105 protein-coding genes and 2 tRNA genes are annotated in these 115,343 nt (G+C 45.4%); 75 read left to right on the forward strand and 32 right to left on the reverse strand.

The window, feature by feature from the left end:
- The first annotated feature begins 466 nt into the window (after window positions 1-466).
- From AC1RR2_RS05240 to AC1RR2_RS05250, 3 genes are all read left to right on the forward strand, one after another.
- On the forward strand, window positions 467-868 hold the full coding sequence (locus tag AC1RR2_RS05240) for a hypothetical protein (protein ID WP_493221247.1): 402 nt from the start codon (window positions 467-469) through the stop codon (window positions 866-868).
- A 192-nt stretch (window positions 869-1,060) separates the two neighbouring features.
- Complete coding sequence (locus AC1RR2_RS05245; RefSeq protein WP_493221248.1) at window positions 1,061-3,277, forward strand: TonB-dependent receptor; 2,217 nt, start codon at window positions 1,061-1,063, stop codon at window positions 3,275-3,277.
- 306 nt (window positions 3,278-3,583) lie between these two features.
- Complete coding sequence (locus tag AC1RR2_RS05250; RefSeq protein WP_493221249.1) at window positions 3,584-5,569, forward strand: sensor histidine kinase; 1,986 nt, start codon at window positions 3,584-3,586, stop codon at window positions 5,567-5,569.
- Window positions 5,570-5,577: 8 nt separating this feature from the next.
- Here the strand turns inward: AC1RR2_RS05250 and AC1RR2_RS05255 are convergent, their stop codons facing one another.
- The 4 genes from AC1RR2_RS05255 to AC1RR2_RS05270 are packed head-to-tail and all read right to left on the reverse strand — an operon-like array spanning window position 5,578 to window position 9,353.
- A complete protein-coding gene (locus tag AC1RR2_RS05255) occupies window positions 5,578-6,318 on the reverse strand; it encodes an ABC transporter ATP-binding protein (protein ID WP_493221250.1) in 741 nt (246 codons plus the stop codon).
- Window positions 6,311-7,549 (reverse strand): ABC transporter permease, encoded by a 1,239-nt coding sequence (locus AC1RR2_RS05260; RefSeq protein ID WP_493221251.1) that lies wholly within the window; start codon window positions 7,547-7,549, stop codon window positions 6,311-6,313. The genes AC1RR2_RS05255 and AC1RR2_RS05260 overlap by 8 nt, the downstream gene beginning before the upstream one ends.
- Window positions 7,546-8,748 (reverse strand): efflux RND transporter periplasmic adaptor subunit, encoded by a 1,203-nt coding sequence (locus tag AC1RR2_RS05265; RefSeq protein ID WP_493221252.1) that lies wholly within the window; start codon window positions 8,746-8,748, stop codon window positions 7,546-7,548. Before AC1RR2_RS05265 ends, AC1RR2_RS05260 begins: the two co-directional genes overlap by 4 nt.
- Window positions 8,745-9,353, reverse strand: a complete 609-nt coding sequence (locus AC1RR2_RS05270; RefSeq protein WP_493221253.1) for a TetR/AcrR family transcriptional regulator — start codon at window positions 9,351-9,353, stop codon at window positions 8,745-8,747. The genes AC1RR2_RS05265 and AC1RR2_RS05270 overlap by 4 nt, the downstream gene beginning before the upstream one ends.
- A gap of 192 nt (window positions 9,354-9,545) precedes the next feature.
- On the opposite strand from AC1RR2_RS05270, the gene AC1RR2_RS05275 reads away from it, so the two are divergent.
- The 3 genes from AC1RR2_RS05275 (at window position 9,546) to AC1RR2_RS05285 (ending at window position 11,687) form a co-directional block, all read left to right on the forward strand.
- Window positions 9,546-9,908 carry a carboxymuconolactone decarboxylase family protein gene (locus tag AC1RR2_RS05275; protein WP_493221254.1) on the forward strand — a complete coding sequence of 121 codons (363 nt, stop codon included), beginning with the start codon at window positions 9,546-9,548 and terminating at the stop codon, window positions 9,906-9,908.
- Window positions 9,909-10,004: 96 nt separating this feature from the next.
- Window positions 10,005-10,805: a class II glutamine amidotransferase gene (locus AC1RR2_RS05280; protein ID WP_493221255.1), complete on the forward strand. Its 801-nt coding sequence runs from the start codon at window positions 10,005-10,007 to the stop codon at window positions 10,803-10,805.
- An 81-nt stretch (window positions 10,806-10,886) separates the two neighbouring features.
- Entirely contained in the window at window positions 10,887-11,687 is an 801-nt protein-coding gene (locus AC1RR2_RS05285; protein ID WP_493221256.1) for a prolipoprotein diacylglyceryl transferase family protein, read from the forward strand.
- Between the two features lie 110 nt (window positions 11,688-11,797).
- On the opposite strand, the gene AC1RR2_RS05290 is transcribed toward AC1RR2_RS05285, so the two are convergent.
- The 4 genes from AC1RR2_RS05290 to moaA all read right to left on the reverse strand — a co-directional run bounded on the left by AC1RR2_RS05290 (window position 11,798) and on the right by moaA (window position 15,748).
- Window positions 11,798-12,523, reverse strand: coding sequence for a substrate-binding periplasmic protein (locus AC1RR2_RS05290; protein WP_493221257.1), 726 nt, complete (start codon window positions 12,521-12,523; stop codon window positions 11,798-11,800).
- Between the two features lie 155 nt (window positions 12,524-12,678).
- Window positions 12,679-13,152, reverse strand: a complete 474-nt coding sequence (locus AC1RR2_RS05295; protein WP_493221258.1) for a rhodanese-like domain-containing protein — start codon at window positions 13,150-13,152, stop codon at window positions 12,679-12,681.
- A gap of 19 nt (window positions 13,153-13,171) precedes the next feature.
- Window positions 13,172-14,476: an MFS transporter gene (locus tag AC1RR2_RS05300; RefSeq protein ID WP_493221259.1), complete on the reverse strand. Its 1,305-nt coding sequence runs from the start codon at window positions 14,474-14,476 to the stop codon at window positions 13,172-13,174.
- A 135-nt stretch (window positions 14,477-14,611) separates the two neighbouring features.
- On the reverse strand, window positions 14,612-15,748 hold the full coding sequence (gene moaA / locus AC1RR2_RS05305) for a GTP 3',8-cyclase MoaA (protein ID WP_493221260.1): 1,137 nt from the start codon (window positions 15,746-15,748) through the stop codon (window positions 14,612-14,614).
- Window positions 15,749-15,968: 220 nt separating this feature from the next.
- Between moaA and AC1RR2_RS05310 the strand changes: the two genes are divergently transcribed.
- Window positions 15,969-16,325: an ArsR/SmtB family transcription factor gene (locus AC1RR2_RS05310; protein ID WP_493221261.1), complete on the forward strand. Its 357-nt coding sequence runs from the start codon at window positions 15,969-15,971 to the stop codon at window positions 16,323-16,325.
- A gap of 62 nt (window positions 16,326-16,387) precedes the next feature.
- Here AC1RR2_RS05310 and AC1RR2_RS05315 read toward each other — a convergent pair whose 3' ends face one another.
- Window positions 16,388-16,963, reverse strand: a complete 576-nt coding sequence (locus AC1RR2_RS05315) for a DUF302 domain-containing protein (protein WP_493221262.1) — start codon at window positions 16,961-16,963, stop codon at window positions 16,388-16,390.
- A gap of 265 nt (window positions 16,964-17,228) precedes the next feature.
- Between AC1RR2_RS05315 and soxC the strand changes: the two genes are divergently transcribed.
- From soxC to AC1RR2_RS05410, 19 genes are all read left to right on the forward strand, one after another.
- Window positions 17,229-18,593: a sulfite dehydrogenase gene (soxC, locus tag AC1RR2_RS05320; RefSeq protein WP_493221263.1), complete on the forward strand. Its 1,365-nt coding sequence runs from the start codon at window positions 17,229-17,231 to the stop codon at window positions 18,591-18,593.
- Window positions 18,593-19,720 carry a c-type cytochrome gene (locus tag AC1RR2_RS05325; protein WP_493221264.1) on the forward strand — a complete coding sequence of 376 codons (1,128 nt, stop codon included), beginning with the start codon at window positions 18,593-18,595 and terminating at the stop codon, window positions 19,718-19,720. Before soxC ends, AC1RR2_RS05325 begins: the two co-directional genes overlap by 1 nt.
- A 60-nt stretch (window positions 19,721-19,780) precedes the next feature.
- Window positions 19,781-20,236, forward strand: a complete 456-nt coding sequence (gene soxY, locus AC1RR2_RS05330) for a thiosulfate oxidation carrier protein SoxY (RefSeq protein WP_493221265.1) — start codon at window positions 19,781-19,783, stop codon at window positions 20,234-20,236.
- Between the two features lie 90 nt (window positions 20,237-20,326).
- Entirely contained in the window at window positions 20,327-20,638 is a 312-nt protein-coding gene (soxZ, locus tag AC1RR2_RS05335; RefSeq protein WP_493221266.1) for a thiosulfate oxidation carrier complex protein SoxZ, read from the forward strand.
- A 117-nt stretch (window positions 20,639-20,755) separates the two neighbouring features.
- Window positions 20,756-21,556: a sulfur oxidation c-type cytochrome SoxA gene (gene soxA / locus AC1RR2_RS05340; protein WP_493221497.1), complete on the forward strand. Its 801-nt coding sequence runs from the start codon at window positions 20,756-20,758 to the stop codon at window positions 21,554-21,556.
- 40 nt (window positions 21,557-21,596) lie between these two features.
- Window positions 21,597-22,217, forward strand: coding sequence for a sulfur oxidation c-type cytochrome SoxX (soxX, locus tag AC1RR2_RS05345; protein ID WP_493221267.1), 621 nt, complete (start codon window positions 21,597-21,599; stop codon window positions 22,215-22,217).
- Between the two features lie 82 nt (window positions 22,218-22,299).
- Window positions 22,300-24,024 (forward strand): thiosulfohydrolase SoxB, encoded by a 1,725-nt coding sequence (gene soxB, locus AC1RR2_RS05350; protein ID WP_493221268.1) that lies wholly within the window; start codon window positions 22,300-22,302, stop codon window positions 24,022-24,024.
- Between the two features lie 77 nt (window positions 24,025-24,101).
- Window positions 24,102-24,548, forward strand: a complete 447-nt coding sequence (locus AC1RR2_RS05355) for a thioredoxin domain-containing protein (protein ID WP_493221269.1) — start codon at window positions 24,102-24,104, stop codon at window positions 24,546-24,548.
- A gap of 161 nt (window positions 24,549-24,709) precedes the next feature.
- Window positions 24,710-26,023: an OmpP1/FadL family transporter gene (locus AC1RR2_RS05360; protein ID WP_493221270.1), complete on the forward strand. Its 1,314-nt coding sequence runs from the start codon at window positions 24,710-24,712 to the stop codon at window positions 26,021-26,023.
- Between the two features lie 159 nt (window positions 26,024-26,182).
- Window positions 26,183-27,121 carry an MBL fold metallo-hydrolase gene (locus tag AC1RR2_RS05365; protein ID WP_493221271.1) on the forward strand — a complete coding sequence of 313 codons (939 nt, stop codon included), beginning with the start codon at window positions 26,183-26,185 and terminating at the stop codon, window positions 27,119-27,121.
- Between the two features lie 39 nt (window positions 27,122-27,160).
- Window positions 27,161-27,586: a DsrE family protein gene (locus AC1RR2_RS05370; RefSeq protein WP_493221272.1), complete on the forward strand. Its 426-nt coding sequence runs from the start codon at window positions 27,161-27,163 to the stop codon at window positions 27,584-27,586.
- A gap of 81 nt (window positions 27,587-27,667) precedes the next feature.
- Window positions 27,668-28,012, forward strand: a complete 345-nt coding sequence (locus AC1RR2_RS05375; protein ID WP_493221273.1) for a hypothetical protein — start codon at window positions 27,668-27,670, stop codon at window positions 28,010-28,012.
- A gap of 21 nt (window positions 28,013-28,033) precedes the next feature.
- The gene (locus AC1RR2_RS05380; RefSeq protein ID WP_493221274.1) at window positions 28,034-29,140 is read left to right on the forward strand and encodes a YeeE/YedE family protein; all 1,107 of its coding nucleotides are present in this window, start codon (window positions 28,034-28,036) and stop codon (window positions 29,138-29,140) included.
- Window positions 29,141-29,182: 42 nt separating this feature from the next.
- Window positions 29,183-29,713, forward strand: coding sequence for a YeeE/YedE thiosulfate transporter family protein (locus AC1RR2_RS05385; protein WP_493221275.1), 531 nt, complete (start codon window positions 29,183-29,185; stop codon window positions 29,711-29,713).
- A 1-nt stretch (window position 29,714) separates the two neighbouring features.
- Window positions 29,715-30,347 (forward strand): DUF6691 family protein, encoded by a 633-nt coding sequence (locus tag AC1RR2_RS05390; protein ID WP_493221276.1) that lies wholly within the window; start codon window positions 29,715-29,717, stop codon window positions 30,345-30,347.
- Window positions 30,344-30,640 carry a hypothetical protein gene (locus AC1RR2_RS05395; protein WP_493221277.1) on the forward strand — a complete coding sequence of 99 codons (297 nt, stop codon included), beginning with the start codon at window positions 30,344-30,346 and terminating at the stop codon, window positions 30,638-30,640. Before AC1RR2_RS05390 ends, AC1RR2_RS05395 begins: the two co-directional genes overlap by 4 nt.
- Window positions 30,641-30,645: 5 nt before the next feature.
- Window positions 30,646-31,320 (forward strand): DUF6969 family protein, encoded by a 675-nt coding sequence (locus AC1RR2_RS05400; RefSeq protein WP_493221278.1) that lies wholly within the window; start codon window positions 30,646-30,648, stop codon window positions 31,318-31,320.
- Between the two features lie 30 nt (window positions 31,321-31,350).
- Complete coding sequence (locus AC1RR2_RS05405; protein WP_493221279.1) at window positions 31,351-32,337, forward strand: sulfurtransferase; 987 nt, start codon at window positions 31,351-31,353, stop codon at window positions 32,335-32,337.
- A 525-nt stretch (window positions 32,338-32,862) separates the two neighbouring features.
- On the forward strand, window positions 32,863-33,567 hold the full coding sequence (locus tag AC1RR2_RS05410) for a DUF4395 family protein (protein ID WP_493221280.1): 705 nt from the start codon (window positions 32,863-32,865) through the stop codon (window positions 33,565-33,567).
- 75 nt (window positions 33,568-33,642) lie between these two features.
- On the opposite strand, the gene AC1RR2_RS05415 is transcribed toward AC1RR2_RS05410, so the two are convergent.
- Window positions 33,643-33,981 (reverse strand): ArsR/SmtB family transcription factor, encoded by a 339-nt coding sequence (locus AC1RR2_RS05415; RefSeq protein ID WP_493221498.1) that lies wholly within the window; start codon window positions 33,979-33,981, stop codon window positions 33,643-33,645.
- Window positions 33,982-34,152: 171 nt separating this feature from the next.
- On the opposite strand from AC1RR2_RS05415, the gene AC1RR2_RS05420 reads away from it, so the two are divergent.
- The 4 genes from AC1RR2_RS05420 to AC1RR2_RS05435 all read left to right on the forward strand — a co-directional run bounded on the left by AC1RR2_RS05420 (window position 34,153) and on the right by AC1RR2_RS05435 (window position 40,284).
- Window positions 34,153-35,238, forward strand: coding sequence for an efflux RND transporter periplasmic adaptor subunit (locus AC1RR2_RS05420; protein ID WP_493221281.1), 1,086 nt, complete (start codon window positions 34,153-34,155; stop codon window positions 35,236-35,238).
- 9 nt (window positions 35,239-35,247) lie between these two features.
- Window positions 35,248-38,463: an efflux RND transporter permease subunit gene (locus tag AC1RR2_RS05425; RefSeq protein ID WP_493221282.1), complete on the forward strand. Its 3,216-nt coding sequence runs from the start codon at window positions 35,248-35,250 to the stop codon at window positions 38,461-38,463.
- Window positions 38,464-38,502: 39 nt separating this feature from the next.
- Window positions 38,503-38,712, forward strand: coding sequence for a YgaP family membrane protein (locus AC1RR2_RS05430; RefSeq protein WP_493221283.1), 210 nt, complete (start codon window positions 38,503-38,505; stop codon window positions 38,710-38,712).
- 297 nt (window positions 38,713-39,009) lie between these two features.
- Complete coding sequence (locus AC1RR2_RS05435; protein WP_493221284.1) at window positions 39,010-40,284, forward strand: NAD(P)/FAD-dependent oxidoreductase; 1,275 nt, start codon at window positions 39,010-39,012, stop codon at window positions 40,282-40,284.
- 444 nt (window positions 40,285-40,728) lie between these two features.
- On the opposite strand, the gene AC1RR2_RS05440 is transcribed toward AC1RR2_RS05435, so the two are convergent.
- A complete protein-coding gene (locus tag AC1RR2_RS05440) occupies window positions 40,729-40,992 on the reverse strand; it encodes a helix-turn-helix transcriptional regulator (RefSeq protein WP_493221285.1) in 264 nt (87 codons plus the stop codon).
- A gap of 558 nt (window positions 40,993-41,550) precedes the next feature.
- Here AC1RR2_RS05440 and scpB point away from each other — a divergent pair.
- The 11 genes from scpB (at window position 41,551) to AC1RR2_RS05495 (ending at window position 54,495) form a co-directional block, all read left to right on the forward strand.
- Window positions 41,551-42,555: an SMC-Scp complex subunit ScpB gene (gene scpB / locus AC1RR2_RS05445; RefSeq protein ID WP_493221286.1), complete on the forward strand. Its 1,005-nt coding sequence runs from the start codon at window positions 41,551-41,553 to the stop codon at window positions 42,553-42,555.
- Complete coding sequence (locus AC1RR2_RS05450; RefSeq protein WP_493221287.1) at window positions 42,542-44,350, forward strand: pseudouridine synthase; 1,809 nt, start codon at window positions 42,542-42,544, stop codon at window positions 44,348-44,350. Before scpB ends, AC1RR2_RS05450 begins: the two co-directional genes overlap by 14 nt.
- Before the next feature lie 275 nt (window positions 44,351-44,625).
- Window positions 44,626-45,114, forward strand: coding sequence for a ribosome maturation factor RimP (gene rimP, locus AC1RR2_RS05455; RefSeq protein ID WP_493221288.1), 489 nt, complete (start codon window positions 44,626-44,628; stop codon window positions 45,112-45,114).
- Complete coding sequence (nusA, locus tag AC1RR2_RS05460) at window positions 45,111-46,670, forward strand: transcription termination factor NusA (RefSeq protein ID WP_493221289.1); 1,560 nt, start codon at window positions 45,111-45,113, stop codon at window positions 46,668-46,670. Before rimP ends, nusA begins: the two co-directional genes overlap by 4 nt.
- A gap of 84 nt (window positions 46,671-46,754) precedes the next feature.
- Window positions 46,755-49,643 (forward strand): translation initiation factor IF-2, encoded by a 2,889-nt coding sequence (gene infB, locus AC1RR2_RS05465; RefSeq protein ID WP_493221290.1) that lies wholly within the window; start codon window positions 46,755-46,757, stop codon window positions 49,641-49,643.
- A gap of 136 nt (window positions 49,644-49,779) precedes the next feature.
- The gene (gene rbfA, locus AC1RR2_RS05470) at window positions 49,780-50,178 is read left to right on the forward strand and encodes a 30S ribosome-binding factor RbfA (protein ID WP_493221291.1); all 399 of its coding nucleotides are present in this window, start codon (window positions 49,780-49,782) and stop codon (window positions 50,176-50,178) included.
- Window positions 50,179-50,306: 128 nt separating this feature from the next.
- On the forward strand, window positions 50,307-51,254 hold the full coding sequence (gene truB / locus AC1RR2_RS05475; protein ID WP_493221292.1) for a tRNA pseudouridine(55) synthase TruB: 948 nt from the start codon (window positions 50,307-50,309) through the stop codon (window positions 51,252-51,254).
- 117 nt (window positions 51,255-51,371) lie between these two features.
- Window positions 51,372-51,908, forward strand: a complete 537-nt coding sequence (locus AC1RR2_RS05480; protein WP_493221293.1) for a DUF924 family protein — start codon at window positions 51,372-51,374, stop codon at window positions 51,906-51,908.
- A gap of 33 nt (window positions 51,909-51,941) precedes the next feature.
- A complete protein-coding gene (locus AC1RR2_RS05485; RefSeq protein WP_493221294.1) occupies window positions 51,942-52,394 on the forward strand; it encodes a cupin domain-containing protein in 453 nt (150 codons plus the stop codon).
- A gap of 87 nt (window positions 52,395-52,481) precedes the next feature.
- Window positions 52,482-53,618, forward strand: coding sequence for an acyltransferase family protein (locus AC1RR2_RS05490; RefSeq protein ID WP_493221295.1), 1,137 nt, complete (start codon window positions 52,482-52,484; stop codon window positions 53,616-53,618).
- Window positions 53,619-53,634: 16 nt separating this feature from the next.
- Window positions 53,635-54,495, forward strand: a complete 861-nt coding sequence (locus AC1RR2_RS05495; RefSeq protein WP_493221296.1) for a hypothetical protein — start codon at window positions 53,635-53,637, stop codon at window positions 54,493-54,495.
- Between the two features lie 491 nt (window positions 54,496-54,986).
- Here AC1RR2_RS05495 and cysS read toward each other — a convergent pair whose 3' ends face one another.
- Entirely contained in the window at window positions 54,987-56,363 is a 1,377-nt protein-coding gene (cysS, locus tag AC1RR2_RS05500; protein WP_493221499.1) for a cysteine--tRNA ligase, read from the reverse strand.
- A 385-nt stretch (window positions 56,364-56,748) separates the two neighbouring features.
- On the opposite strand from cysS, the gene AC1RR2_RS05505 reads away from it, so the two are divergent.
- The 3 genes from AC1RR2_RS05505 to AC1RR2_RS05515 all read left to right on the forward strand — a co-directional run bounded on the left by AC1RR2_RS05505 (window position 56,749) and on the right by AC1RR2_RS05515 (window position 59,880).
- Window positions 56,749-57,876, forward strand: coding sequence for a GGDEF domain-containing protein (locus AC1RR2_RS05505; RefSeq protein ID WP_493221297.1), 1,128 nt, complete (start codon window positions 56,749-56,751; stop codon window positions 57,874-57,876).
- A gap of 364 nt (window positions 57,877-58,240) precedes the next feature.
- The gene (locus tag AC1RR2_RS05510) at window positions 58,241-58,738 is read left to right on the forward strand and encodes a hypothetical protein (protein ID WP_493221298.1); all 498 of its coding nucleotides are present in this window, start codon (window positions 58,241-58,243) and stop codon (window positions 58,736-58,738) included.
- Window positions 58,735-59,880, forward strand: a complete 1,146-nt coding sequence (locus AC1RR2_RS05515) for a hypothetical protein (RefSeq protein ID WP_493221299.1) — start codon at window positions 58,735-58,737, stop codon at window positions 59,878-59,880. Before AC1RR2_RS05510 ends, AC1RR2_RS05515 begins: the two co-directional genes overlap by 4 nt.
- Window positions 59,881-59,899: 19 nt before the next feature.
- Here the strand turns inward: AC1RR2_RS05515 and AC1RR2_RS05520 are convergent, their stop codons facing one another.
- Window positions 59,900-61,354: an aminotransferase-like domain-containing protein gene (locus tag AC1RR2_RS05520; protein WP_493221300.1), complete on the reverse strand. Its 1,455-nt coding sequence runs from the start codon at window positions 61,352-61,354 to the stop codon at window positions 59,900-59,902.
- A gap of 422 nt (window positions 61,355-61,776) precedes the next feature.
- Here AC1RR2_RS05520 and AC1RR2_RS05525 point away from each other — a divergent pair, with 422 nt between their 5' ends.
- From AC1RR2_RS05525 to AC1RR2_RS05555, 7 genes are all read left to right on the forward strand, one after another.
- The gene (locus AC1RR2_RS05525) at window positions 61,777-62,235 is read left to right on the forward strand and encodes a RidA family protein (RefSeq protein WP_493221301.1); all 459 of its coding nucleotides are present in this window, start codon (window positions 61,777-61,779) and stop codon (window positions 62,233-62,235) included.
- 96 nt (window positions 62,236-62,331) lie between these two features.
- Window positions 62,332-63,525 (forward strand): aminotransferase-like domain-containing protein, encoded by a 1,194-nt coding sequence (locus tag AC1RR2_RS05530; RefSeq protein ID WP_493221302.1) that lies wholly within the window; start codon window positions 62,332-62,334, stop codon window positions 63,523-63,525.
- Window positions 63,526-63,756: 231 nt separating this feature from the next.
- Window positions 63,757-64,959 (forward strand): M24 family metallopeptidase, encoded by a 1,203-nt coding sequence (locus AC1RR2_RS05535; protein ID WP_493221303.1) that lies wholly within the window; start codon window positions 63,757-63,759, stop codon window positions 64,957-64,959.
- Between the two features lie 121 nt (window positions 64,960-65,080).
- Entirely contained in the window at window positions 65,081-65,806 is a 726-nt protein-coding gene (locus AC1RR2_RS05540) for a pseudouridine synthase (protein ID WP_493221304.1), read from the forward strand.
- A gap of 115 nt (window positions 65,807-65,921) precedes the next feature.
- Window positions 65,922-66,536 carry a nucleotide-binding protein gene (locus AC1RR2_RS05545; RefSeq protein ID WP_493221305.1) on the forward strand — a complete coding sequence of 205 codons (615 nt, stop codon included), beginning with the start codon at window positions 65,922-65,924 and terminating at the stop codon, window positions 66,534-66,536.
- Between the two features lie 148 nt (window positions 66,537-66,684).
- A complete protein-coding gene (locus AC1RR2_RS05550; RefSeq protein ID WP_493221306.1) occupies window positions 66,685-67,284 on the forward strand; it encodes a lysophospholipid acyltransferase family protein in 600 nt (199 codons plus the stop codon).
- A gap of 37 nt (window positions 67,285-67,321) precedes the next feature.
- A complete protein-coding gene (locus tag AC1RR2_RS05555; protein WP_493221307.1) occupies window positions 67,322-67,774 on the forward strand; it encodes a flagellar basal body-associated FliL family protein in 453 nt (150 codons plus the stop codon).
- A gap of 38 nt (window positions 67,775-67,812) precedes the next feature.
- On the opposite strand, the gene AC1RR2_RS05560 is transcribed toward AC1RR2_RS05555, so the two are convergent.
- The 4 genes from AC1RR2_RS05560 to zwf form a co-directional block, all read right to left on the reverse strand.
- Window positions 67,813-68,652 carry an HDOD domain-containing protein gene (locus tag AC1RR2_RS05560; protein ID WP_493221308.1) on the reverse strand — a complete coding sequence of 280 codons (840 nt, stop codon included), beginning with the start codon at window positions 68,650-68,652 and terminating at the stop codon, window positions 67,813-67,815.
- A 133-nt stretch (window positions 68,653-68,785) separates the two neighbouring features.
- The gene (locus AC1RR2_RS05565; protein WP_493221309.1) at window positions 68,786-69,697 is read right to left on the reverse strand and encodes an SIS domain-containing protein; all 912 of its coding nucleotides are present in this window, start codon (window positions 69,695-69,697) and stop codon (window positions 68,786-68,788) included.
- Between the two features lie 119 nt (window positions 69,698-69,816).
- Window positions 69,817-70,590, reverse strand: coding sequence for a 6-phosphogluconolactonase (gene pgl / locus AC1RR2_RS05570; protein ID WP_493221310.1), 774 nt, complete (start codon window positions 70,588-70,590; stop codon window positions 69,817-69,819).
- Entirely contained in the window at window positions 70,577-72,034 is a 1,458-nt protein-coding gene (gene zwf, locus AC1RR2_RS05575; protein WP_493221311.1) for a glucose-6-phosphate dehydrogenase, read from the reverse strand. The genes pgl and zwf overlap by 14 nt, the downstream gene beginning before the upstream one ends.
- A gap of 320 nt (window positions 72,035-72,354) precedes the next feature.
- Here zwf and edd point away from each other — a divergent pair, with 320 nt between their 5' ends.
- From edd to AC1RR2_RS05610, 7 genes are all read left to right on the forward strand, one after another.
- Window positions 72,355-74,202: a phosphogluconate dehydratase gene (edd, locus tag AC1RR2_RS05580; protein WP_493221312.1), complete on the forward strand. Its 1,848-nt coding sequence runs from the start codon at window positions 72,355-72,357 to the stop codon at window positions 74,200-74,202.
- Between the two features lie 171 nt (window positions 74,203-74,373).
- Window positions 74,374-75,012 carry a bifunctional 4-hydroxy-2-oxoglutarate aldolase/2-dehydro-3-deoxy-phosphogluconate aldolase gene (eda, locus tag AC1RR2_RS05585; protein ID WP_493221313.1) on the forward strand — a complete coding sequence of 213 codons (639 nt, stop codon included), beginning with the start codon at window positions 74,374-74,376 and terminating at the stop codon, window positions 75,010-75,012.
- A gap of 251 nt (window positions 75,013-75,263) precedes the next feature.
- Window positions 75,264-76,883: a glucose-6-phosphate isomerase gene (gene pgi / locus AC1RR2_RS05590; RefSeq protein WP_390211380.1), complete on the forward strand. Its 1,620-nt coding sequence runs from the start codon at window positions 75,264-75,266 to the stop codon at window positions 76,881-76,883.
- Window positions 76,884-77,136: 253 nt separating this feature from the next.
- Window positions 77,137-79,893 (forward strand): phosphoenolpyruvate carboxylase, encoded by a 2,757-nt coding sequence (gene ppc / locus AC1RR2_RS05595; RefSeq protein WP_493221314.1) that lies wholly within the window; start codon window positions 77,137-77,139, stop codon window positions 79,891-79,893.
- A gap of 147 nt (window positions 79,894-80,040) precedes the next feature.
- A complete protein-coding gene (mobB, locus tag AC1RR2_RS05600; protein ID WP_493221315.1) occupies window positions 80,041-80,571 on the forward strand; it encodes a molybdopterin-guanine dinucleotide biosynthesis protein B in 531 nt (176 codons plus the stop codon).
- A gap of 121 nt (window positions 80,572-80,692) precedes the next feature.
- Complete coding sequence (locus AC1RR2_RS05605) at window positions 80,693-80,899, forward strand: YjfB family protein (protein ID WP_493221316.1); 207 nt, start codon at window positions 80,693-80,695, stop codon at window positions 80,897-80,899.
- Window positions 80,900-81,182: 283 nt separating this feature from the next.
- Complete coding sequence (locus AC1RR2_RS05610; protein WP_493221317.1) at window positions 81,183-81,629, forward strand: hemerythrin domain-containing protein; 447 nt, start codon at window positions 81,183-81,185, stop codon at window positions 81,627-81,629.
- Window positions 81,630-81,682: 53 nt separating this feature from the next.
- Here AC1RR2_RS05610 and AC1RR2_RS05615 read toward each other — a convergent pair whose 3' ends face one another.
- Window positions 81,683-81,898 (reverse strand): RNA-binding S4 domain-containing protein, encoded by a 216-nt coding sequence (locus AC1RR2_RS05615; RefSeq protein ID WP_493221318.1) that lies wholly within the window; start codon window positions 81,896-81,898, stop codon window positions 81,683-81,685.
- 207 nt (window positions 81,899-82,105) lie between these two features.
- Between AC1RR2_RS05615 and AC1RR2_RS05620 the strand changes: the two genes are divergently transcribed.
- From AC1RR2_RS05620 to AC1RR2_RS05635, 4 genes are all read left to right on the forward strand, one after another.
- Window positions 82,106-82,369 (forward strand): BufA1 family periplasmic bufferin-type metallophore, encoded by a 264-nt coding sequence (locus AC1RR2_RS05620; RefSeq protein ID WP_493221319.1) that lies wholly within the window; start codon window positions 82,106-82,108, stop codon window positions 82,367-82,369.
- Window positions 82,370-82,472: 103 nt separating this feature from the next.
- Window positions 82,473-83,291, forward strand: a complete 819-nt coding sequence (bufB, locus tag AC1RR2_RS05625) for an MNIO family bufferin maturase (protein ID WP_493221320.1) — start codon at window positions 82,473-82,475, stop codon at window positions 83,289-83,291.
- Window positions 83,281-84,060 carry an HvfC/BufC family peptide modification chaperone gene (locus tag AC1RR2_RS05630; protein ID WP_493221321.1) on the forward strand — a complete coding sequence of 260 codons (780 nt, stop codon included), beginning with the start codon at window positions 83,281-83,283 and terminating at the stop codon, window positions 84,058-84,060. The genes bufB and AC1RR2_RS05630 overlap by 11 nt, the downstream gene beginning before the upstream one ends.
- Before the next feature lie 45 nt (window positions 84,061-84,105).
- Window positions 84,106-84,576 carry a DoxX family protein gene (locus AC1RR2_RS05635; RefSeq protein ID WP_493221322.1) on the forward strand — a complete coding sequence of 157 codons (471 nt, stop codon included), beginning with the start codon at window positions 84,106-84,108 and terminating at the stop codon, window positions 84,574-84,576.
- A 136-nt stretch (window positions 84,577-84,712) separates the two neighbouring features.
- Here AC1RR2_RS05635 and AC1RR2_RS05640 read toward each other — a convergent pair whose 3' ends face one another.
- Entirely contained in the window at window positions 84,713-85,948 is a 1,236-nt protein-coding gene (locus tag AC1RR2_RS05640) for an SGNH/GDSL hydrolase family protein (protein WP_493221323.1), read from the reverse strand.
- Window positions 85,949-86,360: 412 nt separating this feature from the next.
- On the opposite strand from AC1RR2_RS05640, the gene AC1RR2_RS05645 reads away from it, so the two are divergent.
- A complete protein-coding gene (locus tag AC1RR2_RS05645) occupies window positions 86,361-87,707 on the forward strand; it encodes a porin (protein WP_493221324.1) in 1,347 nt (448 codons plus the stop codon).
- A gap of 71 nt (window positions 87,708-87,778) precedes the next feature.
- Here the strand turns inward: AC1RR2_RS05645 and AC1RR2_RS05650 are convergent, their stop codons facing one another.
- The 3 genes from AC1RR2_RS05650 to AC1RR2_RS05660 all read right to left on the reverse strand — a co-directional run bounded on the left by AC1RR2_RS05650 (window position 87,779) and on the right by AC1RR2_RS05660 (window position 90,058).
- On the reverse strand, window positions 87,779-88,759 hold the full coding sequence (locus AC1RR2_RS05650) for a GGDEF domain-containing protein (protein ID WP_493221325.1): 981 nt from the start codon (window positions 88,757-88,759) through the stop codon (window positions 87,779-87,781).
- A 115-nt stretch (window positions 88,760-88,874) separates the two neighbouring features.
- Window positions 88,875-89,741, reverse strand: a complete 867-nt coding sequence (locus AC1RR2_RS05655; RefSeq protein ID WP_493221326.1) for an HDOD domain-containing protein — start codon at window positions 89,739-89,741, stop codon at window positions 88,875-88,877.
- Window positions 89,738-90,058 carry a hypothetical protein gene (locus AC1RR2_RS05660; RefSeq protein WP_493221327.1) on the reverse strand — a complete coding sequence of 107 codons (321 nt, stop codon included), beginning with the start codon at window positions 90,056-90,058 and terminating at the stop codon, window positions 89,738-89,740. Before AC1RR2_RS05660 ends, AC1RR2_RS05655 begins: the two co-directional genes overlap by 4 nt.
- A 197-nt stretch (window positions 90,059-90,255) precedes the next feature.
- Between AC1RR2_RS05660 and AC1RR2_RS05665 the strand changes: the two genes are divergently transcribed.
- Window positions 90,256-90,924 carry a DUF1345 domain-containing protein gene (locus tag AC1RR2_RS05665; protein ID WP_493221328.1) on the forward strand — a complete coding sequence of 223 codons (669 nt, stop codon included), beginning with the start codon at window positions 90,256-90,258 and terminating at the stop codon, window positions 90,922-90,924.
- Window positions 90,925-90,943: 19 nt separating this feature from the next.
- Here AC1RR2_RS05665 and AC1RR2_RS05670 read toward each other — a convergent pair whose 3' ends face one another.
- Window positions 90,944-91,429 carry a hypothetical protein gene (locus AC1RR2_RS05670; protein WP_493221329.1) on the reverse strand — a complete coding sequence of 162 codons (486 nt, stop codon included), beginning with the start codon at window positions 91,427-91,429 and terminating at the stop codon, window positions 90,944-90,946.
- Between the two features lie 277 nt (window positions 91,430-91,706).
- On the opposite strand from AC1RR2_RS05670, the gene AC1RR2_RS05675 reads away from it, so the two are divergent.
- Together AC1RR2_RS05675 and maiA are read left to right on the forward strand one after the other, a co-directional pair.
- Entirely contained in the window at window positions 91,707-94,241 is a 2,535-nt protein-coding gene (locus AC1RR2_RS05675; RefSeq protein ID WP_493221330.1) for a DUF349 domain-containing protein, read from the forward strand.
- Window positions 94,242-94,320: 79 nt separating this feature from the next.
- Entirely contained in the window at window positions 94,321-94,977 is a 657-nt protein-coding gene (gene maiA / locus AC1RR2_RS05680) for a maleylacetoacetate isomerase (protein WP_493221331.1), read from the forward strand.
- Between the two features lie 203 nt (window positions 94,978-95,180).
- On the opposite strand, the gene AC1RR2_RS05685 is transcribed toward maiA, so the two are convergent.
- On the reverse strand, window positions 95,181-95,750 hold the full coding sequence (locus AC1RR2_RS05685; RefSeq protein WP_493221332.1) for a hypothetical protein: 570 nt from the start codon (window positions 95,748-95,750) through the stop codon (window positions 95,181-95,183).
- A gap of 325 nt (window positions 95,751-96,075) precedes the next feature.
- Here AC1RR2_RS05685 and AC1RR2_RS05690 point away from each other — a divergent pair, with 325 nt between their 5' ends.
- The gene (locus AC1RR2_RS05690) at window positions 96,076-97,698 is read left to right on the forward strand and encodes a M1 family metallopeptidase (protein ID WP_493221333.1); all 1,623 of its coding nucleotides are present in this window, start codon (window positions 96,076-96,078) and stop codon (window positions 97,696-97,698) included.
- 158 nt (window positions 97,699-97,856) lie between these two features.
- Here AC1RR2_RS05690 and AC1RR2_RS05695 read toward each other — a convergent pair whose 3' ends face one another.
- The gene (locus tag AC1RR2_RS05695) at window positions 97,857-99,656 is read right to left on the reverse strand and encodes a M61 family metallopeptidase (RefSeq protein WP_493221334.1); all 1,800 of its coding nucleotides are present in this window, start codon (window positions 99,654-99,656) and stop codon (window positions 97,857-97,859) included.
- A 695-nt stretch (window positions 99,657-100,351) separates the two neighbouring features.
- On the opposite strand from AC1RR2_RS05695, the gene AC1RR2_RS05700 reads away from it, so the two are divergent.
- From AC1RR2_RS05700 to AC1RR2_RS05710, 3 genes are all read left to right on the forward strand, one after another.
- On the forward strand, window positions 100,352-100,600 hold the full coding sequence (locus AC1RR2_RS05700; RefSeq protein ID WP_493221335.1) for a type II toxin-antitoxin system Phd/YefM family antitoxin: 249 nt from the start codon (window positions 100,352-100,354) through the stop codon (window positions 100,598-100,600).
- Window positions 100,590-100,871 (forward strand): type II toxin-antitoxin system RelE family toxin, encoded by a 282-nt coding sequence (locus tag AC1RR2_RS05705; RefSeq protein ID WP_493221336.1) that lies wholly within the window; start codon window positions 100,590-100,592, stop codon window positions 100,869-100,871. The genes AC1RR2_RS05700 and AC1RR2_RS05705 overlap by 11 nt, the downstream gene beginning before the upstream one ends.
- Window positions 100,872-101,385: 514 nt before the next feature.
- The gene (locus AC1RR2_RS05710; protein ID WP_493221337.1) at window positions 101,386-101,757 is read left to right on the forward strand and encodes a site-specific integrase; all 372 of its coding nucleotides are present in this window, start codon (window positions 101,386-101,388) and stop codon (window positions 101,755-101,757) included.
- A 121-nt stretch (window positions 101,758-101,878) separates the two neighbouring features.
- On the opposite strand, the gene AC1RR2_RS05715 is transcribed toward AC1RR2_RS05710, so the two are convergent.
- Window positions 101,879-101,969 (reverse strand) — tRNA-Ser (locus tag AC1RR2_RS05715).
- A gap of 191 nt (window positions 101,970-102,160) precedes the next feature.
- On the opposite strand from AC1RR2_RS05715, the gene murJ reads away from it, so the two are divergent.
- The gene (gene murJ, locus AC1RR2_RS05720; protein WP_493221338.1) at window positions 102,161-103,714 is read left to right on the forward strand and encodes a murein biosynthesis integral membrane protein MurJ; all 1,554 of its coding nucleotides are present in this window, start codon (window positions 102,161-102,163) and stop codon (window positions 103,712-103,714) included.
- Between the two features lie 86 nt (window positions 103,715-103,800).
- On the opposite strand, the gene AC1RR2_RS05725 is transcribed toward murJ, so the two are convergent.
- A complete protein-coding gene (locus AC1RR2_RS05725) occupies window positions 103,801-105,717 on the reverse strand; it encodes an ATP-binding cassette domain-containing protein (protein WP_493221339.1) in 1,917 nt (638 codons plus the stop codon).
- A 231-nt stretch (window positions 105,718-105,948) separates the two neighbouring features.
- On the opposite strand from AC1RR2_RS05725, the gene AC1RR2_RS05730 reads away from it, so the two are divergent.
- The 3 genes from AC1RR2_RS05730 to pyrF all read left to right on the forward strand — a co-directional run bounded on the left by AC1RR2_RS05730 (window position 105,949) and on the right by pyrF (window position 108,337).
- Window positions 105,949-106,023 (forward strand) — tRNA-Arg (locus AC1RR2_RS05730).
- A 175-nt stretch (window positions 106,024-106,198) separates the two neighbouring features.
- A complete protein-coding gene (locus tag AC1RR2_RS05735) occupies window positions 106,199-107,374 on the forward strand; it encodes an acyl-CoA dehydrogenase (protein ID WP_493221340.1) in 1,176 nt (391 codons plus the stop codon).
- A 144-nt stretch (window positions 107,375-107,518) separates the two neighbouring features.
- Window positions 107,519-108,337 carry an orotidine-5'-phosphate decarboxylase gene (gene pyrF / locus AC1RR2_RS05740; protein WP_493221341.1) on the forward strand — a complete coding sequence of 273 codons (819 nt, stop codon included), beginning with the start codon at window positions 107,519-107,521 and terminating at the stop codon, window positions 108,335-108,337.
- A gap of 103 nt (window positions 108,338-108,440) precedes the next feature.
- Here the strand turns inward: pyrF and AC1RR2_RS05745 are convergent, their stop codons facing one another.
- From AC1RR2_RS05745 to AC1RR2_RS05765, 5 genes are all read right to left on the reverse strand, one after another.
- Window positions 108,441-108,926: a CinA family protein gene (locus tag AC1RR2_RS05745; RefSeq protein ID WP_493221342.1), complete on the reverse strand. Its 486-nt coding sequence runs from the start codon at window positions 108,924-108,926 to the stop codon at window positions 108,441-108,443.
- A gap of 162 nt (window positions 108,927-109,088) precedes the next feature.
- Window positions 109,089-109,817 carry a substrate-binding periplasmic protein gene (locus AC1RR2_RS05750; protein WP_493221343.1) on the reverse strand — a complete coding sequence of 243 codons (729 nt, stop codon included), beginning with the start codon at window positions 109,815-109,817 and terminating at the stop codon, window positions 109,089-109,091.
- A 136-nt stretch (window positions 109,818-109,953) separates the two neighbouring features.
- A complete protein-coding gene (locus tag AC1RR2_RS05755; RefSeq protein ID WP_493221344.1) occupies window positions 109,954-110,466 on the reverse strand; it encodes a phosphatidylglycerophosphatase A family protein in 513 nt (170 codons plus the stop codon).
- Window positions 110,467-110,480: 14 nt separating this feature from the next.
- A complete protein-coding gene (thiL, locus tag AC1RR2_RS05760; RefSeq protein ID WP_493221345.1) occupies window positions 110,481-111,449 on the reverse strand; it encodes a thiamine-phosphate kinase in 969 nt (322 codons plus the stop codon).
- 44 nt (window positions 111,450-111,493) lie between these two features.
- Window positions 111,494-111,985 (reverse strand): DUF6882 domain-containing protein, encoded by a 492-nt coding sequence (locus tag AC1RR2_RS05765; RefSeq protein WP_493221346.1) that lies wholly within the window; start codon window positions 111,983-111,985, stop codon window positions 111,494-111,496.
- A gap of 502 nt (window positions 111,986-112,487) precedes the next feature.
- Between AC1RR2_RS05765 and AC1RR2_RS05770 the strand changes: the two genes are divergently transcribed.
- Window positions 112,488-114,797, forward strand: a complete 2,310-nt coding sequence (locus AC1RR2_RS05770; protein WP_493221347.1) for an NADP-dependent malic enzyme — start codon at window positions 112,488-112,490, stop codon at window positions 114,795-114,797.
- Window positions 114,798-115,343 lie beyond the last annotated feature (546 nt).

Consider the following 115,343-nt stretch of genomic DNA (forward strand, 5'->3'; position numbering starts at 1 on the left):
CAATAATCGACCAAGAAAAAGACTAGGATACCTGACACCCAATCAGGTATTCTTCAAAAATACGCTTGCACTTCAAAATTGAACTCGCGTTTTAGATCTGAATAAAGCTGCAAAGAAAATAAAGCCGCTCCCATTTTTTACGCATGCAATTTGATAATTGGAAAAACGTTTCAGGTAGGCTTAGTCCAACTCTGGAATTAATTTGGGATTTATTATATAGCTATTTGCGCATTTGCGCAAATAGTGTTGTTGATGTATGATCCTAATCTATATTGCAAAAAAATCTGCAAAGCGCCTATTTATTCTCAGATAAGTTCAGATGAACTCAGATGGGTCAAGACGAGATTTGAGCAGATGTGATCGTGTTTTGATTGCGTTGCAAATCGAATCACAGAATAGACTTGCAGTATCCTGCAGCAGGACTTTAGTTCCGCAATAACCGCTTTATAGCCACCCCAAAACCTCAATGCACGCTTTGCTACAACGTCGCTTGATTTTCTTCCGCTTAGCACAGCTATTGGTGTTGCTATACGGCTTGACCTTGGGTGTCGCTATCATCTCGCCGGTCATCAATCCAAAGATACTCAACCTGGTGTGTACCAGCACTGGATATAAATTCATTGCGCAAGATGCGAGTGCAGAAAGAGTGGGGAGCGACAGCTCACCTGATACAGCGATGCAAGGGCATTTGCTTGATTGCTCTTTATGTTTGCCATCTGGAGTCTTACTCACGACCTACGATGGCATCGCTTATCGTTCCTCGCATTTGTATGCCTATCTGTTGCCGCATATTTCTGAACCTGAATTTCGTTCAGTTATTACGGCGGCGCTTCCCGCACGCGGACCTCCCACCGATATTCTGGTTTGATCATTTGATTGTTCATTGAAATTGAGTCGATTCCCGCATTCGCAGGGCAGTCGCTATTCAATCATTTGACATCGCTTTAGCACGTCGAAGACGAAGCTGAATACGCGCATCTGCGTATTCGTCTTTACCTTGGCATTCTCATGAAGTTATTTCATGCATGCCGTCAATACACAGAATATTTAAGAGTTCATTATGCGTACGCATTATCAAAAACATTTAATGGCTGCGGCCATCCTCGCTACTTTTCCTATCCACTATGTCAATGCGCAAGCACTGCCAACTGCTACGAAGAAAGATCAAGTTTTGATTCGCGCCGACAAAATTGCCGCACCCAATGTCGAAGGCGAAACCAAATCCGGTGCTGCCAGTATCCTGAGTGATACCGCATCGCTATTGCAAGATATTCCAGGCATCAGTTTATACAAGGCGGGCGGCCTTTCCAGTCTGCCAGCGTTGCATGGTTTGGCCGATGATCGCCTGCGGGTTCAGGTCGATGGCATGGATTTAATTTCGGGCTGTGCGAATCATATGAATCCTCCGCTGTCGTATATCGACCCAAGCAATGTGGGCAGCATTCAGGTGCTCAATGGCATCGCTCCGGTCAGCAGTGGAGGCGATAGTATCGGGGGCACCATTAAAGTGAATTCACCAGCACCGCAATTTGCGGATGAAGAGCAGAAAACGGTTTTGAAAGGCCAAGCCGGAGCCTTCTATCGTAGCAATGGCAAAGTCCGTGGCGCGAATCTGAATGCCAATTACGCGACCAGTGTATTTAGCCTGAACTATTCGGGAGCATTTTCTAAAGCCGATAATTATCTGGCGGCGCAAGCTTTTAAGCCACAAGGCTTGTCGAATAATGGAGAAATCATTTCCGGCCGCGAGATAGGCTCATCCGCTTACCAAAGTGAGAACCATGCACTTGGTTTTGCTGTGCGCAATACAGATCAATTGCTTGAGTTGAAGTTGGGATGGCAAGACATTCCCTTACAAGCTTTTCCAAATCAACGCATGGATATGACGCGCAATCTTAGTCAGCAAATTAATCTGCATTATCGCCAGCAAAGCGACTGGGGCAATCTTGATGCTCGGGTCTATCACGAGCACACCCAGCACAGCATGAATTTTGCCGCCGACAAGCAATACTGGTATGGAAATGCACCTGGTATGCCTATGGATACCGCCGGACATAATAGCGGTGCAGTCGTGAAAGCAGCGTGGTTAATGTCTGCGCGCGATACGATTACTGGCGGGGCAGAAGTGCAGCGCTATCGTCTAAACGATTGGTGGAACGCATCGGGCACTGGCATGATGATGGCACCGAATACCTTTATTAATATCAAAGACGGTGAGCGTAATCGGCTTGCGCTGTTTGCTGAATGGGAAGCGCAGTGGAGTCAAAGCTGGTTTAGTCAATTAGGTGTCCGTAACGAACAGGTAAACATGAACAGCGGGGAGGTCGCCGGCTACAACAATATGGCGTATGGCGATCCACATTCGGCTACATCTATTCCTGGTATATACAATCGTAGTGATCGTCAGCGTGAGGATAATAATATTGATCTGAGTGCGGTATTTCGCTTCACACCGGATAATAATTTTAGTGTTGATGGTGGCTATGCGTATAAAACCCGCTCACCCAATTTGTATGAGCGTTATACCTGGGCGAATAACAATACCATGGTGATGAATATGAATAACTGGTTTGGTGATGGCAACGGTTATGTCGGCAATCTGCAATTAAAACCTGAAATTGCGCAGACCTTAAGTGCGACGCTGCAGTGGCAAAATTTTGCCGACAGCGGCCTCGCATTAAAAGTCGCGCCATTCTATACACGGGTGCGTGATTACATCGATGCGATCGCTTGTTCGGTGCTGGCTAAAGTGTGTGCGATTCGTAAAGATGGATTTGTTAATCTGAGTTTGAGCAATCAGCAAGCTGAGTTATTCGGAGTCGATCTCACACTCGAAAAGACGCTGGCGCATTCAACTGCATTCGGAAAAATTCACACCAAGGCGATCGTCAATTATGTGCATGGAAAAAATACCCAGACCTATTCTGGCCTCTACAACATCATGCCACTGAATGCCAAATGGAGCTTGCAACAGCAACTTGAGCGTTGGACAAATATTCTGGAATGGCAAATCGTTGATGCGAAATCACATCTTTCCGGTATCCGTCGTGAATTACCTACCGCGGGCTATGCCTTAGTGAATCTGCGTACTAGCTATGAACTTAAGCATGGGCGAATTGATTTCGGAATAGAAAATTTGATGAATCGTTTTTATTATTTACCTTTAGGTGGCGCGTATTTGGGGCAGGGTGCCACGATGGGAATGGGCGTGCCATTTGGTACCACGGTTGCAGGTGCGGGGCGCTCGTTGTATGTCAGCGGAACTTTGAAGTTCTGATGAATTAGAACTTCTGAAGTTGCTAATTTAAGGCAGTCAATTTAAAACCGCCAATTCAAAACCAGATAGTTTTGAATTGGCGGAAATGGTAAGCATTATTTATATTTTGTTCTCATTTATATTTGCTTCTTATTTATTTTGTTGCTTATTTTTTATTGAGTTTGTTTGTATGTCATGTGCATAATCTGTCAAGGAAATCTCAACTGACCTTAGTTATTTAAGCATAATTAAATTAAAGAGAAGTAAGTCCTTATTTGTCATAGCCATCATCACAGTCATCATCAAAATCAGGCGGAAAAACGCGGTATGGAAATTCGAAAGATTTTGGCAGGCACTTCACTTGCAACCAGAGCCGCGTTCTTAGTCAGCACGATATTTATTCTCGCCTTTGGCGTGCTCGCATATTATTCATCTAAAATTTTTGAAGAAAATTACATCGCATTAACCAGCCAGAATCAATTGACGATGCTGCGCCATCAAGCGGATAACTTGAATCAAAAACTGATCGCAGCGCATTCCACCTTAATTAATGCGGCAAAAAATATCGATCAGGATATGCTAAACAATGAAGAGCTTTCACGTCAGTTTCTTGAGTCGCGTACCTTCTTGCAACAAAATTTCGATCAGGGATTACGTTTATTTAATGCTAAAGAACATACTTTTGTCAGTAGTCAGCGTGCTAAGGGACGGGTGGCGCTGGAAGCTTTAGAAAAGTCGAATATCATCAGAACGATTAACAACGAAATACCTCAGATTAGCCGTCCATTTGCTAATCCGTCTGACGCAACACAAACGCTGATTGCAATGAGCGTACCTATCTTCTCTCAAGATCAAAAATTGATAGGCGTGATGCAGGGTGTGTTTAATTTATTGAGTAAAAATTTCGCACAAGAACTCACGCAAACAAAAGTCGGAAAAACTGGCTATTTGTATATGGTTACGCGCGCACGGATTATGTTGATGCATCCAGATAAGAGCCGGCATCTGCAATTGTCAACTTTGCCAGGGCAAAATCTTGGTTTAGATAAAGCGATTGAAGAAAAATATGTTGGTGTGATTGAAGGTGTTAATTCGAAGGGATTACATGTACTGGGAGCCTATGCACATATTCCCTATACGGATTGGGTGCTGGCATCGAATTTGCCGATGAATGAAGTCAAACAGGCATTTAAGCAATCTTTACAATTAAACCTGACTAGTGCAGTGATCGTGTCGGTTTTATTTTTTGCGCTTATCTTCTTTGTGATGCGCAGAATTATGCGACCAGTTTCTGAGTTGACGCAACATTTGACTGATCTTGGTAATGGCAAGGCACGGCAATTTTTGCGGCATGGTCATGGTGAGATAGGCAAGATGGCGAAGGCTTACAATCAGATGTTAAAGCGCTTGTTAGAAAGTGATGAACAACGCAATGCAACTGAGTACAAGTTAATCGAACTCAATGAGTATCTGGAATTGAAAGTAGCAGAACGAACGAAGACGCTGGAAAAAACGAATCACGAGTTATTGGCGACCTTAGCGAATAATGAACTCATCACTAAAGAATTGATCCGTTCAGAAAAGCTTGCTGCACTCGGTAAATTGGTTGCTGGTATGGCGCACGAATTGAATACACCGGTCGGAAATAGTTTGACAGTCGCCAGTGCTATGGGCGATTTTGTTAAAGAATTTCAGGATGAGACTTCGGCTGGGGTTAGTCGCAGTAAGCTAGATCGTCTTATGACGCAAATCGAACAGGGGAGTCGCATGTTGCAAGCCAATCTGCATCGTGTAGCCGATTTGGTTTCCAGTTTTAAGAAAATTGCGGTTGATCAAACTGCAGAACATCACCGGAGTTTTTATTTACAAAGCATAGTGAATGACACTTTATCGACCACGAATCATTTAATCCATGACAGAGATATACAACTACAGGTCGAGATACCGGCTTCACTAGAAATGGAAAGCTACCCGGGTGCGATTGCGCAACTTGTGATTATTTTGATGATGAATGCGGTCACACATGCATTTGAAATCGGGCAGAAGGGACATATCTGGATTTCTGCCAGTGTGGATCAAGACGATATGGTGAGTTTCATCTTTAAAGATGATGGTCTTGGTATCAGTGAGGCCGATCAGGGGAAAATTTTTGATCCTTTCTTTACCTCACAGCTAGGCCGCAGTGGGAATGGCTTGGGCTTAAGTATCGCGCATAATATTGTGACGGTCTTGATGGGGGGCAGTATCGAAGTACACAGCAAACTTGGTGGCGGCAGCACTTTTTTAATGCGTTTCGCACGTCTTATTCGCTAATCTCATCACTATTTCAGATCGTCAGAAAAGCCTCTGCCTTCTCCTTCTTCTTCATACGTCACGCCATCGCGTATGTGATAAATCCGCTTAAAGGTGGGAATGATTTTTTCGTCGTGGGTTACGACGATGATGGCGGTATCAAATTGTCTGGCCATTTGATTGAGGATGCGAATCACAGCTAATGCGCGTTCGCTATCGAGTGGCGCGGTGGGTTCATCGGCTAAGATCGCTGGCGGCCGGTTGATCAATCCGCGTGCGATAGAGACCCGCTGCTGTTCGCCACCGGATAATTGTGATGGCATCGCTTTGGCGCGATGTGATACGTCGAGCGCTTCTAATAAGGCGACTGCACGTTGACGCGCTTCGGCATTCGCAACGCCTGCCAGCATGGGGAGCAGGGCGACATTATCGGTGACATCCAGAAAAGGAATTAAATAAGGTGCCTGAAATACAAAGCCGATTTTGTCGCGCCTTAATGCACGCAAATCAGCAATATTCCAGCCATCATCATAGATGACATCCTGATCTAAGATCATGCGTCCGGATGTGGGTTGGATGACCGCGCCCAGACACTTTAGTAAGGTACTCTTACCAGAACCCGATGGTCCGACTAAACCAACGACTTCACCGGGAGCGACCACCATGTTGACGTTTTTCAGCGCATGAACTGCCGTATCGCCTTCACCATAGGTCTTGGTCAGATTCTCTATCCGTATACCTTTGCCCTGTGTGTTCCAAGATTTATCCACCAATGGCCTCCGCTGGGTCTACCTGCAATGCGACACGGATTGCTAACAGGCTGGCGAGCATACAAATTATCATGACCGATAAAAAGCCCAGAATCGCATCGCCAGTTTCTAACAAGACGTATTTGGGGAAAATCGGTGCCCAAAATGTCGCCGATATTTTCCCTACCGCAAAACCGATCACGCCTAAGGCTAAGGCCTGCTGCAAAATCATCGAAGCGATAGTGCGGTTTTTCGTACCGATTAATTTTAGTACGGCAATCTCGCGAATTTTTCCTATCGTCAGGGTGTAAATAATGAAGGCAACAATCGCGGCACTGACGATGGCCAGTATCACTAAAAACATGCCAATTTGTTTGGCAGAAGTCGCGATTAATTTGGCGATCAAAATGTCCTGCATTTGTACACGAGTATACACCGTTAAATGCTTCCAGCGACGGATGGGTTCTGCAACGCTTTCTGGATCAGTGTCTGGTGTGACTTGAACCAATACTGCATTGACAGAGTTGTTGATGCTCTGTGAATTAATCACCGCAGCCAATAGATTCGGCACTCCGGGACGGTTGAGTGCAGGGTTTTGTGTGGTGCGTTCCCGTTGCCGGATGATGGCATCGTTATCTTTTAAAAATTGTGCTTCTTGCGCATCACGTAATGGGATAAAAATCATAGGGTCACCGCCAGAGGAAACCATGCGACGGGTCAGGCCAACGATTTTGTATTCATTGCGGCGGATCTTGATGGTCTCGGCTAGTTGTAAGCCCGAAGAGATGTCAGCAATCGCTTCATAGTGATTGCGTGTGATATGCCTGCCCGCTACCAAATATGCTGGCTGTCCCGGCTGCGCCGGGGCGTTCGTGATGATGCCGACTATCATCGCACGCACCTCATTGTTCAGACTGGCGGCATTGCTTGATTTGATGGTTGGCGTGGTTTTGCGAACTTGCATGGTCAGGTAAGTGACATTACTCGCCGCTGCGACCCCTGGCATGCCGAGTATGCTGCGATAAGTATCGTCATAAATACTGGAAGCCTCTGCATATGGGCCAAGCGTATCTTGTTGTACGACCCACAGATCGGCACCGCTATTATCGAGCAGCACTTTTGCATCATCCACCATGCCGCGATAGACGCCCGCCATGGTCAGGGTGACACCGATTAATAAGCCAAGACCGATGCCAGTAAAGACGAATTTACCCCAGCTATGTAATATGTCGCGACCGGCCAGGCTGATCATTTTGCGCTGCCGCTAAGTTGATCAACAATTTTAATGCGACTTGTTGCTTCTAATTTTTTGAAGCTATGGACGACGATGCGCTCACCGCCTTGCAATCCTTCTAGCACTTGCACATAACCATTTAAATCATTGGTGCCCGTTTTGACCGGCTTAAATTGCAATTTATCTTGATGGATTATCCACACACCCAGCGTGCCTTGTAAGCGCTGTAGGCTGGCATTCGGTATGACAGGCAAGATTTTTTGCGTTGGCATATCCACTGTTACTTCGACCAACTCGCCGATAGAGGGTAAGGGTTGCGGTAATTCTTCAAATGAAATTTTCGCCAGCAATTCTTCTGTCACAGGATCTGCATGTGGCTCTATCCGGCTGACATGTCCGGACACTGCGCCAGTGCGTGTATGCAGCGTGATTTGTGCCGGTAATTGCGCGCTCAATCCAAATGCGCGTTGCTGATCAAAGCGGGCATTGATCCACAGCGAGTCAGGTTCCACGACTTCCAACACCGCTTGCCCTGCTACCACGGTGCTGGCTGGATCGACCTCACGTTTCATCACGATGCCATCCACGGGTGACACTAAGCGCAGATGCGACCTTTGTCTTGCCATGCCATCGCGTTCAGCGCGGGTGCGTTGTTGTTCTTCACGTACAGCTTCGAGGTTAGCTTGCGCTGCTGCTGCATTGCTTTGTGCAATACGCAAGTCTTGCCGCTTCACTTCCATCGCTTCTTCGCTAATGACATGCGTGGGCAATAGTTGTGCATAGCGTTTTACCTGCATTTCTGCAAATTTTTTGCGAGCCTGAGTTTCTTGTACATTCGCATCGGCACTCAAAATATTCGCGCTTGCCCGTTTTACCGAGGCATCTAATGCGCGTATTTTTTCTTCCACATCCACCGGATCTATTTCAGCTAAGACTTGGCCTTGTTTAACCCGGTCTCCGGTTTGTACATCCACCCGTTTCACTCGCCCCGCAACCGTTGGTCCTATCTTGTGGGTGTAGCGCGCTTCTACCATTCCTATACCAAATAGGGCAGGACGAATCGCTCGCTTTTCAACAGTGGACACGGTGACGGCCACCGGTGCCAGCGGTCCGGCACGCATAAACACAAAGCCAAGTAACACCAGCATGACGATGATGACGGAAACGAGTCCGGCTTTTCTTCCGTATCGCTGAATTCCTTGTTTCATGTTGATCATGTTGAATTCCTGAGTCCGCGTTCGTAAATGGAAAATACTTCTGGCGCATCCAGTAAAATTTTTTGAATATTCCCCGATAGCAGAGACTGCATCACCAGACCTTGAATCGTGCCAATGAAGAGGATGGCGGCCGCTTGTGTATTAACGCTGGCGGCAATTTCCCCTTCTGACTTACCCCGTTCTATCAGCGCACGCAGGCGTTCTGAATAAGCTTGAATTAAGGTTTGTGCTAAACGCTTGGCGGGCGTCATTTCTGCTTTTTGCAATTCACCAAATAGCATGCGCGGCACGCCAGGATGCTCCACCACAAATTCAAGATGACTCATAAACATGGCATGCATTGCTTGCAGAGGCGATGCAATTCCCACCGATGCTTTATCAATTCGCCCCAACAGATGCTGACTCACCCATTCCATCACCGCTTGCCAAATCGCATCTTTAGTCGGGAAATGCCGAAACAAAGCACCTTGGGTTAATTGCATGTGTTGCGCAATTGCCGCCGTGGTGATGTCTCCCGGATTTTTGGTCGCGGCGAGTGCGATGACGGCTTCGACCGTAATCGCTTTGCGTTCATCGGCGGGTAGATGCTTGGCATGAATTTCCATGTTTTGCTTGTCCTGGTATTTGAATAAAGTAAGTAATCAGTTACTATCTTACTTGGAAAAGGAATTATTGCAAGAAGATTTTTAAGCTGTGTTCAGCTTCTTTGTGCTATCTCAAACCTGCTTAATAAGGGCATTTCACTGCTGTGTGGCTGAGACATAATGCCGTTATCAACCTCAATCAAGGAGTCATTTATGGATAAGAATTATCACGATATTACAAAATCAATTTCTGCTTCTTTGGCGACATTGCGTACCGATACGCCGGATGTGATGAAGGCTTTTTCCATGCTGGCACAAGCCGCGAGTAAAGAGGGTGCCTTAGACAAAAAGACCAAAGAATTAATTGCATTGGCACTGGGTATTGCGGCGCATTGTGATGGTTGCATAGGCTTTCACGTACAGGCTTTGATTAAATTGGGAGTAAGCCGTGCAGAATTTGAAGAGATGTTAGGCATGACGGTGTACATGGGCGGTGGACCGTCTTTGATGTATGCAGCAGATGCGCTGACTGCATTTGAGCAAATGACAGCGCCATCAGAAAATGTAAAAAGCTAGAGAAAAGCCAAAAGAAATTTGTATAGAGAATATATGCAAGATGCGCATCAAGTATGCTTGCGAAATGCGGCTTACTTACTCTGATCAGGTGACATGATGTGTGAATTATTGGCGATGTCGGGCGCTATGCTAGAACAGTTGGATTTGTCACTGCAAATTTTGGCATCGCATGGTGATGCCCAGCATGGGACGAATGATGGCTGGGGTGCTGCGTATTATCAGGACAATGATGTGGCTTTGTTTCGTGAGGCGCAAGGTGCTGGTAGTAGTCAGCTATTGGCATTTTTGCAGACACATGGCCCTGCAACTAACATCGCCATTTCCCATATACGGCGCGCCACCATGGGAGCGCGCAGCTTAGCGAATACACAGCCATTTGTGCGAACTTTGGCAGGACGTGCCCATACCTTTGCCCACAATGGAAACTTAGCGGAGATCGCGAGCAGACATTGCAATTCTGCCGGGGACTGTGCGTTTCAAGCGCTGGGCGAAACCGATTCTGAGCGGGCATTCTCTTACTTACTATTCTTGATGCAGCAACTTTGGCGGCAAGTTGCGCCAACTCTTTTGCAGCGGGTACAGGTTTTCCGCCAATTTTGTACAGAGATGCGTGAGTTGGGACCGGCTAATTTCTTGTATTCGGATGGTGAGTTTTTATTTGTCCATGCGCATAAAAGAATCCAACGTGAAGCAGGTATCATTGCGCCTCCTGGTCTGTGGATATTAGAGCGCCATTGCCCCTTGATTTCGGCAATGCCTGAAATCGATCATTCCAGCATGAGACGCGATGTTAGTTTGGTGGCGAGTGTGCCTTTGACGCAAGAAGCCTGGCGGCCACTTGAAGAAGCAGAGATACTGGTTCTGCAAAATGGCAAACCTTTGTTGTTACCGTCTTAGCTAATATCCTGAGTGCATCGTCGTTAGCCATCAATTTTTGCTTATTTTATTGCTTCATCATTTCATTACTGAGAGTTCATTTTGAATGCATTTCAATTAGGCCCTTTCCTTTTTTCTGCGCATGTCATTCTGCTCATTATTTCCGTGCTCATCGTATTTAGTCTGGCGGAGTATTTAGGGAAGAAAGAGGGGGTTCAAGTTGAGAAGGCGCTTTGGATAGTCACGCTAACGGTAGTGCTGGGCGGCCGGATTCCTTTTGTTATCTCTTACTTCCCTATGTATGCAGATAAGCCTTTAAGCATTTTGGATATTCGTGACGGTGGTTTCATCTCTACGACCGCGATATTGGGTGGATTGATCACCGCGTTTATTTTGACGCGCTATGTAGCGAAGTTAAAAAAGCCCTTATTTTCTGCTCTATTTTTGGGCGCTGTGGTGTGGAGTGGCGGCACACTTTTTTTATCCTCGCAAAGTCCCGCAGCAGGCTTGCCTGTTTTGAGCTTGGCAACGATAGAAGGAAAGCAGCTAAGCACAGATCAATTTCGCGGGAAGCCCGTGGTCGTCAACTTATGGGCGACCTGGTGTCCACCATGCAGACGTGAAATGCCAGTGTTGCAAGCCGCGCAAATGAATAATCCTGACATCGTGTTTGTTTTTGCAAATCAGGCAGAAAGTTTGGAAACGACCACAAATTATCTCAATAATGAAAATTTGCATTTAAAAAATGTGCTACTCGATAGCAAAGCGGAGTTTGCACGAATAACCGGGGCGATTGGTACTCCCACCACCTTGTTTTATGATCGCCACGGCAAATTGATTGATAGCCGGATAGGAGAATTATCTGCTGCCACGCTTGAGGATTTTCTAGGCAGATTACGATAAATCAGATTTGAATGTCAAAACGCACTAGATAGAAGTAACTTCTATTCTTGGAAGGAGAATTGGCACCGACATTCTTGCATGCTGAACGAAGTGAGGCAGAGAGCTTTTCATTACATTGTTGAGTGAATTAATTCTTTCCGTTTTGTTTCTATGATTTTCTCAATGTCGCCAGATCTTTTCATGCGTTTTATTTCGGTACTGATATCTTTTGCTAAGTGGGCTGAGCTTTGATTTAAGTATATAAATAAATCTTTTGTGCCTAAAACGGATGACCTAACATCATTGACTAAATTTAATCGCGCCAACATTATCTCGCCATCAATATCGGTCGTAATCACGACATCAAAACGATCCGCGAACAACATGGTAAAAAGATTTTTTGAGTCAGAAACAGTTTGCACATTTGTGAAGCCTCGAACGATATCCAAACTGTGTTGGACGCCATGTATATGACCAATACGCAATTTTTCCAGATCTTTTATTGATTGTATTTTGAAAAGGCTATTTTTCTTGACATAAGCTACACTGGTTAGGTGGTAATAAAAAGGTTTAACTTGCGTCAGTTCTGGATGTCGCTCGCCATAGCTATTAATGCGTGCAATTTCGCCAGATAAATGTAAATTTCTGTTATACATGGTGGCGCGTGCAGGAGGTAATGCCTGTATTTGGACAGATAAGTTAATGTTTTTCATTACCGCTAAAAAAATTGCCTCGGCCACTTCTTGCTCGGGCAATTTTTCATTTCGTCCAAACTGCAAAAGTTGCGCTTGAGCGGCCACACTCCAATGTAGTGAAATAACTATCACAGCAAATAGTATGACTCGAGTGAGCATCATGAATGTGATTCAACATCTTCGTTGTTTAGTCAGTCGATTGTACATTTACAATTGCATGCTGCCGGAAATGGAATTGGCAGGTGCTGTGATAAAACAACATAGTGCAATCGGTTGATAAGTTATTTTGACTGCTTAAATTATGTGATCACGGAATATTAATGTGATGATGCTTTGCTGACTTTTGTAGCCGCATCAAAGCCACCTTTTGCGCGCCATTCATCCATGCCCCCTTGCAAGATCAAGACGTTTTCCCATCCCGCGAGGCGCAATGCAAATCCTGCTTGTGCAGACAACGAACCACTATTGCAATAAATCAGTACAGGCTGGTCTTTAGGAATACTGCCGCGTTTTGCCAACACCTGACGCCACTCAATATTGATCGCGCCGGGGATATGATCTTTCGAGAATTGTTTGGCATCGCGCGCATCAATCAGTACAAATTTTTTCCAGTCATCTTTCGGTATTTGTTCGGCGAAAATAACACCACCGCCATACTCAACAAACTCGAGATAGGCTTCCATTTCATCTGTCAGAATTTTTTTATTATCCGCGTAGACCGCGTTGCTCAAACCTATACTGGCGCAGCTCAACAGGAGGATAATTTTTTTACGAATTTCTATGGATTTCATGGAGTACTTTCTGATCGAGTTAGGTAGATGACGGAGGTGTTGTTCGTGCAGGATTGAGTCGCGGATGAGTTTCTTCACCGTAGTACCAAAGCAGCCCGCCAGAAGCAAACATTGCAAGTGCGACAAATACGAATGCAGCTTGAATCTGCCCGGTAAAATGCGCGGTCAGGCCTAATCCTAAGGCACCGATGCCGTAACCGAGATCGCGCCAAAATCGATAAATGCCGATCGCCGATCCGCGCCAGGCCGGATGGGAAATGTCAGCGACGGCCGCAGATAGATTGGGGTAAAGCAGAGCCATACCAAAGCCTGAAAGCGCCGCTGACATCGACCACCACCATACGCCTTCACCTGTGATCATGCTGAGCACACCGAGGCCACAAATCCACATGCCCCAGACATTCGGGCGATGCCGGCCTATGTGGTCAGATAGTTTGCCGGTGAATAATTGGGCGCTGCCCCAGACTAAACCATATATGCCGATGATCCAGCTGACATGCGGCAAGCTCAATCCTTTTTGATAGAGAAATACCGGATAAAAAATCCACACCAGTGCATCGACGAATTTTTCTACTAAGCCCGCCTGACTTAAGGCCATCAAGCGCTTATCGCGCCAGCTCATTAACAGAAATATTTCTTTGGTACCGGGATTGGAAGAAACCTTGTCAGGGTAGCGAGGCCGCAGAGTGTGCGTATTGCCTGCGGCATGTTTCAATGCCTCGAGTTTTGCCCATGGCAAGGTATCTTGCGCCCACAATAGTGTGAAAATGATCGCTGTAGAAATAATACTTAAGCCGAATATGAGCAAACCAAATCGTGCACCAAAATGACTTGCAAGGTAGGCAGTGATGACACCCGCTAACGCGACGCCAACATATCCTGCAAATTCATTTAGACCCAGAGTCAGGCCACGTTCTTCTATTTTGGTGATGTCTAGCTGCGAGGTCTGTGTCATCGACCAGCTTAAACCTTGGTTGATACCTAATAAGACCGTCGCTGCGACTATCCAATTCCAATGTGGGGCATACCAAATCATCACAGGAATTGGCAAGGCAATTAACCAACCTGCAAGCAAGACTTTCTTTCGACCTATTTTTTCAGATAGACGTCCTGCCACAAAATTCATGCTGCCTTTAACTAGGCCAAATGCCACGACGAATGAGCTGAGTAAAAGGAAGGAGTTTTTCGGCACAGAAAAATCGGATTCTGCTAATGCCGGTATCACTGTACGCGTCATGCCTATAGTCAAACCCACCATCAATACTTGTAGTAATTGATGTGAAAATTGTGCGAGGTTAGCGCGTATGCCGTGATCTCTGTGCATGGAATTAGGAGGTAATATTGATACTGTAGTGGAGTGATAATGGCGCATTGCTATTGGCGACCTATTAGTCATCATTCTCATCGCTCAAAATCAACCGCGATTCAATTCAGACAGCAATCATTATTTGAAGTTTTTTTAACCGCCGATGTAGGACATTTCTAGCTTTTTTCTATCAGTATTTTCTTTGGTTGCGACCTGATTATGACGAATCGCAGAATATTGATCTGCTCTATCTTCCCAGACTTGTCGAATGAATTGCTTGAGCTCTTGATCCACATCTGCAGTCTCATGGTTACGGATAATTCGCCGCAAATCGTGACCTTCAGTTGAGAATAGGCAGGTATAAAGTTTTCCTTGGGTTGATAAGCGTATCCGAGAGCATGAGTGACAAAATGCCTCACTAACGCTTGAGATAAAGCCAATTTCACCTTTGCTATCTCGATGTTTCCAGCGTTTGGCAGTTTCATTTGGACTGCGCGCATCTAATGCCATTAGCGGCATCCCTGCATCAGTCAATATTTGAATGATTTCTGAACTGGGTAGGACTTGATCTAGTTTCCAGGCATTCGATGTTCCAACATCCATAAATTCGATGAATCGCAATTCGTGTGACTGATTTTTAAAGTACTGCGCCATGGGAATGATTTGCTCGTGATTAACACCACGCTTGACCACCATATTAATCTTGAGTGGTCCAAATCCTGCCTCGCTAGCGCTATGGATGCCTTCGAGAACGGTGTTGACAGGAAAATCAACATCATTCATCTGCTTAAAAATTGTGTCATCAAGTGCATCGAGTGAGACCGTAATTCGGCTTAGCCCAGCTTCTCTCAAGGCACTTGCCTTTCTTTTCAACAGGGCACCATTGGTTGTCAAGGCTAAGTCAATTTCTTTGCCATCTGCTGTGCGCAATCGACTTAGCATAGCAATTAAGTCCTCGATGTTTTTGCGTAAGAGGGGTTCGCCACCGGTAAGTCGAATTTTCTTGACACCATGACTAATAAAAATTTTTGCTATACGAACGATTTCCTCGAAGTTCAGTATTTCGGTACGTGCCAGGTAGCGATAGTCTTTCGTAAAAACTTCTTTGGGCATGCAGTAAGTGCATCGAAAGTTGCACCGATCGGTGACCGATATGCGTAAATCATGTAGTGGTCTCGTCAATTGATCTGAAAGCGATCCTGTTGAAGGCAATGCCCAAGAGGCTAGATCTTGTTCCCATTGCTTTCGTCGGAATGGGCTAATTAAAATAGGAATGATTTTGGAGGACATGATATTTAATGAAATTCCTTCTGTTTTCTAGATGCGAGCCAACCCTGTTAAGTATTTATTGAGCTGAACATTGCGTCTTCCTATTTTCTTAAGTCTGTTATTGCTTTTTTATTAAATCTAATCTGTGAAGGTTCTAAATTTTTAAATGAATCATTGCCTTGCACTAATTCGAGTCTATAATCAAGTATATACCTAATTAATCATATAAAGATGTATCGCTATGAGTGAAAATCTATTGAAGACAAAAGAAGATGAACTGTTTGAGGAGGTTGCCAATCATTTCTTTCTCTTATGTGAGCCGACCCGACTGAAGATATTAAATTCTCTCTGTAAAGGTGAAAAATCTGTAGGGGAAGTTGTTACCGATGTTGCGTCAACACAAGCGAATGTGTCTCGACAAATTGGTTTACTTTATAGGGGAAAAATTCTTGCAAAAAGAAAAGATGGTACCCAAGTTTTTTATAGAATTGATGACCAGCGCACACTTGTGCTTTGTCAGTCTGTTTGCAGTGAAATTTCTGAACGTATAGGCATAGTTTCGGTGGCTCTTTTGATGGATGAAGAAAAATCATCGTAGTTTTGTGCTTTTAGCGTAATTTGAAAGCGGGCAATTAAATCGATTGCCCGCTTTTTTTCACGCTAGAAATCGCCTTGCGAACCTTTTTCCATCATTTTCCAAATCGTTTCACGCACCTTCATTGCGTCTGCAGCCAAATCAGGCGGTAATTTGCGACCCATTTTGATCATCATGTCCATATTCAGGGTGTACATCCACAATCCATCTTCTTTCTCCACGACAGAAATCCGGCAAGGTAAATAAGCAGCCATATGGGGGCTGAAGTCGACCATTTTTCTCGCAGTAGCCGGTGAGCAATACGAATATACTTTTAAAAATTTCTCTTTTTTACCAGAACGTGCTTCAAGTTCTTTAGATAGGGGGAGTTCACCCACCGATCGCATATTGTCTTCGACGGCAATACTTTGTAGAGATTGTTCGATTTGCTCTATGGTTACGCCGTCTTTGACCTTACGTTCCCACGTCGTGGCAACTGCAATATCGCCTTTTGAATCGACCCAGCGATCCCACATTTTCATTGATTCAGATCCTGCACCATCTGCCAAATTATTGACCGCACTGATTGTGCCGCAGCCCGTCAAAAGAGCACTTGTTAGGATAAGTAGCCCAGTGCATTTAGTTATTGTATTAAATTTCATTTATAGGTCTCCAGTGTGGTGATGGGGGCGATTCTAATATTTCTATTGAACAGAAATCTCGTCCAAATATCACTCTATCGCTATTTAGTTATTTAGTAAACTTAACTTGATGCAGTTAAGCAACACTAGAAAACGAAATAAACCACGACAATTAGGCTCAATTTCCAAATAATCCACAATTTATTGCACTGCATCACCAAAAATGCTTGAGATTTTTTAATCTCTGCATGATTATATGCTTATGTAGTTATTTGGTTGAATGTGGATGTATTATGAAAAAAGGAGTATTCAGGTGTCCGATGAACTGAAAAAAATCATAGGCCGCATCATTAAGGCACCAGAAGGGTTCCTAGATGAGGCGAAGCTGGAAGAGGCACGTAAAGCACGTCGAGGCTTTATGGGTAAGGCTCTGGCTATGGGGGCAGGTGTTGCTTCAACAGCGATTGCAGCGGCAAGCGTTCAAGATGGGGATAAGGCAATTCTAAATCTCCCAGATCACAGTAAATCCTTGGGACAACCAGTAGCTGCAACTGGTTATGGTATGCCTTCGCAATGGGAGAAAAATCTTCAGAGGCGCGAAAGTCCTGGGCTGACTCGGGTCACGCAAGCATCTGTGAGCTTTACGCCATTGCAAGGTCTGTTTGGCATTATTACGCCAAGCGGGCTCCATTTTGAGCGGCATCATCAGGGCTGGCACGACATTGATCCTAGTGGACATCGTTTGATGATCAATGGATTGGTTAAAGAAGAGCGCGTATTCACGATGGATGATCTGATGCGTTTGCCTAGTGTTTCGCGGATTCATTTTATTGAGTGCGGTGCAAATACCGGAGCTGAGTGGGGCAATGTGGCACTGCCAACGGTGCAATACACTCATGGCATGTTGAGTTGCTCAGAATTTACCGGCGTATTGTTATCTACCTTGTTAGACATGTGTGGATATGACAAGAAGAATGGTAAGTATGTGTTAGCCGAAGGCGCCGATGGTTCCAGCATGACACGCACGATCAGTATTGATCGTGCGATGGATGATGTGATCGTCGCCTGGGCGATGAATGGAGAGATGCTGCGACCAGAGAATGGATATCCATTGCGCTTGGTCGTACCTGGCGTGCAAGGCGTAAGCTGGGTTAAATATTTGCGTCGTATCGAAGTCGGTGATCAACGTTACGACACCAAGGATGAAACAATACATTACATCGATATGATGCCAGACGGTAAGCATCGTCAATACACCTCGGTGCAAGAATGTAAGAGTGTGATCACGACACCATCTGGTGGCCAGACTTTGCTGGACAAGGGTTTCTATAACATCACCGGTTTGGCCTGGTCGGGTCGCGGCAAGATTAAGCGTGTTGATGTCAGCGTTGATGGTGGTCGCAACTGGCGTACGGCACGTTTGGAAACACCAATCCTAAGTAAAGCACTGACACGATTCAACATCGATTGGGTATGGGATGGATCTCCTGCCATTATTCAAAGTCGTGCCATTGACGAGACTGGTTATGTTCAGCCAAAACTGAATCAATTGCGCGCAGTCCGTGGAACAAAATCGATTTATCACAATAACGCCATTCAATCCTGGAAGATTTCCAGTAACGGTGAAGTTTCTAATGTGCAGGTGTCCTGATGCAAAAAGCAAACTATAAAAAAATCTTACTGGCCAGTGTGATGGCATTGAGTGCGAGCTCCGTTTTTGCGCAAGAAAAACCTTGGCAAAACTTGGGGCGCAAAGCGACGCCGGCAGAAGTGAAAGCTTGGGATATTGACGTGCGCGGTGACTTTAAAGGTCTGCCAAAAGGCAAGGGTTCGGTCGCACAGGGAGAGCAAATTTGGGAAGCGAAATGCGCCAGTTGTCATGGCAGCTTTGGTGAGCTCAATGAAGTTTTTCCACCTTTAGTTGGTGGTACTACCGCAGAAGATATTAAAACCGGTTTCGTCGCGGCGAATGCGCAAGGTGGTGTCGCACAGAAAACGACGATGATGAAGTTGGCGAAATTGTCGACGGTCTGGGATTACATCAATCGTGCAATGCCATGGACTGCTCCGAAGTCACTGCAGCCAGATGAGGTGTATGCGGTGGTTGCCTACATTTTGAATTTGAGTGCAGTGGTTCCATCTGATTTTACTTTGTCGAATGAGAACATCGCTCAGGTGCAAGAGAAGCTGCCAAATCGTAACGGCTTGGTGCGCTTTGATGGTCTATGGGAAACCAAGGGCAAGCCGGATGTGAAAAATGTCGCTTGCATGAAAGATTGTCCGGTAGATCAAATCAGTTCTACTTTGCCTGATTTTGCGCGTAATGCACATGGCAACCTGTTTGAGCAAAATAGGGTGGTAGGTGCCGTGCGCGGTGCCGATACCACTAAACCTGCACCAACTGCAGCAATCAGCGGCGCAGCGGTAAAACCTGTCTCAGCTGTTGTACCTGAAGCTGCACCAGTTAAAGCTGCACCTGTGAAGGAAGCAGCTAAAGCAACGAGCAATGAATCTGCGGTAGCGGTCGATGTCAAACCATTGCTGTCTAAAAATTCTTGTACGGCTTGCCATGGGATGAAGAATAAAGTTGTTGGCCCTGGTTTTAATGAAATTGCAGCGAAATACAAAACCAAAGCTGATGCTGAATCCTATCTGGCTACAAAGATTAAGGCCGGTGGATCAGGTGTCTGGGGTGCGATTCCTATGCCACCACAAGCGCAGTTAAAAGATGCAGATGTAAAAGCAATTGCCGCTTGGATAGTTGCTGGTGCCAAGTAATTTAAGTTATCAAATTTTGTCAGAATCCATCTGATTTTTCGTCTACAAAAAGGAGACATTATGAATACGACACGTCGTTCCCTATTAAAAACAGCCAGTGTATTTGGCATCTTGGCCGCTGCGGGTGTCATCACCTCAAAAGAAGCGATGGCATTTGATGTACGTGCAGGCTTTGATGCCAAGACTTTATCTGAAGCATTAACTGTATTGGGTGGTACCGCAGTTGATAGTAAAGACATCGCAATTACTACGCCAGATATTGCAGAAAACGGCGCAGTGGTGCCAGTTTCCGTTACTTCAAACATTCCGAATACGACAGAGATTTATATCTTCGTCGAAAAGAATCCAACACCGTTGGCTGCGGTATTTATGATTCCTGCGGACACCGAAAGCATGATACAGACCCGTTTGAAAATGGGGCAAAGTACGAATGTGTTGGTGGTTGTTAAGGCCGGTGGAAAACTGTTTAGCGCCAGCAAAGAAACTAAAGTGACTTTGGGTGGGTGCGGCGGCTAAGCATTGTTTAAGAGCGTCGCCTCGCTATCAGCAAACGAATTTAATGGCACACAAAGTGCTCGACATGAATGAAGAAATAAGGAGAACACCATGGCAGATCCAATGAAGATTCGCGCTAATCACAATAATGGCGTGACAGAAGTAAAAGTATTAATGGCGCACCCTATGGAAGGCGGCCTGCGTAAAGATTCGCAAGGCAAGATCGTCCCTGCGCATTTCATCAAAGAAGTGAAAGCAACATTAGGTAGTCGTGTTGTATTGCAATGTTTGTGGGGACAGACAGTCTCACAAAATCCCTATCTCGCTTTCAAATTTAAAGGCGGCGCTAAGGGTGAAAAAGTCCAGGTTAATTGGGTTGATAACAAAGGCGATTCACGCACTGATGAAGCGACGATTGCTTAATTCTATTTAGGCTCCTTACTTAGGGTTTGCCGGCAAGCGAGTTGATCTACACCACACGATGCTGGCTTGCCGGAGTTTTTCTTTGTCGATAAATTGAATGGGTCCGTCGTGAAAAAAATCACACTTTATCTTAGCTTTCTGGCTTTATGCCAAATCACTTCTAGTCTGGTTTTCGCACAATCCGCTTCGGATGAAATTGCGAAATACCGCGCGATGTTGGCAGACGGTAATCCTGCCGAGTTAGTGGAAGCTCAGGGTGAAGTTTTGTGGATGAGCAAGCGCGGACCCAAAAATGTCTCACTTGAAAAATGTGATTTCGGTAAAGGCCCGGGCGTTATCAAGGGCGTCTATGCAGAAATGCCACGTTACTTTAAAGACGCTGATCGCGTGATGGATTTTGAATCGCGTTTGGTGCATTGCATGGTCACACTACAAGGATTTAAGCGTGAAGATGTCGTGAAAAAACCATTCTCTTCCCAAGGTGATCGTGCCACCGATCTGGAAGCATTGACGGCTTATGCAGTAGCAGAATCGCGCGGCTCCATCATCAATGTTCCGCAAAATCATCCTCTGGAAAAAGCCGCCTTTGCACGCGGCGAAAAAGCATTTTTCTACCGTGGTGGTCCGTTTGATTTTAACTGCGCATCTTGTCATGCTGCCGATGAAAAACGCATACGTTTGCAAGACTTGCCGAATTTATTAAACCCAGCTCAGGCGCAAAAAGCCTTTGCCACCTGGCCTGCATATCGTGTCAGCCAAGGTGCGGTCAGAACGATGCAATGGCGTCTGAACGATTGCTTCCGCCAGCAGCGTTTTCCTGATTTGAAATATGGATCTTTAACGTCGATTGATTTGATCACCTATTTAGGGGTGATGGCCAAAGGTGGTGCGATGGATGCACCAGCTTTAAAACGCTGATCGCTGTTCTGACCCCTACTGAATTGAGAAGAGAAAAATCATGAAAAGACAATACAAGATTTCTGCTTTGCTAGTAGTGCTGTTACTGTCGGCCTGTGCTACGGTCATCAGCATGCCCGATGCTGCCAAAGATCTGGCAAATTTTAAGGCGTCCTTCGCTGAAAAAGGTATCGCGAAATTGGATCGCTTAGAGCAGTCTGATTTGCAAAAAAATTGTTCCGATTACGCACAGACAGAAATGCCAGCTGATGTACGTGCGCGTCTGGAAAAAGCAGAATTAGAAGCGGTGAAATTCCCGTCTGATGGCAAGTATTTAGGCGACTGGAAAGAGGGTGAGAAAATTGCTCAGAACGGACGTGGCTTACAATTTTCGGATGACGCAAAGACCGTCAACGGTGGTAATTGCTATGCCTGCCATCAAATTTCCAAGGCCGAAATTGCATTCGGCAATATTGGCCCCAGCCTCGCTGAATACGGCAAGTTGCGCGGTGGTCCTACCGAAGAAATGGTCAAATACACTTGGTCAAAATTATTCAGTTCGCACGCCTACAACGCCTGTTCCGTCATGCCGCGCTATGGCGCGGCTGGCATCCTGACAGAGACGCAAATGAAGGATGTGATGGCATTGTTGCTTGACCCAAAGTCTCCTATAAATCAGTAAGCATTAGTCATTAAAAAATTCAAGCTTTCATCAGCACAGGCTATGGTAGCGAGTAAATCAATAAGCGGAAGAAGAGGTAATTATGAGTATCAGTCGTCGTGAATTTTTGCAAGTATTGGCAGTTGCCAGCGCAGGTGGTATGGCGATCGGCAGTGAAGATGTGTTGGCAGCGCAGCCTGGTGCCAATGAGCGCATCTATGATTTGCCGAAATTTGGTAATGTCAGCGTGATGCATTTCACTGACTGTCATGCACAACTGATGCCGATTTATTTCCGCGAACCGAATGTGAATTTGGGAGTGGCTGGCGCACTTGGCAAAGCACCGCATCTGGTAGGTGAAAACTTACTCAAACATTTTGGGATTAAGCCACATACCGCGCAAGCGCATGCTTTCACTTATCTGGATTTTGAACGTGCGGCAAAAACTTACGGCAAGGTCGGTGGTTTCGCCCATCTGGCAACACTGATTAAGCAAGTGCGTGCGAGTCGCCCGAATGCTTTGCTATTAGACGGCGGTGACACTTGGCAAGGTTCGGCAACTGCCTTGTGGACGAATGGTCAGGACATGGTTGATGCCTGCAAACTACTCGGTGTGAATTTGATGAGCCCACATTGGGAATTCACGCTCGGTGCTGAACGTGTCAAAGAAATTATCGACAAAGATTTCAAAGGTCAGATTAATTTCCTCGCACAAAACGTCAAGACAACAGACTTCGGTGATCAGGTATTCGAACCGTATGTCATCCGTGAAATGAATGGCGTTCCAGTCGCCATTATTGGTCAGGCTTTCCCATATACACCGATTGCGAATCCACGCTACATGGTGCCAGACTGGTCGTTTGGTATCCAAGATGAAAACATGCAAAAGATGGTCGATGAAGCGCGTCAAAAAGGCGCACAAGCCGTGATCGTGTTATCGCATAACGGCATGGACGTCGATCTGAAAATGGCATCCAAAGTCACAGGCATTGATGCGATTATGGGCGGTCATACGCATGACGGTATTCCTATCCCTAGTGTTGTGCAGAATGCCAAAGGTCAGACCTTGGTCACCAACGCAGGTTCGAATGGTAAGTTCCTCGGTGTGCTTGATTTGGATGTGCGTGCTGGCAAAGTACAGGGCTTTAAATATCGCCTGCTGCCAGTATTTTCAAATCTGCTGCCAGCCGATAAAGAAATGCAGGCATTGATTACGAAAGTGCGTGCGCCGTATAAAGATAAGTTAGAAGAAAAACTTGCCGTCAGCGAAGGTTTACTGTATCGCCGTGGTAATTTTAATGGCTCATGGGATCAGTTAATCGTCGACGCACTGATGGAAGTGAAAGGCGCAGAAATCGCCTTCTCACCTGGCTTCCGTTGGGGTACTTCAATCTTGCCGGGCCAAACCATTACGCGTGAGCATTTGATGGATCAGGTGGCAATCACTTATCCATCGACCACCTTAACTGAGATGACAGGCGAGACGATCAAGACCGTACTCGAAGATGTGTGCGATAACTTGTTTAATCCTGATCCTTACTTCCAGCAAGGTGGCGATATGGTGCGCGTTGGCGGCCTCGCATACTCATGCACGCCAAATGCCAAAGCTGGCGCCCGTATCAATAACATGATGTTGAACGGCAAAGCGATAGAAGCGAATAAAACTTACAAGGTTGCAAGCTGGGCACCGGTGGCAGAAGGCGTCAAAGGCGAGCCAATTTGGGATGTGATGGAAACTTACTTCAAGTCACATAAAGTGATTAAAACGAGAAAACTGAATCAGCCTAAAGTCATTGGTATGGAAGGCAATCCTGGACTGGTCGTTTAAAGGCCTTCCATTATTTGCAAACTCAATTTCAACGCTATTTCAGGCCCTAGCTTTATAAACTTTTGGTGTACTTCCGCATGTTGAGTTTGAAACCGGGTTTGAAAACAGTAGCAGGCTTAAAGAATCTTCAAAAAGAAGTCGCGCATATTGCGCAATACAAGATTCCTCTGGTGCTGCTGCTGTCTCGATCAGACTGCCATTTTTGCCATGAAGTCCGTTTGAATTATCTGTCGCCCTTAGTCAGAAGTATCAGTGAAAAGAAATTGGTGATCAGAGAGTTGCAAACGGACGTTGTGAAAACAATTCTGGGGATTGATGGAAATGCGATGGCAGTGAGCGACTTATTGCGTCAATTAAAGGTAAATTTTTTTCCAACAGTTGTTTTTCTCGACGCTGATTTGCACATGCTGGCGGAACCATTACTCGGCTTAAATCGCTCAGGGTTTTACAGCGCTTATCTAGATCAACGAATAGAGTTGGCCGTGCAGGCGGCAAAGATGACTGCAGCGTCAGCGCAAAAATAGTCAGAAGAAAGCGCGTCGGGCAACACACCAAGTCGTCGTAAGAATTTTTTTGTAGTACGTCCTTTGAAAAAAGGAATGAGGGAAGTGCTTGTTTTTAAATAGTGCGTTTATACGTGAATACTGTGTCCTTAAAACGCCAATAATTCCAATCAGGAGACACAATGCAACAAAAGAATAAATTGCTCACACTGAGCACGATTGCCGCCAGCATATTTTTGATGGCACAAAATCCAGCTTCCGCAACCAATGGTTACTTCTCACATGGCTATGGCATCAAAGCAAAAGGCATGGGCGGTGCCGCAACTGCAATGAGCAAAGACAGCTATGGCGGCGCGAATAATCCTGCCAGTATGGTATTTGTTGGTAGTCGTTTAGATCTTGGTGCCGATTGGTTTAAGCCTAGCCGCGATGCAGAACGTAGCGGCGCTGCGATTCCTAGTCTGAATGGAAAAATTACCAGCGGCCAAAATGATTTTCTGATCCCTGAATTTGGTTATAACCGCATGCTCAATAATGATATGTCCGTGGGCATTTCTGTCTATGGCAATGGCGGTTTGAATACAGCGTTTGAACAAGGTAGTTTTAATTGTGGCTCGCCTACTGGCAATAATATGTTGTGTGGTGGCGGCAAGCTCGGCGTCGATATGATGCAATTGATTCTGGCACCTACTTTTTCCGTTAAGTTGAATGCAGATCATGCTGTTGGTATTTCTTTATTGGCTGGCTATCAGCGCTTCAAGAGTGAAGGCTTGCAGGCTTTTAATAATGCCCCGGGCTTTCCACCGTTCACTGGTGCGCCTGGCTCTGTGACGAACAATGGTTATGACAGTTCAACTGGCTTTGGTTTGCGTCTTGGATATCAGGGTAAATTAAGCGATAGCCTGACGGTCGGCGTATCGTATTCCAATAAGATGGATATGCAAGCCTTTGATAAATACAAAGGTTTGTTCGCCGGAGCAGGCGACTTTGATATTCCAGAAAACTATAGCGTGGGATTGGCTTACAGCCCAGATAAGCAGTGGACTGTGGCAATGGATTATCAACGCATCAACTATAGCGGCGTGCAATCGATTGGTAATGCCAGTATGCCTAAATCGCCTTTAGGTTCTGCGAATGGACCAGGTTTTGGCTGGCAAGATATTGATGTTTTTAAATTGGGCGTTGAATATCAATATTCTGAGCAGATAGCATTGCGCGCTGGTTATAACCATGGGAAAAATCCTGTCACCAGCAATGATGTGACCTTTAATATTTTGGCACCAGGCGTTATCCAAAGTCACTTTACCTTGGGTATGACTTATGCGTTGAGCAAAGACACAGAGTTGTCAGCATCGTATATGCATGCACCACGTCAGACCGTGACTGGCCCATCTTTGTTTAATGGCTTATTCCCTGCACCACCGAATGCTGGCGGTACAGAAACAATTGGTATGAGCCAGAATACTTTGGGTGTTGCATGGAGTATGAAGTTCTGAGCGATGCCGCTTATTTGATCTTTATTTGAAATTGGATGGCAAGATGAAGGCAATCTGAAAGCAAATGTAGTTCTCAGATTGCCTGTCTGTCCGGGTAAAAGAAGTTTGCTTAGAAAAGTTTATATGATGAAATTAGTTAGACAATTTTTCGCCAAGAGCATGACCTCACTACTCTTGCTCGTTCCGGCTCTGGCGTGGGCAGATGCCGCCATCGTCTTAAAGCCGATTAAAGTTTCACCGCACGTTTATTATTTTCAAGGCGAGTCGGGTGTAGCAAGTTCTGCCAACCAAGGCTTTATGTCGAATGCGGGCTTTGTCGTGACCAAGGCCGGTGTCGTTGTCTATGATGCATTGGCAACGCCTGTGCTGGGCGAGGCCATGATCGCTGCGATTAAAACGGTGACGAAGCAACCGATTAAAAAAGTGATCGTCGGACACTATCATGCAGACCACATCTATGGTCTGCAAGCATTCAAAAAAATAGGTGCAGAGCTGATCGCCCATGAAGGCGGCAAGCTATACCTCAGTTCGGATTTGGCGCAACAGCGACTAGAACAAAGAAAAGCGGAATTGTTTCCCTGGGTTGATGATAAAACGGTGGTCTTGCCCGCAGATACCTGGCTCAATTTTGACAGCAAGAAGCCGTACACATTTGAACTTGGTGGCATGCGCTTTCAAATTATTGATAGCAGTGGCGCCCATTCTTCCGAAGATATCCTATTATTTGTAGAGAACGATAAAGTCCTTTTTGCGGGTGACATTTATTTCTCTGGACGGATACCGTTTGTCGGCAACGCAGATAGCCGGGTCTGGCTGAAAACACTGGATAAATTGTTAGACGTAAAACCCCGTGTTGTGATTCCGGGTCATGGAAAATATTCCACGAATACCATACAAGACATGCAATTGACCAAGACTTATCTGGAATTTTTAAGGGAAAAGATGGGCAATGCGGTGCAGGAATTAATCAGTTTTGAAGATGCCTATCAACAAACCGACTGGTCGCGCTTTGAGAATTTCCCCGCTTTTAAAGCAGCGAACCGCCTCAATGCATTCGGCACGTATATCTTGATGGAAAAAGAAAGTTTGGAAAAGTAGGACGTTGTTGAGGATGTCATCATTATTCAAGGAGTTCACATGAAAAGCGTTTTTAAATTCTTAGGTGCGGTATTGCTGTCATTAACAACATTGACAGGCTTCGCTGCAGAGCGCGAAGAAAAAGTGATTTACCACATCAGCGACAGCGTGAATGCAACTGCAGGATTGCGCAATGCCCGTAATCACCTAGACCAAAGCCCTAAAGCCAAGATCGTGTTTGTGACGCATGGCCCGGGAATTGATTTTTTGCTCGAAGGCGCAACTGATAAGAATGGAAACCCTTACGACATCCTGGTGCAGGAACTGGCTGCGCGCAAAGTCGAGTTTCGGGTTTGCAATAACACCCTGGTCGCCCGGAAAATAGATAAATCAAAACTCTTACCTGAAACCAGTATTGTTCCCTCCGGTGTGGCGGAAGTAGCGCGTTTGCAGATTCATGAAGGCTATGCCTATCTGAAACCTTAAGTCTGAATCTAAACCTGCATTCAATGAATCCTTAGTGTGCGTGTGTGTGCCGAGTTGAAATTTCTTCTGGGGAGTTGCACTATGAAATCAAGAATATCTTTTCGTATACCTAAGTTTGTATTGATGCTGACTTTGTCGCTCAGTCCGCTCGCTTCTTTGCAGGCGCAGGAGCGCTTATTCAAAAATGCGGATAGCGCTGCTGGCAAGACTTTACATGCAGAAAATAATTGCAGCACTTGCCATCAACAACGTACTGGTAAGGATGAAAAAGACTTTTATACGCGCCTTGATCGTAAAGTCAAAACGCAAGAAAAATTGATTTCACAAATCGCCTATTGCAGCGCGCAATTAAGTCTGAGCTTCTTCCCTGAAGACGAATTAAATATCGCTGCTTTCTTAAATAGCGCTTACTACAAGTTGAAGTAAATTCTTATAGCGGGAGTCATCGTGAATATCGCGGGATGGATAGAGCAGTTTGGAGAAGCAAGTGTGTTGGGTATAGGCGGCGCTTGTATCGGACTGATGTTCGGATTTTTCGCGCAGCGTTCTAAGTTTTGCCTGCGTGCTGCCGTGATTGAATTTTGGCATAGAAAATTTGGCGAAAAACTCTCGGTTTGGCTGCTCGCTTTTTCGAGCGCGGTGGTGGTGATACAAGTCATGATCCTGACGCATGTTGTTGATATCAGTAATGCGCGCCAATTGGCAACAACCGGCAGTATTTCTGGAGCCTTGATTGGTGGCTTATTGTTTGGTGCGGGCATGATACTGACCCGTGGTTGCGCCAGTCGATTGTTGATCTTGTCAGCAAATGGAAACTTGCGAGCATTGCTGTCAGGATTGATATTTGCGGTGGTAGCGCAAGCTTCTCTGGCAGGCGCACTTGCACCTTTGCGTAACACGATTAGTGCTTGGTGGACAGTGTCTGGAGGAAGTTCGCGTGATTTGCTCGCGATCCTAGGGGTTGGACATTGGGGGGGCATTAGTTTTGGTTTGATTTGGTTAGTGGCCGCCTTATTTTTCTCAGTCCGCAGTGGCGGCACAATTTGGAAATGGTTAGGTGGAATTGGCTCGGGTTTAGCGGTGGCATTGGCATGGTGGTTTACTTACACGGTATCAACGAATTCATTTGAGATAGTGCCCTTGCAAGGCTTAACTTTCAGCGGCCCGTCTGCGGAGTGGTTGATGCGCATTCTCTCCGCACCGGGTACGCCTATCAATTTTGATTTCGGTATGCTTCCCAGTGTTTTTGTGGGTTCATTTTTAGGCGCATGGCTAGGCCGAGATTTGAAATTAGAAGGTTTTAAAGATGGCTACAGCATGAGTCGCTACATCATCGGTGCAATCTTAATGGGTTTTGGTGCCATGTTAGCTGGTGGCTGTGCTGTGGGTGCCGGAATTACCGGTGGCGCTATCTTTGCGTTAACCGCGTGGTTAGCTTTGGTCGGTATGTGGATAGGCGCGGGGATTACTGATCGTTTGTTTGACTATGATGCCTATATCGATCCCGGAAAAATGAATGATCAAGCCGCAAACGTTAACTTTAAAGCTCCTTAATACAGAATTTTGACTTCTACTATTTTGAAAAATTAGCACATCATGATAAATCCTCTTCAACAAGAACAGGCCAAAATCAAACCATTTTGGTCGCCATTGATTGCAGGTGTGGCATTAGGTTTGGTGCTCTTGTTGACTTTTGTTTCCACAGGTCACGGATTAGGTGCAACAGGTGCATCAACCAGATTGACTGCCTATTTGGGCTTGGTGGTGGCGCCAGAAGCAACTCATAACAATGCATATCTGGGGCCTATGGTGAGCCATGGAAATCCATTGGGATCATGGATTACATGGCAAGTCATCGGTGTTTCGCTGGGGGCTTTAGTTGCAGCATTTCTAGCAGGGCGTTTTCGCTTGCAAATCGATGGTGAGTTCAGCATTGGGAAAAGACGTCGATTGCTCAGCGCTTTATTGGGTGGAGTTTTTGCAGGATTTGGTGCCCGTATTGCTGCGGGCTGCACTAGCGGGCTCGGTTTGTCCGGAGCGGCGACTTTAGGTCTCGCGGCATTTGTATTTTTAGGTGCATTTTTTGTAGCCGGTATTATCGCTAGTCGCGTAACGAGAGGAGTCTAAGATGTTTCCCTTTGATTATTCTGGTGCGATTTCAGGACTGATTTGTGGTGTTTTATTTGGATACGTTTTAGAAAATTCAGGTTTTGGAAGTCCGTGCAAGTTAACTGCGCAATTTCGCTTTTCAGATTGGTCCGTTCTCAAAGTGATGTTCACCGCGATTGTAGTTGCAGCGACAGGCTTGATCATATTGCAGCAAGCGGGATTTGTGAATATGGAAGCCATCTTTGTACCATCGTCACTATTAGTAGCTTCTGCTGTTGGGGGAGCGCTGGTTGGAGTAGGTTTCGCAGTGGGTGGGTATTGTCCAGGCACATCGGTAGTTGGCTTAGTTTCAGGGCGATTAGATGCCTTGATTTTTGTTCTAGGTATCGTGCTTGGCACCGTGTTATTTGCTGCAAGCTATGGCCCTGCATTGGAAACTTTAATGGCAGCCGGTGAAATTGAGTCAGGCGATAGCATTACAGAAATTTGGGGCATTTCACCATGGATATCTTTGACGGCAATGGTCGCTATCTTAATTGTCGTATTTGAACTAGGTAACTGGTTTGAGAAAAAAACGAGTGGTCCGGTTACTGCAGAACAAGCCGTGGCTGGTGCCAAGAATATGGCTTTACTGAAAAAGGAAAATAAATGAATTCTTCTCAATTAACAGATAAATTGGCGAAATTGCTTTTGGCCACAACGATGGCCGCATCCGCGCCTTCAATTATGGCGCAAACAGCTAAACCTGTTGCACCTTCAACGCCTGCATCATCAAGTGCCAAAGCTTCTGCGAGTACAAGCGTTGTAGCAAAGATCGAAGTGAAGAAAGATAAAATGGAAAGCCCTTGCGCACCAAGTAACCCTTGTGCACCAGGTAAGAAGAAAAAGAAAAAATCTTCTGAAAGCCCATGTGCACCCGCTAGCCCTTGTGCGCCTAAAAAGTAACTTCTATGGAAAAGCTGCTACAGGCGGCTCAGATTGCGTTGGATATACCACTTCGCTATCTGAACGTAGGTTCTAACATGGCAATTGCCGCATTAGCTGGCGCTAAGCAGTTTGAGTATTTGCAGCATTATCCAGCTAACGATGTTATTGATCCTGTACATCATACGAGATTTTTTTATCATGGTCATTCGAGTAAAAAACAAGCCCAACATGAACACGGACATTTCCATATTTTCGTTTACTTTCCGGGATCAGAAGAAATAAATTTTTCACATGTGGCTGGACTTTCTTTGGATGAAAAAGGACAAGCTTTGCGCTGGTTTACGACCAATCGTTGGGTCACCGCCGAGAACTGGCGTCCTGCAAAAGAATTGATCACCTTATTGCCGAATATTCGGCTACATGCACGTGGTCGCCTCGCTCCGGTTGCGAAATGGTTAGAGGCAATGCTGATTCTTTTTCAAATTGAAATAGAGGCTATGCTGATTGAACGTGATGCCTTGGTTGATAGGGAAATTGAATTACGTTTCCTCTCAATGAAGGGATACCATCAAGATCAGTCACAGTGTCGACATGATGTCTTTGAAGATCGTGAACTTGATGTAATTTCAGAGTGTAATGTTTCACTTCATGAACGTATGCAGAGAATCATGTGTAGTTCTTTTGTAAGTGAGTTGTAGATCGAGTTGCAGTAATTTTAGGAGATAAAAATGAGAGTACTATATAAATTAGTCTTCACGTGCGCCAGCTTAATATTTACCAATATGGTGAATGCCCAGTCTTTACCTGGCCCAATAGTTGATAGCGCTTGGTTGGCCGCAAATCTCGATAAGGTACAAATATTGGATGTCCGGTCGAATCCGAAAACATTTACCAGTCAACCAGAATTCGAAACGGATGCCAAGACAGGTAAGAAGACTTTGATTGAAGTAGGTGGACACATTGCTGGCGCGCGTTTAGTCGATACAAAAAATATGCGAGTTGATCGTCTGATCTCTGGGCAAAAAGTAAAGTATATGATTCCAGAAAAAGCAGATTTTGAAAAACTCATGCAGTCATTAGGTGTCGATAATGGCAAACCTATTGTTTTGATTACTATGGGAACCGAGGTCGCGGAAGTTAACGATGCTCTGCGAATGTATTGGCAGATGAAAGTATATGGCGAAGATAATCTCGCCGTACTTGATGGGGGAATGGCAAATTGGCTGTTAGAGGGACGTGACTTCAAGTCTGATGCTACTTCTGCAAAAACGGGAAATTGGCGATCGCCAATTGATAGGACTGAACAGTTCTTTGCGAGTTCTGAGGATGTAGTGAAAGCGATAGAAGGCAGGAAAGTGAATCTGATTGACTCAAGGGATGCGAAGAGTTTTCATGGTCTCGTGAAGCGCGACTATGTGGGGGGCTATGGACATTTGGAGGGGGCAAAATTATATCCAACCGATTTAATGTTTAAGACATCTGGTGGCGCATTAAAATTCATGAGTGCAAACACCTACCGAGCATTGATGCAGGCGCAAGGAATTGACACAAATTCGCCAGCAATCACTTATTGCAATAGCGGACATCTGTCATCCGGTACGTGGTTTGTTGCGTCAGAAATTTTAGGTAACAAGTCGGCTAAGTTATATGATGGTTCTTTACATGAATGGACCTTGGAAAAGCGTGCCTTGAGCGGTGCTGTTCCTCTAAATTAAACCCGTAAATTTATGTCTGGTGTACTAGGTCAACAAGCCCTAGTCGACTCAACGGTGGACGTAGTCCTATTGGATTGAATATTAGGCTTAGAACTAATAATTGTTAGTCTCGCGACCCTATTGATTTGTGTTCTAGTGGTGTTTCCACCAGTTTTATTATTAGATTCGATTTTGCCCACTCGCGTGAGTGGGTTTTTTTTAAGGTTTATTATTCTGATAAAGTTGGTATTGGAGCGTAGCTTGGTATATTGAATTCAGATATACAAGTATCGTGATCAGTCTCGCTCAAATCGCGCAGTTGGTGTTTCTAGAAACGGTTGTATCGATCAGCCTCTTTCAGGTGATAAAGCGGCCAATCTGAGTTCTGGGTTATGGTAGTCATTCAGAAAAATGTAAATAGACCGTATCTCGATTCCAAATGCAATGCATTAGCGACGCGAATCGTCATTGAATATGAACTAGACCTTGTTTTATTTAGGTTACGAAGCAGAATTTCATTGTGCCGCAGTGGCAACAGGGGGTGATATGGCCAAGAATAATTGGTTAGTTGGATGGCTTAGAGAAAGTGATGCAGAAGTGCCTATGATCAACGATATTGCGGTCAGAATACGGGCAGGTATTTTGCTCGCCATTCCTTTGTACATGGGCTATACCCTGTTGCAAGCAATTTATGGCTCACCCTGGGTGGTCACAGGCAATGGCGTGGTTGATACCTTTGATACTGATATGAGTGGGCGAATCCTGTATCAGGTTGAGGCAGTGCGTCGAACCTTTGATTACTCGCTGCAGACGAAAGTTCTGTGGTATGCACTTTTTGAGATGCTGATCGGTATGTCGATACGCACTGCAATATTCTCACCGACGATTTGGCTATCTAAATTCTTGGCAAGTTATCGTGCTCCAGAATGGAAACTTTTGGCGCCGAAACGATTCGCATGGTCATTTGGCGCACTGATGATTTCAATTTGCTTAGTATTTTTTAACCCGGATACCTTTGCAGAGTGGGTCAACTACATTACTCATACATCGCTACTGCCAACTACGAGCAATTATATGCCGCGTTGGATACCAAACGTACTTGTGTTTATTTGTACGAGTTTCATGTGGATGGAAGCTATTTTGGGGTTTTGTGCTGGCTGCTACCTGTACCGCTTAGCGGTTAAACTCGGTTATATCACTGAACCCTGTGATGCTTGCAATAATTTAGCATCTCGCTCTCGCAAAATTTGAATCGTTTTTTTGTAAATAGATGAAACGCTTTGTTGTTTTAAGCGAATACTTTACATCGTAAGACATATTTTTTAACTAAGATCGTGAATCGAAATTGCCGAGTGATATGACTTGAGATTGCAATTGTCTGGCTACATTACTACAAACTAAATCACATAAAGCATAGATTGACGAGTCGGCGATTTGGTAGAAAGCCGTGGTGCCACGACTTTCTCGCATAACGAGACCATGTTTAGCCAAAGTGGTAAGGTGACGAGAAATGTTGGCTTGAGAGCAAAAACATAATTCCGCTAATTCTCCAACATTTCTTTTGCCATCTCTTAAGTGATTGAGAATCTTTAAGCGTGTGGGTTCAGCCAAAGCGGAGAAGTACTGTGCTACCTGGGCTAAGGCTTGTTCTGATAAACCTTCCATATAAAGACAGTTATTTTTGTTTGAGATCATGATGCTCCCTTTGTTTGGATAGATGTTTCTTAAAATATTTAATCAGTATTTGCGCAAATGCGCAAATAAGTATATTATTCAATTGGTCCAAATGCAAATCAATTTTAGATTCTTACTTTCTTGATTAACGGAGCACTGCTTATGTTGAAATTCCCCCTAAAGTCTGTCGCGCTCATCTTATTCCCATTGATGCTAGCGACTGCCTCTTCTGCGATGGCACAAAACTCAAAGGCTCTATTAACTGCGCCAGTACGGGTTGCTAATGGGGATGCAACGATCAGTGCGGACGGCGTGATTGAGGCGGTTCGTAATACGATTATTTCGCCTCAGGTCGCAGGCGCAATTGTGCAATTGTCTGTTCAAGCTGGTGATGTGGTGAAGGCCGGTCAAGTTTTAGTTCGCCTTGATGCGCGTACTGCGCAACAAGATGTGGCGGCCAGCAAGGCACAAGTGGATGCCGCACGTGCCAATTTGACAGTCGCTGAGAAAGACTTTGAGCGTCAAAAGCTATTATTCGAAAAGAACTACATCAGCCAGGCGCAGCTCGATCGCGCTCAGGCTCAGTATAAATCAGCTGCCGCGCAGGCGAACGCTCAAATTGCGCAGGCTGGTGCGATCCAGACGCAATCCGGCTTTTATACTATTTCCGCGCCCTACAATGGCATTGTCTCGGACATGCCATCTGCAATCGGCGATATGGCAATGCCTGGTCGTCCCATTCTGACGGTTTATGATCCATCAGTTTTGCGCGCTATTTTTACTATTCCACAGGCGAAGGTGGCATCGTTAAAGTTGGGGAGTGGTTTGGCGATAGAGATTCCGTCTCTACCTATAGAGCAACGATTTGTAATACCAAAAAGCGTGACCGTTTTGCCACTCGCTGATGCGAATACACATACTGTGCAATTGCGTCTTGAATTGCCTGCAAACACGCGCGCGGTGCAACCTGGAATGTTTGCGCGAATTGCGCTGAATCTTGATACGTCTACATTGAGTAAGCAAAAAGCGATAACCGCAGATAGTCGCCTTTATGTCCCGAGATCGGCTGTTTTTAGACGTGCAGAGATGTACGCTATTTATATCGTTAACGCTCAAGGAAAGGCCGTTTTGCGTCAAGTAAAACCAGGCCCTGTAAGTGAAACAGAGCAAGAAATATTGAGCGGGGTATCCAAGGGCGAGCTGGTTGCCATAGATCCTTTGGCCGCAAGTCAATCGACTTTAAAATAAGGAATCGCTATGTCCAAAGATTCAGAAACTATGGGTGTCTCAGGCAGGATCGCCAGATTTTTTCAGTCATCACAATTGACCCCATTAATTGCATTAGTGGCGTTCTTATTGGGATTGTTTGCGGTGATGGTGACCCCAAGAGAAGAAGAGCCGCAAATTAATGTGACAATGGCCAATGTATTGATCCCATTTCCAGGGGCTTCGGTGAAAGAGGTCGAACAAGCAGTATTAATCCCCGCTGAACAAGTGCTGGGTCAAATCGCCAATGTTGAGCACGTGATGTCCGTTGCGAGACCTGGTTTGGCTATCATTACGGTGCAATTTGAAGTTGGTGTGCCACGTACTGAAGCCTTGGTCAGATTGCATGATACGGTACAAAGTCACAAGGATTGGTTGCCAGCAAATTTGGGCACTTTAGAACCGTTGATAAAGCCGAAAGGAATCGACGACGTGCCTATCGTTTCCTTAACCTTATGGAGTAAAAATGTAGATACAGGAGCCTCTGCTTTATTGTCGGTTGCTCATAGCGTCGAAGCGGATTTGAAACGTGTTAAAGGAACCCGTGAAATCACAACTATTGGCGGTTCGGGCAGGGCAATCAACATCGAACTTGACCCAGTGAAACTGGCGGCAAATAAGCTCACTGTTATGGACTTGCAAGCGAGTCTGCAGTCGGCAAATCTAAGTATGCCCGTGGGAGAGTTAAGTTCTGGTAATCGTAACCTTGCGATTGAAGCGGGGCCGTACTTGAGTGACGCACGAAGCGTCGGCGAATTGGTCGTGGCGGTTAGAAATAGACGACCAATTTTTTTGCAAGATGTTGCCAGCATTGAAGATGGTCCGTTGCAAGTGAGTCAGTATGTATGGCATGGTGTTGCTGGCAAAGCGGCCGCCGAGTATCCAGCAGTCACTATTTCAGTGACAAAAAAACCCGGACAAAATGCAGTGGATGTGGCGAATGCTGTTATTGATCGCGTTGAATTACTAAAAAATGCAGTGATTCCAAGCGAAGTGGAAGTAAGTATCTCCCGCAACTATGGACAAACAGCAGACGATAAAGCAAAAAAACTGATTCAAAAATTATTGTTCGCCACGCTGTCGGTTGTCGCCTTGGTATTTATTGCTTTGGGGCGACGTGAAGCAGCAATTGTTGGTGCTGCGGTAATCTTGACCTTGACGGTCACTCTATTCGCTTCTTGGGCCTGGGGATTTACCTTAAATCGCGTCTCATTGTTTGCACTAATTTTTTCGATCGGAATTTTGGTCGACGACGCGATTGTTGTAGTTGAAAATATTCACCGACATCAGGCTTTGTTTCCGGATAAGCGCTTAGTCGACATAATTCCAGGAGCCGTAGATGAAGTGGGTGGTCCCACTATATTGGCGACTTTTACTGTCATTGCAGCTCTTTTGCCTATGGCTTTTGTTAGTGGACTAATGGGGCCGTATATGAGTCCTATTCCAATTAATGCAAGTATGGGAATGCTGTTATCTTTGGCGATAGCGTTTGTGGTTACGCCTTGGCTTGCCCGTATTTATATGAAAGAAGGACATCATGCTGGAGATGGCATAGCAGAAAAAATAGCACCTTATTTTCATCGTATTTTCCGGCCATTTTTGGATGATCGCTCTGGCAGCAAAAATCGTAAAAAACTTGGATTGGGAGTCGCTTCGCTGATTGCTTTATCCGTGGCTTTGCCTGCACTTGGCTTAGTGCAATTGAAGATGCTGCCATTTGATAATAAGTCAGAATTCCAGGTGATCGTCGACATGCCAGCAGGGACTCCTGTAGAAAAAACAGCATCGGTGCTGCACGAGCTTGGCACCTACTTACAAACGGTTCCTGAGGTGACCGATTATCAAGCCTATGCTGGAACTGCAGCGCCAATCAATTTTAATGGTCTGGTCCGGCAATATTATTTGCGTGCTGGTGGCGAAGTGGGTGATATCCAAGTAAATCTGGTTGATAAGCATCATCGTTCAGATAAAAGTCACGCAATTGCAACTCGTGTGCGCCCGCAATTGCAAGCGCTGGCAAAAAAAATTGACCCTGAAGCGAATGTCAAAGTAGTTGAAGTGCCGCCAGGACCACCTGTACTCGCACCTATCGTAGCTGAAGTTTACGGACCCGGCGATCTTGAGCGACGTCAAGTAGCTAAACAAGTGCGCGCTGTTTTTGAGAAATCGCAAGGTATTGTTGATGTGGATGATAGCAGCATTATTTTTGCGCCACGCAAGTTGTTAGTGGTTGACCGTCGTAAAGCTGCTCAGTTGGGTATATCGCAATCAAGTATTGTGATGACACTGCGTACTGGTTTGACGGGCGATGTCGCCAGTTATATTCGCGATGAAAGTAAATATCCAGTTGCAACGAACCTACGTCTTCCAGTGAGTGAACAGGGTAACTTGGATACTTTGCTTGCGCTCGGCGTAAAAAATGCGCAAGGTCAAGTTGTGCCTATTCGAGAGTTAGTCACAGTGACTGATACGTTAAGAGAGCAGCCGCTCTATCATAAAGATGGATTGGCAGTGAATTACGTTGTTGCTGATATGGCAGGCAGAGTGGATAGCCCGCTCTACGGTATGTTTGCAATGCGCAGTGAGGTCGCAAAAATTGTGACACCAGGTGGTGGAAGCTTATACGAATTTTTTATCAGTGCGCCTCAAGATCCTTATCGTACATTTAGTTTGAAATGGGATGGCGAATGGCAGGTGACGTATGAAACCTTCCGTGATATGGGGGCCGCTTATGCCGTCGGCCTAGTGTTAATTTATTTATTGGTGGTTGCGCAGTTTGGCTCTTATCTGACTCCCTTGATTATTATGGCACCCATTCCTTTGACTATTATCGGTGTGATGCCAGGACATGCTTTACTCGGCGCGCAATACACGGCAACCAGCATGATAGGCATGATTGCTTTGGCGGGAATTATTGTCCGTAACTCGATTTTGCTAGTTGACTTTATTCATGTGCAGGTCGCCTCGGGAATGGCATTCAAGGAAGCTGTAGTCAGCTCTGCCATCACTCGTGCTCAACCTATTGCATTGACAGGATTGGCGGCAATGATGGGAGCATTTTTCATTCTCGATGATCCGATATTCAATGGACTTGCAATTTCATTGATCTTCGGTATTTTCGTTTCAACTTTGCTGACTCTTGTGGTTATTCCATTGCTGTACTACATGGCATATCGCAAAAAATATGAATTGCAGTCAGCAGACTAATTATTTGTTTTTTATTTTTTACTTAATGGGAGAAAGATTATGACTTCATGGCAAATGGTACGTGTAGTTGCGGGTGCTTTCATTTTATTGAGCTTGGCGTTGGGTATTCCTGGTAGCCCTATCTTTATGAATCAATGGTGGCTGGCTTTTACTGCTTTTGTGGGCGCAAATATTTTGCAGAGTGGGCTAACCAAATGGTGTTTGATGGAGGTCATCATGCGTAAGCTTGGCTTGAAAAGTGGCAATTAATTGCGAAGAGCGAAGTAAGCTTTTCGACGTACTGGACTCAATTTGTAATGTGAATCTTCGTATTTTTAATAAAGCGAATTGGAAATACTTGGGTAATATAAATTGAGTCGTTGAAACCGATAGCACTTTAGTTTTTGCGCAGGATGAATCATTCCCACTTTCCGCTTGGTAATTCAATCAGAAAGTGATGTGGTGTTAGCAGTAGTTGAGCGATTCTAATTCGCCGTTCCCACGCTTACAACTAATGAAATCTGAGACGTAACTGTATCCGAATTAACTTAAAAAATTGGAAAAGACATGGCACATATTATTGTATTAGGAGCAGGCACTGGCGGTATGCCTGCTGCCTACGAATTGCGCGAAAAACTCGATAATTCGCACCGCATCACGGTGATTAATGCGGTAGATTATTTTCAATTTGTTCCTTCGAATCCATGGGTTGCGGTAGGCTGGCGTCAACGCGAGGCTATTACTTTTGAGATCAGGCCTTATTTAGAAAAAAAGGGAATACAGTTTATTGCGCAGGCGGTGACCAAGCTGCAGCCAGAAGAGAACGCTTTGACGCTAGCAGATGGTAGTGTGCAATATTATGATTTTTTGGTGATTACAACGGGTCCGAAATTGGCATTTGATGAGATCCCTGGAGCAGGACCAATGAACGGATATACACAGTCAATATGCTCGATTGATCATGCCGAACATGCCTACGCTGCATATCAAAAATTCCTGGAAAATCCAGGCCCAGCGATTATTGGAGCAATGCCTTCTGCTTCTTGTTTTGGACCTGCATATGAATTCGCATTTATTGTTAATACTGATTTAAAACGTCGAAAAATACGTAACAAAGTACCTATAACGTACGTCACCAGTGAGCCGTATATTGGTCATCTCGGTCTAGGAGGTGTCGGCGATTCTAAATCAATGTTGGAAAGTGAATTTCGCAACAATGACATCAAGTGGATTTGCAATGCCAAAACGACTCGGGTAGAAGATGGCAAGATGTATGTGAGCGAAATGGATGAAATGGGTAATCTTAAAAAAGAGCATGAGTTGCCATTCAAATACAGCATGATGTTACCTTCATTCCGTGGAGTTGATCCAATTGCCGCAGTAGATGGCTTGTGTAATCCTCGTGGCTTCGTGATGGTGGATGAATATCAACGAAGTAAAAAATTCTTCAACATCTATTCTGCGGGCGTGTGTATTGCTATCCCGCCAGTGGAAGTTACTCCGGTGCCGACAGGTGCACCGAAAACTGGTTATATGATAGAGACGATGGTTACCGCAATTGTGCACAATATCGTATCGGATTTGGAGGGGAAGCCTGCTACGGCGAAAGGTAGTTGGAATGCGATTTGCTTGGCAGATATGGGAGACACTGGTGCAGCATTTGTAGCGTTACCTCAAATTCCCCCTCGCAATGTGAATTGGTTCAAGAAAGGAAAATGGGTACACTACGCTAAGATTGCATTTGAAAAATACTTTATTCGTAAAATGAAGAGCGGCAATTCCGAGCCTATCTATGAGAAGTATATATTGAAAATGTTGGGGATTGAGCGACTGGAAAAATAAAGAATGAGTGGCTTTTGACGATTAGTGGAACAACTGATGATTGTCAAGCCACTTGGATCAAGCGTCGTTGTCCTTATGTGACAAGTTCGCTCAGGATCAAATTTTATCGACATAGATTTGCTTTGTTGTTTTGAATTCTCAATGTAGCTGAAGAAGGACTGATACCAGCCTGAGTATTTTAGATCACTCAAAAAAACTGACTCGAAATGTCTGTAGCGTATTGAGGCGGCAAGCTTAGTTTTACTTTGACTTTCTTATATCTTTACATATTTTTCAGGTCGCGCAGCGAAAGTTATTAGCACCGATGAGTCTTTCACTTACGGTGATGATCTCTGCTCTGTTTTTTTTAGTCGAGCTTATGCTGAACTATCTGTAGGTAGTTACCAAGGTCAAGCGAATGCTGGTTTAGGCTGATATCGAATAAATTTGCTTGACGAAGAAATTTTACTTACGACGGTTTTCAATTTCCTCTTTTTTAGTGGGACGACCGCGACGTCGCGGTCTTGTTGTGGCAAGGTTTGATGTGGAAATTTCGGTTAGCTGTTTTTTATCAAGCCATGACCGCACATCTGCAGCGCGAAATTGAAGTAGTCGGCCAAGTTTTATCGAGGGCGGTAAATCTCCGCCTGTTGACTGCCTGTTATAAATAGTTTGTTCAGCGATACCGAGGAGCTTGGCTAATGTTTCAGGACTAAATAATGGTTCCATTTTGAATGACTCAAGTATGCAATCACATGACTGCCACTAGTGTAGTCACCAGTTAATTCGAGTTACCTAAAATCACTCTTAGTTTTAGAATTCGCTGCAAATTTAACACACTCAGGCTGGTAAATTGGGGTATAATGAAGTAACTCAAGGTATAGAAGTCCTTGATTTTGTTAGGTTTTTTGTTTTTCGGTGGGCTGCCGGACGGACTCATAACCCGAAGGTCGTAGGTTCAAATCCTGCCCCCGCAACCAGTTTTAAGAATAAAGCCACGTTTCATCGTGGCTTTTTCGTTAGGCTGACGAATTTTTTTGATTGGTTTGCGTTTAGAGTGTGTTTCTAGACTACAATCGGGCATCTACTAAATTGATCGACTGTTTTGACTGGCTTTTATTTGCGATTCGCGATATGAGTTGGCTGCAGACTGATCCACCAGGCGCACATCGATGATTCGTGCTGCGCAATGTCCTACAAGACTAGACTGGTTGGGATAATAATTATCCCGAGTGCTTCACTGAATACTTCTTAAGATCAACACAACCTGTTAGCTAAAGAGTTTGCATGAATACTGCAGATGCCAAGCGTGTACTCGAAACCGCATTGTTATGCGCACATGAGCCGCTGACCATTAATACAATGAAAAAATTGTTTGTTGATAGTAGCGATCAAGAAGATCTGGTCGGTGCTGATACGATTAAATTAATGCTGGAAGAAGTGCGTCAAGATTGGTCGGATAAAGGAATTATGCTGGTTTCCTTGTCGACGGGTTGGCGTTTTCAAAGTCGCCCTGAGATGCGCGCTTTTATTGATCGTTTGAATCCTGAAAAGCCGCCTAAGTATTCACGGGCGACGCTGGAAACTTTGGCGATTATTGCTTATCGTCAGCCAGTGACGCGTGGTGATATCGAAGAAATACGCGGTGTTGCGGTGGCTTCGCAGATGGTAAAGACGCTAGAGGATAGGGGTTGGATAGAAACCATTGGTCATCGAGAAGTGCCGGGTCGGCCAGCATTATTTGCAACGACTAAGCAATTTTTAAGTGACTTAGGTTTGGCTTCTCTCGATCAACTGCCGCCTTTGCAGCAAATTGGTCAGGAAGAAACAGAAGATGCGCTTCCTCCTAAAGATGATTCTCCAGAATTGAATATGTTTGACGGAATCGAGGCTTTGCTTGAAATCGCTGATGCGCCTGCGGTAACTGTTGATGCAGTTGCTGACGAGTCTCCTTCTGATGTCGATGTCAATGTTGAGCTGGCGATAGAAGTTTCTGATGGCAATGCTTCGGAAACTGTAGTTGAGAATAATACGATAGACAATGCGATAGAAGTGGTCGAAGAAGAAATTGAAGTAAATGAGCAAATAAGTGCACAAATAAGTGTGCAAGAAGAATTGAGTGATGTTGCAGTGGAAGACCGCGCAGCAGATGTTCTTGAAAATGAAGCAGCCAGTGATGTGATCTTGGATGATGTTGCAATGATGGCTGATACGAATATTGATGAAGTAGTGGAAGCAAATGCTGAAGCTCTAACACCTTTCAAACCAGAATCAGATAATGAACACAAATAATCCAGACGATACTTCCAGTCAGCAAAATCCTGGTGCTGATACCGACGCGCCGCGTCCTCGTGCAAAACGTGTCGCACGTCCAAAAGTTGCTAAAGTGGATGAAGCCACTAGTATTGCAAGCGATGATGCCGTTGCTGTAAAAGCGCCGCGAGCACCGCGCAAGCCGAGATTAAAGCCGGAAACTGTTAATGTGGAGGCGGCTGTTCAAGCACCAGTTTTTGTAGAGCAGTCAGAGCCTGTTGCTAGAGCTCCGCGACAAGAGCGTCCGCCACGTCAAGCCCGTGCGCCGCGTGAAGTCGGTGCTGAGCAGCAAAGTGCGCCGCAGTTAGATTCAACAAATCAAGCAAGTGCTGGCGACAATAACGAGCGCCCACGCCGTCCGCAAGGCGATAGAAATAATTCCCGTAATGCAAAACCTCGTGATGGACAAGCGCGCGATGGTCAGCCTCGTAATCGTCAGCAGGCTAAGCCTGGGCAGGGTGGGCAAAATCGTCATGGCGATCAACGCAATCAAAATAATCCACGTCGCCCGGGTCAGCAAAACAGTCGTGGTGCTGTTCCAGATGCCGATGATGTGTTTTCATTCGTGACTTCGGATGCCTATGATGCGGCTGATGATGTTCAACATTCACGTAACGATAAAAATAAGAAGCCGCGTCGTGATTTAACTGCCGATGATGATGCGCCAAAATTGCATAAGGTCTTAGCCGAAGCGGGCTTAGGTTCGCGTCGTGATATGGAGGAGTTGATCATTGCGGGTCGCGTATCCGTCAATGGTGAGCCGGCTCATATCGGTCAGCGTATTTTGCCGCAAGATCAAGTGCGGATTAACGGTAAGTTAATCCAGCGTAAGGTCAGTAAAAAACCGCCACGCGTGTTGATTTACCATAAGCCTGCTGGTGAAATCGTCAGTACCAGTGATCCAGAGGGTCGTGCGTCCGTGTTCGATAGTTTGCCGCAAATGAAGGTTGGTAAATGGTTGGCCGTCGGTCGTCTCGATTACAACACGGAAGGTTTGTTGTTGTTCACAACTTCTGGTGATTTGGCGAATCGCCTGATGCACCCTCGTTATGGCATTGAGCGTGAATACGCAGTACGTACTTTGGGTGATTTGGAAGAAGGCATGCGTCAAAAATTGTTGGCCGGTGTTGAGTTGGAAGATGGTATAGCGCAATTCTCCAAAATTTCTGATGGTGGTGGCGAAGGCGTGAATAAATGGTATCGCGTCATCATTGGTGAAGGTCGTAATCGCGAAGTGCGTCGTATGTTTGAGGCGGTCGGTTTGACTGTGTCGCGTTTGATTCGTACCCGCTACGGCGTAATGACTTTGCCTTCAGGCTTAAAGCGTGGTCGTTGGGATGAGTTGGGCGAAGATGCGGTGCGTAGCTTGCTTAAAGTCAGTGGTTTGGAAAAAACTGCTGGCGAAAAATCCGAAAAACCTATGGGTAAGCCAAATGGCAATCGCGTGCAAGGTGGCAAGGTGCCGCGTAATGTAAATCCATTTGACGCTCCAGTGCAAAGAAGTTTTGAGCCTACGATACGTGGTGGTTTTGCTAATCCTCAGAATGGTCGTCCGGCGCGTAGTGCAGGAACTGGTGGATACGCAGGTGCGCAGGGTGGTAAAACTGCTAAGTCGAATGCCAATGGTGGCAAGCCGCGTAGCCGTCAGCCAGATCCTTTGCAAACTGCCTTGGGTTATCCGACTCGCGACCAAAATCGTCGCGGCCCAACCGAGCGTGGTAGTGGCCCAGCGATTGGTCAGGCGATTGCAGCACGTCGTCGTCGCGGCTCTTAAAAATTAAATGCCTTGAAGTGGGTGAAAGATGTTGCTCAGGCCGTGTTTTTCACCGACTTCTCATTGCGATTGAGTAATTAATCGTTTATAATCTTGTAGTTAGCAGATTTTTCCTTGAGTTGATTTTTGATTAATATAAAATCCGGTCAAGGCGCTAAGAAGATGGGCTAGTGCCCATTTTTTTTTGGCGAATCGTTTTTGAGCGTGAATTTAAGTTAATTGAACTTAAATTGATTTGCTGCAAAATCGAGATCTGTGTTTATCGGAGAATTGTCTTGCAATTGTTGGAATTAATTGAAAAGACTGTCAATGGGACAGGTTATGATCTGGTCGATTTTGAGCGAGCAGAGCGTGGTTTGTTTCGTGTGTATATCGATCTTTTGCCAGAAGATGTAGAGGAAAAAGGTCATATCACAGTAGAGGATTGTGCGAAAGTCAGTCATCAATTGTCACACGTATTGACTGTAGAAGAAGTGAACTATGAACGCTTGGAGATTTCTTCTCCGGGCTTAGATCGACCATTGAAGAAGTTGGCTGATTTCGTCCGTTTTGTCGGCGAAAAAGCCAATGTGAAATTGCGATTGCCTATGCCAGGCATGGCCAATCGTAAGAGCTTCGAAGGTGTATTGCATGAGCCAGAAGGGGAAACTCTGAAGCTCGAGTTTGAAACAAAAGATGGCGCAGCGATGCTTGAGTTTACGCTCGCTGATTTAGATAAGGCACGTTTAGTGCCGCAAGTGGATTTTAGGAGTCGCAAAGCATGAGTCGCGAAGTTTTATTATTGGTTGATGTGCTGGCGCGTGAAAAAAACGTTGATGAAGATATCGTTTTTGGCGCATTGGAACATGCTTTGGCAACGGCTACCAAAAAGCGTTATGAAGGTGAAGTCGATATTCGCGTAGAAATCGACCGTGATACTGGTGAATATCGTACATTCCGCCGTTGGCACGTGGTGGCTGACGAAGCTGGTTTGCAATTGCCAGATCAAGAAATTTTGCATTTCGAAGCAGTCGAGCAATATGCTGATATCGAAGTCGATGAATACATAGAAGAGCCAGTGGAGTCGGTTGAGCTCGGTCGTCGTTTCGCACAAGATACGAAGCAAATCGTTTTGCAGCGCATTCGTGACGCAGAGCGTGAACAAATTTTGGCTGAATTCTTAGAGCGCGGTGATTCCCTAGTCATGGGTACCATCAAGCGCATGGAACGCGGCGAAGCAGTGGTGGAATCTGGTCGCATCGAGGCACGTTTGCCGCGCGATCAAATGATCCCGAAAGAAAACTTACGCGTTGGAGATCGGGTACGTGCCTACATCTTGCGTATTGATCGCAATGCACGTGGCCCACAAGTGATCTTGTCCCGTACTGCACCAGAATTCATCATGAAATTGTTTGAATTAGAAGTGCCAGAAATCGAGCAAGGTTCTTTGGTCATCAAATCTGCAGCCCGTGATCCAGGCGTGCGCGCTAAGATTGCTGTGCACACCGATGATAAGCGTATTGACCCTATCGGTACTTGCGTTGGTATGCGTGGTTCTCGCGTACAAGCGGTGACTGGTGAGTTGGGCGGTGAACGTGTTGATATCGTGTTGTGGTCTGAAGATCCAGCGCAATTCGTGATCGGTGCCTTAGCGCCGGCGAATGTTTCTTCTATCATGGTAGATGAAGAAAAACACGCAATGGACGTGGTCGTTGATGATGAAAACTTGGCGATAGCGATTGGCCGTAGTGGTCAAAACGTACGCCTGGCTGCAGAATTGACCGGCTGGCAAATTAATATCATGACTGCAGAGCAATCCGCGGATAAAGCAGAGCAAGAATCTGCTGGCATTCGCGCTCTGTTCATGGAAAAACTCGACGTGGATCAAGAAGTTGCAGACATCTTGGTCGACGAAGGCTTCTCTAGCTTAGAAGAAATCGCTTATGTACCAATTAGCGAAATGCTGGAAATTGACGCCTTAGATGAAGATACAGTGAATGAATTGCGTAATCGCGCACGTGATGCACTTGTGACAGAAGCGATTGCTTCTGAAGAAGGTGTAGAAGGTGTGGAAGACGCATTGATTAATCTGGAAGGTATGAGCCGTGCAACAGCAGGTAAATTGGGCTTGGCTGGTATTAAGTCCCTCGCTGCTTTCGGTGGCTTAGCTTACGATGAATTTGGTGCGATTTTGGCTCTGTCTACAGACCGTGCGCGTCAATTAATTGATAATGCATTTGAAGATGTGACTGATGATGAGATGAAACTCATCGACGCTAAATATGATGAACATGCTAAAGCCGTATTGGAAAAAGCATGGAAACTCGTTGAAGCAAAATAATCACGAGTAAACAACATAATTGAAGCGTGGATTTAACCAATTTAATAAAGTTAAATCACAGCGCAAACAAAGAAAGAGGACTGAATGGCGAGTAATAATGTAGCTCAATTTGCCACCGAGCTGAAAATGTCAGCGGATTTACTGCTCACGCAATTGAATGCCGCAGGCGTTACAAAAGCGTCTGCGTCCGACATCTTGTCCAAAGAAGATAAGGACAAGTTGTTGGAACATTTACGTCGTTCACACGGCGTGGCTCCTGATGCCGAAAAGAAAAAAATCACTTTGACTCGCAAGGAAACGACCGAGATCAAACAAGCTGATGCAACTGGCAAAACACGCACCGTACAAGTGGAAGTGCGCAAAAAACGCACATTCGTAAAGCGCGATGAAAGTTCGCCTGAAGAAAATGCCAAACCTGCGATAACAATTGATCCGGCAGAAATGGCGCGTCGTGAAGCTGAAGCTCAGGCGGAGGCAGAATTAGCAGCGCGTCGTGAAGCTGAACTGTTAGAGAAGCAAGAGCAACTGGCTAAACTTGAAGCAGAAAAAGAAGCAGAAGCAAAAGCAGCACGCGAAGCGGAAGCTGCTGCGAAAGCAAAAGCCGAAGCAGAAAAAGCGAAGCAAGCGGAAGAAAAACGTGCGAAAGCAAGCAAGACACCAGCGGTTTCGCAAGTCGCTTCTGAAGCGCCTGCCGTTGATGAAGAAGCAAAACGCTTAGCTACTGAAGAAGCGAAGAAAAAAGCTACAGCGGCTGCTGCAGAAGCCAAAGAGGCGGTGAAGGAAGCTGCAGCACGTGCTGCAAATGCTGAAAACGCTCGTAAGAAGGTCGCTGACGAAGTCGCTCAGATCAAAGAAATGATGTTAGCAGCGCGTAAGCCAAAAGTGGTCGAGGCACCAGCGCCAGTTGTTGCTGCCCCATCAAAGGTTGCCGAAGGTACTTTACATAAACCAGCCGATAAAAAGCCTGGTGAGAAAAAGCCTGGCGACAAAAAAGATGTGAAGCCAGCAGTCGCAGCACCAACCGATAAAAAAGCCATTAAGTCTGCCAATGTGTCATCCACATGGCAAGAAGATGCTGCGAAAAAACGCGGCGGTGGTTTGAAAACACGTGGAGCTGCACCAGTTGGTCGTGATGGTTGGAAGAGCGGACCTAAAGGCCGCCGTAATAACCATCATGATGATAGAGAAACTAATTTCCAAGTGCCCGTTGAAGCAGTCGTTAAAGACGTGTACGTGCCAGAGACTTTAACGGTTGCTGAGTTGGCGCATAAGATGTCTGTCAAAGCGTCTGAAGTGATTAAGCATTTGATGAAACTCGGTCAGATGTGCACGATTAACCAGGTTCTTGACCAAGAAACAGCAATGATTCTGGTGGAAGAAATGGGGCATAAAGCCTTTGCAGCGAAGATCGATGATCCTGAAGCGATGTTGACGGATGTCGCAGAGCACGCAGAATATGAGTCCTCACCACGTGCGCCTGTCGTTACGGTGATGGGTCACGTTGATCACGGTAAAACTTCTTTGCTCGATTATATTCGTCGTGCTAAAGTGGCTTCCGGTGAAGCCGGTGGTATTACGCAGCACATCGGTGCCTACCATGTAGAAACACCACGTGGCATGATCACCTTCTTAGATACGCCAGGTCATGAAGCGTTTACCGCGATGCGTGCCCGTGGTGCGAAAGCAACTGATATCGTTATTCTGGTCGTAGCAGCCGACGACGGCGTGATGCCGCAAACCAAAGAAGCGATTGCGCATGCGAAAGCAGCAGGCGTGCCTTTGGTTGTAGCGATCAATAAGATCGATAAACCAGGTGGTAACGCGGATCGCGTGACACAAGAATTGATTGCTGAAAGCGTCGTGCCAGAAGCTTATGGTGGTGATTCACCGTTCGTTTCAGTGTCTGCAAAAACAGGCCAGGGTATTGATGACTTGTTAGAGCAAGTTTTGTTGCAAGCTGAAGTTTTAGAATTGCGTGCTCCAGTTGATGCGCCAGCTAAAGGTTTGGTGGTTGAATCTCGTTTGGATAAAGGTCGCGGTACTGTTGCAACGATCTTGGTTCAATCCGGTACTTTGAAACGCGGTGATGTGGTCTTGGCTGGTTCGTCTTATGGTCGTGTTCGTGCGATGTTGGATGAAAACGGTAAAAACATCAGCGAAGCAGGGCCTTCAATTCCAGTGGAAATTCAAGGTTTGACCGAAGTGCCAGCAGCTGGTGAAGAAGTGATGGTGATGGTTGATGAGCGCAAAGCCCGTGAAATCGCTTTGTTCCGTCAAGGTAAATACCGTGATGTTAAATTGGCGAAGCAGCAAGCAGCGAAGCTCGAAAACATGTTCGAAAACATGGGCGAAGGCGAACTCAAAAACTTGCCTATCATCGTCAAAACCGACGTGCAAGGTTCGCAAGAAGCTTTGGTTCAATCCTTGGTCAAATTGTCCAACAACGAAGTGCGCGTACAAGTGGTACATGCAGCCGTTGGTGGTATTTCGGAATCTGACGTCAACTTGGCAGTCGCTTCCAAAGCGGTCATCATCGGCTTTAACACTCGCGCTGATGCATCCGCCCGTAAGTTGGCTGAATCGAATGGCGTGGACATCCGTTACTACAACATCATTTACGATGCAGTAGACGAAATCAAGTCTGCCTTGTCCGGCATGTTGGCACCAGAGAAGCGCGAAACGATTATTGGTATGGTCGAAATTCGCCAGGTCTTCTCCGTCAGCAAAGTGGGTTCAATTGCAGGTTGCTTGGTCACAGAAGGTGTGGTTAAGCGTACGTCTTCTGTTCGTTTGTTGCGCAACAATGTGGTCACATGGACAGGCGAATTGGATTCTTTGAAACGTTACAAAGACGACGCCAAAGAAGTTCGTGCAGGTATGGAGTGCGGTCTCTCACTCAAAGCCTACAACGATATTCAGGTTGGAGATTTCTTAGAAATCTTCGAAATCCAGGAAATTGCCCGTACTCTGTAAGCTGTTAGCATTAGAAAGACAAAGAGCTTTGAACCGCGGAGGCGCAGAGGTCGCAGAAGTCATTTGATTCTCTGCGACCTCTGCGCCTCTGCGGTTTAGTCTTTTGTTTTTTGAATAAAGTATTGTTAGAAAAATTATGGCCAAAAATAGTAAATCCATCCCAGCTCGCGGTTTGCGCGTGGCTGATCAAATTCAACGTGATTTGTCTGAAATCATTTGGGCTGAACTCAAAGATCCGCGCGTCGGTATGATCACGCTGACTGAAGTGCAATTGACGCCTGATTACGCCCATGCGAAAGTGTATTTCACGACTTTGGCAGATGATCCTGCTGCCATCAAAAACACCTTCGAAGGCCTAAATAAAGCCGCAGGCTTTTTGCGCAATCAACTCGGCTTGAAATTGCGTATTCATACTCTGCCGCAATTACATTTCGTGCACGACACATCCACTATGCGTGGTATCGCGATGTCGAAATTAATCGACGAAGCAAATGCAACGCATGTGCCAGAAGATAAAGACGATTCTGAGGACTGATTTCGTTTATTAAGAAGCTTGAACCGCAGAGGCGCAGAGGTCGCAGAGAAAATTTAAGAAAAATCTCTGCGACCTCTGCGCCTCTGCAGCAAAGCTTTTAGTTTTTGCTCCTTAATTGAGACTTAACCATGAATCAAGCCATCAAGAAAAAGACACGCCTTCCCATCAACGGCGTGCTGCTATTAGATAAGCCTGTGGGTTGGTCGAGTAATGATGCATTAATCAAAGCTAAGCGCTTACTGAATGCCATTAAAGCGGGTCATACTGGTACTTTGGATCCATTTGCCACTGGTTTGTTGCCGCTATGTTTTGGTGAAGCGACTAAATTCTCCGCAGATTTGTTGGATGCAGATAAAACATATCAGACTGTGGTACATCTGGGTGTCAGCACCAACACGGGTGATACCGAAGGTGAGGTCATACAAACACGTGAAGTCAATATCACGGAAGCACAAATTCAAACTGTGTTAGCGCAATTCAGAGGCGATATCTTGCAAGTGCCACCTATGTATTCGGCACTCAAACGCGATGGGAAGCCACTCTACGAATATGCACGCGAAGGCATTACACTAGAACGTGAAGCACGTCCGGTGACAATACATTTACTCGAATTTGTCAGTTACGAAGCGCCATTTTTGACTCTGAATGTACGCTGTAGCAAAGGCACCTACATTCGAGTTTTAGGTGAAGACATAGGCAATGCTTTGGGCTGTGGTGCGCACCTCAATGCATTGCGCCGCACGCAAGTTGGTCATCTGATTTTAGAAAATACTGTCACGCTTGATCAATTGATAGCGATGAGCGAAGAGCAACGCCATGCTTTGCTAGCGCCAGTCGATGCTCTGTTATCCAGCTTCCCTGAAGTCACGCTTAACGATGAACTCGCGCGCCGTTTTCTGCAAGGTCAACGTATCTCTTTGGCCAAAGAAGAGGTCGCACATCCGGAGGAGTTGGGGAGAGTACGTGTCTATCGCATCGCCAACGATACATCTGAAAGACAGTTGCTAGGTTCTGCGCAATTGCAGGAATTTTCTGTTCTAGCACCAGAACGCTTGATTTCTACTGCTCAGCAATAAGCCGGTCAACGCTTTCTTTAAGCGGACTAATATTCAAAACGACGATTTTAAATTGATTGCTTATTCACGCTTGTACTGGTAACTTGCTCTGATACCTTGATTAAGTAAGGGGCTGCTGTGTACCAACAAATTATTCAATTCTGGTTCGAAGAAATCGATCCTAAAAAATGGTGGATCGTCGATCCTGAATTTGATCAGCTGATACAAACTCGTTTTCAGGGCTTGATGCTACAGGCCGCCGCAGGCGAGCTCTATACGTGGCGTTCTGACGACCACGGTCGCTTAGCCGAAATCATCATCCTCGATCAGTTTTCGCGCAATGTGTATCGCAACACGCCGCAAGCCTTTGCCCAAGATGCGATGGCCGTAGTCTTGGCACAAGAGGCGATTCGAGCCCAAGCCGATTATGGCTTAACGCCTGTCGAAAGAAACTTTCTCTACATGCCGTTTATGCATAGCGAATCGCGTGTCATCCACGCTTATGCTGAGAAACTATTTCATGAACACGCGCCGCAAGGTAACTACGAATTTGAGTTAAAGCACAAACGCATCATCGATCGTTTTGGTCGCTATCCACATCGCAATTCGATATTAGGGCGTGAATCGACAGCGGAAGAAATTGAGTTTCTGAAAGAAGCAGGTTCTCGTTTTTAGACTTTGTTTGGCTTGGTTACCGAGGAGATATTCATGATTCGTTTCAAACTTCGACAATGCGTTTTCGCGATTGGATTGATTGCACTTGGTAGTGCAGGAACTTTACTTGCACAAGCCTTGAGTGATTCCCCGCAACGCCAAGAGAAACAAAAAGTTGAACTGCAAGGCCCAAATGGCGTAACTACCGGTATGGAAGTGATTGCTTCGCTAGCGGAATACAAACCAGGTGACGGTATTGATTTACACCGACATCACGGCATTGAAGCACTGTATGTGGTGCAGGGTGCGCAAATCCAAATGCTAGGTAAAGAGCCGCAAACCTTGCCTACGGGTGCCAGTCTGATGAATCTACGCATGGTGCAGCACGGTGGCTTTAAGGTGGTGGGAGACACTTCTTTGAAGTTGTACACGGTGCATATCGTTGATAAGGGTAAAGCTCTTTACGACAAAACCATGAATGGCACTGCCAACATCGCCGCTAAGTAGTAAGTGAATAGTAAGTGAAAAGTAAGTGCTTGGTTTATCACGAGGCTTTGTGTAGGATGCGGATTTGCTTATTCTTATCCACACTTCATGCACCCGACTCAAGACGCAATTTTAAATAAATTTAATTCAAATCAACGTAATTTCGGTATCGACCTGCTGCGCGGGTTTTCTATTTTATTTGTCGTCATTCATCATCTCGCCATGAGTTTTCGCTTGCCCTTGCAACCGAGTTGGGCTGGAGAATATTTAAGTAAACGTATCATTAACGGCATTAGCTTTAATGGCTATGAATCGGTGTTTCTGTTTTTTGTACTGTCCGGTTTTCTGATTACCCAGCGTTGTTTGCAAAACTACGGAGAGCTCAGTGCCATCAACTGGCGGCAGTTTTACCGCCAACGTTTTAGCCGTATCTTTCCTTTACTTGCCTTGTTATTGATGGTGCTTAGCATCATGCATTTGCTCGGCATCGACGGCTATGTCGTGCAGGAGAAAGGGCAGACTTTGGGGCGTGCGCTCTTGTCTGCGCTAGGTTTGCATTTGAATTGGTATGAGGGACAGACAACTTGGTTGCCAGCCGCTTGGGATGTCTTGTGGTCTTTGTCTATCGAAGAGGTTTTTTATCTCGCGTTTCCGGTGCTTTGTATTGTTTTGCCTCGACGTTGGTTGGTAGCAGCGTTATTGATCTTGGCATTCTCTCTACCCTGGACACGCGAAGCGATAGTCGGTAATGAAATTTGGAAGGAGAAAGCTTACTTGCCCGCCATGTCGGCTATCGCGTTTGGCGCGTTGACTGCACTACTTGCACAGGTCTGGAAAATCAGTGAGCAGTTTGCACGTTCGATTGCGGTCTTGGGCGGTATTGGACTGATCGCGATCTATTTCTTCGGCAGCGAAGTGTGGAAAGTGATTCATGGCCACAGCATGCTGCTCTTGTGCCTGTCCGCCTGCCTCTTAGTGTTTGCCGCTCAGCGTCTTACGCCCCGTCCACGATGGGGCTGGCAATGGTTGGCGAAGATGGGGTATTTGAGTTATGAAATCTATCTCAGCCATATGTTCATCGTCTTATCGGTTTGCACTATGTATCGTGCCTACTTTGGTGAGAATATGCGCTGGACGTTTGCTGTGTACGTGCCTGTGGTGCTTGCCTGTTTGTTGTTAGGTGTTGTGCTGGAACGCTGGCTTAGTGCGCCAGCTATGCGATATTTGCGTTCGTGCATGAAGTAAATTGAGGAGAGAGTTAATGCGCACAAGTTGGTTGTTGATTTTGTTTGCTTTTCCTAGCCTTATCGGTAGCGTACTTTTAATGCGCTTGGCTGGAGCTGGGCAGTCATTGCAAGTGCAGCAGATGGCTGCGGCGTTCATAGGAATGATCTATGTGCTCTGGACAGATAGAACGAATCGCCATAAAGATGCCGAACGTCATTCGTCCATGCCGCAACAGATCCAAAATGGAGTGACAGTGCTTGTACTGATGTTGCTCGGATTGGCAGCGTGTTTCGCATTTTCTGAAGCATCAAATCCAAGTCGCTGGCTCAAACTTGGCGGACTACGTTTGTATTTTTCAGCAGCCGTTTTGCCTTTAGCTTTGTACTTGCTCGCCAGACTGCATTGGCGTTTGCAATTCTCGGTGCCGTTCAATATGGTACTGATGTTAAGCTTCTCCGTACTATTGGCAATGCAACCAGACGCCTCACAAGTTAGCGCCTTCAGCTTCGCAGCGCTTTTTATTGTCTGGCATCGCATGGGGAGCTTCGTGCTGAAAGTCGCGATGAGTATTATCTTGGGCTTGCTCTGCTATTGGAGTTGGCAACAACCAGATCCGCTTCAAGCCGTAGCTTATGTTGAAGGCGTGATTCAGTTAGCAAGCAGTATCGACATCTTCACGATGCTAGTCGCTGTGTTAAGCCTAGCTATCATTCCGATTGGCTTGCTTTACATCGGCATCAAGCGCAGTATGCCGGAATTGATGCCGATCGCGCTGTACTACATCGCGATCATGATTTGCGCTTATTTAGGTTTGACACCTATGCCTCTGTTGGGATTTGGGGCGGGGCCGGTGATGGGATATTTTGCGGTTTTGGTGATGCGGAGAAATTCTTAAAGCAAGAAACGACAAAGTTTAGAAATATTTTTCTTTGAAAATAGTTCAAGTTTGTAGAAGGGCGCGTGCAACCCGCGCCGCCAGAACTTTCAAAATGACACACCGATGTTTCACTGGGAAAGAATTTATTTGAACGATCCATCGTTGAGGGAAATTACAGCGCGGGTTGCACCCCATAGGCGCTAAGCAAATGCCAAAAACCATTAAGCACAGGTAAGCAGCATGCTGCGCACCAGAGGTTTGGAGAATGCACAGAGGAAATTTTTTTCTGAGCGAATTGGGAGAATTTTAGCTATCTCTTGCCTTTCTCGATACCTCTGTGTCTCTGTGTTGAGAGGTTTTAGTTTTTCTTTTCGATTTTGCTTAGCGCTGATGGGGCTGCACCTGCCCTACATGTTGAATTTGATTTTCGATTTGGGTGATTGTGTTCATGAATCGAATAGCAATCAAAACTGCTATTCGATTGCGCAAGGTTTCACCAAATCTTAAGCTTACCCCGCCGCTTTCACCACCATCCCAGCAGGCGTATCTTCAACTTCAAATCCAGCCGCCTTAATCGCATCACGTAAGCGATCAGACTCTGCCCACACCTTGTTTTGACGTGCGATCTTACGTTGTTCGACTAAGTCCAAAATGTCCGCAGGAATTTCGGTTTTCTTAGGCTCCCAAGCCTTCAAATTGAGGCCCAGCATCTGATCGAAATAATCGAGCGTGGCTTTTTTGTCGGCGTCACTCACGTTGGATTTCAACATTTCCCACATGACGGCAATCGCCTTCGGTAAGTTCAAATCTTGATCAACTTCGGCCTTGAAACGGTCTGCGTAGTCTTGGTTGATGCTGCCGCCAGCAGGCAAATTGAAGTAAGTTTCGCGTAGACGATTTAAGCCAGTTTGTGAAGCTTTCAAAGATTCCCAGCTGAAGTTGAGTTGGCTGCGATAGTGGGCCGACAAACACAACCAACGATAGGCGAGTGGGTCGATATTGTCGTCGATCAGTGTTTGCAAACGCAAAAAGTCACCGCTGGATTTGGACATCTTGCCCGCATCGATTTGCAAGAAGTAGCCATGCATCCAGAAGTTGGCTAAACGTGTGCCGTGGCACGCTTGGTTTTGCGCGATTTCATTGCTGTGGTGAATGGCGATATGGTCTTCGCCGCCGCAGTGAATATCAAACCAAGGTTCTAGGTATTTGGCCGACATCGCCGAGCATTCAATATGCCAGCCAGGGAAGCCGCGGCCCCATGGGCTGTCCCATTCCATTTGACGGGTGCTGCCTTCAGGACTGAATTTCCATAACGCGAAGTCGGTAGCATTTTTCTTTTCGCCGATCTCGACTCGTTTGCCTGCTTCTAAGCCTTCACGATTAAGGCGAGCGAGATAGCCGTAGTCGTCTTGTTTCGAGGTGTCGAAATAGACGCCATCCGAAGTGCGATAGGTATAGCCTTTTTCTTCGATGACGCTGATGAAATCGATTTGCTCAACAATGTGATCGGTCGCTTTGCACCAGATTTTTGGTTCTAAGATGTTTAAACGCTGAACATCTTCTTTGAATGCCACCGTATATTTCTCAGCGATTTCCCACGCAGTTTGACCAGTTCGACGTGAACCTTTTTCCATCTTGTCTTCGCCATCATCACCGTCGGATACCAAATGACCAACGTCGGTGATGTTAACGACGTGACGCACGTTGTAGCCATTGAGCTCCAAAGCGCGGCGCAAGACATCTTCAAATAGATAGGTGCGCAGATTGCCAATATGGGCGTAGTCATACACGGTTGGGCCGCAGCAATACAAACCTACCCAGTCTTGGTGTATCGGAGTGAAAGGGCGGAGGACGCGTTCCCAGTTGTCGTAGAGTTGCATGTTGATTAGGTAATGGTTGAAATAAGAAGTAATCAGACTTTGTACGAGATCGAGGCAGCTTTGTTAGTCGCAAGCTTAAATCAATCGGGTCTAAATTCGGTAGCGTAATGCTAAAGCGTTATTATCGCTGAATTCCTCTTTGAATTCTGCTCTCTGAGCTAGTGAAAGCTTTTCAAATTCATGGAAATTTCTGATTTTTAAAACAGAAACCTGACGCATGATGCAAATCAGGCACGGAATTGGGCGGATTTCTTATTTTGCCACCGCAAACGATTTGCTTTGTTTGCCCAAAGCGCTACACTGAATTTATGCCTTGCGGCAATTAATCCTGATAAAAAATGAACAATGTCGGAAAGAATTAAAGCTGGCCACAAACAGCTAGGGGAGACCTATGTTAGCGCAATATCCAGAAGTGACACCTGACGAGTTTCGCGCGCACTGCCAGTCACAAGATCAAATGCAAGCACGCAATGTGTTGCGGTTTTTTATGTGGGCAAATTGGCCTTTGTTATATATCGATTTTTCGCTATTGGGCTGGACGCAAAATTTCTGGATGATGCTGGCCTTGCGTGGGCTCATGTTAGTCGTAAGCTGGTACTTGCTGCGGCCCTTGAAGGCAGGTCAGGACAGACGAGCTGGCAGTAGTTTGCATCGCCCAATATTAGAGAAACAATTATATCGTTGGACTATTGCAGTGATGTTGGTGCAATTGTCTGGCAATGTCATCGCACCTGTCTATTATCTCGGCCATTTTTTTATCGATGCCTGGATTTGTTTGATGGTGTCAATTGCTATACCTTTGCGTGCGGCGCGACTAAGGCAAGTCGTGATTGCCTATTTTTTTGCTTGCGTCACCTTATCTTTGACTAAGACTTTTTCTTCTACGGCATTTCAATTGACGGTATTAACAGCTCTGTTACTCAGTGCTTACTCAGGACAAATATTAGCTGCGCAAAGGCAGGCATATCGCAAGAAAATTTTGAGCGCGGAGCTGGAATTGCAGCGCAAAGAAAACACCGATCCTTTAACTGGCATAGCCAATCGCCGCGAGTTCTTGCGCGTCACCGATAGTGAATTGCAAAGACATCTGCGCCTGGGAAAACCGCTGTCGCTATTGATGCTAGACCTTGATCATTTAAAGCAAATTAATAGTGAACATGGCGCTAATGCCGGAGATATGGTCTTGGTCGAAGTGAGCAAACGCATGCGTCGTGCTACCCGCAGTTATGATTGCTTAGCCCGTTATAGTGCTGAAGAGTTTAGTGTACTGTTACCCGAGGCGAATGAAGAAATCGCTAGTAAAATTGCGGCGCGCGCGCAAGCAACGATAGTCGCAATGCCGGTTGCTGCTTCTGGCAAGGAATTAAAAGTCAGCGCCAGTATAGGGGTCGCTACCATGTTGGAAGGTGACACGATAGAAAGTATGTTACGTCGAGCTGAAGATGCGCTACATAAGGCACAGCACGCCGCCAGACAGACTTTGACCGCACCCGTCACCGACCAAGAAGTATTCGCCTGAATTGATGGTAGTACTTACTTTCCACTCGCTTTACCCTTTTTAATTCTTTTTATCCTTCTTATCTTTGAATCTGCTGGTGTCATTTTTGTCACCAGCATTTTTACATTTGTTTTTGCTGCAACAGCGACCGAAGTATTCCTTGTTTATAAAATATTTTTGTTTGATACTTGAATTGTTTGTAGTAATTCAAGTAAAAAATTAAGCAAGACTTTTATTCTTTCTTTTGAAGTCTACTATTTTTGTTTTTCATTACCCTTAATGAGGGAATATGTCGACATTGAAAATAAATTTAAGGCAACTAAGTCTGTTATTTGTGCTTGCATCATGTGAGTGTTTTTTTACATCTGTGGCTCAAGCAAATGATTTGGCAATTCAGCGTGCTGCCGATGCAACAGCTGACGTGCGTGTTGAGAGTTTTGTCTGGACAGATGAGGTAGATCGTCAGACGCGCCAGTTTCAGAAAAAACTAACGCAAGCTATTCGCGGTAAAAAAGCATTTTTGTGGATGCAGTTACAAGGCTCGGCTGCCTTATTGGCTCGATTGCAAAATAGCAGTAAAGGCAGTATGCCGATACGACATGAATGGTACAAATACCAAAGCGATGCGATCGCTGCCGAAAGTCCGGATACGCTGGATTTGGCAGTTGATCTATCGGTTGGTAAAAAAGAGTCGCTGCAAAAATTAGCGTTTGAAGTCGATGCGACAGGGGCGTTTCGCTGGCGGGTTTGGAGTGGAAAGCAGCAATTGACGCCAGGTTGGTGGCGCGTGGATTTGGTGTATGCCTCGGGTGTTCCCGTTATTTGTCCAACGCCAGAAAATAAATTGAAAGCCTGTAAATTTGTGATTGAGGTAAAAAGATGAATGATGAAAACCAAGCAGTCGCGCCTGCACTCGCGACACCCTCAGTTGATGATACTCAGTCAAAAAATCAGCTAGAAAAAACGAATGTCGATAAACAAAATAATGCCAGTCTAGGTAGCTCAATTCGCGAATCACAAATCTTATTGGCTTATGCTTCACAAAATGCTACGCAGCTTGATGAATCTGTGATCAAAGTGATTGTTGCTAGCGGTAGTTTATATGCGTCAAATCAAATGAGTAATGAGGCTGAAACCGCATTTTGGCTGGCGTTTAACACTTTGGCAAAAGCCGTTGCACCGGTCTCGGTGAATAGTTTGCAATCGATACTTGATCCTGATGAATTCGAAACACGTGTTGTGTTCGGGTTAAGAGTGAAGAAAATTTCATTAGCGCGTAGTGCGGTGCGTTGGTACACCAGCTTGGCCATTGTGACTTTATGTACTTTGCTGACGATACAAATTTATTGGCTGTTTGGCAGCAAAATTACCAGCGATATACAAAAAATCTCAGAAAAATATACGGACTCTTCTGCCAAGTGGACGGCAGCAAAGTTGCAGGCACTGAACGCGACAAATGCAGTGAATGCCAATACCGGGGAGGGCGTTTTAAGTAGTGGAAACGCGGCACAAGATGCGATCAACCTCAGCCTCAAAGCGCAAGTCGAAAGCTATGGGTTTCAGAAGGATTCCAGTTATGAATCGCTGTATGTGTGGAGTCGTATTTGGGCCCTGTTTTTGCCTAGTCCGCAAATTGAGGTCGACAATCCCGCTGAGAAAAAAATCTACCTCAATTCCATTTTGTTACAGTCGTCTAATCTCTTGTTAGATGCATTGCAACGTTATCTTTTGCCTCTGCTTTACGGTTTATTGGGAACCTGTGTATATGTACTGCGCACCTTGGCGGCAGAGATCACTGCCCGCACTTATTCAGAAGCATCGAATGTGGGTTTTCGCATCCGTCTTTATCTAGGAACCTTGGGCGGCATGGTGTTCGCCTGGTTTGTGATTCCTGAAAATAGTGATGGCGGCATATTCAAGTCTCTGTCTCCGTTTGCCCTAGCTTTTTTGGCTGGTTATAGCGTGGAAATTCTGTTCGCTGCGATGGATAGATTTTTGGTTGCATTTACCAGTAAACCGTCATAGCTCTATAGAATTTATGAGATTATTTCAATTCATTTTGCAAAAAATCCCAGACGCTCGTGTCTGACATCGCAGCTACATTCAAACGCATTTTGGTCGAGGGCAATTGGTGTGGCGAAAACAGACTTCCGGGCGCCAGCAGAAAACCTTTTTCGAACGCTTTTTCGGTTAAGGCGATGGTGTCATTACCTGTGTCTACCCACAAAAACATACCCGCTGGGGTACGGTATTCCACTCTCATGCCTAATTTTTCGACGCGTGCCGTGACCTCATTGCGCGCCGTGTCGAGTTTGCCACGTATCCTATCAACGTGTTTGCGATAATGGCCTTCCGACAAAATCTTATGAACTACACGTTCGCTAATTTCATTCGTGGTCAGACTAGATAACATTTTGCGGTCGGCCAACCGGATCGCAGTTTCATGCGAAGTCGCGATAAATCCCACGCGCAAATTTGCCGCTAAGGTTTTGGAAAAGCCGCCTAGGTAGATCACCCGATTGAGCTGATCCAAAGCGGCTAGTCGGGTTGCAGCTTGTACCGATGAACCCGGGTGCATATCGCAATAAATATCATCTTCCACAATCATGAAATCATGTTGCTCGGCGGTTTTGAGAACTTGAAACGCTTTCGCTGCCGACAAGGAAGTCGAGGTCGGGTTGTGTAATACCGAATGAATGATATACAGCTTGGGCTTATGCAATGCGGCTAATTCAGCGAGTTTGTTAACATCAGGACCATCATGCAAGCGCGGGATGCCTATGACTTTGGTACCTAAAGTTGCGAAGGTTCCAAACATTAAAAACCAGGCTGGATCGTCGACAAAAATGGTATCGCCGGGTTGGGTAAATTCGCGTGCAACTAAATCGAGTGCCTGCGTGACACCGTTGGTAGTAACGATTTGTTCGGGAGCCGCCGCGATTTCTAATTCGGCCAATTTCAATTGCAACTGTTGGCGAAACGGCAGAAAGCCTTGTTGCGTACCGTAATGCAGCAGCAGGCTTTGGTTCAGACGACTCACGGCGCGCAGGCCATTGGCAACTAATTCGCCGTCTAACCATTCGTGCGGCAATAAGCCTGAACCGGGCATTTTCTGCTGCGGCAATTGGCGCAGCATATTACGCACTAACCACACCACATCGGGCTGTTGTGAGCTTGGGATGTTGGAGGCATTGAGGTTATTTGGCGCGCTGTTGTTGATCAATGAAGCGCGTTCCCGTACAAAAAAACCAGAGCCACGCCGCGATTCCAGATAGCCATTTGCGACTAGGCGATCATAGGCTTCCACCACCGTAAAGCGGGATACCTTTTGTTCGTCGGCGAATTGCCGTATTGATGGCATACGTGAACCGGTACGCAATAATTTGTCATCAATGCGGCAGGCTACAGAGCGCACGATTTGCTCCACCAGTGAGCCACCTGAATCACGCGACACCATAGAGCCTATCGCTAAATTACTTACTTTAGAACTTGAACGCATTTTGAGTAATCTCCACGATTTCATGAAGCCTGTGAATTGGATCTTAGTTTTGGATCATTTATTCGTTAGGGCTTTGTGTAATGGTAAAAGTGCCATGACAGTGTGAAATCTATTACATGAATTGTATTGGTACTGTATTGGTTTTTGCGGTTAGGATAGCACAAGAAGTGGTCGCCTCTCAGTGGTTTTCTAGTGGTGTTGAGGATCAATGAAGGAGCATCCATTTTGTCGCTATTACTTGGTTTTATTTTATTCGCTGACAAAAAAAGCGCCAAAATCAAGAATATTTGACGGGTTTTTGATTGTTTTTAAATTCCACTGTGGTCTTGCCCTTGCTTGCACCTTACAATGTCGGCTGTTGCTGTTGAAGCATTTTTGAATTGCCGCTGTGTTTTGCGGAATCACTTTGTTGAGGAACGTTTATGTCAGTTTATGAAAAATTAAAAGCTTTGAATATTGAATTGCCAGCCGTTGCGGCACCTGCTGCTGCGTACGTGATGCATGCACAAACCGGCAATACTGTATTTCTGTCAGGTCACATTGCGAAGAAAGAGGGCAAGGTCTGGGTAGGGCAATTAGGTAAGAATATGGAAACAGCCGAAGGCAAAGAGGCAGCACGTTTGATTGCCATTGACTTACTGGCGACCTTGCAAGATGCTTGTGGCGGTGATTTGAATCGTGTTAAACGTATTGTGAAATTAATGAGTCTGGTCAATTCAACGTCCGACTTTACCGAGCAACATTTGGTGACCAATGGCGCTTCTGAATTGATCGGTGAGATTTTTGGTGAACAAGGTAAACACGCACGCTCTGCTTTTGGTGTGGCGCAAATTCCTTTGGGCGCCTGTGTAGAAATTGAAATGATTGCTGAGATCGCCTGAGGGTCAATTTTTAGAGTCTGAATTTTGTCTGAATGTGATGTTCCAGATGTTCAGCAAAACAATTTGTTTTGAAACTTTCTTTGAAGTGAATCAAGTATGAGCCTGCAAAATTTAAAACCAATAGAGTGGAAATTTTCTGAACGTGCGGAGCAGTTACAAAGCTCGGCAATTCGTGAAATTCTGAAAGTAACGATGCGTCCGGAAGTGATTTCGTTTGCAGGTGGTTTACCTTCGCCAGAAACTTTCCCCGTTGATCGTATGCGTGCGGCTTTTGATAAGGTCTTAGCCGAAAATGGTAAAACCGCACTGCAATACGGAACCACTGATGGTTATGCGCCTTTACGTGAATTTATCGCTAAATCCTTATCGACTGCTGATTGCACGATCACCGCGGATCAAATCATGATGGTGTCGGGTTCTCAGCAAGGCTTGGACTTGTTAGCCAAAGTCTTGGTGGATGAAGGTAGTAAAATTTTGGTAGAGACGCCGAGTTATCTCGGTGCTTTGCAGGCTTTTTCCGTGTATCGCCCTGAATTTGTTTCCGTCGATATGGATGAAAATGGCGTGGTGCCGGCGTCGGTGGCGGCTAAAGGTGAGGGTGCAAAGTTGTTTTACGCTTTGCCTAATTTCCAAAACCCTACCGGTCGTACTTTGTCGGTCGAGCGTCGTCAAGAATTGGTGGAAACTTGTGCGCGTATGGGTATTCCATTGATTGAAGACAATCCTTATGGCGATCTGTGCTACAGCGGCGAGCCTTTGCCTAAGCTCTTGAACATGAATCCAAATGGCGTGATTTATCTGGGATCGTTCTCCAAAATTCTGACGCCTGGCATACGTCTTGGATATATGGTGGCACCTGTGCCTTTGATTCGTAAATTAGAACAGGCAAAACAAGCGACTGATTTACATACTTCAACTTTGACCCAGATGGCGGTTTACGAAGTCATTAAAGATGGTTTTTTAGACGAACATATTCCTAGCATCCGTCGCTTTTACTCAGCACAATGTGATGTGATGTTGGCAGCGATGGGCAAGCACTTCCCTGAAGGCGTGAGTTGGACTCGTCCTATTGGCGGTATGTTTATCTGGGTGACCTTGCCTAAACATATTCATAGCAAAGAATTGTTGGACGCGGCGATTGCAAATAATGTTGCCTTCGTGCCTGGTGGACCATTTTATGCCAATGAGGCTGAAACCAATACTTTCCGCCTGAGTTTCGTGACCGTGTCGCCTGAGAAAATTAACGAAGGCGTAGAGAAGATCGGTAATTTGATTAAAGCGCGTATGTAAGTATGCTAGTAGCGAAGTCGCTATGCCGTCCCTAATATGGCTTGCTTGAAGTCGCGATGCTGATTGCAATAAGGGAATTGAGAAAGGCTTGTCAGAAGAATGACAAGCCTTTTTTATTATGCTGATTTCGTCACGCTTATTCGGTGCAGAAACAAGACCAAGTTAGCATAATTTGTTAAAGTCTTTTGGTTTATCGTTTTTTAATTTGAATCGACACAAAGGAAATCTATTATGCGTTCAATTGGTGGCTCAAATGCGGCAGCAGAATTGGCCGGCATTGTCAAAGACTTGTCACATGTTCGTCCAATTAGCAATCAAGAGCGTCAACAAAGACGCGACAAAGCCTGCAATTTGATGCAACAGCAAGGTATCGCGGCTTTAATCTTAAGTGCGAGTACTAGCTTGTATTATTTCACGGGCTTATCTTGGTACCAAAGTGAACGTCTGGTGGGTGCGGTGATGACAAACTCCGGTAAATTGATTTTTGTGAGTCCTGCATTTGAAGATTCTAAATTACGCGAGACGCTCGGTGATCAAGTGGATATTCGTTTATGGGAAGAAGATGAAAGTCCATACGCATTAGTTGCGCAAATTCTTAAGGATGAGAATTTGCAGGGTAAAGTCGCTTTGGATGAAGCGGCTCCGTTTTTTATTGCAGATGGATTGCGACAAGCTTTGTCCTCTTATTCCATCGTGAATGGGATGTTGATTACTGCAGAGTGTCGTATGCATAAATCATCGAATGAAATCGCCTTGATGCAAGCGGCCAAAAATATTACTTTAGAAGTACAAAGGCGAACTGCGAAAATTTTACGTGAAGGAATTTCATCCGTTGAAGTTGCCGACTTTATTAATCAGGCGCATCGTGCTTTTGGCGGCAGTAGCTCTACCTTTTGCATAGTCAGTTTCGGTCTGCCGACATCGATCCCACATGGCCCAGATGGCGTGCAATACTTGAAAGAGGGTGATATGGTGTTGATTGATACGGGCTGCATGATAGAACGCTACCATTCCGACATTACGCGCAGTTATGTTTTTGGCGAGCCGACGGCGCGTCAACGCAGTATGTGGGATTTAGAAAAGGCGGCGCAAGCTGCCGCTTTCGAAGCGGCGCAAATCGGCGTCGCTTGTGAAGAGGTAGATGCTGCCGCGCGCCGTGTATTAGAAGCTGCAGGCTTGGGGCCTGGGTATAAGACACCAGGCTTGCCCCACCGCACTGGGCATGGGATAGGTCTCGATATTCATGAGTGGACCTATCTGGTTAAAGGGAATAAAACCCCATTGGCAGTGGGTATGTGTTTTAGTAATGAACCCATGATTTGTCTGGACGGTGAATTTGGCATTCGTCTTGAAGATCATTTTTATATGACGGAGCAGGGGCCAAAGTGGTTTACTGGACAAAGTCATGCGGTGGATGCTCCCTTCGGTGTTTGAGTTGACACTTGAGAATTGATAAAGTACCAAGCTTACAAAAAAGTCTGCACGCGCAGGCTTTTTTGCTTCTAGTCATTCTTAGCGGGTAAAATGCAGGCTCGCATCTATAGAGCTTTCCAACATGAGTAAATTGTCTTTTGACCGCATCTTGCAATCGCAAGGCTTCGGTACCCGTAAATATTGCCGCGAACTGATCGAAGATGGTGAAATTACCATCAATGGTGAGGTTCATGATAACTACAAAGAAATCATAGAAACTCAGGGTCTGGTGTTCACGATTTTCGACGAAGAGTGGACTTACCGTGAGCATATTTATTTGTGCTTAAATAAACCTGCCAATTTTGAATGCTCGCGCAAGCCATCCCATCATCCCGGCGTACTGACGCTCTTGCCTGAGCAATTGAGTTGGCGCGACGTACAACCAGTTGGACGTCTGGATCACGACACCACAGGAATGTTGTTGATGTCTGACGACGGACCATTTATTCATGCGCAATCGTCACCTAAGCGACATATTCCCAAATTGTATGTGGCGACGACGGCGGAGCCTGTGACTGAAGAACTTGTTGAGAAATTATTGTCCGGCGTGCAATTGCATGATGAACCCGAAGCTTTAGCTGCACAAAGTTGTGTTCAGCTTGGTGAATTTCAGTTGCAAATTGTGTTGGAACAGGGAAAATACCATCAAGTAAAACGCATGTTAGCGGCGGCTGGAAACCACTGTGCTGCATTAAAACGCACAGCTATAGGTCAACTCAATTTAGCTAGTTTAGGTTTGGAAGAAGGCGAATGGTGCTATTTAGAGCCAGAACATCTGGCTTTATTGGTTCCGGATGTCGAGCGCTAAAAGCCTGTTTGTAGTTAGATCAATGATGGGAAGTGGCGTCATCGATTTGACTTTTATGCGTCGTAGGCTTGAGGTAGTTTCTTTTCTCTGCTGTTTCAGTCGATAAGGAATACGTATGTTAGTGATCGCGGTGATGAACCCCAAAGGTGGCGTTGGTAAAAGCACTTTTTCTACCAATCTGGCTGGCTATTTTGCTGCGCAAGGACATGCGGTGATGCTGGGCGATGCAGATGCGCAGCACTCTTCTAAGGCGTGGCTATCCTTGCGACCAGGGCATTTGCCAGCGATTGCTAGTTGGGAAATATCTGAGGGAAATATTGTTAAGCCGCCCAAGGGTACCAGCCATGTTGTGATTGATACGCCAGCGGGAATTAAGGGCAATAAGCTAGATGCCATCTTAAAGATTGCACATAAAGTTGTCGTCCCTTTGCAGGCTTCGATGTTCGACATTTTGGCGACCGAAGATTTTCTCAAAAAGTTGGCAAAACGGGATGAAAAATGTGAGGTAGGTGTATTGGGGATGCGCGTTAATGCCCGAACTAAAGCCGCCGATCAATTGGCACATTACGTCACGCAATTGGGCTTACCAGTGCTAGGTTATTTGCGTGATACCCAAAACTATATTCAATTAGCGGCGCATGGTGCGACTTTGTGGGATGTCGCGCCGTCCAAGGTGGAGAAGGATTTAGCGCAGTGGGATGAAATTTTGCATTGGGTGTCCAAGAAATAGACGCTCATGTCGGGCAGCAAAGAACGAATATAAATAAAAAATAAAACCGCCTCACCATGAAAAGGCAAGCTAGACCATCGCTGAAGTCAGGCATATTGCCGAGTGATTTTGGTGTCTTGGATTAGCATTGTTTGCGAAGAGACCACGTATGCATTTCACCATATTTAAAACACCGATAATTAATACCGTAATGCGTTGGATCTCGGCCCTAGTTTTGCGTTTGTTAGGTTGGCGCGTAGATGGTAGCGCCGCTGATGTGCAAAAGTGTGTCTTGATAGGCGCGCCACATACGAGTAACTGGGATTTTCCTATTGCCCTGATGATTTGTTTTGTATTGCGTTTGGACGTGTACTGGATGGGCAAGTCTAGTTTGTTTCCTCCTATTTTTGGAGCGATCATGCGTTGGCTAGGCGGCATACCTGTCGATAGATCGCAATCAGGTAATTTGGTACAGGGTACGATCGATGCATTTAATCAAAATGATCGATTATTGGTCATAGTTCCACCTGAAGGAACGCGTGGCAAAGTAACGCGTTGGAAAACCGGTTTTTATTATATTGCGATCGGTGCAGGTGTTCCCTTAGGTTTAGGCTATGTCGATTTTAAAGAAAAGATAGGCGGAGTCGGAAAAATATTCTATCCTTGTGGCAACATTGAAGAGGATATGGTTTTGATTAAACAGTTTTATGCGGGATTTAGTGGTAAGAATCCACAGCAGTTTGATTCCGACAATATTCAAGTGAAATAAGAGATTGCTTGTAGCCGATTTTAAGGAGGGATAGAACTTGGCGGCTAAAAAAAATGAAGCGAATTCGATAAAAACTAAACGGGCGCAAGATAAATTCACCATTTATGTCGCCTTGCTTGTGTTATTTCTATTTGCCGTTGTTGCGTTTTTTATTTATCAGGTTCGCAGTAGTGCACCGGTACAAACATCGCCCACCTACGTTGAGTTAAAACAGACTATCGTCAATGATTCGGGCATGGTGGCAAGACTGGCTGTAACAGTACAGGTCGGTGCTGGTGATGAGGATTGGCTGAAAGAAAATCAGCCGGCTTTAGATGCTTATTTTCATAAGGAACTTAGCACCACTGAAGTCGCGAGCTTTCGTTCTAAAGAAGGATTGATCGAATTGCAAGATGAGCTTAAACGTAAGTTCAATTTACTACTTAAGACCGACAAAATTCAGGCGGTGATGGTGACTGAATTGTTAATGCAAGATCAAAACAATATTTAGCTCTGCTTATTGTCTCAGCATTTTTGGTCGGGTCGTTTTCACAATTCAATTTGATCTAGTTTTTTGAAACGTATCGTCGCCTCTTCAATCAAAGTATCTAAGGACGCTTGGTCTAGATTCAGACCGTTCCACGATACAACTGAGACCGAGATAGCTTGTTCTTCTGATCCCGCACTGCGGCTTAGCATGTGGCTGACGCCGTCGGCTACGTGAATAATAGACGCTAAGAAACCTATGCCAGGCCGGTCTGGATTGTGGTGGCCAGCAATCGCAAGTTTCATGACTTCTGAAAAATTCCATTCTTGCGCCAGTGCCTCGCCAACAGCGGCATGATCGATGCCGAGTATTTTTCTTTCTGCTTCAAATTGCGTCGCTAAAGTTTCTTTGCGATAGGCGATAACTTGTTCGAATTCACGTGGATATAAACTGACTAAAGCCAATAAGCCAATGTCGTGCAACAGACCTGAAGTGAACGCCACGTCTTCATTAAAGTTCATGCGCCTAGCGATTAATTTAGAGACAAAAGCCACGGCATTTGAATGGCGCCAAAAAGCCTTGTGATTAAATCCCTGGCAATTGTTTTCTGGAAAGCAGCCTGACAATGCAGCTGATAGCACCATTTGACGTACCGTTTCCAATCCCAATAAGGAAATTGCTTGCTGTATGGTGGTGACTTTAATTAATGTGGAATAGAAGGGCGAGTTGGCGTAGCGTAGCGTTTTTGCCGTCAGTGCCAGATCTTGCGTCACTTTTTGAGCCAGTACGCTCATGTCCACATCTTCTTGATCGAGGCTATTGAGCATCTCCATCACGATGGCAGGCAGTGTAGGTAAGTCTTTTAAATTCTCAGTAACTTGTTGCAGACTCAAATGCGTCATAGAAGCTACTCCCCTTTCAAAGATAGAATCAGTATAAAAGCAGCTTGCCAGAAATTGAGACTTTAGGACATGATTTTTGATTAATTTTTAGAGAGTGTTGTAATCTTCCGATCTTCTGATAGAAGCCAGTGTATCAGAGCGCTTCATCGAGCTTAGAGACTAAGCGTTTTTCTGAAATACTGGCTTTCGCACGTTCCAGCATATCAATCGCTGCCGGGCCACGTAAAAGCGTTACCGCAACTGCCAATGCATCGATGTAGGTCAAGTGGGCAAGGCGCGAAGTCATCGGTGTATAAATATCCGGATCCTCTTCCACATCGACACTGATATGCACATCAGCGAGTTCTGCCAAAGGGCCACCGCTGGCACATAAGACTAAGACTTTTGCACCAGTATCTTTCGCCAATTGCACGCTGCGGATTAAATCACGCGTACGACCTGTGCGGGAAAAGGCGACCACTAAGCAATCGCTGTTTAATAAACTGGCAGATTGTGCCTGCAAGTGAGCATCGCAAAAGACCGTGGTTGGAATGCCGAAGCGGAAAAATTTGAGTTGCGCATCAATTGCCAAAGCGCCTGAATAACCGAGACCATAGCATTCAATACGGCGAGCGCGTGATAATAAGTTGACCGCGGCTTCGAAGGTGGCGCTATTGGCGGTGTTACGTGCTTCCATCAAGGTTGCGATGGTGCGATCGAAGACTTTTGGTAAAACATCTTTCACATGATCGGCCTGATTCACATCCAAATGCAAATAAGGAATTCCGGTTGCCAGGCTTTTAGCAAACGCTAGTTTGAAGGATTTGAAGCCATCAAAACCTAAGGACTGCGCAAAGCGTGCGACTGTCGGTTCACTCACATTACAAACTTGTGCCAGTACGCGTATCGACATCTCGAGCGCGTCATGCGGTTTCTGCAAAAGGAAATCAGCGACTTGTCGCTCGGCGCGGCTTAAAGCTGTACTGGCAACGCGTATGCGTGCCAGCAATCCTTTTTCAGGAGGATTATTGGTCGTGGTGTTTTTAGTGGAAAGTACGTTGACCATGTTGTGATTGCCTTTTGTCTTATACGTTTGTTTTGCTGAAGGCCGACCTTATGAGTCCGCTTTCTGCGCGGTGTTAGCGACGTTTCAAAGCTGATGGACACCAACTTACGGGCACCAACTTATGGACACCAAAAAACCTCAATCTGACATTGTGCCTGTTTTAGTAAATTGGTGATAGGCAGACTTGTCTTTAATGCGTTTTCAAACACCTGACGTTTCTCGTCACCAGTAATTACCAGCCAGATTTTTTCAGTTTGCAATAGACGTGGTAATGATAGAGAAATGCGCGTCTGATGGGTTTGCGGATGGACTGCGGCCAAACAATCTAAGCCATCTGCCTGCACAGGTGCACCAGGGAACAAAGACGCGATATGACCATCAGCACCCATGCCCAGCAAGATTGCGCTAAAGCGAGTTGGTAGTTGTTGATGCAGGCGTTCATTGATCGCTTCCATCGCTACTTCCGGTGTATTTGCCGCATTTTTTAAAGAGACCAAATTCCATTGTTTGCCATAGCTGAGTGGCAGGCATTTCTTGAATAAGCCTTCATTACTTTGCGGATCATTGTCATGCACCCAGCGTTCGTCGGTGGCGGTCAGGCGCACATCGGATGGTGATCGTTGTGCCAGCGCCTGATCGAGTTCACGATAAACTGGTGCGGGTGTTGAGCCACCTGCAAGCGCGAATGCCGCAGGGCGCTTGGCAGTTGCTGCGCTATCGATGAGATTGATCCATTCGCCAACCAGAGATTTGCTCAGCTCGGCAAAATTCTCGAAACGACGAAATTGTGTGTTAGCTTGCACGCTCGATGCCCTATCTGTGTTTGGCATATTCGACGAATTTTGTGCTGTTGTCTCCATCACTGCTTCCATGGTTTGCTTAGCCTTCCACATACTCTTCGCCCCACGCTGCTCCGTGTTGCGCTAACAAATAACTTGCCGCCGCTGGACCCCAGCTGCCTGCGATGTAGGATTTCAAACCCTCGGCATCATTTTCCCAAGCAGACATGATAGGATCGATCCACTCCCACGCGGCGCCCAATTCATCGTCACGTACGAATAAAGTCAGGTCGCCATGCAAAGCGTCGAGCAATAAGCGTTCGTAGGATTCAACACGGCGTAGGTTGGACGCTTCGGCAAAGTCCAAGTTCAATGCCACGTCAGACAAGCGTATGCCTTCGCCTGGCTCTTTTGCCTTCATAAACAATTGCACGCTTTCTTCCGGTTGCAAAGTGATGACCAGACGATTAGAGCGCAGTGGACCTTGGCCTTTACCGAATATCGAATACGGAATCGGTTTGAAGTTAATCGTAATTTCAGCGCAACGACTCGCCATGCGTTTGCCGGTACGCAGGTAGAACGGCACGCCTGCCCAACGCCAGTTATCAATCTCAGCACGAATCGCGACAAAGGTTTCAGCGCGGCTAGAAGCAGGTACGCCCGGCTCATGTTGATAGCCGATAACGGGCTTGCCATCGACTGCGCCAGCGCGATATTGACCACGTACAGTTTTCTTCGCGACATCGTCTGCCGTAAATTTACGTAATGCGCGTAAGACTTTGACTTTCTCATCGCGGATCGCATCAGGGTTGGCGTTGACTGGCGGCTCCATCGCTACGATAGACACCAATTGCAATAAATGGTTTTGTACCATGTCACGTAATGCGCCTGTCTTGTCGTAGAAGTCACCGCGAGTTTCAACGCCGACTTGTTCGGAAATCGAAATTTGTACGTCTTGTATCCACTTACGATTCCACAAAGGTTCGAGGAAGGAATTGGCAAAACGCAGTGCAAATAAATTCTGCACCATTTCTTTACCGAGGTAATGATCGATACGATAGATTTGATTTTCGTTCAAATAAGTGCGCAGGGCGGAATTGATTTCTTTGGCAGATTTCGCATCGCGCCCCAAAGGTTTTTCGACCACGACGCGGGCATTACCTTCAACCAGACCGTGTTTCGATAATTGCTCGACGACGGGAATAAAAATATCCGGGCCGATCGCCAGATAGAATAATTTTGCTTTAGTCGTATCGGCATTGACACGCGCTTTTAAGGCATCAAAATCTGTCGGTACTTTCGCGTCAATTTTTGAATAGCCTGTCAGCGCCAGAAATGCGGCTAATTGTTCTGGTGTGCCATTTGCTTTTGCTGCATAGGTTTCTATGCTCGCTGCAACACGGGTACGGAAATCATCGTCGCTTAAGGCTTCACGTGCCGCGCCGATAAAACTAAATTCGGGATCAAGACGTCCATTGACGAACGCGCTGTACAGTGCAGGAATGATCTTGCGTTTTGCCAGATCGCCAGTACCGCCAAACAATACAAAAGTAGTCATGTGGACTCCGAATAATTCTAGTTAGAGAAAAAATTAAAGAAACTTAAAATCGTTTTTGCCGCAGAGGCACAGAGGGCGCGGAGGTGCTTTTTAAAAATCTCTGCGTACTCTGCGCCTCTGCGGTTAAAAAATGTTCTTTGATTGAATAAATTATGCCACAGCTTAAACCATATTTCTTCAAAAATGTAGTTTCATTACGATATTTTTGATGGTTTTTATGTTTTAAACAGAAAATTATCGCTTTTCTGAAAGTTTGTTACAGTTTTTTTCTGTTTTTGTGCTATCTTTCAGTTATTCGAATTAGATACCCCCACAAAACTATGACGACTTCTGGACAAAATACACATCAAGTTGCAATCAACACAGTGGTTGATGCAGTTACTCAGCGCATTACGGATCGTAGTAAAACTCTGCGCGCGGAATATCTGGCGCGCTTGGAGCAATTACGCAATCGTGGTCCGCGCCGCGCTAGTTTGTCATGCGCTAATCAGGCACATGCGAATGCGGCAGCAGACAATAAAACCAAGATTTGGTTGAATCAGGCACAGAAACCGAATATCGGTATCGTTACAGCGTACAACGATATGTTGTCGGCACATCAGCCTTACGCCACTTACCCTGATCAAATCAAGGAGGCGGCATTGCGCTTCAATGCGACAGCACAAGTTGCCGGCGGTGTGCCTGCGATGTGCGACGGTGTAACGCAAGGTCGTCCAGGCATGGAATTGTCTTTGTTCTCGCGTGATGTGATTGCTCAAGCAACGGCGATTTCTCTGTCGCACGACGCCTTCGATGCGACTTTGTGTCTTGGAATTTGCGACAAAATTGTGCCTGGTTTATTGATAGGCGCTTTAGCTTTTGGTCACTTGCCAACTGTCTTTATTCCAGCCGGTCCTATGGGCTCTGGCTTGTCGAATAAAGAAAAAGCAGCAGTACGTGAACGCTATGCGCAAGGCAAAGCGACTAAAGAAGAGTTATTGGCTGCGGAAAGTGCGGCTTACCATAGTGCCGGTACCTGTACCTTTTACGGCACTGCCAACAGTAATCAAATGTTATTAGAAGCAATGGGTTTGCATTTGCCCGGCGCGGCATTCGTTCATCCATCTGATCCTTTGCGTCACGCCTTAACCGATGCGGCGGTGGAGCAGGTGTTGAAATTGACGGAAGCGGGTGGCGATTATCGTCCTATCGGTCATGTCGTGAATGAAAAAACTATCGTGAATGCCGTGATTGCTTTGTTGGCGACTGGCGGTTCAACTAATCACACCATTCACTGGATTGCGGTTGCACGCGCTGCTGGCATCCTCATTGATTGGCAAGATTTTGATGAATTGTCTTCGGTGATTCCATTGTTGACCCGTGTCTATCCGAATGGCACTGCAGACGTGAATGCGTTTGAAGATGCGGGTGGCCCAACATTTGTGATTCGCGAATTGTTGTCGCAAGGTTTGATGCATGCGGATGTGATGACAGTATTTGGCGATCAAGGATTAGCGTCGCACACAACACGTCCAGAATTACAAGATGGCAAAGTGGCTTTTATCGCGCATCCCGAAAAATCAAGTGATCCTGCTGTCGTGCGTAATGTAGATGAACCGTTTGCCGCAACAGGTGGCCTACGCTTATTGCAAGGCAATTTAGGTCGCGCGATTGTGAAGGCTTCGGCGGTGCCGGAAGACGCATGGATAGTGCGTGCTCCTGCCAAAGTATTTGAATCGCAAGACGCCTTAGTTGGTGCTTATAAAGCAGGGCAATTAAATCAAGATTTCGTCGCTGTGGTGATCTTCCAGGGGCCGCAAGCGAACGGTATGCCTGAGCTGCATCATTTCACGCCGGTACTCGGTAGCCTCATGTCGGCTGGTTACAAAGTTGCCTTGGTTACCGATGGCCGTATGTCCGGCGCTTCCGGCAAAGTTCCAGCCGCTTTGCATGTGAGTCCCGAAGTGGCGCAAGGTGGACCACTCGGCAAAGTACGTGATGGTGACATGATTGAATTGAATGTGCACACGGGTGAATTGCGTGCTTTAGTCGATGAAGCAACTTGGGCAAGCCGCACGAATCCAAGTATCAGCATCGATAGCAGCTATGGTTATGGACGTGATTTATTCGTCGCGCAACGCCGCGTCGTGACATCGCCAGAGCAGGGCGCTTCGACTTTGTTTGTTTGATTTTAAAACCCCTCAACGCCGAGGCGCTGAGACGCAGAGTAAAACCTTAAAAGAGAGGATTTCTCTGTTTCGATTTTCTCGGAGTCTCTGCGTCTCGGCGTTGAGGGGTTTAAATAGATCAGTGAAATTTTTTTTGAGTTTAGTAATTTACCGTTTTGAAGTGAGACCAAGATGACTATGACGACAGCAGCGATTATTTCCCAACTGGCACAAGTACGCGTGCTACCTATCTTGGTCACCGATGATGTGGATCAAGCGATACGTTGCGTGACGACGTTGGCAGAAAATGGTTTGCCTGCGGTTGAAATTACGCTGCGCACGCCGAACGCAATGACGGTCTTGCGTGAAGTTGTAAAAGCTTGCCCAAGCGTGACGGTTGGTGCGGGAACGATTTTGACACCAGCACAACTCGATGCGGTACGGAATACCGGTGCGGCCTTTGGTATTAGCCCAGGGATTACACCAGTGTTAGCTAAAGCGGCAGCAGAATCGGGTTTGCCGTATTTCCCAGGTGTTGGTGGCGCAAGTGATTTGATGCTGGCATTGGAACATGGTTTCAATGTCGTCAAACTATTCCCATCCGATATCGTTGGTAGCGTGAAGATGGCCAAAGCACTCGGCGGCCCATTCCCCGACGTGAAATTTTGTTTGACAGGTGGCGTGACGGTGGAAGCTACGCCGACTTTATTGCAGCAAGCGAATGTCCTGTGTGTGGGTGGTTCTTGGATGTGCCCGGCAAATTTGATCAGCGCCAATGACTGGGCGGCAATTGGACAATTGGCTGCGCAAGCTGCGGCGGCAGGCCGATAGGTATCGTGGTGTAGTTTTACTTGTGATGAATAAAGTAAGAACGAAAACCCCTCAACGCCGAGGCGCGGAGACGCGGAGTAAAACCTTAAAAGAGAGGTTTTCTCTTTTTTTTGAACTTCTCAGCGCCTCAGCGTCTCGGCGTTGAGGGGTTTTGATTTTGTCCATCATCAATTAGTGAGCAGGTGTTTTTTATTTACAGCCTTGTGCTGAAGCGTTTGGTTTTCAATTAATTTTTCTCAGGTTGTTTGATCATGGCTATCTCAGTTTCTCGTACTCCATTGTGGTGTTTGTTACAGCAACGCGCAAATAATATGTCGAGCTTGAAAGAGTTGTTTCGCGCTGATCCGCAGCGCTTTACACACTTCTCTGCTTCCGCTTGCGGTATGTTGTTGGACTATTCCAAACAACGCATGGACACGACGGCGAAACTCAATTTGTTAGCTCTAGCCCGCCAACAAGAAGTCGAATCACGTCGTGATGCGATGCTGCGTGGTGAAGCAATTAACAATACAGAAAATCGCGCCGTCTTACACACGGTATTGCGCTTGCCTAAGGGCGAGAAATTCATGCTCAATGGTGAAAACATCGCGGCCGATGTGCATAGTGTTTTAGCGCAAATGCGTAGTTTTAGCGATGCAGTACGTGAAGGTCGTTGGTTGGGTTACACCGGTAAACCAATTCGTACGATTATCAATATCGGTATCGGTGGTTCGGATCTCGGCCCGCAAATGGCCTGTATCGCCTTGGCACCATGGTCGCAAAAAAATCTATCCCTACATTTCGTGTCTAATGTTGACGGTCGTCACGTTGCCGATTCTTTAGAAAACGCCGATCCAGAAACAACGCTGATCGTAGTCGCTTCCAAAACTTTCACAACCATGGAAACCTTGACCAATGCGCGTACTGCTCGTGAATGGATGTTGAATCATGGTTGTCCTGAAGATCAAATTCGTCAACACTTTGTCGCTCTGAGTACCAATGTGAAAGCGGCTGCCGCATTCGGCATCGCAGAGGAAAACGTATTCCCATTTTGGAATTGGGCGGGTGGTCGTTACTCAATGTGGAGCGCGATTGGTTTGTCGATTGCCTTGTACGTTGGCGCAGATCGTTTTGAAGAAATGCTGGCCGGCGCACATGAGATGGATTTGCATTTTGCGCAAGCGCCGCTAGAGCAGAATTTGCCCGTCTTGATGGCATTGATTGGTGTTTGGAATATCAATTTCCTTGGTTTACAAGCTTTGTCTATCGCGCCGTATCACCAACGCATGACACGCTTGCCAGCCTACTTGCAACAATTAGAAATGGAAAGTAATGGTAAATCGGTCACGCGTGAAGGTCAGCGCGTCGATTACACGACCTCACCGATTTTGTTCGGCGAGGCGGGTACCAATGGACAACATGCTTACTTCCAATTGCTGCATCAAGGCGCGACGATTATTCCAACCGATTTTATTGTTGTTGCGGATGATGATGCTGGTTTGCCCGGCCACAATCAAGCCTTGTTAGCGAACTGCTTCGCACAGTCGAAAGCGATGGCATGGGGTAAAAACATCGATGAAGTGCGTGCAGAATTAGGTGATTTACCTGAAAAAATGTTGGCACCACGTGTGTTTGAAGGCAATCGTCCAACCTCTACTTTGTTGCTCGATTCTTTGACGCCACGCTCGCTAGGCGCGCTGATCGCGCTGTACGAACATAAAGTATTTGTGCAATCGGTGATTTGGGATATCAATGCGTTTGATCAATGGGGCGTCGAGTTGGGCAAATCCTTGGCGCAACAATTGATTAGCCTCGATCCTGCGGCAGTGAAAGAAGAATACGATAGTTCCACCAAGGGTTTGTTAAAAGCTTTGACCAAGCGCCATCGCTGAGATGTAGTTCCCTCTCCCGCAAGCGGGAGAGGGCTAGAGTGAGGGTGGTTCAGAGTGTAGGGCGGGTTGCACCCGCCCTACAAAAACCATTTTCCTCAATATGAATTGTAGGCATTTGATTTATATTGAATGAAGCTGATCTACCCGCGCGCAGCGCGATCTGCTTTGTTAAGATGTTTTGACTTTTTAGTTGCTCCGTTTCGCATAAACTATTTACTTTTCTTAATTTATTTAAAACCATTTAAAGCTGATCATGAACGATATCGCTGACGATAAAGACCAGAGCCTCCGTGAAGACATCCGCCGCCTTGGGCGCATTTTGGGTGACACGGTGCGAAATCAACACGGTGAAGAAGTGTTTTCACTGATTGAAACGGTGCGTCAAAACTCTATTCGTTTTCGTCGCGATGCCGATGTGGCGGCGCGTGCAGAGTTGGAAAATACACTCGATACATTAACGAATGATCAGACTACGCATTTGATTCGCGCCTTCAGTTATTTTTCTCACTTAGTCAACTTGGCGGAAGATCAGCATCATATTCGTCGCACACGTGCGCATTTGATCGCTGGTTCCGCACCTCGTCGCGGTAGCCTGGCACATACGATAGAAACATTGTTCGCCAGTGACAATGCCGCTGAAAATTTGAATGCATTTTTTCAGACAGCGGAAGTAAGTCCGGTGCTGACCGCACACCCAACTGAAGTTCAGCGTAAGAGTATTTTGAATTGCCAAATGGTGATCACGCGCTTATTAGATGAACGTGATCGTATGCAATTGACGCCAGAAGAATCGCGTGCCAATGAAGATGCTTTGCAGCGTGCGGTGTTGACTTTGTGGCAGACGCGTATGTTGCGCATGTCGAAGTTGTCGGTGCTCGATGAAGTCGAAAATGGTCTGAGTTTTTATGATTACACTTTCTTGCGCGAGTTACCGCATTTATACGCAGGCCTAGAAGATTTACTCGCGAGTAAAGATCAGCGCTTTGAGAAAACGGAGTTGCCGAGCTTCATGCGCTTAGGCAGTTGGATCGGTGGCGATCGTGATGGTAATCCGTTTGTGACAGCCAGCGTTTTGGAAAAAACGCTAACCATGCAATCGACGCGTGCTTTCAAATTCTATTTGGAAGAATTGCACACGCTGGGTTCACAATTGTCGATGGCGACCTTGCTGGTGAAAGTATCGCCTGAGTTGGTGGCACTTGCTGAACGGTCTCCCGATCATTCGCCACATCGTGCGGATGAGCCGTATCGTTTGGCAGTCAGCGGCGTCTATGCGCGCTTGGCAAGTACTTTTAAAAACTTGTTAGGTTTAGATCCTGTGATCGCGCCTTGTGGCCTTGCGGATGCTTATTCTAGCGCCGAAGAATTGGTCGCCGATCTCGATGTGATTCATCAATCTTTATCTGACAATGGCTCGATAGGAATTACCCGTGGCCGCCTGCGTCATCTACGTCGTGCAGTTCGTGTGTTTGGTTTCTATTTGGCACCGATCGACTTGCGTCAAAACTCTGATGTACACGAACGCGTGGTGGCGGAGTTGCTCAAAGCAGCGAATCCAACTATCGATTATTTGTCATTGAACGAAAATCAACGCATCGACGTCTTGGTAGCAGAAATCAGTTCTTCGCGCCCATTAGCGTCTCCGTATTTAACGTATTCAGAAGAAACGCAATCTGAATTAGCGATTTATCGTGCCGCTTGTACGGCGCAACAGCGTTACGGCAAGGGTGCAGTACCGAATTGCATTATCTCGAAAACCGACGGTGTTTCCGATATGTTGGAACTCGCCTTATTGTTGAAAGAATCTGGCTTATTGCATCCAGCCGAAGCGCGTCTCGATGTGAATATTATTCCGCTATTTGAAACGATAGGTGATTTGCAAAATAGTGCGCCAGCGATGGATAGATTATTCGGTATCCCAGCTTATGCGCGTTTGTTGGCGAGTCGGAATAATGCGCAAGAAGTCATGCTCGGCTATTCAGATAGTAATAAAGACGGCGGCTTCTTAACCTCTGGTTGGGAATTGTATAAAGCCGAAATTGATTTAGTTGAAATCTTCGCCAAACATCAAGTGCGCCTGCGCTTATTCCACGGTCGTGGTGGCTCCGTTGGTCGTGGTGGAGGTCCAAGCTATCAAGCGATTTTGGCGCAACCAGCAGGTGCGGTCCAAGGCCAAATTCGTTTGACAGAACAAGGTGAAGTTATCACCGCGAAATATGCAAATCCCGAGGTAGGGCGTCGTAATTTAGAAGTCTTGGCTGCCGCTACGATGGAAGCGAGTTTGCTATCGCACACGGAATTGGCGCTACGTCCAGAATTTCTCAAAACCATGGAAGCTTTATCCGAAAATGCCTTTAAAGCGTATCGGAATATGGTCTACGAGACCGAAGGCTTTGAGCAATATTTCTGGGAATCGACGGTGATTTCTGAAATTGCTGGTTTGAATATTGGCAGTCGTCCTGCATCACGTAAGAAATCGACTGCGATCGAAGATTTACGCGCGATTCCTTGGGTCTTTAGTTGGTCACAATGCCGCTTGATGTTACCAGGCTGGTTTGGTTTTGGTAGTGCGGTCAAGCAGTATTTAGAGGCGAATCCAAGTCATGGTTTGCAGACTCTGCAAGCGATGTTTAAAGACTGGTCTTTCTTTTCGACTGTCTTGTCGAATATGGAAATGGTCTTGGCGAAAAGCGATATCGGGATTGCGAGTCGTTATGCGCAGTTGGTCAAAGATGAGGAATTACGCAACCGTATTTTTCCGCGCCTGGAAGCAGAGCATGCTTTAACGATAGAAGTGCTTAAACAAATTTCGGGGCGTGAAGATCTGTTGTCAGATAATCCTTTATTGAAACGTTCTATCGTCAATCGCTTCCCTTATTTATCACCGTTGAATCATGTACAGGTCGAGCTCCTAAAGCGCTATCGTCAGGGGGATGAAGATGAACGTGTACGTCGCGGAATTCATTTGTCGATTAATGGTATTGCCGCTGGTCTGCGTAATAGTGGTTGACGAGTGCTTGATGAGTGCTTGATTAGTCTTGATTTAGGACAGGTAAATCAAACAACGAATCCTTCATAGGATACGCATCTTTAATTATTATTCGGTCAAAAAGGGAGTATTCGCTATACTCCCTTTTTTATTGGCAGGTTTAAGACTATGGGAATTGCATTACTAGGTGTGATAGGCTGGTCAGGCAGTGGCAAGACTAGCTTGTTGGAAAATTTACTTGCAGGATTAAGCGCACAATCTAAACGCGTCAATTTGGTAAAACATAGTCATCACGATGTGATTTTGGAGCCTGAACATAAGGACAGTGCTCGACTACGACGCGCTGGTGCGCAAGAAGTCTTGCTAATTTCACCTTTTCGTTATGCCATTGTTCATGAATTACCTGAAGTGCCGGAACCTGAGTTAGCTGAGTTGTTGTTACGACTTGCACCAGCCGATTTGACTTTAGTTGAAGGTTACAAATGGGCGCCGATAGCAAAATTGGAAGTATTCCGTCCTGCACTAAATAAGCCCGCAATTTATCCAAATGATCAGTATGTTGTAGCGGTCGCTTCCGATGTGCCACGCCCAAGCGATTGCCCAGAACACATTAACTGGCTAGACTTAAATCAAACTCAGCAAGTGTTGGATTGGCTATTAGATAATCTTAGTCAAGGGCGATTCAGTAATGCACTGTAAGTTATGACAACATTCGAGCCGCGATCCAAGCATAGAGAACATAAAAAAAAGAATTTGAAAAAAACGCTAAAGTATCCTTAAATTCTGACCGTTAAAGGAGATATAGATAAGGAGAATTGTCATGGATGTTTCCGGAATTGCGAGATCTGCAACTACGATAGCCGATGTAGGTGTCAGTCAAGAGGTGAGCATTGCGGTGCTGAAGAAGGCAATGGATATTAGTAAAGATAGCGCCACTGCGCTGATTGAAGCCATCCCTAATTCTAGTGCTAATACTGTGCCAAACTTACCGCCTAATTTGGGACGTAATATTAATACAACCGCCTGACTGTATAGTCTATCGAATTTATTTTTTGCTCAGTAAACAGCGTTCAATGAAAATTGAGCGCTGTTTTGTTTTTGGGGAAAGTTTTTTTAGCTAATACGATTTGAGTGATAATTGTGCCCAATGGCACAAGCTAGATTTCACGCAATCGGTGATAATTCATCATGATGGCAAGGCTTTAGTTTTATTGCTCTGATCCTTCAGATCGTTTGAGTCGAATGATTATGTTGTTGAAACTTCATTGAGCCTTATTTTGTAATGACTATTTGTATTATTGGGGATGTGTATGACAAAACCAGACTGGAACTGGTCGGATAGATTGAGTTTGCAGCATGATGTGATGGATGAAACTCATCAAGAGTTCGTTGCGCTATGTGCCGCTTTGTCTTTGAATGAGCCTAGTACTTACCTAAATCGCCTTGACGCATTGATAGAACATTCAATCGAACACTTTGCGCAAGAAGATACTTGGATGCGTGACAACAATTTTCCTCCGGCTGGATGCCATCAAGGCGAACATGACGCCGTTTTGCAAGTAATGCAAGAAGTTAGACGGCGCTATGCAGATGGTGAGTGTGACCTTGGAGCTAGTTTGGCAGAAGAATTACCTTTATGGTTTGAGCACCACGTAGCCACAATGGACAATATGCTGGCCCAGTTTTTAATCAGCAATGAAATTGCTGTAGAAAAGTCACAAGAGGCCAAGAAAGACTTAATAAGTAGTGCTGCCTAAATATGGCGGTGTTTGGCACTCGTTTTTTGTAAATGCAGACGAGTGCTTCAGCTTTACGCTTGTACTTTGATACAAACATCGCTTAACTGAACTTTTTGACCTGGACGAATTTTCGCCGTCTTGCGCAGTTCTTGTTTACCGTCTACGCGGACTGCGCCACTGGCGACAATGACTTTCCCTGCGCCACCGCTATCGCAAATTCCCACCAGTTTTAATAGCTGATTTAATTCTACATAGTCGCCTTCTACGCTAAAGCTGATTTCTTGCATGACTTTCCAATCTAAAAAGTTCTTTGAATGTGCGAGGATACACCATTTTAAAGGCTTTACTAGCGAGCAAAATCGAGGCAGAATCAAAATTCAAAAATTTTTTGAAGTAGTTTTGTAAGGATTCTTTGACTGTCTCGACTACTCATTGTTGTTTGCAGTTAGTGGCGTCTTATCGCTGCTTTTTTTATTACATTTTGGAGAAAAAACATGAGCAACTTAAATAGTAAAGCAATGATTGCCGTCGCATTGGCAGGTTTGATGGGCTCTTCTACTTTGATGGCGGCTGATACGCCAAAGACAGAGAAATGCTATGGTATCGCTAAAGCGGGAGCAAATGATTGCGCGACAAAAAATGGCAGTCACTCGTGTGCTGGTCAGAGTAAGAAGGATAATGATCCTAATGAATGGAAAAAGGTACCAGCAGGTAGTTGCGAAAAAATGGGCGGCAAGTTAGAAGCACCTAAATCTTAAGTTTTGCGATTTAGATTTTTTAAACTTGAAGAACAATTTTTCTTCCATTGAAAACCGCAAATCTACGTCCGGAGCGCCTATATTAACGGGCAATGGAATAGGTTTGCGGACACCACATTATCGTCAGTTTCTAGAGCAGCAAATAGAAATAGACTGGTTAGAAGTTCACTCTGAAAATTATTTTGGTGATGGCGGATTCGATTTACACGTACTCGAACATGTCGCACAAAACCATCCTATCAGTTTGCATGGTGTAGGCCTCGGTCTAGGCTCCGCGGCGCCTGATCAGATCAATCAAATTCATCTACAAAAGCTAAAACGCCTGGTAGACAGAATTCAACCTGGTTTGGTCTCAGAACATCTGTGCTGGGGCGCTGTGGCTCAGCAAAATCTCAACGATTTATTACCGCTAACTTTGTCGGACTGCGCTTTGAAGCTGGTTTGCGAACGAGTTGATTTCCTACAAAATTATTTGCAGCGCCAGATCTTGATTGAAAACGTGTCCACTTATGTACGTTTTCGCGATGATGCTATGAGCGAGGCGGAATTTCTTATCTCTTTGAGTCAACAAACTGGCTGCGGCATCTTGCTGGACATTAATAATCTTTACGTCAATCAATGCAATCACGGTGAGGACGCTCGCGCGGCGATACAGCGATTTGCAAGTTTGTCAGATCAGGTTGTTGGTGAGATTCATTTAGCAGGCCATACCAGTGTTGAGGGGGGGGTGATCGACGACCACGGCAGTTGTGTGGCGCCTGAAGTTTGGGCGCTTTATAGCGAGTTTTGTCGAAGTGTGAGCGCTGAAATTCCTACGCTGATTGAATGGGACACAGATGTGCCTGAATTGGACGTGTTATTGAACGAAGCCAATAAAGTTCAAGAGATTCGTCAGCAGCTAAGGGCTAAGCATGGACGATAAATTGCGACAAATCCAAGAAGAGTTTTCTCAGCTACTTGTGGCTCCGGATTTGGATTTAGTCCCTGATTTCTTTTCTACAGGATCTAGCGTGATCCGACAACGTCTGTCGATCTATCGAGGCAATGTCCAGAGTATTTGGATCAAGACTTTGGAAAATACTTTTCCAGTTCTGCAACAACTGGTTGGGACTGAGTTTTTTACTTACCTTGCTTTGCAATACGGCAGGCAATTTCCTTCTCAATCAGGCGATTTGAATCAGTTTGGATCACAATTTTCGCGTTATCTCGCAGACGAGGTGGCAGTGAAAACATATCCTTATTTCAGTGCGGTAGCCGAATTGGAATGGCAATTGCATTGTGCTTACTATGCTGAAAACCAAGCGCCAATCAGTTTGCAACAATTTTTGCATGAGGCAGGAAGTAATATGCAGCAAAGCCGATTGCTGTTTCATCCTGCAAGTAGCCTGTTTCAGGCAGCTTATGCTGCGGCGCAAGTGTATCTGGCGCATCAGGTGCAAGCCGTGGTCGCAATTGATGTTCCCTTAGATAGCGCCTGTTGGGCTTTAATTAGTCGCCCTAGGTGGCGGGGTGAACTTATGCTTTTAGATGCGGCGAGTTTTCAAGCCCTACTCGCCTTGCAGCAAGGTCAGACATTGGGTGATGCGTTAGAACTGGCAATATCAATTGATCCACAGTTTGATATTGCCGCACAATTGCAGAGATGGTTTTCTTCGGGGGCTTTTATTGGATATAAGTGTAAGGAATTGTGAGTTTGTTTCGACTAACTAGCTCTATCATTTTGCTTTGATATTCCAATGAATAAATTCCTATATCTGCATCAATCATTGACGCGTTTCGATGGTAAGTTGCAAGACCTCATTCGTACAATCGTCGAACTTGGCTTGCGAGTATTCGTCTCGTGGCAGTTTCTAAAATCGGGTTGGGTAAAGTTGCAAGATTGGCCCTCAACTTTGGAATTGTTTCGTGAGGAGTATCAAGTTCCGATGGTCTCGCCGGAAATCGCTGCCTACTTGGGAACGGCGGGGGAGCTTATTTTTTCAGTTTTGTTATTGATAGGACTCTTTTCACGTCTAGCAGGCGTCGGCTTATTTGCGGTAAATCTGATGGCATTGGTTTCCTATCCTATCCTTTGGACTTTGGATTGTCCCGCCGGTCTGAATGATCACTTTTATTGGGGAGGGCTGTTATTGCTCTCTGTCATATGGGGACCAGATAAACTAAGTTGCGACAGATTTTTGCAGCGTTTGCTGCAGCAAAAGCAGTAGTAACCAGGAAACTTGATCAGGAATACTTGGTTCATAATCTCTAATCTAAATGGCACAAAATAAAAAAACGGGAATAAATCCCGTTTTTTTATTTTGGGAAGAAACTTTAACTCTTCCCATTATCGCTAAATTCAGCTTACTTCCACTTACGTTTTGCTAACTCTTCGCCGACAAAGCTAGCGAATAAAGAGTAACCTAAGGGGGATGGATGAACATTATCTGCGAAATAGTATTTGCTAGTATCGCCAGCGATCAAGTTGTTGGCGCTACAAACCAAAGATGAACCGAGAGGATTCTTCGCTGCTGTCAGATCACAAGCGGGTGTCGTTACATTACCGATGCCATAAGTGCCAGGATTAGCAGTATGGTCACGGAAGCGTGAGAACAGATCTACAAATAAGACATTGTCATTGCCGGCCAAACCGGCCAGTAGGCGGGCATTAAATGTGATGCTCATACCGTTTAACAAAGTTTGGGTATCAGCACTTTGTTTCAGGGCGTCGGGCGTTCTGCTCAAGTCTGGCATATTGATGACCACGACATATTTGGCGCCTTTTGCCAATATGAGATTGTTCACGTAGCCAGCTAATTCAGTTCCAGCGGTTCCCATTGCATCCACGTAGGTTTGCGCGTTCGCTTTAGCATAAGCAGCACCAGCGGGAGCTCCAACCGTAGGCGTTAAAGTTGCCACTGCAGCAGGTACGCAATTACTTGCTTGCGCATCAGTCGGCTTACACGCGCCGCTAGCGATGTCCTTTTGGATTTGACCTGGTACCGCTGCGGTTACCGCGGCTGTCGCTGCGGCTGTCGCTGCGGCGGATAATGTGCTCGCTTGGATAAACGCATCGTTCGGACCGCCGCTGACGAATACGATTTCAGTGCCGCTAAATTTGCCACCGACTGCGTCTAAGTGATTTTGAATTTGTTTAGCGACCGGTACTGTCATTTGCCCCAAAATTGCATTGTTACCGCCCAAAGCTTTGTTGCCTGGTCCCACTGGGTTGGTGACACGTGCGCCACCTTGTGCATAGCCTGTACAGCCAGAATTATTTTTGACTGCTACGTTGAATCCTTGCGACGCCAAACCTTCTAAGCCTGTTTGCGCTGCACATGGTGCTGGCAAACCTAGATCTGCCGCCACAATTTCTGTCCAATTCTTGGAGGTCGCGCTATTAATTGTGTACTTACCTCCGCCCAATGCCGCGACCGTACCTACTTTGTAGCTGCCGACGTCGCTCAAACTATCACCGAAAGTGACTTGGGAAGTAAACTTGATTTTTGGCGCTGGATCGGTGGCACTGCCGCCGCTACCACCACATCCGGCAAGAATCGCGGCTGCAAGGATAGTGAGTGAATAATTTAAATGACGCATTTTGTCTCCTGATCAATTTTATAAATTTGGGCGAAACGAACGATAGTGCTATTTGAGTGCTCACTATATGCCATTACGTTCTGGCATGGGGTTGAGAGGTGCAATTAAACGACATTCAAAATTAGAAGTTTTATTCGAAAAAAATCATCATTTTTACACAGCAAGTATTGAAAATTATCAATGAAAAAGTCCCATTTTTTATTGCTGGTTTCATAGCAGATGAAAGGTATTCTGAGATGTCTTTTTTTGACGCTCGTTTTACATTTTTTGTTAGTATCTATTTTGCGACAATACTAGAATTCCTAGCGATGCTCCTATACAAGTGCTGCGATCAATGTCATATTTTGACAAATGAAAATTAGTACGTGCGTTCGTTTTACAAGTATTTGAGAACTATTTTGGAGACAAAAAAATGAAAATGAAGTTAATAATCGCTGCATTGAGTACCTGTTTTGCTGCCCCAGTATTTGCACAGACCAATGTTACCTTGTACGGGATTTTGGATGCAGGCATTCAAGTCAGTAATAGTGGTAAAGGCACTCAAACGAAGATGGTCAGTGGTATTGCCGACGGCTCCCGTATCGGCTTTAAAGGCACTGAAGATATGGGCGGGGGTTACAAAGCAATTTTCAATCTGGAAGCTCGTGTAGAGGTAGATACCGGTAGTAACAAGGCAGGTAACTTGAGCGATTATCAAGGCTATGCATTGACTAAAGGTATGGACTTTCCAGATTTTGGCAACCCTGCATTGAAAGGTGCGGCGGCTCAAACCTTAGCTGGTGTGCGTTCTGCATTGCAGCCTAAATATAACGTAAATGCGACTTCTCCGCAGGTGTTGGCAAGAGGCGGTGGACCTGATGGCGGTTTGTTTGATCGTACGGCAATGGTCGGTTTGATCACACCAGTCGGTGCAATCTTAGCTGGTCGTATGTACACGCCTGCGTATGAAATTTTTAATGCAGCTGATACATTTGAGAGTGGAATGGCGGGTAGTTGGGGTGGTATTACTGGCGGTACCGGTGGATTGTTAACGACCGGCATGGCGATTCGCTCAAATAAATCTCTACAGTACCGTATTGAGTTACCTAACGGTTTTGGCGGTGCATTGATGTACGGCTTTAAAAATTCTGGTTACATCGGCTTAGATAAGGACTTTCTTGCTGCCAATGTGAAATACAAGGCGAACGGTTTCGACGTTGGTATTGGTTATAACCGCGGTACAAATACTGATGGCACTACAGGCTTGATAACAGCGACAGCGGGTGGTTCATATAGTATCGATGACTTTAAGTTTTTCGCTGGCTATCAGTCGATGAAAAATGAGAACTCTATTTTGTTACCGGTATTTTTTGATGCTTGGGATCAAGAAATTACTCCAGGTTTAAAAGCAGGAGGCGTTCCAACGCCGGTTATCGCTGCTTGGACCAGTATTTTTAGATCTAATATCACAAAAAATTTCAAGCTGAAAGCTGAGAGTTATAGCTTAGGTATGCATTACAAGATTGGTAATGGCCGTATCATGGCGTCGTATAGTCATCAAGATGACAAAACTTTGTCGAATAGCGATGTGACTCAATATGGCTTGGGCTACGACTATAATTTGTCCAAACGTACAGATCTTTATGCAGTCGTTGGCTATACCAAGAATCAAAACGATGGTCAGTATGCGCCAGGTGCAGCTAGTGCTTCGGGTGGTTTTACCGAGGTGCCAGGTCAACCAGGACGTGTCATGCAATTTGGTATTCGCCATCGTTTCTGATCATAGGATCGTTGGATAGCAAAAAATGAAAAGTGCTGCGGTTTGCAGCACTTTTTTTTTGGCGTTTGCTTTTATAAAGCAACCTGGTTTCTGCCCCTTTCTTTCGCACGATAAAGTGCGGCATCCGCATTAGCGATCACGTTTTGACCGTCTTGATCTACTTGCAAGCTGGCCAATCCGAGTGATGCGGTGATATGTGGTAATGGTTTTTCTTTATCTAAAAAAATCTGGGCATGCCGGATTTTTTCACACAGGCGCTCGGCGACGACTAGCGCAGACTCTTTCGTGGTATTCGGCAAGATAACTAACATTTCTTCACCGCCGTAACGTGCTGCAAAGTCACTGGGCCGTAGGCCATTATTGATCACTTTTGCCGCTGCTTGTAAGGCTTCATCGCCGATTACATGGCCGTATTGATCATTGAATTTCTTAAAATGATCGAGATCTATCATGATGATGCTAAGTTCGGTTTGCGTTGCATGCGCATGTTCGATCAAACCGGGAAGTTGCGTGTTCAACCATGAACGGTTATGCAGGCCTGTGAGTCCATCCACCATAGAAAGTTGGCGATAAAATTCCCCCACTTTTTGGCGATTGCGCAATTGGGCGTTGGCGGCTCGAATCCGGAAAGAGAGAAGTCGTAATAAATTGCGTGCGACACCATTTGATTCATCGATTAATTTCCACATACAAGCTGCATCAATTAAAAGCAATTGACTGTCGCTGACTGCTGCAATTGTGGCTACCGACGTTTCTTCATTCAATACCGAAATCTCACCGACGCATTCGCCTGCGAAATACTGTGAGCTGGCATTTTCTAACTGACGCTTTGAAACATTAGTTGCTTGCGCTAAGGTGCCAAGTAGAACGACGTACAAACAGGCGCCTGAACTATTACTATCGATGACGATCTCGCCTGCTTTAGCGGACACGACTGGACAGGCATTAAGTGCCTGTTGAATTGAGATAATTTCTTGGGGAGCCAAACCGTGAAAAAGTTGAATGTCATTTACCTTAAAATCCGAATCTCTAAAATGACCTATATGTTCCAAGACGACCTCTGAATTAAGCAAAACTTCGTTTTCAAGATTTTTTCCTAATTTGCGCAGAATGAAAGTGCTAAATTAAAGTGCTAAATAAAATAAGATAATACTCGCTTGTGAATGCTTATTGAATAATTTGATTCAAAGCTTCGAAGCGTAGCTCAGTCTCCTGAAAAATTGCCAAATAAGTTTCTTCTGATAGAGCCAAACTGTCCCATGCGAACGCTGAAATCGGTGGTACTAATTCATGCTCATCGCCACTCAAGTCTAAAGCGTGAACGATAGAATTGGCGACATGCACGATAGATGCAATGGAATTGAGTTCTTTGTCATTGGGTTCATGATGACCACGAATGGCATCTTGTATTGCATCTGAAAAGTTCCATTGTAAGGCTAAAATTAAACCGACCGCGACGTGGTCAACCCCAAGCACGCTACGTTCTGCATCGAGTAAGCTGCAATCTTTCTCTACCGAACACTTAAGCACTTCTTCATATTTTTTTGGGAAGCGTGAGACTAATACCAATCGCCCGATATCGTGTAATAGACCTGCGGTGAATGCGAAATCTTGCTTAAGATGCAGATGGCGGGAAATGACTTCTGCACAAATCGCGGTTGCAATGTTGTGCCGCCAAAATGCAATATTATTGAATCCGCGACAATGAGCTATTGGAAGATTACGGGTGAAAATGCTGGTACGTATCAAATTTTTCAGATTTTTCGTTCCCAACATCGAAACCGCTTGTTGAATGGTGACGACTTTTGAGTTTGCACCGTAGTAAGATGTATTCGCTACTTGTAATACTTTTGCCGCCAGCGATTGATCTAATGCCACTTTTTCTACAATAGTGTTTAAAGTGATATCTTCATTATTGAGATCGTTCAACATTTCCTGAGCAACTTGAGGCAGGGTCGGTAAGTCATTAATCTTATTAATAACTTCTTCTAACGAGAGCTCAAGGTCGTTATGATCCCGGATATACTGATTCATGATAAATCACCGTGGCGGTATTTTTCGATATATGTTTTCAGTGTATCAGTTGGGTCACCATAAGGTGCGTGTTTGAAAATATGACTTAATCTGTCGATTTTTTTTTGTTTGTTCTCAGTTTCGTCATTAACTTCGCTATCCACTTGAACAATAGCGAGCTGATGCACATGATGATGCGCCATTGCTTTTATCGTATTGTCAGTTAATGTGCTGCCGGCCGGTAGTAGGATGTGTCCAAGTTTATCTAATAAATTTTCAGATAAAACCATACCTGCAGTCACTTTTGAGACGGGTACATAATGATGTTTCTTGCTCATATGCGAATTCTCCTGTGACGTCAGTGTAATGATTTTCTTGAGAAATATAAAAAGTTGTTGTAATTCGGGCTTAAGGTCATGTTGTCGTGAGACCCGGCACCGCCTGAGTGCTGAGATCTAATTCAGGTCTGCGTTGATTGGCACGATCAATTTATAGCAGTCTGTTTAACTATATATCGGAAAAAATGAAGCATTTCATGAGCCGCCTGAAGTATTTATATCGAGATTTTGTCTTGCATCGTCCCCGATTTGTATTTGCAATGGCCTTAGGCTTATTCGGATTCTTTATATTCCCACACGAATGGAGCTTCATGAGCAGGGCGTTAGCAGGATGGAATCTGGCCGTATGGGTCTATTTATTTTTGGTTGTTTGGTTATTGCGTGGTTCTAATCATGAGAGCGTAGTGAAAGTGGCTGAGCGTGAGGATAACAGTGCGCTCGCTGTATTATTCATTTTGACCTGCTCAGCCACCGTTAGTTTGCTGGCTATCGTATTTGAACTAAGTAATTTGCGTGCCGCTACTGGGGAAATGCGGATCGTAAAATATCTATTTACCGGCGCCACAGTATTCGGGGCCTGGATATTGCTCGGTGTGATTTTTATGTTTCACTATGCTTTGTTGTTTTATCGCTCTCCTAAAGAACATCGAGCTTTACTCTTTCCCAATCACGAAGAACATCCGGATTATTGGGACTTTCTATATTTTTCATTCACTATCTCGGTCGCTCTACAAACATCTGATGTAGCCGTGATGTCACGCGAAATGCGAAAAACCGTGCTAGCGCAATCGGTTTTGAGCTTTATTTATAACGCTGCGATATTGGGATTTTCTATCAACATCGCAGCTGGTATCGTGGGGAATTAAAACGCTTTCTTACTTCGACTTACCAACGATGATGGCCATCGTGGCGGCGTCCTTGATCGTCTCTGTCGTGCCTAAAGTCGCGATCATTTCTATCAAAGCGCCTATCATATCTATCATCGCGGTCTCGGTGTTCCCGGCGATCGTAGCGGTAGTGCGCGGCACGCCAAGGGCGCCCGTAGCGCTGTTCTACATAGACATGGTCGTAATAGGGAAGCGCTGAGCGCAATTGCACAGGAAGGCCGCCAATATTGATGTTGATACCAAATGGCAGGCGCACTCCTGAGCGCCATTGTGCCCCTTCTGACCAATACCAAGTGCGGGCGCGCGGCGAAAAATAGACCTGATGACTTGGGTAGTACACATAGTCGTAAAATTGCACCGGTGCTGGTCGTGAATATAACTGCGCCGGTGGATATCGATCATGAGCGTTGGCGTTAAGTGTGGCACTACCAGCAGCCATAAACGCCAAACTTAGCAGTATTGTTTTGAAGGTATTTCGTTTCATCTTAAGCTCCTGAGGTTGACCTGTACCGCAATAACGGTGTGTTAACAAAATAAGCTGACAAACTATTTGAAACAAAATATTTCTATCTATTCGTTTTTATTGAAGAAGCTTTCTTTTTTGTCCATCAATAAACTGAGCAAGTCCTAGATCTACAGTCTTATTGAATACTAGACTTTCAGTGAGTTAACGATAAACACGTGGATTTTTGTGATTTCGATCTAAGTCTTGCTATGATGCTTACTTTCCTAAGTCTCTTTTATTTTATTGATACCTCCCTATGTTTGATTTTATTTCTAAACTGATACCAGGTCGTTCTGCCGTAAAGAAAAGCGATCAGCAAGCAATCGTTACATTAAGCAAAACCCTGCAAGAAGGGGATAAACACAAGGAAAAAGAGCAAGCGCGTCAGTCTTATCTGCAAAAAATTGATGCTGCCGCTAATAATGAATCGGTATTGATAGATTTGTTAATGCAATGTGATTTTGCGGACGGACGATTTCATGCCGCGCAAAAAATCACTAGCCAGCCTGGCATGGAAAAAGTACTGCCAGTGATGCGCAAGCTCGATAAACGCGTCGCTAAATTGCTGCAATCCCGACTGGATGATATTTCTCAGCAAGCACAGAACGAACTAGCAGCGCGGACTTGCATTGATGCTGCGGACCGTTTGCTCCAACAATCAGTTATCCTCAGCAATCAAGTCGTTGACTTGGATAAGCAATATGCACAATTGAAATCGGTCTTACCTAGATTGGCCGCGCAGTTTCAAGAAAAACGTCAGGTATTGACACAAGGCCTCGATCGTCAAATTCAATTGCAGCAACGCCTATTGGGTCTGGTGCAGGAAATCGGTGCTGTGGTCGATCATGCTGACTTGGATTTGAAAGAAAAATTCACGGTGTGGCAAGCCATTATTGATGCTTGCATCGCCGATCCTTACGCTGCTTCTTTGCCTAAAAGCCTATTGAATGAATCTCAGCTTAAGCTGCAGGCACTACAAGATAATTGGCGTGCTGCACAGCAGCGACCAGAGCAAACACAAAGTCAAACGCAAGACCATTCATTGTCTTCTGATACCACGGCAATTGATGGAGTGGCGCATGAGTCAACTCAGGTCGCTCAGGCGGCAGCTAAATCTATCAATAAGAAAGTAAGTAAGCCTGTTCTAACACTTTCGATTGAGCAAATTGAGTCAACTTTGCAGCAGATGGAGGCTGCCCTAGAGCAAGGTAGTGTCCAGAATGCACGTAAGTTTGATCGTGAATTGCGCGATGTGGATACCAAGCAAAATTATGCTAATTTGGTATTGAGCCAGCAGTTGAAAGAACGTATTAATCTGGCTCGTAAAGAATTGCTGCATTTATTGTCTTGGGCAAAATGGAGTGGAAATGCATCTCGTGATGAGTTGGTGAATACAGCGGAAGGTTTGGCGGGGTTGAAGCTAGACCCAAAAGAAATTGTAGGAACGGTTTCCGCATTGCGCGAACAATGGAAGCAAACCGAAACGAATACTGGGGCCGCCAGTAAAGAGTTATGGACACGATTCGATGCCGCTTGCAATGCAGCCTATGCCCCAGCCGCGCAGTTTTTTAAAGAGCTCAATGAGCAGCGTAAATTGAATGTGGCGCAAGCAGAAAGCCATTTGAATGAATGGCGAGAACAGGCTCAGACATTGCTTATACCTGCCGATACTGGCTATGCGCAGCCAGACTGGAAGCGTGTATTTGCCAGTATCTTGCAGATGCAACAAAGTTGGCGTGCTTTGGGGCCTGTGGATCGTAAAGACAAGCAGCGCCTAGATAAAGATTTCGACACAATGCTCGCGCCAATACGTCAAGCTTTAGCACAACGCCAAAAAGAAGAAGTGAGCACACGTGAAGAACTGATACTCGCGGCGGCTCAATTAGACGGGGCGCAGAATGCTTCTTTAGATCAATTGCGGCAATTGCAACAACGTTGGCAAGTCCAAGCCGCAAGTGTTCCCTTGCCGCGTAAAGAAGAGCAAGCTTTATGGGAGCGCTTTCGTGCCGCTTGTGATGCGGTATTTGAAAAGAAACGTGCCAATGCTGAAAGCGCTGATAAACAGCGTCAGGACAATTTACAAGCGAAAGAAAAAATTTGCTCTGATCTACAACAGGCACTGCAAGACGATCTTAGTGTTATGTCGCAGATAACAAGTTTGATTGGCAATGCAAAAACGGCTTGGCGGCAGATTGGTCAAGTGCCACGCGCTGAAGAGCAAAAAATAGAACAAAAATTTCAAACTTTGCTCGATGCATTGCAACAGCAATTGCAACAAGCACAAAGTAAAGTGAAACAGGAAAAATCTCAGCGCCTTCTGGCAAAAATCGAAACCTGTTTGCAACTAGAATTGTTACTACAGAGTCCTAACACCGAAACGACAAAATTACATGCCTTGAAGCAAGCATGGAGTGATACGTCGTTGCCCAATTCAATAATTACTAAGTCTTTGCAGCAACGCTTCGAGCAAATTTGTAATGCACTAGATTCCTCTACTAGTAATTTCAATATGGAGCAAAGTCGGCAACAAATGAGCGTCAATCGTCCCGCCTTTGACAATATATTGCTGCACCTCGAAATTTTACTCGGTGTGGAAAGTCCGGTTGATTTAAGTCGTGAACGCTTGCAAAAACAAGTTGAAGTCTTGCAGTCCTCATTAAAAAATGGACAGAATCAGAAACAACTAGGAGAGATGTTGAACCAATTGCTGAGTCTTCCGCTGATGCCTGATGTCGCGGTACAACAACGTATGCAAAATGTGTTGGCTCGCGCCGATTTGATGGTGCAGTAAGACCCACAAATTCCTATTGACGGCTCCCTTTGTTTAAGAGATCGCACGGGAATAGTCTTTTTAGAATGAGGAGAAGTAAATGCAGTTATATGGTTATTTTAGGAGCTCTGCGTCGTATCGCGTTCGCATTGCTTTAAACTTAAAAGCGCTGAACTATGAGCAAATTCCCGTGCATTTGGTAAAAAATGGCGGCGAGCAATTTTCTGAGCACTATAAGACTATCAATCCTGAGTCCTTAGTGCCGGCTCTGCTCGATATGCATGAAGGGCAAGAAGTTGCGATTAGTCAGTCCTTGGCTATTCTTGAATATTTGGAAGAGAAATACCCTGATACCGCCTTATTGCCTCGCGATTTTGCTGATCGTGCTTATGTTCGTGCTTTATCCCTGTCCATCGCTTGCGATATCCACCCAGTGAATAATTTAAGGATTTTGAAATACCTGAGTGCAAATTTTGCTGCAAGTGATGAGCAGAAAAATGCTTGGTACCGACATTGGTGCGAGTTGGGTTTGGCTGCGATAGAACAACGTCTTACGCAAGACAAGCGTAGCGGATTGTTTTGTTTTGGCGATATGCCGGGCATGGCCGATTGCTGCTTAATTCCGCAGGTGTATAACGCGCAAAGATTTCAATGTGATTTAAGCGGTATGCCTAAGATTATGGAAATTAACGCACGCTGTTTGGCCCTAGACGCTTTTGACCGGGCAGCACCAGCTAATCAAGCGGATGCAGAATAAAAAATGCCAGGAGAATTTCCTGGCATTTTTACTATTAGGACTTACGCAAAACAGACGCCAGCCTTGTGCTGTTCATCTCGCCGCGCAATTGCACAGTCTCCGCTGCCACGCCAAACCAGCGCAATTTTTTGTAAGTCTTAACTATAAATCTATGTAATATTTTTACTTGATTAAATGAGTTAAGCAAGTAGTTAATTAATTAGTTAATTCGGAAGTGCATCCTTATCTAAATTAACATCGAGTACCTCGTTGAGCATACTAATTAAGATGGACCGGGTTAGCTTGGACTTGGTCGCATAACCATCAATCGCATAATTACCCATTAGATTTTCTCGTGCATATCCTGGCTGACCTGTTCGTAATACGATGCGAAGATTCTTACGGGATAAGTCGTCGCGTAGCACGTTGACTAGTTTTAAGCCAGCATCTACGGTTTCCATCACAACATCCAAAAGAATCAAAGATGTATCAGGATTGTTTTCTGCGACTTGTTGCGCTTCTTTGGCGGAGAATGCATGTAAGAATTCTAGTGGTTTACCGTGGATCTCGACACCACTTAGAGCCAGTACTGTCGTGTCATGAACATTAGAATCGTCGTCCGCGATCAATATTTTCCAAGGGAGTATGGCCTTGCTGCCTGTTTCTTCTCCATCAGTTTCTGATAAAAATACGATGTCATCGTCGCTTTCATCATCAGAGGAGAATGCACTATCGCTATTCACATAAACTACTGAAGAGTATGTGCGTAAATTGCCGCGCGGGGTCGCATTCATAGTCTTTGAGGATGACGTTGATTGCGCATTCCAATCGGGCTGTTTACTGCTATGGTGATGTTCCATCAGTAGCTCCCTGAACTTGGATATAGAATACGGATTACGATTTAATCATATGTGATAGAGCGATAGGAAACAAGTAGGCAGATGTGAAAAAAAGTGAATTATGAACATAAATTACTTCATTTCAGAAGCGAACAAGAGTGATAAGCTTTGCCATGCCTTCTTTTTGCTAAATTTTCACTTCTGTTCGAGCAACAATAAAAAACAATTAGCAAATGACATTTTAAAACCCCGCATTTTTGAGCAAGGAATAGACGTATTTATGAAACGCTTTTTATGTGCGCTGTTATGTGCGCTATCAATGATGGCTGTGACAAATCCCGCGCTGGCCCGTGATTTTTATCCTAAGAATGTCGCTTTGGACATAGAGCGCTATAAATTCCAAATCGAGTTAAGTGATCAATCTGAATTGATCAAAGGAAAAGCGATAATTGCAATGCGCACGCTTGCGCCTATGCAGGAGTTTGCTCTTGATCTGGGGAGTCAAACTGAGGGTATGCATGGTATGCAAGTCTTATACGTGAAGTTGGGCGAACACTCGCTACCATTTGAACATATGAATGATCGCTTAACCATTCGTTTGCCCAAAATAACCACGTCTAAAGAATTGATCAACATAGAGATTACCTATCAAGGTATTCCTAAGTCAGGTTTGCATATCAGCAAAAATAAATATGGTGACAGAGTATTTTTTGCGGATAACTGGCCAGATCAGGGACATCAATGGTTGCCGACGATTGATCATCCTAGCGATAAAGCTGCAGTCGAATTCTTAATTACCGCGCCAGCTCATTATGCGGTCATTGCGAATGGCTTAAAGGTCGAAGAAAGTAGTCTGGATGGCGATAGAAAGCTGACGCACTGGCGCGAGGATGTGCCGATTGCGGTCAAAGTCATGGTTATAGGTGTTGCGCGCTTTGCGATGCAAGAGAGTGCAAAATTGAATGATGTTTCTATCACCAGTTGGGTCTTTCCGCAGAATCGTTTAGAAGGATTTCATGATTATGCGGTAGCAGTGAAAGCCCTGGATTACTTCCAAAAAAATGTAGGTCCTTATCCCTATAAGAAACTGGCCAACGTGCAGTCCAAAACACGCTTTGGCGGACTTGAGAATGCCAATACGATTTTTTATTTCGAAAATTCGGTGACGGGGAAAGGCGAACAAGAGGCCTTAGTCGCACACGAAATCGCGCATCAATGGTTTGGTAATTCGACGACCGAGAATGATTGGCATCATGTTTGGCTGAGTGAAGGTTTTGCGACTTACTTTACCAATCTATATATCGAACATATCTACGGTCGCGAGCGCTTTGTAAAGCAAATGCTGGCGGACCGAGAAAAGATTATTCGTTTCCATCAACGGGTCAATCGACCTATCGTCGACACCGAAATTCGAGATCCAAAACAAGTGTTAAGCCCCAATACCTATGAAAAAGCAGGCTGGGTCTTGCATATGCTAAGACAAGAGTTGGGCGACGAAGTGTTTTGGAATGGAATACGTCAGTACTATACAAAATTTGCAGGTAAAAATGTCGTGAGTGCAGATTTTCAGGCATCTATGGAGCAAGTTTCCGGTAGAGATTTGGCCGCATTTTTTCAGCAATGGCTGCATCAAGCTGGATATCCTAAATTAGCGTTGCAATGGCATTTTGACTCGAGCAAAAAAGTAGTCACGCTAAGAGTTGAGCAAGTCCAGGAGTCGTCGCAATTTGCGTTCCCATTAGATATTGCGATACAAGCGAGCGATGGAAAAATACAATTGCAAACGGTACGCGTGAATCAAAAAAATCAGGAATTCACATTTCCAGTCAACGGGATTCCAAAATTGATTAGTGCGGATCCTATGGTGCGTTTGTTATTGGAAGCGAAAGTGGAAGCAAAGTAAATTGATTGAAGTCCACTGAGTGAGGTAATGATAAAAAACGCCGGCAACTTCGATGAAGTGTCCGGCGTTCCTTTTTTGTAGCAAAGTATTGAATTTTACGAAGCGGGCCTATTGTGAAACTACACAATCCCGCCGCCCGCTTACGTAATCAGCAGAGTTTACTCTTTAGCCTTCTCGGTAGTAGCAGGTGCCGCGGCAGGTTTAGCCGCAGGCCACGCCACACCTAACCAACGCGCGTTCAATTCTTTTTGCTGATCATTTACTGTATCTAAAGCTTTTAACTTCGCTTTGCCTTTGACTTGACGATTTGGGGTCAAGGCGATTTCACGTAATTCATCACGACGAAACACGGTCAATTTGATTGGCGTTTGTTGCTGCATCCAAAGTTTGTCGTTGATATCTTTTGGAGTTAGACGCAATCCGTTCCCAGCCACCAAAATATCGCCCGCTACCACGCCCGCTTTCCAAGCTGGACTATCACGCTCGACTTCGATTACAACGGGATGCTCACCCGTATCGCGTGTGCGCCAGCCTGTGAACCACTCTTCTTTTTGTTCATCGTCTTTACCACCTTCGACGACATAACGCATACCAACATGGGTGAACAATTCGCTGAACGGAATCTCGCCTGTGCCATCGACATATTTTGTCCACCAGCCTGACCAGTCGTTGCCCGTCACTGTTTTTAAAGCAGTACGTACATCTGCTTCTGAGTAGCCACCTTTATCAACGGTATGATGTTGATACAGATATTGATGTACATGCTCAAAACCTTTGGCACCTTTGGTTTGTTCGCGAATGGCGATGTCCATCGCGGTCGCTAACAACATACCCTTACTATAGATGTTGACAGAGGCATTGCGCGCGCGCTCGCCGCCCGCGTCGATCCAGGCATCAAAGCTGGACTCCGCCGCGCTTTGTTGGAAGCGGCCTGGCTGGTGTTCATAGGCGAGCAAAGCTTTGGCAAATTCTTCCATGAACTCTTCGCGAGTTTGTATGCCTGCGCGTAAAGTCAAAATCTCTTCAAAATACGATGTATTACCTTCTGCCATCCACAATAAACGAGTGTAATTTTCTCTTTGATATTCGTAAGGTACCATCTCTTTTGGACGATAGGCTTTGACATTCCACGTGTGCACAAACTCATGCGCGGCGGTGCGGATGAAGCCCAAATATTCTTTGCGCGGCGCAAAACCCCAACGCGGTTTTTGAATTACTGTGGAATTAATATGCTCGGTTGCGCCACCAACACCATCGGTCGCGTGCACAATAAATAGATAGCGTTTGAATGGGAAGGCACCAAACAATTTGCGGCCTTCTTCGACAACTTTCTTCAAGTCAGTCGCCATTTTTTTGCCGTCATAATTACCACGACCCCAGATCGCTAATTCAATCGTGTGACCATCCACATCGAAGCTATGGAATTCATGTTCACCGGTCTCAATCGGAGAGTCAATCAATACGTCGTAGTTCTTCGCCACGAAGCAATGATCACAGCTACCTTTGTCCATGCCGGAACGCGAGATCCAGGTTTTTGGCGTGTCCAAACTGACTTTGACTGCCTGACTGCGGAACGGCGCGGCATACATCAAAATGCCACTGGCGTCCAAGTAGGCATGCGTGTCATCGATATGCTGCGTGCGCTCGCCTAAAGAGTTGGCATACACTTCGTAAGAAATTTTGACGGTATCGCCGGGTTGTGTCTTAACTTGCCACGTGCCTTTGTCGGTTTTAGCAAAACTCAAAGCCTTACCTTTGCCATTCGTCGCGACAAATTGACGTACATTTTTTCCCAAATTCAAGACTTCGTAACGACCTGTGCGCCATATCGGCATTTGCACATCTAAGGTTTTACCCGAAACGGCAGGGAAGTCGATCTGCACTTCCGCTAAATGTTGGGTGGGATTAGTGATTTTGATTTGATACTGAACATCAGCAAAAGCGGATGGTGCTGCCATGGCACATGCCAAGGCGAGAGAGCTAAGAAGTGTCTTTTTCATCTTATATTTTTGTTGAGCTGGTGGGAGTTAATCTGTGCAAAATAGCATTGCAAGGCAAGCATGCAGGCAAAAATGAGGCTTGTCAATGAAGCGTAGGGTATGAAAATTTATTTTTATTACTTGAGGGGCCAATTAGAGAAATGATCTTCTTGGCTTTGAATGTAATTAACCGAAAACTGGTTTCTTTTTCCTATTTGTGCTTTGTGTAGCGTTTTGTATCTCGCGTTGCATTTATCAGACAGCCATTTTTTTTCGCTTTTTAGAGCGTTTATGAAGAGTCAATATTTTCAGCTTAAGAGAAAATATATTTTCAATTTTTTGAAATCCCTTGTTTTTTTGAGGGAGAGGAAATTTATGAACGCCAAGGTCGTAGAATTGGCATTTAAATTCTGGCGGAGAAAGGGGGATTCGAACCCCTAGTAGGCTATGAGCTTGTGCGTCCATGCTATGAAATGGCGCATGGATAAAGGGTCTTCATCCAATTAAGTGCGCTATTCAATTGCTGTCTGAACTTTCCAAAGTGCTTGATTTTATTGGACTCGCAATTTCTTATTAGCGCAATTTTTACGGACAATGAAGTCGCATTTGTTATTCTTGTTAAGACCTGTTAATGATGCTAATATTGGTGCTTTAAATGACTCTATAGGTGCATTATGCCTCATCTCATCCTAGCTGAAACCTCAGCAAGTGTTTCAGAACTCAAGAAGAATCCTATGGGTACAGTTGCCGCTGGCGAGGGTATGCCTGTCGCCATTCTTAATCGTAATGAGCCGGCGTTTTACTGCGTTCCTGCAAAAACTTATGAAGCTTTGATGGATAGACTTGAGGATTTGGAACTTAACGCCATTGCAGATGCTCGTAAAGGACAGCCAATTGTGAAGGTGAAACTCGATGATCTTTGAGCTTGGCTTTCTAGATGAAGCGTTGAAAGAGTGGCGCAAGCTCGATAGCAGCGCGCGAGAACAATTTAAAGCAAAGCTTACAGAGCGTCTCAGTAATCCTCGTGTACCGTCTTCAAAGCTAACTGGTCATAAAGATCGGTATAAGATTAAATTACGCAGTGTCGGTTACCGACTCGTTTATGAGGTGCGTGATAACGAACTTATCGTCATTGTTGTTGCAGTGGGGCGGCGTGAAAGAAACGCTGTCTATCAGGTTGCTGCGAAGCGATAGTGCTGATACGTGTTTATATTGTTCGGTGATTTAGACTACGTAATGCAGGTCTGGTGAATTCGAGCTTGTAAGCTTAGTGAACTTTGCAATATATTGTGCTACTCAAGTTATGCTGTGTTTCTATATTGTTTGATAAATATTCGTTAATAAGCATAAGCCTTTTAAGACAGCTAGAACCGTGTTGCAGAATTCGCACGGCTGTGTCAACGTTAGTTTCTTCACTTTAAAGCAAGTTGACGTCTGATTCATTTGTGTTCCAGCGACACCCCCGATTCAATAGTACACAAAGGCGGATGTGGCTGCTGCCATCAAAACCATTTCCGCATTTACCTACTGAATCAAAGTTGGAAAGATGGAAATCAATCGCGTTCATTTTGTCATCTCGTTTTCCTAGTGAATAAGGGGCTTTTTATTTGCCGTGTCGATTGTCGCTTCAGGCGCGCACCGAGAGTTGAAAGCGGTCTTTTCCGTAGAGTAATTAGTGCCGCGAGGATCGCTCGCTCGATGCTCCCTAATGAAATCTGTCATTGATTTTCGATTTTGCGTATATGAGTCATATCCTCCTGTACTCATACAAGAGCTTTGGGATAAATGGTTAGATGAATTGCGTCAAGCAGTCAAAATGGCTAAGGACGTCCGACCAATTCAATCATCAGAATTTCTATTTTGCAATCGTAATGGTAAAGGAAACTTTAATGAGGCAACTGGTAGGGCAGGCGGCTGGGAATCCTTGTGGCGTGGATTTTTTGCTTGTGTAATGGCAGAAACCAAGATAACAGAGAAACTTACTGAGCATGACTTGCGCGCTAAATGCGCTAGCGATGCTAAAACCTTGGAACATACGGCCGCTCTTTTGTCACATGCGGATAGCAAAATTACCGAATGAGTGTACAGCGGAAAAACTGAATTTGTGGAGCCACTTCGGTGAAAATTGGACTTTGAATAGCGCGATCAGTTTGAATAGCGCAAAAAATAAGGCTCTCACGTGGAGAGCCTTATATAAATTCTGGCGGAGAAAGGGGGATTCGAACCCCCGGTAGGCTATGAACCTACGCACGCTTTCCAGGCGTGTGACTTAAACCACTCATCCATCTCTCCGAATTCGTCAAACGCCTTACATTTATACAAGCCATTTGGGAAGCTCGAAATTATAGCAGTCTAAACTTCGTTTGTAAAACCTTTCTTCCAAAGCGGTAATTGTCACGGCTTGATGCGGTTCTATTTGCAATGGCTTTTTAATTGCAGTTTTGCTGCTGAATTTGTTTGCCCTAAGGCTATAATCTCGCCCCATGAACCTATTAAAGACTCTCGCTGCGATTAGCAGTATGACTATGTTGTCCCGCATTACGGGCTTGATTCGCGATGTGTTGTTTGGCGCCTATTTTGGCGCGACGGCGATGATGGATGCTTATGTGCAGGCATTTAAGATCCCGAATTTTTTTCGTCGCTTGTTTGCAGAGGGAGCTTTTTCTCAAGCCTTTGTGCCGATTCTAGCTGAATATCGCAATAAGAATTCCGAAGCTGAAGTGAAAGAGTTAGTCGATCATGTCGCGACTGTGTTGGTGTGGGCTTTGTTTTTTACCTGCGTGATCGGTGTGATCGGGGCACCAGTTTTGGTGCTAATGTTTTCCTCCGGTTTTTTGGGAACGCCGAAGTTTGATCTGACGGTCAATCTCACGCGCATCATGTTTCCGTATATCGGTTTTATGTCTTTGGTTGCGCTCTCTAGCGGGATTTTGAATACTTGGAGACGTTTTAAGATTCCCGCCTTCACGCCCGTTTTACTCAATCTTTGTTTCATCGTCGCAGCTTACTTTTCTTTAGCCTTGTTTGGAAAAGAAAAACAAATTTATGCGCTGGCATGTGCTGTTTTTGTTGGCGGCCTGTTGCAGTTGGCGATACAAATTCCCTCATTGATACAAATCGGTATGTTGCCGCGAATTTCTTGGAATCCCGCCTTCGCTTTGCGCGATCCAAAAGTAAGGCGGGTTTTGAGGCAGATGGGACCGGCAGTGTTGGCGGTGTCTGCGACACAAATTAGTATCATGATCAATTCAACTTGGGCTTCATTTTTGCCTGACGGTAGCGCTTCTCAATTGAATTTTGCGGATCGCTTGATGGAATTTCCTTCTGCGATGTTGGGCGTCGCACTCGGGACGGTTTTGCTGCCTAGCTTATCGGCAGCCAAAGCGAATGCCGATAAAACAGAGTATTCATCCTTGCTCGATTGGGGTTTGCGCTTAACCTGTTTATTGGCTTTGCCCGCAGCGGTTGGCTTGCTGACTTTGTCGGATGCTTTAACCGCGACCTTATTTCACAATGGTAAATTTGATGCCCATGCAGTGAATGAAACTGCGAAAGCGGTCGCTGCCTATGGCGTGGGTTTAACCGGCTTAATTTTGGTAAAAATTTTGGCTCCGGGCTTTTATGCACAACAAGATATTCGAACGCCTGTCAAAATCGCTCTGATTGTTTTACTCATCACGCAGGTCATGAATGTTTTATTTGTGCCATTCATGCACCAAGCTGGTTTGGCTTTGTCGGTGGGATTGGGTGCTTGTGTGAACGCAGCGATGCTCTATCACGGATTACGAAAACGCGAGCTTTATACACCTTCAGCAGGATGGTTAAAGTTCTTTGTTAAATTGAGCGTTGCTTTGTTGTTGATGGGGCTAGTTGGCTTTGGATTAGCAGCGCAACTCGATTGGATTGCCTTGCAGAGCAATCGTTGGATAAGAGCAGCTTTCATGGGCGGCGTTATTAGTACCTGCATGCTGGTGTATTTCAGTTCACTATTTGTGATGGGATTTCGATTGCGTGAATTTAGAAAAATGTCGCGTTAGTTCGTCATTTGTGGCATTAGTTGTTCCCCAAACTAAAAAGAGAAGCTGAGCTTCTCTTTTTAGTTTTGACTTGGTTTCAGACAGTTTTAGCCGCCGATTGCTTCCCACTTTTCTAAAGCTGCCATCAGCAATTCATCAATTTCTGCAAAGCGTTCGTTGAGCTTTTTAATGGCGTCTGGTGTTGCGTCTTTATAGAAATCACCATCGGCGAGTTTTTCAGAAATTGTTTTTTGTTCGGCTTCCAAATTACTGATTAAAGTCGGCAGCTCATCCAATTCTTTTTGCTCTTTGTAGCTGAGCTTTTTCGGCTTAGCTTCCACTTTGGCCGCAGGTGCGGTCATGCTACTGACTGGTGACTTGTTATCGGTTTTTTGTTTAGCCGGTGCAGCGACTGCTTTGCCTGCTGGCGAGTTTTTGTAAGTTTCCCAATCGGTATAACCACCGATGTATTCTTTCCAGACGCCTTCACCTTCAGAAGCGATGACTTGTGTCACCACATTGTCGAGGAAGGTTCTATCGTGGCTGACCAAGAATACCGTGCCGTCGTAATCTTCCAGCAATTCTTCCAACAACTCCAAGGTGTCGATGTCGAGATCATTGGTCGGTTCATCGAGCACCAAGACATTCGCTGGTTTGGCAAACAAGCGTGCTAACAAGAGACGATTACGTTCACCACCAGACAAAGTTTTGACTGGAGAGCGCGCGCGTTCTGGTGCGAACAAGAAATCGCCGAGGTAAGACATGACATGCTTACGCTGACCATTGATTTCGACAAAGTCGCTACCCGGAGAAATGGTTTCCGCCAAGCTGACTTCTTCATTGAGTTGCGTGCGCATTTGATCGAAGTAGGCGATCTGTAATTTGCTACCTTGTTTCACGGTGCCACTATCGGGTTGATCTTCACCCAAAATCATTTTGAGTAACGTGGTTTTGCCTGCACCGTTTTGACCGATCAAACCGATCTTGTCGCCGCGCATAATAATGCTGGAGAAATTATCGACGATATTTTTAGGGCCAAAGCTCTTGCAGACGTTTTCCAACTCCGCGACAATCTTGCCTGAGCGCTCACCTGTGGTGACATCGAGGCGTACTTGACCTTGTTGATCACGGCGGGCCGCACGTTGTAGACGCAATTGTTCGAGGCGCTTAACACGGCCTTCATCACGCACGCGACGGGCTTTTACGCCTTTGCGTATCCAGACTTCTTCTTGCGCTAAAAATTTATCGAACTTCGCCGCTTCAACTTCTTCGATGACTAATTGTTCTTCTTTGCGTACTTGATAGGTCGTGAAGTTGCCAGGGAAGGAAGTGATTTTGCCGCGATCTAATTCGATGATGCGGGTCGTGACATTATCGAGGAAACTACGATCATGGGTAATGAAGAGTACGCTACCTTTAAAGTCTTTCAACAAGCCTTCTAACCATTTAATCGAAGAAAAGTCGAGATGGTTGGTTGGCTCATCGAGCAGTAGAACATCAGGTGCACTGACCAAAGCACAAGCCAAGGCCACACGTTTTTTCATACCGCCAGACAGCGTGCTCATGATCGCGTCTTTGGATAAATTCAATTTTTCCAAAGTTGTCTCAACGGTATTGCCTAAACTCCAGGCATCGGCCGCGTCGAGTTGCACCTGGATGTCGTGCATGCGTTCCATCAAAGCTTCGTCGTTATCACCGCCAAATTGGCCTGTGATCGCTTCGTACTCTTGCAATAGCTTAGGTAAGTCGCCTAAGCCAGATGCGACTGCATCAAACACGGACTGATCAGGATCAAATTGCGGCTCTTGCTCAACATAGGCAATCTTGATGTTTTGTTGCATCACCAACAGACCATCATCGAGTTTAAATTTACCCGCGATGATTTTGAGTAGTGAAGATTTGCCTGTGCCATTACGACCGATTAAGCCCACGCGTTCTGAGGTTTCGATGGAAAATTCTGCGTGATCGAGGAGGGCAACGTGACCAAATGCAAGTTGTGCGTTACTAAGAGAGATGACTGCCATAAAAAACTTCTGCCGAGCTAAAAAGAGCCGATGCGTGTAGATGAAGATCGTTAAAAACGAGGAAAGGCGCCATTGTACGCTAGTTGCCTATGGTTTCATCGTTTAGGGGCGATTGCATTTGATTGTTGTTGGTCTGTCAGGTAAGATGGCGGGCTTCGTTTGTTGCCATTTTTATGGGTTTGCAACAGGTCAAGAAGTCTATGCAAAGTCATTTGCATAGATATCTAGAGTCTCTCCGTAGCACAATGGATAGTGCACATGCCTCCTAAGCGTGGGATACAAGTTCGATTCTTGTCGGAGGGACCAAATTCCCACATTTATGTCAGTTTAAGTTGGTAAATTGGCACAGTTCAAATTTCCAGCTATGCATAAATCAGGTAGCATGTCGGACTAAGAAAACAAACGATGTTGCTGTTGGATATTCCGATCGCGATGACGCAAAGACAAATTAAGACCAACCACAAGAATTTGAGAGATTGATATGGCAAAAGCATCATTTCAATGGGACGACCCGCTGTTATTGAGTTCCCAACTGAGCGACGAAGAGCGCATGGTTCAAGAAGCGGCTCGTGTGTATTGCGAAGAAAAATTGGCGCCGCGGATATTGGATGCTTTTCGTAATGAGCGCACTGATCCTGCGATTTTCCGTGAAATGGGTGAACTCGGTTTGCTCGGTTCTATGATCCCCGCTGAATACGGTGGTGCGGGTTTGAATTATGTTTGTTACGGCTTAGTTGCGCGTGAAGTCGAGCGTATCGATTCCGGCTACCGCTCTATGATGAGTGTGCAATCTTCCTTGGTGATGGTGCCGATTAATGAATTTGGTAGCGAAGCGCAAAAGCGTAAGTATTTGCCCAAGCTGGCTACCGGCGAGTGGATAGGTTGTTTTGGTTTGACCGAGCCAGATCACGGCTCTGATCCCGGCAGTATGGTGACACGTGCTAAGACGGTTGATGGCGGTTACCTTTTGACTGGCGCTAAGATGTGGATTACCAATAGTCCGATTGCGGACGTGTTCGTGGTCTGGGCAAAAACCGATGATGGTCGTATACGTGGTTTTATTTTGGAAAAAGGCTGGGAAGGCTTATCTGCGCCAGCGATCCATGGCAAGGTGGGTTTGCGTGCTTCGGTCACAGGTGAGATCGTGATGGATGGCGTGTTTGTGCCGGAAGAAAATCTGATGCCGCATGTCGAGGGTTTGAAAGGGCCATTCACTTGTTTGAATTCTGCTCGTTTTGGTATTGCTTGGGGCGCTTTGGGTGCTGCTGAGTTTTGCTGGCATACCGCCCGTCAATATACGATGGATCGCATCCAATTTGGTCGACCTTTGGCGGCGAATCAGCTCGTGCAAAAGAAACTCGCTGATATGCAGACTGAAATTACTTTGGCCTTGCAAGGGTGCTTGCGCCTCGGTCGTATGAAAGACGAGGGCACTGCTGCAGTCGAAATCACTTCCATCATGAAGCGTAACTCTTGCGGCAAGTCTCTGGATATTGCCAGAACAGCACGTGATATGTTGGGTGGTAACGGGATTTCGGATGAGTTTGGTATTGCGCGTCACTTAGTTAATTTAGAAGTGGTGAATACTTACGAGGGTACGCATGACATTCATGCGCTGATTTTAGGGCGTGCGCAAACTGGAATTGCGGCTTTCTGATTAGTTGGCAGGTTCAGCAACTTAGATGGAACGAAAAAGCGATGGTTTATAATAGAGGGATGAAAACCTGTTGAAATTACGGGTTTTGTCCCTTTTTTATTGAGATCACGTCCGCGATTTCATTTCAAATGATAGAGATATACCGTGACTTTTTTACAAAAACTTTCCAACGCCTGGACCACCAATAACTCCTTGTTATGCGTGGGTTTGGACCCTGATGTAAATAAATTTCCTGTGGAATTGGCAGGGCAGTCCGATGCTATTTATGAGTTTTGTAAAGCAATCGTTGACGCTACTGCGGATTTGGCTTGTAGCTTCAAACCCCAGATTGCTTACTTTGCTGCTTTGCGTGCCGAAGATCAGTTGGAAGCCATCTGTCGGTATATCAAAACGAACTATCCGCACATTCCCATTATCTTAGATGCTAAGCGCGGTGATATTGGCGCCACAGCTGAGCAATATGCCCGAGAAGCGTTTGAGCGTTATGACGCGGATGCAGTGACGGTCAATCCTTATATGGGTTTTGATTCTGTTGCTCCGTATTTGGAATGGAAAGACCGTGGTGCAATTGTGTTGTGTCGTACTTCGAATGCAGGCGGCTCTGATCTGCAATTTTTGGATGTAGGCGGCAAACCTTTGTATCAACACGTGGCGCAATTGGTGGCGGACAAATGGAATATCAATGGTCAGTGTTCACTGGTGGTTGGCGCGACCTTTCCCAATGAAATCGCACAGGTACGGGCATTGATTGGCAATATGCCCTTATTGATTCCTGGCGTTGGAGCACAGGGCGGCGATGTGGAGTCAACGGTACGGGCAGGTCGCACTGCAAATGGTACTGGCATGATGATTAATTCTTCAAGAGCGATTTTGTATGCGAAGCCCGTGGCCGATGAAACTTATGCACAAGCGGCACGTAGGGTGGCGCTGGAAACTCGGGACGCAATTAATTTATTTCGTTAAGCGTATTTCTTCATTATAAAAACCAAAAAAAAGGCGTGAAGAATAATTTCTTCGCGCCTTTTTTGGTTTTGATTAATGGTTTCTCGTTTAGCGCTTAAGCAAACTAAATCTCATCGACATAACGTAATAATTTATTGAGCGCATGCGCCACAGTTTGCTCGCGTACCGCATGGCGGTCACCCGAAAACACTTTACGCTCAGTATGCGTCACGCCACCAACGCGCCAGCCGAAACAAACCGTACCAACTGGTTTTCCCGGAACAGATCCACCAGGACCTGCGATACCTGTGGTGGATAAAGAAACGTGTGCCTCAGAATTCGCCAACGCACCTTCTGCCATTGCCGCTGCGATTTCTTCGCTCACTGCACCATGTTGAGCAATGAGTGAGGCCGAGATATCCAGCATTTCGGTTTTTGCCGAATTAGAGTAACTCACAAATCCGCAATCAAACCATTCGGAAGAGCCTGCAATTTCAGTTAAGGCATAAGCTACGCCTCCACCAGTGCAAGACTCGGCAACAGCGAGAAACAGTTTTTTAGATTTGAGCGCTTCCCCCACTTTTTCTGCGAGTTCTATCATGTCAGCCATGGTTTCGTCTCCTTGAGTTTAGATCGACTAATGTGATCTGTTGTCTGTAGGAATACTTTACCACTTTGCTGCAAGAATGAGGTTTCTTTTTTTGCTGGAACGATGGTGCTAAAAGTGAAGGTCACGAGCTTGTATAGACACTTTAAAAATGCAGAATTAGTCTTATTTCGTGGTATTGATTTCGAATTGATTCATCACTTCTTTTTGTATATTTTCTATGCTTTTGTCCTGCTGCATTTGCTTTAATACCGCAGTTAATTTGGGAATCAAATTTTCATGTTTTTTGTGGAGATAATGAAATACCGCAAAGCTCGCTAATGCGGGTTTTAAGACACGTACATCGTGCATATTTAATTCTTTTAGAACTGCTAAGCCCGAGCTACGATTGGCAACCACAAGATCTGATCTGCCCAGGCTCATTTTTAGAAAAGCCTGACGCATCGTGGCTGCTTGTTCAACCCGCATACCGTCTGTGTTTTGCTCAATAATCTTAATTCCTTTGACATAGCCTATGACGAAAGGACGCAGGCTTTCCCAGCCATTGACGATAAAATCTGTGGCTTGCGTAAAAATCACAATTTCGTAAGTTTGCAAGGGGACTGGAACGATGATGAGGTTGGGATAATCTCGTTCCATGCCTATCTTTCGATACAGCTCACCGTCGGTCTCCCCATTGTTCGCGCTATACAATGAACGCTCACCTGGTAATCGCTTTACCGTTAAAGTTATTCTTAGTTGTTGATAGGCGCTACTCAGAATCTTTTCTGCAATCAGTGTCGCGGGGTCATTTTCCAGCAGGGTGGAGACCTGTATATTGCTGAGCTTGGCTTCTGTCGAGGCGAGTGAAAAGCTAGGATATAAAGCTAGGTAGAGCAGAGTTCGACGTTGCATAACTCACCTCACTGCGGTTGGTATGGTCTGACCGATTCAGCATACATCCAGAATGCAGTGATGGAAAGAGAAATATAAGCCGACTAGCTTGTTCGGTAGTTTCTTATGCCCTGTGGTTTCAAATATGCCTTCAGGGTTACCAGGTACGCCAGAAAGCAAATACCAATAAGGCAAAAAAGGCGGCAACGATATCGTCAAACATGACACCAAAGCCGCCCTTAAATTGACGATCAAAATAGCCTATCGGTGGTGGTTTGACCATGTCAAAAAAACGAAATGCAATGAAAGCCCAAAATTGCGTCATGAGCGGCGCGGGTGTGATGAAAACCAAAACTAGCCAAAATGCGATGATTTCATCCCAAACCATACTACCATGGTCAGCTACCCCTAAATTTTTGCCCGTGACTTCGCAAGCCCAAACACCAATGAAGTAGCCAATGACGATGATCGCACCCCAAACCAAGGGCGTAAAAAGCGTGGGCCAGCGCAAGTTCAGAACGGCAAAACTGAGCCACGCAAACAAAGTTCCAGCCGTGCCTGGCATTACAGGCGATAAACCGCTACCAAATCCTTGTGATAAAAAATGGGCCGGATGTGCCAGCATGAAGCCAGGGCCAGGCTTCAAGATGGGATGTGGATTACTTTTCATATTGTATTAAATCCTTAAGGCGAAGTGAAATGGTCGAAGGACTTCGGTTGTAGATCAAGCGTTTTGCCATTTTGATCCACTAGACGCAAACCTGGTTCCATTTCGATTGTGCCAATGCAGCTGACCGGCGTATTGCTGTGGTGACTCGCCGCCAGAACTGCCTCACGCTGATATACTGGTGCGGTAAAGCATAATTCGTAATCATCGCCACCGGCCAAGGTAAATTCTCTGCGTAACTGCAAATCTTGGAGCGCTAAAATAGGACCGGCTGGAAGTTTGTCTACATGCAAACTCGCGCCCACTTTGGATGCACTTAATATATGCCCGAGATCGCCGATTAGGCCATCCGAAATATCCAATGCAGCATGTGCAATCCCGCGCAATGCGATGCCCAATGCAATGCGCGGTGTTGGCTGATGCATGCGCCTTGCCGCTTCTTGAAGTGCTTCCGTGCTTAAATTGACTTCATTCCAATATGCAGCTAAAGCCAGACGTGCATCGCCTAAACTACCTGAAATCCATATATCGTCGCCAGTTTTAGCCGCATCCCGGCGCAATGCCGACGCTGGTGGTAATTCACCAAATATGGTGATGCAAATATTCAGCGGCCCTTTGGTCGTATCACCGCCTATCAGACGACATTGATGTGCATTTGCGAGGGCAAACAAGCCTTGAGAAAAAGCGGCTAGCCATGTAGGGTTTGCCTCAGGTAATGATAATGCCAATGTGAACGCGAGCGGTTTAGCGCCCATCGCTGCCAGGTCTGATAAGTTTACAGCGAGAGACTTATGTCCTAGTAAGTAGGGATCTGCATCATGAAAAAAATGTCTGCCTGAGACCAGCATATCACTGGAAATTGCAAGTTGCGTTCCGGGGCTGGGATTGAGCAGTGCACAGTCATCGCCAATACCTAAAGCAAAGCGCGAGTCGGGTACGTAATTTTGTACAAAAAATTGTTTGATGAGGTCGAATTCTGAGAGCATTCCGAATTGTATCTAAAGCCTTTCAAACACGGTTGAAAATGTCGTCAGGAATCCGCTTCTTGCGCAATTTGTACTTCCCCAAAGGTCAAAAACATGCTTACTCCAGGTTTGATCTGAACCCGGTATGCGCCTTTGGCTTGGTTCAGGCGCATAGTCAGCGCAGTTAATTCCCATGCGCGGTGTTCCGTGCATTTGAGTTTGCTTTTGGTTAGTTCCCTGGCACCTTGCTCTTTGCCAAATTGTTTGACGGTAGTGGCGTTGCGTTGCAAAGCAGGTAATACCGAAGGATGATCCCATGCCCATAAAAAACTACCATCTTGATGATGATAAGTGCCAACGATTTGGGCTGTTGCTAATGCAAATGAACCATCATCAAAAGTTAATAACAATTGGCCATTTGCCTGATCAAGATGCCACGATTTTTCTTCTCCTAGGCGCCAAGTTGAGTTGTGCAACATATTTGCAACTTGCGCTTCTTGCGCGCTGTTGGCGATATAGGCTTCAAGATTATTTTCGCGTTGAAACAGCTTTACCATCTTTTTGTTCGCTTTCAGGTACACAAAAGTATCGGTTAAATTATGCAGGACGAAAACGCTAGGTGTTTTTCAACTCAACATACTATTTTTGTTTTCGAAAAAATACTGGAAAACTATTATTTAGGCAAATGAAGTTTTGTTGTTAAGCTATTTATTTGACTGTAGATCATTTGGCGTATCTGTTTTGTCCACAAATGACTTTTTTAGTCGGGAATTGGTGTAGGAAAAAGCAAATTCGGTTTTTCACTCTTCTACTTCGTGAGCGAAATGCCTGGCAGACTGAGCAAGTTGAAGCATAAAACGCACCAGATTCGGCTAAATAAAGTGAGAAATATCAAGGCTGTCATATTGAAATGTCACTTTTTTCGCTGCCGACATATCTTTTTTCAGGGCTTATGCAAAAAAGTAATGGAACTCGTATAAATACGTATGAAGCAAATGTTGCCTGTCTGCTAGAATCAATGACCCCCTATTTGTTTGTTTAGAGAAGGAATTGACTCGCATGGATTCGCCAGAACAAAAAGAATTACTTCGTCAACAATTACGTCAAGCTGCCTTGGAATACCATGAATTCCCAACGCCAGGCAAGATCAGCGTCACTCCCACCAAACAATTAACCAATCAACGTGATCTGGCCTTAGCCTATTCTCCTGGTGTGGCCTCGCCCTGTGAAGAAATTGTGGCTGATCCAGCTGCCGCCTTTAAGTATACGGCACGCGGTAACCTGGTCGGAGTGATCACCAATGGCACGGCTGTTTTAGGACTTGGCAATATTGGTCCTTTAGCGTCTAAGCCGGTAATGGAAGGAAAGGGCGTACTATTTAAGAAGTTTGCGGGCATCGATGTATTTGATATCGAGATCAATGAGTCTGATCCAGACAAACTAGTCGACATTATTGCCTCACTTGAACCTACCTTCGGTGGTATTAACTTAGAAGATATCAAAGCACCCGAATGTTTTTATATTGAGCGTAAGTTACGTGACAAGATGAAAATTCCGGTGTTTCATGACGATCAACATGGCACCGCAATTATCGTCGGTGCTGCCATCATGAATGGTTTGAAAGTCGTTGATAAAGACCTAAAAAAATGTAAGTTGGTCGTCTCTGGCGCCGGTGCTGCCGCGTTAGCATGTCTAGACTTAATCGTGGATCTTGGTTTTCCGATAGAAAATATTTATGTGACTGATCTGGCTGGTGTCGTCTATAAAGGACGTGCTGAATTGATGGATCCAGACAAAGAACGATTTGCGCAGGAAACATCGGCTCGTAGTTTGAAAGAAGTGATTGTTGATGCCGATATTTTCCTCGGCTTGTCCGCCGGTGGTGTATTGAAGCCAGATATGGTGAAAGCGATGGCGGCCCGTCCATTGATATTGGCTTTGGCAAATCCGACCCCAGAAATTTTGCCAGAAGAAGTGAAGGCAGTTCGTGATGACGCCGTGATGGCAACGGGTCGCTCTGATTTCCCCAATCAAGTGAATAATGTTTTGTGTTTCCCGTATATTTTCCGTGGTGCTTTAGATTGTGGGGCGACCACAATTACCCGAGAAATGGAAATCGCAGTGGTGCATGCGATTGCTGACTTGGCGCAAGCGGAGCAATCGGATGTCGTCGCATCAGCTTATGGTATTTCTAATTTGTCTTTTGGCCCTGAGTATTTAATTCCTAAGCCGTTCGATCCGCGCTTGATGATTAAAATTGCGCCTGCAGTTGCAAAAGCGGCGGAGGAGTGCGGTGTGGCCGCACGGCCAATTCAAGATATGCAGGCTTACAGCGATAAATTGCAGCAATTCGTGTATCACAGTGGCACTTTCATGAAGCCTTTATTCCAAATCGCGAAAAAAGCGCCAGATTCACGTAAGCGTATCGTTTTTGCTGAAGGCGAAGAAGAACGCGTGTTGCGTGCAGTGCAAGTGGTAGTCGATGAAAAACTCGCAAAACCGATTCTGGTTGGCCGTCCACATATACTTGAAAAACGTATAGAAAAATTTGGTCTTCGTCTACGTGCGGGCATTGATTTTGAAGCGATTAACCCTGAGATGGATGCGCGTTACCGTGATTACTGGCAGACCTACCATCAGATGACTTGTCGTCAGGGGATCACTGAACAATATGCTAAATTAGAAATGCGCCGTCGACATACTTTAATTGGTTCGATGATGGTGCACAAAGGTGATGCCGACGGCATGATTTGCGGTACTTTTGGAATTGGTAGCCTGCATTTGTTCTATATTAATCAAGTATTGGGAAAACGTGCCGGCGTTAATGTCTATGCCGCAATGAACGGCTTGGTTTTGCCTGATCGTCAGTTGGTGCTGGTGGACACGCATATTAATGAGAATCCGACGGCAGAGCAGATCGCAGAAATCACAATTTTGGCGGCGGAGGAAATGCGTCGTTTCGGTTTACAACCAAAAGCAGCATTGTTATCTCATTCGAATTTTGGCTCCAGTAATAGTGAATCCGCTAAGAAAATGCGTTCGGCTTTGGCAATCGTACAGCGCGATGCACCAGACTTGGAAATTGATGGCGAGATGCATGGTGATACTGCTTTGGATTCCGATTACCGATTAAAGATGATGCCAACATCGACTTTGAAAGGCGATGCTAATCTCTTAGTCATGCCGAATATTGATGCAGCCAATATTGCGTATAACTTGCTCAAAACAGCGGCAGGCAACAACATTGCTATCGGCCCTATTCTTTTGGGTTGTGCAAAACCTGTGCATATTCTGACTTCATCAGCGACAGTGCGTCGCATAGTGAATATGACAGCGCTTTGTGTCGTTGATGCGGTAGCGCAGCGTTAGAATTCCTACATTATTGCCTATGAAAACCGCCAGCTTTGTGCTGGCGGTTTTTTTCATCAAATGCCCCACTTTAGTCTGATCGCAAGCTTGAGCAAAGCGCCTCGACTTTCCTATTTAGTTTTCTTCCTGTCCTCGCAAAATAGTCGCTTGCTAAAGCCAAGTTAAGTTTCAGTTGATGCCGATGTTTTAAATATATTTGCAATACCACTTATTAGTTTCTTTAGATAAACGCGAAATTTCCCAGTAAAGATGATTGATGGAAATCTTTTTGGATAATACCACTTCATGTTGTAAAAAAGATTCGTAAATTATTATTTAAACACTTGTGATAATTTGATAGCTAGTGAAGATTATTCAGTGCTTTTGCGTGTTTTTTTGTTTAATTTTGTTTAATTACATCGTTCGGAACAAAATTTAGTATTGATATTGCTGTTTTTTCTAGTCTTTATTTAACATATATAGTTAAATTTGAATGTTTTCAAGATCAGCTTCCTCTGTTCTACTGGCACTCGCCACGTGAGATTTGTCCTTGATTCTAGAAGTATT

The organism is Undibacterium sp. GW821-FHT11H02, from assembly GCF_058808015.1.

Bases quoted from the DNA above. Each gene is read 5' to 3' on its own strand.
- AC1RR2_RS05260 (WP_493221251.1), bottom strand. From the start codon at position 7,549: ATGATCAGCCTGGCCGGTCGCGACATATTACATAGCTGGGGTAAATTC.
- AC1RR2_RS05400 (WP_493221278.1), top strand. From the start codon at position 30,646: ATGGAAAAGCTGCTACAGGCGGCTCAGATTGCGTTGGATATACCACTT.
- AC1RR2_RS05430 (WP_493221283.1), top strand. From the start codon at position 38,503: ATGACTTCATGGCAAATGGTACGTGTAGTTGCGGGTGCTTTCATTTTA.
- truB (WP_493221292.1), top strand. From the start codon at position 50,307: ATGAATCAAGCCATCAAGAAAAAGACACGCCTTCCCATCAACGGCGTG.
- AC1RR2_RS05265 (WP_493221252.1), bottom strand. From the start codon at position 8,748: ATGATCAACATGAAACAAGGAATTCAGCGATACGGAAGAAAAGCCGGA.
- AC1RR2_RS05560 (WP_493221308.1), bottom strand. From the start codon at position 68,652: ATGACGCATTTGAGTCTGCAACAAGTTACTGAGAATTTAAAAGACTTA.
- AC1RR2_RS05245 (WP_493221248.1), top strand. From the start codon at position 1,061: ATGCGTACGCATTATCAAAAACATTTAATGGCTGCGGCCATCCTCGCT.
- edd (WP_493221312.1), top strand. From the start codon at position 72,355: ATGACGACTTCTGGACAAAATACACATCAAGTTGCAATCAACACAGTG.
- soxX (WP_493221267.1), top strand. From the start codon at position 21,597: ATGAAAAGACAATACAAGATTTCTGCTTTGCTAGTAGTGCTGTTACTG.
- AC1RR2_RS05685 (WP_493221332.1), bottom strand. From the start codon at position 95,750: ATGAATGCGACCCCGCGCGGCAATTTACGCACATACTCTTCAGTAGTT.
- pgl (WP_493221310.1), bottom strand. From the start codon at position 70,590: ATGTGGAAGGCTAAGCAAACCATGGAAGCAGTGATGGAGACAACAGCA.
- AC1RR2_RS05390 (WP_493221276.1), top strand. From the start codon at position 29,715: ATGTTTCCCTTTGATTATTCTGGTGCGATTTCAGGACTGATTTGTGGT.
- AC1RR2_RS05705 (WP_493221336.1), top strand. From the start codon at position 100,590: ATGATCTTTGAGCTTGGCTTTCTAGATGAAGCGTTGAAAGAGTGGCGC.
- AC1RR2_RS05750 (WP_493221343.1), bottom strand. From the start codon at position 109,817: ATGCAACGTCGAACTCTGCTCTACCTAGCTTTATATCCTAGCTTTTCA.
- AC1RR2_RS05640 (WP_493221323.1), bottom strand. From the start codon at position 85,948: ATGCGTCATTTAAATTATTCACTCACTATCCTTGCAGCCGCGATTCTT.
- AC1RR2_RS05540 (WP_493221304.1), top strand. From the start codon at position 65,081: ATGAGTAAATTGTCTTTTGACCGCATCTTGCAATCGCAAGGCTTCGGT.
- mobB (WP_493221315.1), top strand. From the start codon at position 80,041: ATGGGAATTGCATTACTAGGTGTGATAGGCTGGTCAGGCAGTGGCAAG.
- AC1RR2_RS05355 (WP_493221269.1), top strand. From the start codon at position 24,102: ATGTTGAGTTTGAAACCGGGTTTGAAAACAGTAGCAGGCTTAAAGAAT.
- AC1RR2_RS05765 (WP_493221346.1), bottom strand. From the start codon at position 111,985: ATGGTAAAGCTGTTTCAACGCGAAAATAATCTTGAAGCCTATATCGCC.
- AC1RR2_RS05620 (WP_493221319.1), top strand. From the start codon at position 82,106: ATGAGCAACTTAAATAGTAAAGCAATGATTGCCGTCGCATTGGCAGGT.
- AC1RR2_RS05695 (WP_493221334.1), bottom strand. From the start codon at position 99,656: ATGGCAGCACCATCCGCTTTTGCTGATGTTCAGTATCAAATCAAAATC.
- ppc (WP_493221314.1), top strand. From the start codon at position 77,137: ATGAACGATATCGCTGACGATAAAGACCAGAGCCTCCGTGAAGACATC.
- AC1RR2_RS05770 (WP_493221347.1), top strand. From the start codon at position 112,488: ATGGATTCGCCAGAACAAAAAGAATTACTTCGTCAACAATTACGTCAA.
- moaA (WP_493221260.1), bottom strand. From the start codon at position 15,748: ATGTCCTCCAAAATCATTCCTATTTTAATTAGCCCATTCCGACGAAAG.
- AC1RR2_RS05295 (WP_493221258.1), bottom strand. From the start codon at position 13,152: ATGAAATCCATAGAAATTCGTAAAAAAATTATCCTCCTGTTGAGCTGC.
- AC1RR2_RS05745 (WP_493221342.1), bottom strand. From the start codon at position 108,926: ATGGCTGACATGATAGAACTCGCAGAAAAAGTGGGGGAAGCGCTCAAA.
- eda (WP_493221313.1), top strand. From the start codon at position 74,374: ATGACTATGACGACAGCAGCGATTATTTCCCAACTGGCACAAGTACGC.
- AC1RR2_RS05520 (WP_493221300.1), bottom strand. From the start codon at position 61,354: ATGCGTTCAAGTTCTAAAGTAAGTAATTTAGCGATAGGCTCTATGGTG.
- AC1RR2_RS05630 (WP_493221321.1), top strand. From the start codon at position 83,281: ATGGACGATAAATTGCGACAAATCCAAGAAGAGTTTTCTCAGCTACTT.
- AC1RR2_RS05550 (WP_493221306.1), top strand. From the start codon at position 66,685: ATGCATTTCACCATATTTAAAACACCGATAATTAATACCGTAATGCGT.
- AC1RR2_RS05365 (WP_493221271.1), top strand. From the start codon at position 26,183: ATGACCTCACTACTCTTGCTCGTTCCGGCTCTGGCGTGGGCAGATGCC.
- AC1RR2_RS05505 (WP_493221297.1), top strand. From the start codon at position 56,749: ATGTTAGCGCAATATCCAGAAGTGACACCTGACGAGTTTCGCGCGCAC.
- AC1RR2_RS05385 (WP_493221275.1), top strand. From the start codon at position 29,183: ATGATAAATCCTCTTCAACAAGAACAGGCCAAAATCAAACCATTTTGG.
- AC1RR2_RS05275 (WP_493221254.1), top strand. From the start codon at position 9,546: ATGGATAAGAATTATCACGATATTACAAAATCAATTTCTGCTTCTTTG.
- AC1RR2_RS05490 (WP_493221295.1), top strand. From the start codon at position 52,482: ATGCACCCGACTCAAGACGCAATTTTAAATAAATTTAATTCAAATCAA.
- AC1RR2_RS05700 (WP_493221335.1), top strand. From the start codon at position 100,352: ATGCCTCATCTCATCCTAGCTGAAACCTCAGCAAGTGTTTCAGAACTC.
- zwf (WP_493221311.1), bottom strand. From the start codon at position 72,034: ATGACTACTTTTGTATTGTTTGGCGGTACTGGCGATCTGGCAAAACGC.
- AC1RR2_RS05315 (WP_493221262.1), bottom strand. From the start codon at position 16,963: ATGAAATTTAATACAATAACTAAATGCACTGGGCTACTTATCCTAACA.
- AC1RR2_RS05530 (WP_493221302.1), top strand. From the start codon at position 62,332: ATGAGCCTGCAAAATTTAAAACCAATAGAGTGGAAATTTTCTGAACGT.
- AC1RR2_RS05735 (WP_493221340.1), top strand. From the start codon at position 106,199: ATGGCAAAAGCATCATTTCAATGGGACGACCCGCTGTTATTGAGTTCC.
- AC1RR2_RS05645 (WP_493221324.1), top strand. From the start codon at position 86,361: ATGAAAATGAAGTTAATAATCGCTGCATTGAGTACCTGTTTTGCTGCC.
- AC1RR2_RS05375 (WP_493221273.1), top strand. From the start codon at position 27,668: ATGAAATCAAGAATATCTTTTCGTATACCTAAGTTTGTATTGATGCTG.
- scpB (WP_493221286.1), top strand. From the start codon at position 41,551: ATGAATACTGCAGATGCCAAGCGTGTACTCGAAACCGCATTGTTATGC.
- AC1RR2_RS05635 (WP_493221322.1), top strand. From the start codon at position 84,106: ATGAATAAATTCCTATATCTGCATCAATCATTGACGCGTTTCGATGGT.
- AC1RR2_RS05605 (WP_493221316.1), top strand. From the start codon at position 80,693: ATGGATGTTTCCGGAATTGCGAGATCTGCAACTACGATAGCCGATGTA.
- AC1RR2_RS05535 (WP_493221303.1), top strand. From the start codon at position 63,757: ATGCGTTCAATTGGTGGCTCAAATGCGGCAGCAGAATTGGCCGGCATT.
- AC1RR2_RS05450 (WP_493221287.1), top strand. From the start codon at position 42,542: ATGAACACAAATAATCCAGACGATACTTCCAGTCAGCAAAATCCTGGT.
- AC1RR2_RS05725 (WP_493221339.1), bottom strand. From the start codon at position 105,717: ATGGCAGTCATCTCTCTTAGTAACGCACAACTTGCATTTGGTCACGTT.
- AC1RR2_RS05485 (WP_493221294.1), top strand. From the start codon at position 51,942: ATGATTCGTTTCAAACTTCGACAATGCGTTTTCGCGATTGGATTGATT.
- AC1RR2_RS05690 (WP_493221333.1), top strand. From the start codon at position 96,076: ATGAAACGCTTTTTATGTGCGCTGTTATGTGCGCTATCAATGATGGCT.
- AC1RR2_RS05435 (WP_493221284.1), top strand. From the start codon at position 39,010: ATGGCACATATTATTGTATTAGGAGCAGGCACTGGCGGTATGCCTGCT.
- AC1RR2_RS05660 (WP_493221327.1), bottom strand. From the start codon at position 90,058: ATGAGCAAGAAACATCATTATGTACCCGTCTCAAAAGTGACTGCAGGT.
- AC1RR2_RS05310 (WP_493221261.1), top strand. From the start codon at position 15,969: ATGAGTGAAAATCTATTGAAGACAAAAGAAGATGAACTGTTTGAGGAG.
- AC1RR2_RS05250 (WP_493221249.1), top strand. From the start codon at position 3,584: ATGGAAATTCGAAAGATTTTGGCAGGCACTTCACTTGCAACCAGAGCC.
- soxY (WP_493221265.1), top strand. From the start codon at position 19,781: ATGAATACGACACGTCGTTCCCTATTAAAAACAGCCAGTGTATTTGGC.
- AC1RR2_RS05545 (WP_493221305.1), top strand. From the start codon at position 65,922: ATGTTAGTGATCGCGGTGATGAACCCCAAAGGTGGCGTTGGTAAAAGC.
- AC1RR2_RS05425 (WP_493221282.1), top strand. From the start codon at position 35,248: ATGTCCAAAGATTCAGAAACTATGGGTGTCTCAGGCAGGATCGCCAGA.
- murJ (WP_493221338.1), top strand. From the start codon at position 102,161: ATGAACCTATTAAAGACTCTCGCTGCGATTAGCAGTATGACTATGTTG.
- soxC (WP_493221263.1), top strand. From the start codon at position 17,229: ATGTATTATGAAAAAAGGAGTATTCAGGTGTCCGATGAACTGAAAAAA.
- AC1RR2_RS05395 (WP_493221277.1), top strand. From the start codon at position 30,344: ATGAATTCTTCTCAATTAACAGATAAATTGGCGAAATTGCTTTTGGCC.
- infB (WP_493221290.1), top strand. From the start codon at position 46,755: ATGGCGAGTAATAATGTAGCTCAATTTGCCACCGAGCTGAAAATGTCA.
- AC1RR2_RS05410 (WP_493221280.1), top strand. From the start codon at position 32,863: ATGGCCAAGAATAATTGGTTAGTTGGATGGCTTAGAGAAAGTGATGCA.
- AC1RR2_RS05415 (WP_493221498.1), bottom strand. From the start codon at position 33,981: ATGGAAGGTTTATCAGAACAAGCCTTAGCCCAGGTAGCACAGTACTTC.
- AC1RR2_RS05675 (WP_493221330.1), top strand. From the start codon at position 91,707: ATGTTTGATTTTATTTCTAAACTGATACCAGGTCGTTCTGCCGTAAAG.
- nusA (WP_493221289.1), top strand. From the start codon at position 45,111: ATGAGTCGCGAAGTTTTATTATTGGTTGATGTGCTGGCGCGTGAAAAA.
- AC1RR2_RS05360 (WP_493221270.1), top strand. From the start codon at position 24,710: ATGCAACAAAAGAATAAATTGCTCACACTGAGCACGATTGCCGCCAGC.
- AC1RR2_RS05670 (WP_493221329.1), bottom strand. From the start codon at position 91,429: ATGAAACGAAATACCTTCAAAACAATACTGCTAAGTTTGGCGTTTATG.
- AC1RR2_RS05270 (WP_493221253.1), bottom strand. From the start codon at position 9,353: ATGGAAATTCATGCCAAGCATCTACCCGCCGATGAACGCAAAGCGATT.
- AC1RR2_RS05440 (WP_493221285.1), bottom strand. From the start codon at position 40,992: ATGGAACCATTATTTAGTCCTGAAACATTAGCCAAGCTCCTCGGTATC.
- AC1RR2_RS05300 (WP_493221259.1), bottom strand. From the start codon at position 14,476: ATGCACAGAGATCACGGCATACGCGCTAACCTCGCACAATTTTCACAT.
- AC1RR2_RS05240 (WP_493221247.1), top strand. From the start codon at position 467: ATGCACGCTTTGCTACAACGTCGCTTGATTTTCTTCCGCTTAGCACAG.
- AC1RR2_RS05525 (WP_493221301.1), top strand. From the start codon at position 61,777: ATGTCAGTTTATGAAAAATTAAAAGCTTTGAATATTGAATTGCCAGCC.
- maiA (WP_493221331.1), top strand. From the start codon at position 94,321: ATGCAGTTATATGGTTATTTTAGGAGCTCTGCGTCGTATCGCGTTCGC.
- pgi (WP_390211380.1), top strand. From the start codon at position 75,264: ATGGCTATCTCAGTTTCTCGTACTCCATTGTGGTGTTTGTTACAGCAA.
- AC1RR2_RS05655 (WP_493221326.1), bottom strand. From the start codon at position 89,741: ATGAATCAGTATATCCGGGATCATAACGACCTTGAGCTCTCGTTAGAA.
- AC1RR2_RS05565 (WP_493221309.1), bottom strand. From the start codon at position 69,697: ATGGTCAACGTACTTTCCACTAAAAACACCACGACCAATAATCCTCCT.
- AC1RR2_RS05290 (WP_493221257.1), bottom strand. From the start codon at position 12,523: ATGATGCTCACTCGAGTCATACTATTTGCTGTGATAGTTATTTCACTA.
- thiL (WP_493221345.1), bottom strand. From the start codon at position 111,449: ATGCTCTCAGAATTCGACCTCATCAAACAATTTTTTGTACAAAATTAC.
- AC1RR2_RS05615 (WP_493221318.1), bottom strand. From the start codon at position 81,898: ATGCAAGAAATCAGCTTTAGCGTAGAAGGCGACTATGTAGAATTAAAT.
- soxB (WP_493221268.1), top strand. From the start codon at position 22,300: ATGAGTATCAGTCGTCGTGAATTTTTGCAAGTATTGGCAGTTGCCAGC.
- AC1RR2_RS05610 (WP_493221317.1), top strand. From the start codon at position 81,183: ATGACAAAACCAGACTGGAACTGGTCGGATAGATTGAGTTTGCAGCAT.
- rbfA (WP_493221291.1), top strand. From the start codon at position 49,780: ATGGCCAAAAATAGTAAATCCATCCCAGCTCGCGGTTTGCGCGTGGCT.
- AC1RR2_RS05665 (WP_493221328.1), top strand. From the start codon at position 90,256: ATGAGCCGCCTGAAGTATTTATATCGAGATTTTGTCTTGCATCGTCCC.
- AC1RR2_RS05495 (WP_493221296.1), top strand. From the start codon at position 53,635: ATGCGCACAAGTTGGTTGTTGATTTTGTTTGCTTTTCCTAGCCTTATC.
- AC1RR2_RS05325 (WP_493221264.1), top strand. From the start codon at position 18,593: ATGCAAAAAGCAAACTATAAAAAAATCTTACTGGCCAGTGTGATGGCA.
- soxZ (WP_493221266.1), top strand. From the start codon at position 20,327: ATGGCAGATCCAATGAAGATTCGCGCTAATCACAATAATGGCGTGACA.
- AC1RR2_RS05420 (WP_493221281.1), top strand. From the start codon at position 34,153: ATGTTGAAATTCCCCCTAAAGTCTGTCGCGCTCATCTTATTCCCATTG.
- AC1RR2_RS05755 (WP_493221344.1), bottom strand. From the start codon at position 110,466: ATGAAAAGTAATCCACATCCCATCTTGAAGCCTGGCCCTGGCTTCATG.
- AC1RR2_RS05370 (WP_493221272.1), top strand. From the start codon at position 27,161: ATGAAAAGCGTTTTTAAATTCTTAGGTGCGGTATTGCTGTCATTAACA.
- AC1RR2_RS05405 (WP_493221279.1), top strand. From the start codon at position 31,351: ATGAGAGTACTATATAAATTAGTCTTCACGTGCGCCAGCTTAATATTT.
- AC1RR2_RS05280 (WP_493221255.1), top strand. From the start codon at position 10,005: ATGTGTGAATTATTGGCGATGTCGGGCGCTATGCTAGAACAGTTGGAT.
- AC1RR2_RS05515 (WP_493221299.1), top strand. From the start codon at position 58,735: ATGAATGATGAAAACCAAGCAGTCGCGCCTGCACTCGCGACACCCTCA.
- AC1RR2_RS05710 (WP_493221337.1), top strand. From the start codon at position 101,386: ATGAAATCTGTCATTGATTTTCGATTTTGCGTATATGAGTCATATCCT.